104 protein-coding genes (2 of these 104 running past the window's edge) are annotated in these 113,127 nt (G+C 69.1%); 46 read left to right on the forward strand and 58 right to left on the reverse strand.

Annotated features, from left to right (window positions below; translation table 11 throughout):
• From ABN034_RS05190 to ABN034_RS05200, 3 genes are all read right to left on the reverse strand, one after another.
• On the reverse strand, window positions 1–1,852 hold the 5' portion of the coding sequence (locus ABN034_RS05190) for an ATP-binding cassette domain-containing protein (protein WP_349689826.1). 536 nt of this gene lie to the left of the window's left edge; only the first 1,852 of its 2,388 coding nucleotides appear in the window; the start codon lies at window positions 1,850–1,852; its stop codon lies beyond the left edge, outside the window.
• 179 nt (window positions 1,853–2,031) lie between these two features.
• The gene (locus tag ABN034_RS05195) at window positions 2,032–2,445 is read right to left on the reverse strand and encodes a VOC family protein (protein ID WP_349689827.1); all 414 of its coding nucleotides are present in this window, start codon (window positions 2,443–2,445) and stop codon (window positions 2,032–2,034) included.
• Between the two features lie 5 nt (window positions 2,446–2,450).
• Complete coding sequence (locus ABN034_RS05200; protein ID WP_349689828.1) at window positions 2,451–2,900, reverse strand: helix-turn-helix transcriptional regulator; 450 nt, start codon at window positions 2,898–2,900, stop codon at window positions 2,451–2,453.
• Between the two features lie 250 nt (window positions 2,901–3,150).
• Here ABN034_RS05200 and ABN034_RS05205 point away from each other — a divergent pair, with 250 nt between their 5' ends.
• Both ABN034_RS05205 and ABN034_RS05210 read left to right on the forward strand, forming a co-directional pair.
• Window positions 3,151–3,648, forward strand: a complete 498-nt coding sequence (locus ABN034_RS05205) for an SRPBCC family protein (RefSeq protein ID WP_349689829.1) — start codon at window positions 3,151–3,153, stop codon at window positions 3,646–3,648.
• Between the two features lie 16 nt (window positions 3,649–3,664).
• Window positions 3,665–4,243, forward strand: a complete 579-nt coding sequence (locus tag ABN034_RS05210) for a dihydrofolate reductase family protein (RefSeq protein WP_349689830.1) — start codon at window positions 3,665–3,667, stop codon at window positions 4,241–4,243.
• Window positions 4,244–4,352: 109 nt separating this feature from the next.
• Here ABN034_RS05210 and ABN034_RS05215 read toward each other — a convergent pair whose 3' ends face one another.
• From ABN034_RS05215 to ABN034_RS05250, 8 genes are all read right to left on the reverse strand, one after another.
• Window positions 4,353–5,072 (reverse strand): alpha/beta hydrolase, encoded by a 720-nt coding sequence (locus tag ABN034_RS05215; RefSeq protein ID WP_349689831.1) that lies wholly within the window; start codon window positions 5,070–5,072, stop codon window positions 4,353–4,355.
• A gap of 35 nt (window positions 5,073–5,107) precedes the next feature.
• Window positions 5,108–6,199 (reverse strand): phosphotransferase enzyme family protein, encoded by a 1,092-nt coding sequence (locus ABN034_RS05220; RefSeq protein WP_349689832.1) that lies wholly within the window; start codon window positions 6,197–6,199, stop codon window positions 5,108–5,110.
• Between the two features lie 268 nt (window positions 6,200–6,467).
• Window positions 6,468–6,725 (reverse strand): hypothetical protein, encoded by a 258-nt coding sequence (locus tag ABN034_RS05225; RefSeq protein ID WP_349689833.1) that lies wholly within the window; start codon window positions 6,723–6,725, stop codon window positions 6,468–6,470.
• Window positions 6,722–7,021, reverse strand: coding sequence for a DUF6247 family protein (locus ABN034_RS05230; RefSeq protein WP_349325390.1), 300 nt, complete (start codon window positions 7,019–7,021; stop codon window positions 6,722–6,724). Before ABN034_RS05230 ends, ABN034_RS05225 begins: the two co-directional genes overlap by 4 nt.
• A gap of 89 nt (window positions 7,022–7,110) precedes the next feature.
• Window positions 7,111–7,770: a peptide-methionine (S)-S-oxide reductase MsrA gene (gene msrA, locus ABN034_RS05235; protein ID WP_349689834.1), complete on the reverse strand. Its 660-nt coding sequence runs from the start codon at window positions 7,768–7,770 to the stop codon at window positions 7,111–7,113.
• A 104-nt stretch (window positions 7,771–7,874) separates the two neighbouring features.
• On the reverse strand, window positions 7,875–9,284 hold the full coding sequence (locus ABN034_RS05240) for a sulfatase family protein (RefSeq protein WP_349689835.1): 1,410 nt from the start codon (window positions 9,282–9,284) through the stop codon (window positions 7,875–7,877).
• A 32-nt stretch (window positions 9,285–9,316) separates the two neighbouring features.
• The gene (locus ABN034_RS05245; RefSeq protein WP_349689836.1) at window positions 9,317–10,705 is read right to left on the reverse strand and encodes a sulfatase family protein; all 1,389 of its coding nucleotides are present in this window, start codon (window positions 10,703–10,705) and stop codon (window positions 9,317–9,319) included.
• Complete coding sequence (locus ABN034_RS05250; protein ID WP_349689837.1) at window positions 10,702–11,688, reverse strand: Gfo/Idh/MocA family protein; 987 nt, start codon at window positions 11,686–11,688, stop codon at window positions 10,702–10,704. Before ABN034_RS05250 ends, ABN034_RS05245 begins: the two co-directional genes overlap by 4 nt.
• Here ABN034_RS05250 and ABN034_RS05255 point away from each other — a divergent pair.
• Window positions 11,687–11,851 (forward strand): hypothetical protein, encoded by a 165-nt coding sequence (locus ABN034_RS05255; RefSeq protein ID WP_349689838.1) that lies wholly within the window; start codon window positions 11,687–11,689, stop codon window positions 11,849–11,851. The genes ABN034_RS05250 and ABN034_RS05255 overlap by 2 nt on opposite strands.
• Here ABN034_RS05255 and ABN034_RS05260 read toward each other — a convergent pair.
• From ABN034_RS05260 to yczR, 3 genes are all read right to left on the reverse strand, one after another.
• Window positions 11,848–12,645, reverse strand: a complete 798-nt coding sequence (locus ABN034_RS05260; RefSeq protein ID WP_349689839.1) for a sugar phosphate isomerase/epimerase family protein — start codon at window positions 12,643–12,645, stop codon at window positions 11,848–11,850. The genes ABN034_RS05255 and ABN034_RS05260 overlap by 4 nt on opposite strands.
• 16 nt (window positions 12,646–12,661) lie before the next feature.
• Complete coding sequence (locus ABN034_RS05265; RefSeq protein WP_349689840.1) at window positions 12,662–13,609, reverse strand: phytanoyl-CoA dioxygenase family protein; 948 nt, start codon at window positions 13,607–13,609, stop codon at window positions 12,662–12,664.
• A gap of 194 nt (window positions 13,610–13,803) precedes the next feature.
• Window positions 13,804–15,330, reverse strand: a complete 1,527-nt coding sequence (gene yczR / locus ABN034_RS05270) for a MocR-like transcription factor YczR (protein WP_349689841.1) — start codon at window positions 15,328–15,330, stop codon at window positions 13,804–13,806.
• A 63-nt stretch (window positions 15,331–15,393) separates the two neighbouring features.
• Here yczR and yczE point away from each other — a divergent pair, with 63 nt between their 5' ends.
• The 5 genes from yczE to ABN034_RS05295 all read left to right on the forward strand — a co-directional run bounded on the left by yczE (window position 15,394) and on the right by ABN034_RS05295 (window position 19,461).
• Complete coding sequence (yczE, locus tag ABN034_RS05275; RefSeq protein ID WP_349689842.1) at window positions 15,394–16,131, forward strand: membrane protein YczE; 738 nt, start codon at window positions 15,394–15,396, stop codon at window positions 16,129–16,131.
• A gap of 120 nt (window positions 16,132–16,251) precedes the next feature.
• Window positions 16,252–17,403 carry a cystathionine gamma-synthase gene (locus tag ABN034_RS05280; RefSeq protein WP_349689843.1) on the forward strand — a complete coding sequence of 384 codons (1,152 nt, stop codon included), beginning with the start codon at window positions 16,252–16,254 and terminating at the stop codon, window positions 17,401–17,403.
• Window positions 17,404–17,521: 118 nt separating this feature from the next.
• Window positions 17,522–17,920 carry a VOC family protein gene (locus ABN034_RS05285; protein ID WP_349689844.1) on the forward strand — a complete coding sequence of 133 codons (399 nt, stop codon included), beginning with the start codon at window positions 17,522–17,524 and terminating at the stop codon, window positions 17,918–17,920.
• A 90-nt stretch (window positions 17,921–18,010) separates the two neighbouring features.
• The gene (locus ABN034_RS05290; RefSeq protein ID WP_349689845.1) at window positions 18,011–18,340 is read left to right on the forward strand and encodes a MazG nucleotide pyrophosphohydrolase domain-containing protein; all 330 of its coding nucleotides are present in this window, start codon (window positions 18,011–18,013) and stop codon (window positions 18,338–18,340) included.
• A 239-nt stretch (window positions 18,341–18,579) separates the two neighbouring features.
• Window positions 18,580–19,461: an LLM class F420-dependent oxidoreductase gene (locus tag ABN034_RS05295; RefSeq protein ID WP_349689846.1), complete on the forward strand. Its 882-nt coding sequence runs from the start codon at window positions 18,580–18,582 to the stop codon at window positions 19,459–19,461.
• A 98-nt stretch (window positions 19,462–19,559) separates the two neighbouring features.
• Here the strand turns inward: ABN034_RS05295 and ABN034_RS05300 are convergent, their stop codons facing one another.
• From ABN034_RS05300 to ABN034_RS05310, 3 genes are all read right to left on the reverse strand, one after another.
• Entirely contained in the window at window positions 19,560–19,949 is a 390-nt protein-coding gene (locus tag ABN034_RS05300) for a DUF2784 domain-containing protein (RefSeq protein WP_349689847.1), read from the reverse strand.
• Window positions 19,950–20,060: 111 nt separating this feature from the next.
• A complete protein-coding gene (menC, locus tag ABN034_RS05305) occupies window positions 20,061–21,353 on the reverse strand; it encodes an o-succinylbenzoate synthase (protein ID WP_349689848.1) in 1,293 nt (430 codons plus the stop codon).
• 22 nt (window positions 21,354–21,375) lie between these two features.
• Window positions 21,376–22,224 carry a GNAT family N-acetyltransferase gene (locus ABN034_RS05310; RefSeq protein ID WP_349689849.1) on the reverse strand — a complete coding sequence of 283 codons (849 nt, stop codon included), beginning with the start codon at window positions 22,222–22,224 and terminating at the stop codon, window positions 21,376–21,378.
• Between the two features lie 363 nt (window positions 22,225–22,587).
• Here ABN034_RS05310 and ABN034_RS05315 point away from each other — a divergent pair, with 363 nt between their 5' ends.
• The gene (locus ABN034_RS05315; protein WP_349689850.1) at window positions 22,588–26,196 is read left to right on the forward strand and encodes a hypothetical protein; all 3,609 of its coding nucleotides are present in this window, start codon (window positions 22,588–22,590) and stop codon (window positions 26,194–26,196) included.
• Window positions 26,197–26,356: 160 nt separating this feature from the next.
• Here the strand turns inward: ABN034_RS05315 and ABN034_RS05320 are convergent, their stop codons facing one another.
• Window positions 26,357–27,256, reverse strand: coding sequence for a hypothetical protein (locus ABN034_RS05320; protein ID WP_349689851.1), 900 nt, complete (start codon window positions 27,254–27,256; stop codon window positions 26,357–26,359).
• Between the two features lie 408 nt (window positions 27,257–27,664).
• Between ABN034_RS05320 and ABN034_RS05325 the strand changes: the two genes are divergently transcribed.
• Together ABN034_RS05325 and ABN034_RS05330 are read left to right on the forward strand one after the other, a co-directional pair.
• Window positions 27,665–28,624, forward strand: coding sequence for an ROK family protein (locus ABN034_RS05325; protein ID WP_349689852.1), 960 nt, complete (start codon window positions 27,665–27,667; stop codon window positions 28,622–28,624).
• A gap of 226 nt (window positions 28,625–28,850) precedes the next feature.
• Window positions 28,851–30,182 (forward strand): AI-2E family transporter, encoded by a 1,332-nt coding sequence (locus ABN034_RS05330; protein ID WP_349689853.1) that lies wholly within the window; start codon window positions 28,851–28,853, stop codon window positions 30,180–30,182.
• Between the two features lie 97 nt (window positions 30,183–30,279).
• Here ABN034_RS05330 and ABN034_RS05335 read toward each other — a convergent pair whose 3' ends face one another.
• The 3 genes from ABN034_RS05335 to ABN034_RS05345 all read right to left on the reverse strand — a co-directional run bounded on the left by ABN034_RS05335 (window position 30,280) and on the right by ABN034_RS05345 (window position 34,467).
• Window positions 30,280–31,968, reverse strand: coding sequence for an MDR family MFS transporter (locus tag ABN034_RS05335; RefSeq protein ID WP_349689854.1), 1,689 nt, complete (start codon window positions 31,966–31,968; stop codon window positions 30,280–30,282).
• 109 nt (window positions 31,969–32,077) lie between these two features.
• Complete coding sequence (locus ABN034_RS05340; RefSeq protein ID WP_349689855.1) at window positions 32,078–32,668, reverse strand: MarR family winged helix-turn-helix transcriptional regulator; 591 nt, start codon at window positions 32,666–32,668, stop codon at window positions 32,078–32,080.
• Between the two features lie 308 nt (window positions 32,669–32,976).
• Window positions 32,977–34,467, reverse strand: a complete 1,491-nt coding sequence (locus ABN034_RS05345; RefSeq protein WP_349689856.1) for a cytochrome P450 — start codon at window positions 34,465–34,467, stop codon at window positions 32,977–32,979.
• Between the two features lie 149 nt (window positions 34,468–34,616).
• Here ABN034_RS05345 and ilvA point away from each other — a divergent pair, with 149 nt between their 5' ends.
• The 3 genes from ilvA to ABN034_RS05360 all read left to right on the forward strand — a co-directional run bounded on the left by ilvA (window position 34,617) and on the right by ABN034_RS05360 (window position 37,501).
• Window positions 34,617–35,840 carry a threonine ammonia-lyase gene (gene ilvA / locus ABN034_RS05350; protein WP_349689857.1) on the forward strand — a complete coding sequence of 408 codons (1,224 nt, stop codon included), beginning with the start codon at window positions 34,617–34,619 and terminating at the stop codon, window positions 35,838–35,840.
• A gap of 66 nt (window positions 35,841–35,906) precedes the next feature.
• Window positions 35,907–37,064, forward strand: a complete 1,158-nt coding sequence (locus tag ABN034_RS05355) for a hypothetical protein (RefSeq protein WP_349689858.1) — start codon at window positions 35,907–35,909, stop codon at window positions 37,062–37,064.
• Window positions 37,061–37,501 carry a DUF2089 domain-containing protein gene (locus tag ABN034_RS05360; protein WP_349689859.1) on the forward strand — a complete coding sequence of 147 codons (441 nt, stop codon included), beginning with the start codon at window positions 37,061–37,063 and terminating at the stop codon, window positions 37,499–37,501. Before ABN034_RS05355 ends, ABN034_RS05360 begins: the two co-directional genes overlap by 4 nt.
• A 360-nt stretch (window positions 37,502–37,861) precedes the next feature.
• Here ABN034_RS05360 and greA read toward each other — a convergent pair whose 3' ends face one another.
• Window positions 37,862–38,371, reverse strand: coding sequence for a transcription elongation factor GreA (gene greA / locus ABN034_RS05365; protein ID WP_349325361.1), 510 nt, complete (start codon window positions 38,369–38,371; stop codon window positions 37,862–37,864).
• Window positions 38,372–38,758: 387 nt separating this feature from the next.
• Here greA and mca point away from each other — a divergent pair, with 387 nt between their 5' ends.
• From mca to ABN034_RS05405, 8 genes are all read left to right on the forward strand, one after another.
• On the forward strand, window positions 38,759–39,667 hold the full coding sequence (mca, locus tag ABN034_RS05370; protein ID WP_349690054.1) for a mycothiol conjugate amidase Mca: 909 nt from the start codon (window positions 38,759–38,761) through the stop codon (window positions 39,665–39,667).
• A gap of 138 nt (window positions 39,668–39,805) precedes the next feature.
• A complete protein-coding gene (locus tag ABN034_RS05375) occupies window positions 39,806–40,147 on the forward strand; it encodes a hypothetical protein (protein WP_349689860.1) in 342 nt (113 codons plus the stop codon).
• A 69-nt stretch (window positions 40,148–40,216) separates the two neighbouring features.
• On the forward strand, window positions 40,217–41,713 hold the full coding sequence (locus ABN034_RS05380) for an MFS transporter (RefSeq protein ID WP_349689861.1): 1,497 nt from the start codon (window positions 40,217–40,219) through the stop codon (window positions 41,711–41,713).
• 107 nt (window positions 41,714–41,820) lie between these two features.
• Window positions 41,821–42,495, forward strand: coding sequence for a uracil-DNA glycosylase (locus ABN034_RS05385; protein WP_349689862.1), 675 nt, complete (start codon window positions 41,821–41,823; stop codon window positions 42,493–42,495).
• Window positions 42,496–42,605: 110 nt separating this feature from the next.
• Complete coding sequence (locus tag ABN034_RS05390; RefSeq protein ID WP_349689863.1) at window positions 42,606–44,546, forward strand: penicillin-binding transpeptidase domain-containing protein; 1,941 nt, start codon at window positions 42,606–42,608, stop codon at window positions 44,544–44,546.
• 295 nt (window positions 44,547–44,841) lie between these two features.
• Window positions 44,842–45,825, forward strand: a complete 984-nt coding sequence (locus ABN034_RS05395; protein WP_349689864.1) for a CapA family protein — start codon at window positions 44,842–44,844, stop codon at window positions 45,823–45,825.
• Window positions 45,826–46,070: 245 nt separating this feature from the next.
• Window positions 46,071–46,469, forward strand: coding sequence for a maleylpyruvate isomerase N-terminal domain-containing protein (locus ABN034_RS05400; protein ID WP_349689865.1), 399 nt, complete (start codon window positions 46,071–46,073; stop codon window positions 46,467–46,469).
• A gap of 5 nt (window positions 46,470–46,474) precedes the next feature.
• A complete protein-coding gene (locus ABN034_RS05405) occupies window positions 46,475–48,820 on the forward strand; it encodes a penicillin acylase family protein (RefSeq protein ID WP_349689866.1) in 2,346 nt (781 codons plus the stop codon).
• Between the two features lie 126 nt (window positions 48,821–48,946).
• Here ABN034_RS05405 and ABN034_RS05410 read toward each other — a convergent pair whose 3' ends face one another.
• From ABN034_RS05410 to ABN034_RS05425, 4 genes are read right to left on the reverse strand one after another with little or no spacing between them, the layout of a single operon-like run.
• Window positions 48,947–49,747 (reverse strand): SDR family NAD(P)-dependent oxidoreductase, encoded by an 801-nt coding sequence (locus tag ABN034_RS05410; RefSeq protein ID WP_349689867.1) that lies wholly within the window; start codon window positions 49,745–49,747, stop codon window positions 48,947–48,949.
• The gene (locus ABN034_RS05415) at window positions 49,744–50,517 is read right to left on the reverse strand and encodes an MBL fold metallo-hydrolase (protein WP_349689868.1); all 774 of its coding nucleotides are present in this window, start codon (window positions 50,515–50,517) and stop codon (window positions 49,744–49,746) included. Before ABN034_RS05415 ends, ABN034_RS05410 begins: the two co-directional genes overlap by 4 nt.
• Complete coding sequence (locus ABN034_RS05420; RefSeq protein ID WP_349689869.1) at window positions 50,514–50,708, reverse strand: hypothetical protein; 195 nt, start codon at window positions 50,706–50,708, stop codon at window positions 50,514–50,516. Before ABN034_RS05420 ends, ABN034_RS05415 begins: the two co-directional genes overlap by 4 nt.
• A 20-nt stretch (window positions 50,709–50,728) precedes the next feature.
• Entirely contained in the window at window positions 50,729–51,523 is a 795-nt protein-coding gene (locus ABN034_RS05425; RefSeq protein WP_349690055.1) for an IclR family transcriptional regulator, read from the reverse strand.
• 188 nt (window positions 51,524–51,711) lie between these two features.
• On the opposite strand from ABN034_RS05425, the gene ABN034_RS05430 reads away from it, so the two are divergent.
• Together ABN034_RS05430 and rhmD are read left to right on the forward strand one after the other, a co-directional pair.
• Window positions 51,712–55,905 carry a hypothetical protein gene (locus ABN034_RS05430; protein WP_349689870.1) on the forward strand — a complete coding sequence of 1,398 codons (4,194 nt, stop codon included), beginning with the start codon at window positions 51,712–51,714 and terminating at the stop codon, window positions 55,903–55,905.
• 7 nt (window positions 55,906–55,912) lie between these two features.
• A complete protein-coding gene (gene rhmD / locus ABN034_RS05435) occupies window positions 55,913–57,106 on the forward strand; it encodes an L-rhamnonate dehydratase (RefSeq protein ID WP_349689871.1) in 1,194 nt (397 codons plus the stop codon).
• A gap of 471 nt (window positions 57,107–57,577) precedes the next feature.
• Here the strand turns inward: rhmD and ABN034_RS05440 are convergent, their stop codons facing one another.
• The 3 genes from ABN034_RS05440 to ABN034_RS05450 all read right to left on the reverse strand — a co-directional run bounded on the left by ABN034_RS05440 (window position 57,578) and on the right by ABN034_RS05450 (window position 59,052).
• A complete protein-coding gene (locus tag ABN034_RS05440; RefSeq protein WP_349689872.1) occupies window positions 57,578–58,267 on the reverse strand; it encodes a class I SAM-dependent methyltransferase in 690 nt (229 codons plus the stop codon).
• 114 nt (window positions 58,268–58,381) lie between these two features.
• Window positions 58,382–58,777, reverse strand: a complete 396-nt coding sequence (locus ABN034_RS05445; RefSeq protein WP_349689873.1) for a type II toxin-antitoxin system VapC family toxin — start codon at window positions 58,775–58,777, stop codon at window positions 58,382–58,384.
• On the reverse strand, window positions 58,774–59,052 hold the full coding sequence (locus ABN034_RS05450) for a type II toxin-antitoxin system Phd/YefM family antitoxin (RefSeq protein WP_349689874.1): 279 nt from the start codon (window positions 59,050–59,052) through the stop codon (window positions 58,774–58,776). The genes ABN034_RS05445 and ABN034_RS05450 overlap by 4 nt, the downstream gene beginning before the upstream one ends.
• A gap of 74 nt (window positions 59,053–59,126) precedes the next feature.
• On the opposite strand from ABN034_RS05450, the gene ABN034_RS05455 reads away from it, so the two are divergent.
• Together ABN034_RS05455 and ABN034_RS05460 are read left to right on the forward strand one after the other, a co-directional pair.
• On the forward strand, window positions 59,127–60,233 hold the full coding sequence (locus tag ABN034_RS05455) for an aminoglycoside phosphotransferase family protein (RefSeq protein WP_349689875.1): 1,107 nt from the start codon (window positions 59,127–59,129) through the stop codon (window positions 60,231–60,233).
• Between the two features lie 169 nt (window positions 60,234–60,402).
• Complete coding sequence (locus ABN034_RS05460; RefSeq protein WP_349689876.1) at window positions 60,403–61,458, forward strand: DUF2157 domain-containing protein; 1,056 nt, start codon at window positions 60,403–60,405, stop codon at window positions 61,456–61,458.
• A gap of 8 nt (window positions 61,459–61,466) precedes the next feature.
• Here the strand turns inward: ABN034_RS05460 and ABN034_RS05465 are convergent, their stop codons facing one another.
• Both ABN034_RS05465 and ABN034_RS05470 read right to left on the reverse strand, forming a co-directional pair.
• Window positions 61,467–62,432: a hypothetical protein gene (locus ABN034_RS05465; RefSeq protein ID WP_349689877.1), complete on the reverse strand. Its 966-nt coding sequence runs from the start codon at window positions 62,430–62,432 to the stop codon at window positions 61,467–61,469.
• Window positions 62,429–63,763, reverse strand: a complete 1,335-nt coding sequence (locus tag ABN034_RS05470; RefSeq protein WP_349689878.1) for a DNA methyltransferase — start codon at window positions 63,761–63,763, stop codon at window positions 62,429–62,431. The genes ABN034_RS05465 and ABN034_RS05470 overlap by 4 nt, the downstream gene beginning before the upstream one ends.
• A gap of 194 nt (window positions 63,764–63,957) precedes the next feature.
• Here ABN034_RS05470 and ABN034_RS05475 point away from each other — a divergent pair, with 194 nt between their 5' ends.
• Together ABN034_RS05475 and ABN034_RS05480 are read left to right on the forward strand one after the other, a co-directional pair.
• On the forward strand, window positions 63,958–65,994 hold the full coding sequence (locus ABN034_RS05475; protein WP_349689879.1) for a thioredoxin domain-containing protein: 2,037 nt from the start codon (window positions 63,958–63,960) through the stop codon (window positions 65,992–65,994).
• Between the two features lie 30 nt (window positions 65,995–66,024).
• Window positions 66,025–66,363, forward strand: a complete 339-nt coding sequence (locus tag ABN034_RS05480; RefSeq protein ID WP_349689880.1) for a DUF5808 domain-containing protein — start codon at window positions 66,025–66,027, stop codon at window positions 66,361–66,363.
• A gap of 90 nt (window positions 66,364–66,453) precedes the next feature.
• Here the strand turns inward: ABN034_RS05480 and ABN034_RS05485 are convergent, their stop codons facing one another.
• From ABN034_RS05485 to ABN034_RS05495, 3 genes are read right to left on the reverse strand one after another with little or no spacing between them, the layout of a single operon-like run.
• The gene (locus ABN034_RS05485; RefSeq protein WP_349689881.1) at window positions 66,454–66,594 is read right to left on the reverse strand and encodes a hypothetical protein; all 141 of its coding nucleotides are present in this window, start codon (window positions 66,592–66,594) and stop codon (window positions 66,454–66,456) included.
• A complete protein-coding gene (locus tag ABN034_RS05490) occupies window positions 66,561–67,673 on the reverse strand; it encodes an erythromycin esterase family protein (protein WP_349689882.1) in 1,113 nt (370 codons plus the stop codon). The genes ABN034_RS05485 and ABN034_RS05490 overlap by 34 nt, the downstream gene beginning before the upstream one ends.
• The gene (locus ABN034_RS05495) at window positions 67,583–68,557 is read right to left on the reverse strand and encodes a MerR family transcriptional regulator (RefSeq protein ID WP_349689883.1); all 975 of its coding nucleotides are present in this window, start codon (window positions 68,555–68,557) and stop codon (window positions 67,583–67,585) included. Before ABN034_RS05495 ends, ABN034_RS05490 begins: the two co-directional genes overlap by 91 nt.
• A gap of 111 nt (window positions 68,558–68,668) precedes the next feature.
• On the opposite strand from ABN034_RS05495, the gene abmR reads away from it, so the two are divergent.
• Window positions 68,669–69,271 carry an ATP-binding transcription factor AbmR gene (abmR, locus tag ABN034_RS05500; protein WP_349689884.1) on the forward strand — a complete coding sequence of 201 codons (603 nt, stop codon included), beginning with the start codon at window positions 68,669–68,671 and terminating at the stop codon, window positions 69,269–69,271.
• Between the two features lie 325 nt (window positions 69,272–69,596).
• Here abmR and ABN034_RS05505 read toward each other — a convergent pair whose 3' ends face one another.
• Together ABN034_RS05505 and ABN034_RS05510 are read right to left on the reverse strand one after the other, a co-directional pair.
• Window positions 69,597–70,772 carry a TRM11 family SAM-dependent methyltransferase gene (locus ABN034_RS05505; protein ID WP_349689885.1) on the reverse strand — a complete coding sequence of 392 codons (1,176 nt, stop codon included), beginning with the start codon at window positions 70,770–70,772 and terminating at the stop codon, window positions 69,597–69,599.
• 147 nt (window positions 70,773–70,919) lie between these two features.
• On the reverse strand, window positions 70,920–71,549 hold the full coding sequence (locus ABN034_RS05510) for an MBL fold metallo-hydrolase (RefSeq protein WP_349331932.1): 630 nt from the start codon (window positions 71,547–71,549) through the stop codon (window positions 70,920–70,922).
• Between the two features lie 372 nt (window positions 71,550–71,921).
• Between ABN034_RS05510 and ABN034_RS05515 the strand changes: the two genes are divergently transcribed.
• Complete coding sequence (locus ABN034_RS05515) at window positions 71,922–72,683, forward strand: isoprenyl transferase (RefSeq protein WP_349331958.1); 762 nt, start codon at window positions 71,922–71,924, stop codon at window positions 72,681–72,683.
• Between the two features lie 308 nt (window positions 72,684–72,991).
• Window positions 72,992–74,437, forward strand: a complete 1,446-nt coding sequence (gene phoH2, locus ABN034_RS05520; RefSeq protein WP_349689886.1) for an RNA 5'-3' helicase PhoH2 — start codon at window positions 72,992–72,994, stop codon at window positions 74,435–74,437.
• Between the two features lie 155 nt (window positions 74,438–74,592).
• On the opposite strand, the gene ABN034_RS05525 is transcribed toward phoH2, so the two are convergent.
• Window positions 74,593–74,964 (reverse strand): hypothetical protein, encoded by a 372-nt coding sequence (locus tag ABN034_RS05525; RefSeq protein WP_349689887.1) that lies wholly within the window; start codon window positions 74,962–74,964, stop codon window positions 74,593–74,595.
• A 280-nt stretch (window positions 74,965–75,244) separates the two neighbouring features.
• Between ABN034_RS05525 and ABN034_RS05530 the strand changes: the two genes are divergently transcribed.
• From ABN034_RS05530 to ABN034_RS05550, 5 genes are all read left to right on the forward strand, one after another.
• On the forward strand, window positions 75,245–76,075 hold the full coding sequence (locus ABN034_RS05530; RefSeq protein WP_349689888.1) for an aggregation-promoting factor C-terminal-like domain-containing protein: 831 nt from the start codon (window positions 75,245–75,247) through the stop codon (window positions 76,073–76,075).
• A gap of 290 nt (window positions 76,076–76,365) precedes the next feature.
• Window positions 76,366–77,727, forward strand: a complete 1,362-nt coding sequence (locus tag ABN034_RS05535; RefSeq protein ID WP_349689889.1) for an extracellular solute-binding protein — start codon at window positions 76,366–76,368, stop codon at window positions 77,725–77,727.
• Between the two features lie 15 nt (window positions 77,728–77,742).
• Window positions 77,743–78,672: a carbohydrate ABC transporter permease gene (locus ABN034_RS05540; RefSeq protein ID WP_349689890.1), complete on the forward strand. Its 930-nt coding sequence runs from the start codon at window positions 77,743–77,745 to the stop codon at window positions 78,670–78,672.
• Window positions 78,672–79,496 carry a carbohydrate ABC transporter permease gene (locus tag ABN034_RS05545; RefSeq protein ID WP_349331938.1) on the forward strand — a complete coding sequence of 275 codons (825 nt, stop codon included), beginning with the start codon at window positions 78,672–78,674 and terminating at the stop codon, window positions 79,494–79,496. The genes ABN034_RS05540 and ABN034_RS05545 overlap by 1 nt, the downstream gene beginning before the upstream one ends.
• A 31-nt stretch (window positions 79,497–79,527) precedes the next feature.
• Entirely contained in the window at window positions 79,528–80,712 is a 1,185-nt protein-coding gene (locus ABN034_RS05550; protein WP_349689891.1) for an ABC transporter ATP-binding protein, read from the forward strand.
• Window positions 80,713–80,761: 49 nt separating this feature from the next.
• Here ABN034_RS05550 and ABN034_RS05555 read toward each other — a convergent pair whose 3' ends face one another.
• From ABN034_RS05555 to ABN034_RS05580, 6 genes are all read right to left on the reverse strand, one after another.
• Window positions 80,762–82,378 (reverse strand): multicopper oxidase family protein, encoded by a 1,617-nt coding sequence (locus tag ABN034_RS05555; protein ID WP_349689892.1) that lies wholly within the window; start codon window positions 82,376–82,378, stop codon window positions 80,762–80,764.
• Entirely contained in the window at window positions 82,375–82,953 is a 579-nt protein-coding gene (locus ABN034_RS05560) for a COX15/CtaA family protein (RefSeq protein ID WP_349689893.1), read from the reverse strand. The genes ABN034_RS05555 and ABN034_RS05560 overlap by 4 nt, the downstream gene beginning before the upstream one ends.
• A 78-nt stretch (window positions 82,954–83,031) precedes the next feature.
• Window positions 83,032–84,114 carry a phosphotransferase enzyme family protein gene (locus ABN034_RS05565; RefSeq protein WP_349689894.1) on the reverse strand — a complete coding sequence of 361 codons (1,083 nt, stop codon included), beginning with the start codon at window positions 84,112–84,114 and terminating at the stop codon, window positions 83,032–83,034.
• Window positions 84,115–84,207: 93 nt separating this feature from the next.
• Window positions 84,208–84,891 (reverse strand): DUF402 domain-containing protein, encoded by a 684-nt coding sequence (locus ABN034_RS05570; RefSeq protein WP_349689895.1) that lies wholly within the window; start codon window positions 84,889–84,891, stop codon window positions 84,208–84,210.
• A gap of 38 nt (window positions 84,892–84,929) precedes the next feature.
• The gene (locus ABN034_RS05575; protein WP_349689896.1) at window positions 84,930–85,463 is read right to left on the reverse strand and encodes a Uma2 family endonuclease; all 534 of its coding nucleotides are present in this window, start codon (window positions 85,461–85,463) and stop codon (window positions 84,930–84,932) included.
• A 119-nt stretch (window positions 85,464–85,582) separates the two neighbouring features.
• Window positions 85,583–86,977, reverse strand: coding sequence for a class II fumarate hydratase (locus tag ABN034_RS05580; RefSeq protein WP_349689897.1), 1,395 nt, complete (start codon window positions 86,975–86,977; stop codon window positions 85,583–85,585).
• 52 nt (window positions 86,978–87,029) lie between these two features.
• Here ABN034_RS05580 and ABN034_RS05585 point away from each other — a divergent pair, with 52 nt between their 5' ends.
• Window positions 87,030–88,259 (forward strand): citrate synthase, encoded by a 1,230-nt coding sequence (locus ABN034_RS05585; RefSeq protein WP_349689898.1) that lies wholly within the window; start codon window positions 87,030–87,032, stop codon window positions 88,257–88,259.
• Window positions 88,260–88,611: 352 nt separating this feature from the next.
• Entirely contained in the window at window positions 88,612–89,172 is a 561-nt protein-coding gene (locus ABN034_RS05590; RefSeq protein ID WP_349689899.1) for a hypothetical protein, read from the forward strand.
• 152 nt (window positions 89,173–89,324) lie between these two features.
• Here ABN034_RS05590 and ABN034_RS05595 read toward each other — a convergent pair whose 3' ends face one another.
• Window positions 89,325–90,497, reverse strand: a complete 1,173-nt coding sequence (locus ABN034_RS05595; RefSeq protein ID WP_349689900.1) for a citrate synthase — start codon at window positions 90,495–90,497, stop codon at window positions 89,325–89,327.
• A 119-nt stretch (window positions 90,498–90,616) separates the two neighbouring features.
• The gene (locus ABN034_RS05600; RefSeq protein ID WP_349689901.1) at window positions 90,617–91,393 is read right to left on the reverse strand and encodes a spermidine synthase; all 777 of its coding nucleotides are present in this window, start codon (window positions 91,391–91,393) and stop codon (window positions 90,617–90,619) included.
• A gap of 99 nt (window positions 91,394–91,492) precedes the next feature.
• Between ABN034_RS05600 and ABN034_RS05605 the strand changes: the two genes are divergently transcribed.
• Together ABN034_RS05605 and ABN034_RS05610 are read left to right on the forward strand one after the other, a co-directional pair.
• On the forward strand, window positions 91,493–92,779 hold the full coding sequence (locus tag ABN034_RS05605) for a sulfotransferase family protein (RefSeq protein ID WP_349689902.1): 1,287 nt from the start codon (window positions 91,493–91,495) through the stop codon (window positions 92,777–92,779).
• A 157-nt stretch (window positions 92,780–92,936) separates the two neighbouring features.
• The gene (locus ABN034_RS05610; protein ID WP_349689903.1) at window positions 92,937–93,596 is read left to right on the forward strand and encodes a DUF1707 SHOCT-like domain-containing protein; all 660 of its coding nucleotides are present in this window, start codon (window positions 92,937–92,939) and stop codon (window positions 93,594–93,596) included.
• Between the two features lie 58 nt (window positions 93,597–93,654).
• Here the strand turns inward: ABN034_RS05610 and glpX are convergent, their stop codons facing one another.
• The 3 genes from glpX to xseA form a co-directional block, all read right to left on the reverse strand.
• A complete protein-coding gene (glpX, locus tag ABN034_RS05615) occupies window positions 93,655–94,698 on the reverse strand; it encodes a class II fructose-bisphosphatase (protein WP_349331950.1) in 1,044 nt (347 codons plus the stop codon).
• 121 nt (window positions 94,699–94,819) lie between these two features.
• Entirely contained in the window at window positions 94,820–95,065 is a 246-nt protein-coding gene (locus tag ABN034_RS05620) for an exodeoxyribonuclease VII small subunit (protein ID WP_349689904.1), read from the reverse strand.
• Window positions 95,066–95,075: 10 nt separating this feature from the next.
• Entirely contained in the window at window positions 95,076–96,317 is a 1,242-nt protein-coding gene (xseA, locus tag ABN034_RS05625) for an exodeoxyribonuclease VII large subunit (RefSeq protein ID WP_349689905.1), read from the reverse strand.
• Window positions 96,318–96,456: 139 nt separating this feature from the next.
• On the opposite strand from xseA, the gene ABN034_RS05630 reads away from it, so the two are divergent.
• On the forward strand, window positions 96,457–97,431 hold the full coding sequence (locus tag ABN034_RS05630) for a 4-hydroxy-3-methylbut-2-enyl diphosphate reductase (RefSeq protein ID WP_349690056.1): 975 nt from the start codon (window positions 96,457–96,459) through the stop codon (window positions 97,429–97,431).
• Here ABN034_RS05630 and ABN034_RS05635 read toward each other — a convergent pair.
• Window positions 97,352–99,730, reverse strand: a complete 2,379-nt coding sequence (locus tag ABN034_RS05635; RefSeq protein WP_349689906.1) for a DUF6542 domain-containing protein — start codon at window positions 99,728–99,730, stop codon at window positions 97,352–97,354. The two genes, ABN034_RS05630 and ABN034_RS05635, sit on opposite strands and share 80 nt — an antisense overlap.
• A gap of 195 nt (window positions 99,731–99,925) precedes the next feature.
• The gene (locus tag ABN034_RS05640; protein WP_349689907.1) at window positions 99,926–101,200 is read right to left on the reverse strand and encodes a DNA recombination protein RmuC; all 1,275 of its coding nucleotides are present in this window, start codon (window positions 101,198–101,200) and stop codon (window positions 99,926–99,928) included.
• Between the two features lie 242 nt (window positions 101,201–101,442).
• On the opposite strand from ABN034_RS05640, the gene ychF reads away from it, so the two are divergent.
• Window positions 101,443–102,516, forward strand: a complete 1,074-nt coding sequence (ychF, locus tag ABN034_RS05645) for a redox-regulated ATPase YchF (protein WP_349689908.1) — start codon at window positions 101,443–101,445, stop codon at window positions 102,514–102,516.
• Between the two features lie 17 nt (window positions 102,517–102,533).
• Here the strand turns inward: ychF and ABN034_RS05650 are convergent, their stop codons facing one another.
• Both ABN034_RS05650 and ABN034_RS05655 read right to left on the reverse strand, forming a co-directional pair.
• Complete coding sequence (locus ABN034_RS05650) at window positions 102,534–102,827, reverse strand: HigA family addiction module antitoxin (protein WP_349689909.1); 294 nt, start codon at window positions 102,825–102,827, stop codon at window positions 102,534–102,536.
• A 12-nt stretch (window positions 102,828–102,839) separates the two neighbouring features.
• Window positions 102,840–103,130, reverse strand: a complete 291-nt coding sequence (locus ABN034_RS05655) for a type II toxin-antitoxin system RelE/ParE family toxin (protein ID WP_349689910.1) — start codon at window positions 103,128–103,130, stop codon at window positions 102,840–102,842.
• 918 nt (window positions 103,131–104,048) lie between these two features.
• On the opposite strand from ABN034_RS05655, the gene ABN034_RS05660 reads away from it, so the two are divergent.
• Window positions 104,049–104,669, forward strand: coding sequence for a DUF305 domain-containing protein (locus ABN034_RS05660; RefSeq protein WP_349689911.1), 621 nt, complete (start codon window positions 104,049–104,051; stop codon window positions 104,667–104,669).
• A gap of 81 nt (window positions 104,670–104,750) precedes the next feature.
• Here the strand turns inward: ABN034_RS05660 and ABN034_RS05665 are convergent, their stop codons facing one another.
• Window positions 104,751–106,169, reverse strand: a complete 1,419-nt coding sequence (locus tag ABN034_RS05665; RefSeq protein ID WP_349689912.1) for an MFS transporter — start codon at window positions 106,167–106,169, stop codon at window positions 104,751–104,753.
• A 92-nt stretch (window positions 106,170–106,261) separates the two neighbouring features.
• On the opposite strand from ABN034_RS05665, the gene ABN034_RS05670 reads away from it, so the two are divergent.
• Window positions 106,262–106,855: a TetR/AcrR family transcriptional regulator gene (locus ABN034_RS05670; RefSeq protein ID WP_349689913.1), complete on the forward strand. Its 594-nt coding sequence runs from the start codon at window positions 106,262–106,264 to the stop codon at window positions 106,853–106,855.
• A 35-nt stretch (window positions 106,856–106,890) separates the two neighbouring features.
• Here ABN034_RS05670 and ABN034_RS05675 read toward each other — a convergent pair whose 3' ends face one another.
• Complete coding sequence (locus tag ABN034_RS05675) at window positions 106,891–107,661, reverse strand: phytanoyl-CoA dioxygenase family protein (protein ID WP_349689914.1); 771 nt, start codon at window positions 107,659–107,661, stop codon at window positions 106,891–106,893.
• A gap of 29 nt (window positions 107,662–107,690) precedes the next feature.
• Window positions 107,691–108,467, reverse strand: coding sequence for a GntR family transcriptional regulator (locus ABN034_RS05680; protein WP_349689915.1), 777 nt, complete (start codon window positions 108,465–108,467; stop codon window positions 107,691–107,693).
• A 657-nt stretch (window positions 108,468–109,124) separates the two neighbouring features.
• Here ABN034_RS05680 and ABN034_RS05685 point away from each other — a divergent pair.
• Window positions 109,125–109,964, forward strand: coding sequence for a M23 family metallopeptidase (locus ABN034_RS05685; RefSeq protein ID WP_349689916.1), 840 nt, complete (start codon window positions 109,125–109,127; stop codon window positions 109,962–109,964).
• Window positions 109,965–110,008: 44 nt separating this feature from the next.
• Complete coding sequence (locus tag ABN034_RS05690) at window positions 110,009–110,968, forward strand: coiled-coil domain-containing protein (RefSeq protein WP_349689917.1); 960 nt, start codon at window positions 110,009–110,011, stop codon at window positions 110,966–110,968.
• A 125-nt stretch (window positions 110,969–111,093) separates the two neighbouring features.
• Here the strand turns inward: ABN034_RS05690 and ABN034_RS05695 are convergent, their stop codons facing one another.
• The 3 genes from ABN034_RS05695 to ABN034_RS05705 form a co-directional block, all read right to left on the reverse strand.
• Complete coding sequence (locus tag ABN034_RS05695; protein ID WP_349689918.1) at window positions 111,094–111,630, reverse strand: hypothetical protein; 537 nt, start codon at window positions 111,628–111,630, stop codon at window positions 111,094–111,096.
• Between the two features lie 227 nt (window positions 111,631–111,857).
• On the reverse strand, window positions 111,858–112,157 hold the full coding sequence (locus ABN034_RS05700; protein ID WP_349689919.1) for a 4a-hydroxytetrahydrobiopterin dehydratase: 300 nt from the start codon (window positions 112,155–112,157) through the stop codon (window positions 111,858–111,860).
• Between the two features lie 204 nt (window positions 112,158–112,361).
• A protein-coding gene (locus tag ABN034_RS05705) for an exo-beta-N-acetylmuramidase NamZ family protein (protein WP_349689920.1) crosses the window boundary here: on the reverse strand, window positions 112,362–113,127 show its 3' portion. 470 nt of this gene lie beyond the right edge of the window; only the last 766 of its 1,236 coding nucleotides appear in the window; its start codon lies off the right edge, out of view; its stop codon occupies window positions 112,362–112,364.

The following is a 113,127-nucleotide window of genomic DNA, read 5'->3' on the forward strand; positions in this document are numbered from 1 at the left end:
ACTCCTCGCAGGTGGATTCGACGGTGGCCATGACACCCAGGTCGGTGTAGATGACGCCGGCGCCGTTGCAGGTGGGGCAGGCGCCCTCGGAGTTGGCGCTGAAGAGCGCCGGCTTCACGCCGTTGGCCTTCGCGAACGCCTTGCGGATCGGCTCGAGCAGACCGGTGTACGTCGCCGGGTTGCTCCGTCGCGAACCGCGGATCCCGGTCTGGTCGACCAGCACCACGCCGTCGCGGCCGATCACCGAGTCCTGGATCAGTGAGCTCTTGCCGGAGCCGGCGACGCCGGTGACCACACAGAGCACCCCGAGCGGGATGTCGACGTCCACGCCCTGGAGGTTGTGCGTCGACGCGCCGCGGATCTCCAGCGAGCCGGAAGGTGAACGCACCGATTCCTTGAGGGACGCCCGGTCGTCGAGATGGTGGCCGGTCGTGGTGTCACTGCGCCGTAGCCCTTCGACGGTGCCCTCGAAGCAGACGGTGCCGCCCTCGGTGCCAGCGCCGGGGCCGAGGTCGACTACGTGGTCGGCGATGGCGATGGTCTCTGGCTTGTGCTCCACGACGAGTACGGTGTTGCCCTTGTTCCGCAGTTGCAGCAGCAGATCGTTCATCCGCTCGATGTCATGGGGGTGCAGGCCGATCGTGGGCTCGTCGAAGACGTAGGTGACGTCGGTGAGCGACGAGCCGAGATGGCGGATCATCTTGGTGCGCTGTGCCTCACCACCGGAGAGGGTGCCAGCCGGCCGGTCGAGGGAGAGGTATCCCAGCCCGATCTCGGCGAATGAGTCGAGAAGGTGTTGCAGCCCGGTCAGCAGTGGCGCCACCGACGGCTCGTTGAGCTCCCGGATCCACTCGGCCAGGTCGCTGATCTGCATCGCGCAGACGTCGGCGATGTTCTTCCCCTTGATCTTCGACGACCGCGCCTCCTTGGCGAGCCGGGTGCCGTCGCACTCCGGGCAGGTCTGGAAGGTCACCGCCCGCTCGACGAACGCGCGGACGTGGGGCTGCATCGCCTCGACGTCCTTGGAGAGCATCGACTTCTGGATCTTGGGGATCACGCCCTCGTAGGTGAGGTTGATGCCCTCGACCTTGATCTTGGTCGGCTCCTCGTAGAGCAGCTTGTGGAGTTCCTTCTTGGTGAACTTGCGGATCGGCTTGTCCATGGGCAGGCCGGCTCCGCTGAAGATGCGGCCGTACCAGCCGTCCATGCTGTAGCCGGGGATCGTGAGCGCACCTTCGCTGAGCGACTTGGTGTCGTCGTACAGCGCGGAGAGATCGAAGTCGGTGACCGAGCCCATTCCCTCGCAGTGCGGGCACATGCCGCCGAGACGGTTGAAGGTCGCCTTCTCGGCCTTCGTTTTCCCGCCGCGCTCGACGGTGATCGCACCGCTGGCCTTCACCGAGGGGACGTTGAACGAGTAGGCGTTGGGCGAGCCGATGTGCGGTTTCCCGAGTCGGCTGAAGAGGATGCGCAGCATCGCGTTGGCGTCGGTGGCCGTGCCGACCGTGGAGCGGGGGTTGGCACCCATCCGCTCCTGGTCGACGATGATCACCGTCGTCAGGCCTTCCAGTACGTCGACCTCCGGCCGCGACAGCGCGGGCATGAACCCCTGCACGAAGGCGCTGTAGGTTTCGTTGATCATCCGTTGCGACTCCGCGGCGATGGTGCCGAACACCAGCGAGCTCTTGCCCGAGCCGGAGACGCCGGTGAACACCGTGAGCCGGCGCTTCGGGAGCTCGACGCTGACGTCCTTGAGGTTGTTCTCGCGCGCACCCTGCACGCGGATCAGATCGTGAATGTCGGCAACGTGCAGCCCAGGCGCCTGCCTGTCCGTCTTCTTGGCCTTGCTCATCGTGTCTCCATCTGTGGGGCGGGGGCGCCTTCGGGATCGCCTGGCTCGATCCAACCAGCTTCGGGCAGTACGTCTGGTACGTCATGTCTCGGGTGCGGTGCGTTGCCCGCCGTGCCGCTTGGCGGCATACGGCAGCACGAACAAGTTCGGACCGGTCAACAGGAGCAAGTCCTGACGGGTCAGCGGAGTTCCTGGATGCGGATCAGGTTGCCTGCGGGATCGCGGACGGCGCAGTCGCGAACGCCGTACGGCTGGTCCATCGGCTCCTGCATGATCTCGGCGTCGCTGGCCTCCAACTTCGCGAACGTGCTGTCCAGGTCGGGGGTTGCCAGCACGATGCCTGCATAGGTTCCCTTGGCCATCATCTCGGTGATGGTGCGGACCTCGTCGTCGGTCTTTCCGCACCCGGGAGGGCCCGGCGGCTCCAGGACGATCGCGGTGCCGGGCTGGCCGGGGGGGCCGACCGTGATCCAGCGCATGCCGGCGTATCCGACGTCATTGCGGACCTCGAAGCCGAGAACGTCGCGGTAGAACGCCAGGGAGGCGTCGGGGTCATCGTGCGGGAGGAAGCTCGCGTGAATCGTGATATCCATGGTGGTCACGCTAGATGCGGTTCGGGGGTCGGTGCTTCTCGATTCCTGATCGGTCTGGTCACCTGTTTCGCCACACACGGCGGCATCCCAGTCGTCGGGCGTGCCGCCTGGCGCCGGTAGACGCTGGGGGGCACGCCGACCAGTTCGGTGAACCGGGTGCTGAAGGTGCCCAGTGAGGCGCAGCCGACTGCGAAGCAGACCTCGGTGACGCTGAGGTCGCCACGACGCAGCAGCGTCATCGCGCGCTCGATGCGCCGGGTCATCAGGTAGCTGTACGGTGACTCACCGTAGGCGAGCCGGAACTCGCGGCTGAGGTGCCCGGCCGACATGTGCGCGCCGCGGGCGAGCGCCTCGACGTCCAGCGGCTGTGCGTACTCCCGGTCGATCCGGTCGCGGACGCGGCGCAGCCGCGCGAGGTCGGGCAAGTGGTGCGCCGCGGCGGGTCTGCTCGTCACCTACGAAATCGTGCCACGTCGCACCGGAGTCGCCTAGCGCCCCTGGAGTCCCACGCCGCTCTGCGTCCGCTCTGGTCGGTCTGCCCCGTTTTCGCCCCTCCAACCGTTCAGGCTGTCTCGATCACCACCGGCTGTCCCAGAAAGTCCTCCGAAGATGTCCGGGAGGCGGTGTCGGATCGGGGCTGGGGTGTTCGTGGAAGGGGTGAGCGGCGCCCGGAGAGGCGCGGCCAAACCACAGGAGATGATCGGGATGTCAGCGGAGAACGTGAGCGCCACCCTGACCGTCGCCGTGCCCGCCGCGAGGGTGTTCGCGGTGCTGGCGGACCCGACGACCCATTCTGCGATCGATGGCACCGGCTGGGTTCAGGAACCTGTCGACCGGGCGCCGCTGACCGAGGTGGGGCAGATTTTCCGGATGGGCATGTACCACGCCAACCATTCGGACGGCGGCTACCAGACAGCCAACAAGGTCCACGTGTTGGACCCGCCGCGCGCCGTTGGCTGGCTGACGGGGTACGACCCCAAGGGCGACGGTCACCTGGAGTTCGGCGGCTGGATCTGGCGTTACGACCTGGCGTCGCTCGGTCCGTCCCAGACCGAGGTCACGCTCACCTACGACTGGTCGGCGGTGCCGCAGTACATCCGGGAGTACCTCCAGTTCCCGCCGTTCGGCCCCGATCATCTCACCAACTCGCTGCACCACCTGGCCGAGCTTGCGGCACTTGTCGCACCAACGTCCCGGACCTGAGGAATGGAGACGCATCATGACCGCTACCTACACATTCGACGTCTTTTCCACCCTCGACGGTTTCGGCGCCCACAGCGGCGACTGGGGCGGCTACTGGGGCAAGCAAGGTCCCGAGTTTCTCGATCGTCGCCTCGCGTTGTACGACCAGGAACAGCGGATGGTCTTCGGGGCCCACACGTATCGCGCGCACGTGCAGATGCTGGCCTCGGGCATCGAGGAATCCGAGCTGAGCGACCCATGGGTCACCCGGATGAGGAGCCTGCCGGCAACGGTGGTGTCGACGACGTTGGAAGGACCGCTCGACTGGCCGGATGCGACCGTCGTGAGCGGCGACGCCGTCGACGTCATCGCCCGGCTCAAGGAGGAGTCCGAGGTGCCGTTGCGCTCGCACGGCAGCCTGTCGATGAACCGGGCGCTGATGGCCGCCGGCCTGGTCGACCGCGTCCAGGTGACGGTCTTCCCGGTGATCTGCGGTCGGACCGGGGAGGACCCGGTCTTCGGGGGTGCGGCCGACTTCGACCTCGAGCTGATCGAACACCGCACGCTCGACGGCCACACCCAGGAGCTCATCTACCGGCCCACCCTGCATGGCTGAGCCCGTCCATGCACCCTCACCCCGTCAAGCAGCCGACCTGACGTGGAAGGTCCCGGTGACCGACATGCCGACCGGTCTCATGCATCCTGCGCCTTCGAGCGCGATTGCGTCAGCGTCCAAACGCCCAGGCCACCATCAGCGGGAACTCGGCCTGCCAGAACGGGTCGCCGTGGTTACCGACCCGCTCTGTCATCACGACGTCCGCACCGGCATCGCGTAGCGCGTCCGCCCACCGGGTCGCGTTCTCACAGAACCACGGCTCCAGCGTGCCGGCGACGAGGTAGGTGCGCGGAAGCGGGCTCGGCATCTCGGCCGGCGGGCGGTAGCCGCCGCCCGGCGAGGCGGAGAAGACCGCGCCATAGATGTCCGGATGCCGAAGCCCCATGGCGAGGGAGAGCTCTCCACTGGCCGACACGCCGCACACCGCCGTGCGTTCGGCCGGCAACGAGACGCCGAAGTGTGACCGCACCCAGTTGCGGACGTCGGAGACGAAGAAGCTCTCGTGGGCCGCGAACCGGTCGGCGTCGAACGGCGGTGAGTACTCATGGATGCGTACCATCTCATCCTCATCGTCGGTCCGGTAGGCACCGACGATCATCGTGGGCGGTACGTCGGCCGCCTCGAGGTCACCGCCCCACTGCGAGATCAGCTGACCGTCACCGGCGAACACGACTGCCTCCGGCGGATCCGGCGGCACGTACACCGTGACCTGCCGCCCGCCGTCGTAGTCGAACGTCTCGGTGACGAGCTCTCCCGCTATCCGATCAGCTGACACTGGTTCCGGCGCCACTTCGGCACCAGCGGGCCCTACGGCTGCTTCGTCATCCATTGATCCCACCTCGATCCTTGAGCGTTCGTACAGGTCTATCGGCGGCACGCGTCTCTGACAGCGGCCGCGGTTGCGCTGATGTGCTCCCACCAGTCCTCGCCACGGCCCGGTTGTTGACCGCTGCCGTAGCCGAAGCACGCGAGGTACATCGGTCGCACGGACATCACGCCCTCGAGCCGCTCGAGCTCGTCGTCGGTCAACTCGACGTGCTGGCAGTACGCGCGCACCGCAGCGTCGATCCACGCGGCATTGTTCCGGGTGCCCCACATCAGATAGGCGAAGTCGGCAAGGCGCGGGCCACGCCCTGAGGCCTTCCACTGGATCGCGACCGGCCCACGCTCGCTCACGATCACGTGGTCGTGGGCGTGGAGGAGATTGCCGTGGACCAACGCCTGCGGAAGGCCATGTCCGTCGTCCGCTGAGCGCACCTGGGCGCGGAGCTGCTCGAATGCCTTGCGGCCGGTGGCCGCGACCTTCGCCTCGGCGACATCGAGGAACGAGAGGGCGGCCAGCACGTCCTGACGCGGGCTGCCCTCACGGGTTGGGTCCTCACCGCTCGCCCCACCGGGGCGGCTGACGGACTCGTCGAGTGGCAGCGTATGCAGCCGGCCGAGCAGGTCACCCATGATGACGAACCTCTCGGTATCCGCGGGTCCCCTCGCCGTCCGGAGCTGTCCGCCGGTGACGAACCGCGTGACGAGGACGGACAAGCCGTCGAATACGGACGCCGCCTCGTCGACCGCGAGCCGCTCCGCCGGGTAGTGCTGCCGCTCCAGGAACCGCAGGATCGCCGCGTCGCCCTCGGTGCCAGCCCGAGGGCGAGCCGGCGGAAACACACGCGCAACCCACGGGTCGCCGTCGCCGCGCTCGACGCGGAAGACGTGATCGTTGTGGTGGCTGACCTTCGTCGCGGCGACGGCGTCAACGCCGTAGTGATCCCTCAGATGGGCGAGCAGGCGCCTAGCGATGGGCTCGTGAAGCGCGTCGGAGCGCCCGTCGTCGGTCCAACGTCGCCAGGCGAGCCGCCCTTCGACGCCCTCGAGGTCGGTGAGCGCTTCGGTGTAGAGCTGGCCGTTCTCCTGCGCGTGGCGCCGGACAACCTTCTTGAAACTGCCGTCCTTCGTCATGGACAAGCCTCCTCATGACACCCCCGTCCCCCAGCGACGCGGTGTTCAGAGATGGCCTGTGACATCGACGACAACGACGACCGAGAGGCAATTCCCCTTCGCCGAATGGAACCCCAGCTGGGGCGGACGTTCCACGGCTCGGCGACCGGTCGGCGCCGTGGCGGCATTGTTTCCGGCAGCGCAGCCCGAGTCAAGTACTCGGTCGCAGATCGAGGCACGTCCCGCGCAGGGCGCGGAGCATCGCGAAGATGCGCCCGCTGCAAGAAATCTAGCCCGCCCAGAGGATGTCGATGATCCGCAGAGTCTCGGTCTGCTCGTGAACGACGAAGGTCAGCATTCCCTGATCGTCTGAACCAAAGAATGCGACTCGCACCGCCGACTGCCCTGGGCGCTCCGGCACCGCGTCCCAGGGATCCTCGAGAAGCTGAAGAAGACGCTTGAGCAAGGGGCCGTTCCGCACGTCTTCGGGCAGGCCGTTCAGCTCGTAAAGTGCACGCCCATGGAAGCCATCGAACTTGTGGGTCACACCCGGCCTTTCCAATCGGCGGGGGTGTAACGAACAAAGGCGTCTTCGCGCCCGTGGATTGCGTCTTGTACCGCCTCCTCATATCCCGGCCGGGCGTATGCGATCGCGCGCAGGCGCCACTGCCGCAAGAGACGACGCACTTGCTTGAACCGTTCAAGATCGTGAGCGGCGTCGAGGGCCTGATCGTACTCTGCCCGGAACTGGGCACGATGTGGCGGCGGAAGTAGTTCGAAGATCGCGGCCGGGTCGTCGCCGGGATCTTGCCGCCCGACAGCATCGAGGAACTCGACGGTCATGGGCACAATCTACAGGGACACCCACGACGGCGCCCTCCATGGGAAGCAATGATCCAGATGGACGGAACAGCCGTCGCGTCGAGGCCTCCTCAGCCGTCGGTGTGCGCGACACCGACCGGGCAGGCGACACCGGTGGAGTGCACCGGGCAGTAGCCGTTCGGCACCTTGTGGAGGTACTGCTGGTGGTAGTCCTCGGCGTAGTAGTAGTCGCCGAGCGGGGCGACCTCGGTCGTGATCGCGCCGTAGCCGGACTGGGCGAGCGACTTTTCGTACGCCTGTTTCGACGCCTCGGCGGCGGCGCGTTGCTCGTCGCTGGTGACGTAGATCGCGGAGCGGTACTGCGTGCCGACATCATTTCCCTGGCGGTAGCCCTGGGTCGGGTCGTGGTTCTCCCAGAAGATCTTGAGCAGGCCGGCGTAGGAGATCCGCTTCGGGTCGAAGACCACCCGCACGACCTCGGTGTGGCCGGTGCGGCCGGAGCAAACCTCCTCATACGTCGGGTTCGGCGTCGTTCCACCCGCATATCCGGCGGAGGTCGACCAGACTCCGGGCGTCTGCCAGAAGAGCCGCTCGGCACCCCAGAAGCAGCCGAGACCGAAGACCGCGACCTCATAGCCCTCTGGAACGGGACCTTCCAGCGGCGTACCCAGCGTCGCGTGGGTCGCGGGCACGGGAAACGGCCGCTCGGCCCGGCCCGGCAAGGTCTCCTGCGGCTTGGGCATCTCACGCATACGGCCGAACAGTGCCATGGTCAGGCCTCACTTTCCGGTGACGGCGATCCTTCCTTCAGCGTAACGACCCGCTGCGACACCGGGACGTCGTGAGCGCCGCTCGGACTCCACATCCTTGGTGGTCAGCGACGGGTCGCCGTCCGTCCGCGGCGATGCATGAAGAAGTCGTACGGCAGGCCGAGACCCTGCTCGGGTACGGGATCGGTCCGGCCGGCCAGCAGGCTCGATCGCCTGCGGTCGAGTTCAGCGGACATCCGGGCGAGATCGGCTGGGCGCTGAAGTGCCTGGTCGCACCGTTCCGCCGGATCGTCACGCAGGTCGAAGAGTCGTGGCGCGGGATCGCGTGGCCGGCCGTAGAGATCGGGCAGAGGGAGACCGGCCGCGTCCGCGGCGTACGGCACGATCACCTTCTCCGTGGTCGTACGCAGTGCCGCCGACGCCTGCCGCGTCGACTCCACGGACACGACGCTGGAACGGATCTCGCTCGCCGATCCGTCGATCAGGGGCACCATGCTGCGTCCGGTCAGGTCGTACGCCGGCCTGGGGATGCCGCTCAGCTCACACAGGGTGGGCAACACGTCCTCGTGCGAGACCATGCCGTCAACCCGACCTTGCCCCGGGCCGGATCGGTCACCCGCCGGCAGTTTGAGGATCATGGCGAGCCGGGTCACGGCGTCATAGAGACCGTGATGGTCGAAGTAGAGGCCGCCCTCGCCGAAGCACTCGCCGTGGTCGGAGACCAACAGCAGGAGGGTGTTGTCCCAGCTCTGATGTGCCTTGAGGCCGTTGATCAACCGGCCGATCTGGTGGTCGACCTGGGAGATCTCACCGTCGTACTGCGCGAGGACGTACGCATAGTCGTCCGGATGGCGCAGGTTCATGTCGGCGAGAAACGCTTCGTAGTAGTCGGGATGGATGGCGCGCACCTGCGCCATGTCGACGGCCGGCATGCCCTGTGGCCCTGGGGGCACCTCGTCCGGCCGGTAGTGCATCTCGTCATACGGCGGCAACGGGCCGTAGGGCGTGTGCGGATCCCAGTAGTGGATGAACAGCAGCAAGGGCTTGTCGCGGGGCTTGGTGGCGAACTCCAACGCCCGGTCGGTCAGCTGCGTGCTCTGGTCGCCGAACGGCTTGTAGAGGAATCCCGAGTAGTGGTCATAGCCTCGGGCGAACCACGTGCCCTTGCCCAACCCCTGCACGACGAGGTTGTCGAGCGCCACCGTCACGTAGCCGGACTCCTTGGCCAGTTGGGGGAGGAGCTGGATGTCCTCGTCGAGATGCACTTGCGCCGGATGCGTGACCACCCTGTGCTGGTAGGGATGTAGGCCCGACAACAACGTGGTGAACGACGGCGTGGTGGGGATGCCGGCCGCGTACGCCTGGTCGAAGACGACCGACTCGGCTGCCAGGGCGTCGATCGCGGGGGACGTCGCGATCGGATAGCCATAGCAGCCGAGATGGTCCGGGCGGAGCGTGTCGACCGCGACGATGACGATGTTCGGCCGGCGGTCCACATTCTCGTCGTCGTTCACCGGAGGTACCGCTTGTGCACTGTCATGTGGGGCTACCGGGGCGCGTTGAGTTCGTTCGGGTCGGGAATTCCGGCCGCCTGGCCCACCCGCTGGGCGAGTGGCGTCGCGCCCGGGCCGACCTTCTCGTCGGGTTTCGGTGTCCCGATGTTGGTGGCGCACATGCCCTGGTCCGCGACCGGATCGGAGTCGCGTCCGGTCTCGGCGAGGCGTTTCGCCAACCAGGCATCGAGAACTCCCTCGAGCTCCGCCACGACGTCCGGTCGGTCTTCTGCGATGTTGTTCTGTTCGCCCGGATCGGCTTCCAGGTCGAACAGCTCCTTCATCGGCCGGCCGTGCCGATCGGGTTCGATCGACCGGATGAACTTCCAGCGGTCCGTACGCACGCCCCGCTTGACCTGCCAGGTGGCCTCGGAGAGGAACACCTCGGTGTAGTTGGCGTCGCGGACGCCGTAGATGGCGGGAAGCAGGCTGATCCCTTCCATGCCTTCGGTCTGCGGGATGCCGACCAGGTCGAGCAGGGTCTGCGTGACGTCGAGGTTCTGCACGAGGCCAGGAACGCGACGGCCCGCCGGCAGCTTGCCGGGCCACGACATGATCAACGGGATGTGGACGTTGCCCTCGTAGAGGCCGTGGTGGTCGAAGTAGCCCAGTTGCTCGTTGAGGACCTCGCCGTGGTCGGCGGTGATCACCACGATGGTGTCGTCCCTGACCGGCTCCAGGGCCGCGAACACCTTGGCGAGATAGCCGTCCATGTAGCGGATCTCACCGTCGTACAGGTTGACCACGTGTTCGGCGTCGGTGACCCCGGGCATCCAGTCGTGGAAGTACCACTTGAACGGTTCCCAGCTCCACGCCTCGTCCATGCTGTGGTTGTCGGGATCGTACGGATCGCGGTCGCCGTCGGTGTAGAGGTCCTCGTAGCCCGGTGGCGGGAGATAGGGCGTGTGCGGGTCCCAGTAGTGCAGGAAGCAGAAGAACGGCCGCGGATCGGCCACCACCTCCTCGATCGTCGGGAGCGCGAGGTCGGTGACCGTCTCCGCCTTGCGCAGCACGGTGGGATCCGACCGGTCCCACTGGTAGGTGCGGTAGTGCTCGAAACCTCTGCTGAAGTGCCGGTTCATGTTGTCGACGGCCGCGGTCACGTAACCGTTGTCGGCAAGGATCTCCGGCAGGAGCTTGATGCCGTCCTTGATCGGCACGCCGCCGCCGATGTTGACGATGTCGTGGGTGATGGCCTCCTTGCCGGAGAAGAGCGTGGTGAAGCTCGGGTGGGTGGGGATGTTCGGCGCGTAGCAGCGTTCGAAGACCACACCGGTGTTGGCGAACGCGTCGAGGTTCGGACTCGTGTCCCGGTGGTATCCGTAGCAGCCGAGGTGATCCGCGCGCTGGGTGTCCAGCGCGATCAGCACGATGTTGGTCATCCGGCAACCTCCTCGACCGTACCGCCTTCGAACGAACGGATCGCCGCCTCGATGACCTCCTGCGCGGCGAGACCGTCAGCGCCCGAGCCATCGAGCGGACCGCCGGCCTGGACCTGGGAGACGAAGGCGTTGATGCGGTTGGAGAACGTCTCGCCGAAGCCTTCCATGCCGCCCATGATCGGGTTGTCGACCACCAGCTTCTCCGGCGACTCGCGGGGGAAGAACTCCAGGCGTTCGAAGACGTTCTCGATCACGAAACGTCCCTTGCTGCCGGCGACTTCGCACCGCTCGATCGGGTGGTAGCGGCTCGCGTCGTAGCTTCCGGTCAGGTGCCCGACGGCGCCGCTGGCGAACTGCAGGTTGATCGAGGCGTTGGACCAGATGGCGCGGCCCGGTCCCTTGTGCAGGAACGCCTGCACCTTGCTGATCGGTCCACCGAAGTAGCGCATCACGTCGATGGAGTGTGGATGCAGCGCCCGCAGGTGGAACCATGGCGAACTCTCGTTGGGGTTGTTGATCCAGAGCGCCATGTTGACGAAGAGGATGTCGCCGAGTTCGCCGTCCTCCTGCAGTTTCTTCGCCCGCGCGGCGGCCGGCGTGAAACGGTGGTTGAGGTTGACACCGAGAAGGACGCCGGCATCCTTCGCCGCCTGAACCATCTCTCGCGCTTCGGTGAGGTTGTTGGAGATCGGCTTCTCGACGAGGACGTGCTTGCCGGCCGCGATCAGCGCCATGGTCGGGGCGTGGTGGTGGCCGCCGTTCTCCGGCCCGGCGGTGGCCACGCTGACGGCGTCGAGTTCCTCGGCGTCGATCATTTCCTCGAGACTGTGATAGGCCGGTATTCCGTACTGCTTGCCTACCGGGTCGACGCGTTCGGGCAGCAGGTCGCAGACCGCCACGAGTTCAGCATCAGGGTTGTTGGTGTAACAGCGGGCGTGGTTCTTGCCGATCCCACCCAGCCCGACGATACCTACCCGGAGCATGGGCCCTCCCAATCTGTTGGCACTGGACGTCTGGATACTGGACGTGTCGACGCTGGACGTCTCGATCCTGAACGCGTCGATCCTGAGTATGCCGGTGCAGCTCTTGTCGGCGCGGGTGGTGCGTGCGTTGGTCCTGCCACGCATCCCGTGCGGTATCCACTAACCGGCATTGATCTCCTGCAGGCAACGGTGGAGATATCCGCGGCTCTCCGCGGCGACACTGCTCGCCTGGGCAGGGGAGTACGAACCGGCGCCGATCACCTCGAGGTTGAGCGGCCCGTCGTAGCCCACCTCGGCGAGGGCGCGCAGGGTGGCCGGGATGTCGACCGTTCCGCGCCCGGGAATCTGCGTCGGCGGCGGACCGACCTTCTGCTCCCGGCTCGCGCAGTCCCGGAAGTGTGAGGTGACGATCCGTTCGCCCCAGCTCTTCGCGATGTCGTCCGGGTTTTCGTCGGCCCGGAACAGGTGACTCGGGTCGAAGTTGAGCCCCAGCGCGGGATGGGTCACCTCGGACGTCAGCCGCAAAGCGCTCGCGCCGTTGTAGATCGCCTGCCCCACATGGGGTTTGACGGCAAGCGTCAGGGAGTACTCCCCGGCCAGCTCGGCGAGCGTGGCGAGGTGGGCGATCGCCTGCTTCGTGGACTCCTCGTCACCGGTCTTGCCACCCGAACCGACGTTGACGATCGGGATCTCGAGCCTGGTCGCGAGGTCGAAGATCCTTTCCAGCCGGTCGCGGTCGGTGGTGGCGGCCTCGATCGCCGTGGCGGTGAGGCCGTTGTCGCCGAGCAGGGTGGTGAGGCGTTTGATGGTGCCGGTGTCATTGTCGGGCGAGATGTGCTCGCACATGCCTTTGATCGCCGCGAACTCGACGTAGGAATATCCTGCGAACGCGATCGCCTCGACCGCCGATTCGACGTCGACGGACGCGAACAGGACGGTATTGCATCCCAGCTTCATGGGACAGCATCCTTTCTCAACAAATTCGATCCTTCTGCCATCGGATGGATTCGTCCCATTCGACATAGCGCAACGGAAGGTCGCGCCAGTACCACGTCGACTCGTCATCGGGCCAGGTGGCATAGATCTCATCCCACGTCGCGACACCGCAGTGCACGTCGAGGGCACGGCGTTCGATCACCTCGTGCAGGGGCTGGTAGCGGAAGTCGCAGGAGAGGCGGACCCGGTCGGGCTGGCCGTTGGGCAGCGCCTTGTGCACAGTCCGGCTGGAGAACGTGAGCACGTCGCCCGCGTCGAAGTCCCCTTCAGCCCATGTCAGGTCGAGGTTGCAGAGGTAGGCCTCCAGCCCGCCGGCACCGTCAGCTGCCTTGTAGGACAGGAGCCCGTCCTGGTGTGAACGGTCCAGCACGGTGAGACCGCCGAGGCTTCGCGGGCAGTCTCCCAACGGAAGCCACGCTGTCCATACGTTCGGGCTGCCCTGGACGTGGATGAAGTCCTGGTGTGGCGGCGTGGGGTTGCTGTCGCGGCGCGGCACCATCATCCGGGCGATGTTGCGAGGGTGCCGTAGGACCGGCGCGTCGAAGAGTGCGGCGTACAACGCCTGCAGTCGTGGGTGGTCGGAGAGTTGGTGGAACTCCCGCACGTGTTGCGCGTCGCGGTAGGCCGCCGGTGTCACGCCGACACCGCAGAACTCCGTCTCGGCCGGATCCTCGCGTTCGTACGCAGGCACGTCCGCGATCCCCTCGCCGACCGGTGTGCCCGGAGCGAGCCAACCGTGTCGGTCGATGATCTCGAGGAACCGCTGGCGTACGTCGAGAACCGCCGCACGAGGCAACAGCCCGCGCAGGAACAGATAACCGTGCTCGTCGGCGCGGGCACGCAGGGCGGGCGGGTCGCCGAGCAGGTCGGAGGAGTCGAGGAACGGCGTCGTACGCGTCGGGCCGGTGGTCGTCGGGGCCGTCATCGAACGCTCCGGGGTCGGGATCGGTCGCTCATGGTCGCGCCAGGAACGGGTCGGGAGAAAATCGTTTCATCCAGCGTCGAGGGAGGTACGCCGCGAGTACATGCCCTGACCGGTCTTGGCAGCCGGAGTTCGCGTGGACGAACTTCGCCCTTGTGAGACGTCCACGGTGCGCCGGGGACGGCCGACGCTGGGTCTCAGGTGACGACGGGCGTGAGGTCGGCCGCGGGCCGGTGCGGACGTCCGCCTCGGGGGCGACCTCGCTGCTGGTCGGGCCGCGCGGCGAGGGTGGCGGACACGTCGGCGAGGCGTACGACCGCCTCGGCGAGATCGGCTTCGGGCAGTGCGTAGGGCAGGCGCAGGAACCGCTCGAACGCACCATCCGTCCCGAATCTCGGGCCCTCCGCCAGCCGCACGCCGTGCTGGCCGGCGAGGACCGCGAGGGTGCTGGACACCGGGGCGTCGAGCTCGCACCACAGGCTCAGCCCACCGGGCGGCAGCTCGAACCGCCAACGCGGCAGGTGAGCGGCCAGAGCCTCGACGAGTGCCGCCCTTCGCCTGCGTACCATCGATCGCCGCTCGGTCAGGATCGGCTCGTGCCGCACCATCAGCTCGGCGGCGGTCAGCTGGCTGAGGATCGACGTACCCAGGTCCGTCACCGCGCGGACGCCGAGCAGCGTCGGCACCAGCGAGGCCGGCGCGCGGAGCCAGCCGACCCCGAGGCCACCCCAATAGCACTTGCTGGTGCTGCCGACGAGGAGGACCCGGTCGTGCCGGTCGTAGGCGGCGAGCGGGTGGGGCATGGCGTCGGGCTCGACGTCGAGAGCGAGGTCGACCAGCGTCTCGTCGGCCACGGTGAGAGTCCGGGTCCGCGCGGCGGTCGCCGCGACCCGCTCGCGCGTGCTCGCCGACATCAACAGGCCGGTCGGATTGTGGAAGTCGGGAACGAGGTAGGCGAGCCGCGGCGCGGACTGACGCAGCGTCGCCTCGAACATCGCGACGTCCCAGCCGTCGGGGCGCAGCGGGACCGGCACGGCGCGGGCCGGCACCTGGCGGATCGCCTCGAGGACGTTGGGGTAGGTGGGGTGCTCGACGAGGACCCGATCGCCCGGACTCACGAACGCCCGCAGGATCAGCGCGAACGACTGCAACGACCCGCCGGTGACGAGGATCTGGTCGGGCGTCGTCGGCAGGCCGCGTTCGGTGTAGCGGTGGGCGAGCAGCTCACGCAGGTTCGGCACGCCGAGCGGGGTGTAGCCGTGGCCGCGGAGGTAGGTCGGCAGGGCGTAGGTGGCGGCCTCGACGGCCGCGGCCATCCCGGGCGGCGCGGGCAGCGCGGCCGCACAGAGGTCCAGGGCCTCGTCGTCGGGATCGGCCGCGGGCATGATCGCTCCGCCGCCGGGTCCGGGGCCGCCGTTGGTGCGGTGGGAGGTGCCTGGCGCGCCGGCCCCCGACGGCACCTGGATGCGGCTCGCCGCACCGCGCCGGCTGGCGAGGAAGCCGGACTCTCGCAGGACGCCGTACGCGGCGGCGACGGTCGTGCGGCTCGCCCCGAGCGCGCGGGCGAACTCGCGCTCACTGGGCAGCCGGGTGCTCGGTGGCAGCCGGCCGTCGAGCACCAGGAGGCGGATCCGGTCGGCGAGCGCGCGGTAGGACGGCCCGCCGTGGTGCCAGGAGCCGAGCATGTCGACGAGCTGGTTCGCCGTCGCGGAGCGATCCAACATGCATGCCACTCTCACACGACTGGCTCTGGAATACCAGGCCAGTTGTGGGTGAGGATCGCAGACGTGCCCGCTGAGTCCCGCAATGTCAATGACAAGTCCGCACACAATGCCGCACCCATCTCCGCCCATGCGGTCGAGTTCGCGTCGAGCCCGCTCGCCGCTCTCCGGGAGGGCCGGCTGACCCGCCGGTTCGTGCAACTCTTCCTCGGCCTGACGCTCTACGGCGCCTCGATGGCGTTGATGATCCGTTCGACACTCGGTCTCAACCCCTGGGACGTGTTCCACCAGGGGCTCATGGAGCACACGCCACTGTCGTTCGGGATGATCGTGATCATCATCAGCGGTGTCGTGCTGCTCGCCTGGATTCCGCTTCGGCAGGTGCCTGGAATCGGCACTGTCTGCAACGCCGTCGTGATCGGGATCGTCGTCGACGCCACCTTGCTCGTGCTGCCGGCACCGGAGTCGATGACGCTGCGGATCGTCTTCATGGTGTCCGGCATCGTGCTCAACGCGGTCGCGGGCGGTGCCTACATCGGCGCGCGCCTCGGTCCCGGACCTCGCGACGGGCTGATGACCGGGCTCGTCCGTCGTACGGGCCGATCCGTCCGGCTCGTACGTACGGTCATCGAGGTCACCGTGCTCGCGATCGGCTGGCTGCTCGGCGGCACGGTCGGTGTGGGGACGGTGCTCTACGCCGTGAGCATCGGCCCACTCGTGCACATCTTCCTGCCGCGGTTCACGGTGCCGGCACCCGTGGCCAGCGCCTCCGCGCTCGACGAGCGGCAGCGTGCCGTTGGATGAGGGCGCCCCTGTGGGAGCGTGCCGTTGGGTGAGCGTGCCCCTGTGGCGAAACCGTCTCTCATGAGTCGGTATTGCCGGGCGATGGCCGCTCCCGGACGTCGCGCTGGGTAGCCTCAGGCCATGAACGAGCAGCACCACGGCTTCGAGACTCTGGCGATCCACGCGGGCCAGGAGGCCGACCCCGCGACCGGCGCGGTGATCACCCCGATCTTCGCCACCAGCACCTACCGCCAGGACGGCGTCGGCAAGCCGCGCCAGGGCTATGAGTACTCGCGTACGCAGAACCCCACCCGGGCCGCGTTGGAGGAGTGCCTCGCCGCGCTCGAACACGGCGCCCGTGGCCTCGCCTTCGCCAGCGGCATGGCAGCCGAGGACACCCTCCTGCGTACCCTCTGCAAACCCGGCGACCACGTGGTCATCCCCGATGATGCCTACGGCGGCACCTACCGGCTCTTCGCCAAGGTTGGCGAGCCGTGGGGCCTCGCGCACACGCCGGTCCACGTCGCCGACGTCGACGCCGTACGCGCGGCGCTTAGGTCCCGGCCGACCGCGCTGCTGTGGGTCGAGACGCCGACCAACCCGCTGCTCGCCATCGCCGACATCGCCCGACTCGCCGAGATCGCCCACGAGGCCGGCGCGCTGCTCGTCGTCGACAACACGTTCGCCTCGCCCTATCTCCAGCAGCCGTTGACGCTCGGCGCCGATGTCGTCGTCCACTCCACGACGAAGTACGCGGGCGGCCACTCCGACGTGGTGGGCGGCGCGCTGGTGACGGCCGACGCGACACTGGGTGAGCGGCTTGCGTACGGCCAGAATGCGATGGGTGCGGTGGCGGGCCCGTTCGACGCGTGGCTGGTGCTGCGGGGCCTGAAGACCCTGGCCGTACGCATGGAACGCCACAGCGACAACGCCGAGCGCATCGCCGCGTACCTCGCCGGCCATCCGAAGGTCGGCCAGGTCCTCTATCCGGGCCTGCCCGAACATCCGGGCCACGAGGTGGCGGCGAAGCAGATGCGGCGGTTCGGCGGAATCGTGTCGTTCCGGCTGGCGGGTGGTGCCGCGGCCGCGATCGAGGTCTGCGAGCGGACGACCCTCTTCACCCTCGCCGAGTCCCTCGGTGGCATCGAGTCGCTGATCGAGCATCCGGGACAGATGACGCACGCCAGCGCGGCCGGGTCGCCGCTGGAGGTGCCCGACGACCTGGTGCGGTTGTCGGTGGGCATCGAGACAATTGACGACCTCCTCGACGATCTGGCGCAGGCGCTCGGCTGACCGGCCGTGCCCGTTCGGCTGACCCGGCCTGCCCGTTCGGCTGACGCGCGTGGGGCGAACCGCTGGAGTGCCGAGGTGCGAACCGCCGAGATGGCCTTGCGTGGCAGGAGGAACGACGATGAGTGAGAGTACGCCCGCGAGCCCGAACCCACTGGCCTGGTGGGAGATCCAGGTCCCTGATCTCGACGTGGCTCAGGCGTTCTACGGTGCAGTCTTCGGCTGGACGTTCGAGCCGTTCGAGGACGGCTTCGTGGTGGCGAAGACGGCCGACGGCACGATGGTCGGTGGGCTCGACACCTCCGCCGGTGACGCCCCTCCGGCGGGCCGCCGCGTCCACGTGTACTTCCGGTCCGACGACCTCGAAGCCACCCTTCGTGCGGTCCAGGCGGCGGGTGGCGCGGTGGTGCAGCCGCGGACGCTGATCTCGGAGGGGTACGGCTGGTTCGCGACGGCCGCCGATCCGTCGGGGCTCCAGTTCGGCCTGGTCACCGACAAGCCCGCGACCCCCGCCGGGTGAGCGCGGGCTGAGGCCCACTCCTACCGTCCACGAGCGTCCTCGGCGGCGGACTCCTCTGCTGGCGTTCGGCCACCCTCTACGCTTGCGCCGGTGACGATCAACGACCTGACGGCGCGGGCGATGCGGGTCCACGCGCTGTACGACGAACTCAACCACCGGCAACGCGGCCGCACCTGGAACCGGGAGGAGTTCGTCCTCGGGTTCGTGGGCGATGTCGGGGATCTCGCCAAGCTCACCATGGCGGCCGAGGGCGCGCGCGACATGCCGGGAGGCCGGGCAGCACTCGGGCACGAGCTGGCCGACTGTCTCTGGTCGGTGCTCGTTCTCGCCCGGCTCTACGACGTGGATCTCGATGCGGAGTTCGAGCAGATGACGGAGAAGCTTGCCGCTTCGCTCACCGACCGACTGCGCGAAGGCTGAGCCGGCCTGGTCATGATCATGTACGGGAAACCGGGGTCGAGGGCGGCACGAACCGCCCGGTTTCCCGTACATGATCATGGCGCGAGGGCGTCCGGACCATGGCGAGGGTGGCGCTTGGCCTGGGGCGGCGGCCCGCTTTCCGCGTCCCACCAGCGAGTCGGCGCAGGTCGTTCCGATGGTGTCCACGACCGCCGCTCGGGCGTCGCACGAGGTGACTGCCGCGCGGTATGACTAGCTCCATGACGAGCCCCACCACCCCCCAGAACCCGCTGCGGATCGGCGTCAAGCTCGCCCCGCAGCACACCACCATCGACGAGCTCCGCGGCGTATGGCAGCTGGCCGACGAGGCCGGATTCGACAGCGTCTGGAACTTCGACCACTTCGCGTCCATCGGCAGCGACGACCCTTCCGGTGACGTCTTCGAGGGCTGGACCCTGCTGGCAGCGATGGCCGAGGGCACCAGCCGGGTACGCATCGGCTGCATGGTCAGCGGCAACACCTACCGGCACCCAGCCGTACTCGCCAAGATGGCGGTCACGGTCGACCACCTGTCCGGCGGACGGCTGGACTTCGGCCTCGGCGCGGCGTGGGCGGAGGTCGAGCACTCCATGCTCGGCCTGCAGTTCGGGACCGTGGGCGAACGCATGAACCGGTTCGAGGAAGCCTGCGAGATCATCACGTCGCTGTGGACCCAGCCGACGACGACGTTCGCCGGCAAGCACTACCAACTGTCCGACGCCCTCTCCAACCCGAAGCCGGTCCAGCGTCCGTACCCTCCGTTCTGGATCGGCGGCAGCGGGCGCAAGCGCACCTTGCGGATCACGGCGAGGTACGCCGACGCGTGGAACGCCGCGGGTGGGTCGATCGAGGAGATCGCCGAGCTGTCCGGGGTACTCGACCAGCACTGTGCGGACGTGGGACGCGACCCGGCCGCGATCCGGCGCACGGTGCAGGTCCGGTTCGGCGAGAACCTGACCGACCCGGCGGACCTCCTGCCGATCGTCGAGTCCTACGCCGGAATCGGGATCGGCGAGGTGATCGTCGTCCTGCGCGGCGGTGACGCGGTGGCGCGGGCGGAGAAGGTCGCGACCGTCCTCCCGCAGCTGCGGTCGATCGGCTGACAGCGCAGGTGTCACGGTGCGGCCGGGTCGTCGCTACCGCCCCGGGCAGCTGTACGTGTCCGAAGGGACCTGTCCGAAGAATCGGTATCCATCACCGTTCAGCGAGTTACGGACAAGTCTCTTCGCCGCGGGATCCGCCGGCGCCGCCACCGCAGGGTGGCCACGGTGCACGACAACAGGGCCATCGACAGGGCGAGGAACCTGAGACCGCCTGCCAGCTGCTCGGGGTAGACGACGCCGGTGAGGTAGTGGTCGATGAACCCTCCCCGCAGAAGGGGTTCGCCTGCCCTGCCACGTGCCCAGTTCTCTGTCGCGGTGAGGGGGCAGGCGAGCGGAACCAGCGTGCCGACCAGCCCCCAGCACACCGCAGCCAGATGAGGGCCGATGGCGCCAGGCCAGCGCCAGCCAAGAAATCCACCGAAGATGACGTAGGCCATGAAGGCGAAATGCGCGGTGGCGGCGGCCACGACGAGGGCCCGGAATCCCATGGCAGCCACCTCCAGCAGGCTGCGAGACCGAGAGCACTCTTCTCCACTATCGCACCGCGGGCGTGAGGTGCGGTGGCCGCGCCGCCGCCACCTTCACGATCGCGTTCATGATCACGGGGGAGGGCGCAGAGCGAACGTGTCGCCGGCGAGGGAGCGGATCAGGTCCTCGTCGACGTCGTGGCCCAGCCCCGGGCGGTCGAGCGGCACCGGCACCTCTCCGTCGTACGCCCGGATCGGCGGATCCACCACGTCTTGGGTGTAGTACTTGTCCGAGCCCGAAACGTCGCTGGGTAAGGCGAAACCGGGCAGACTGGCGAGCGCGACGTTGGCCGCGCGACCGATCCCGAACTCGTGCATCCCCCCACACCAGACCTGCCACCCCCCGGCGACCGCGCGGTCATGCGCACGTCGTGCCGGCGTGATCCCACCCATCCGGGACACCTTGATGTTGAGGATCTTCGCCGCATCGAGCGCCATTGCCGTGTCGAGCTGATCAAGGTCGTCGATGGACTCGTCCAGGCACAGTGCGGTGTCAAGACGCGCCTGCAGGCGTGCGTGCGCGGCCAGGGCTCCCGGCGCGAAGGGCTGTTCGATCAGCAGCAGGTCGTACGCGTCGAGGGCCTGGAGCGCGTTCAGATGAACGGGATCCTCGTCGTACGCGCCGTTGGCATCGACCTGCAGCGCGAGATCGGGATAGGTGCCGCGGACCGCGCGGACCGGTTCGGTGTCCCACCCGGGTGCGATCTTGAGCTTGATCCGCCGGTATCCGTCGTCGAGGTGGTGGCTCACCTGGGCGAGCAGATCGTCGATGGTGGGTTCGATGCCCAGGCTGACGCCCGCTGGCGCGGTGGTTCGGGTGCCGCCCAACGCGCTCGCGAGCGACATGTCCTCCCGCCGGCACGCGAGATCCCAGCAGGCCATGTCGAAGCCGGCCTTGGCGAAGTTGTGTCCCCGGATCCGCGCCCACGCGAGGTCGGCCTCCCACGGCGTCGTCCACCGGTGCGCGAGTACGGCAGGTGCAAGGTGGGTGGCCAGCATCCACCAGCACGTGTCGACCGTCTCCGCCGAGTAGAACGGATCGCTCGGCGACGCGATCTCGCCCCAGCCCACGAAGCCGGCCGTGTCCTCGAGTCGGACCAGGATGTGTTCGAGGTAGGACTTGCGGTGCGAGCTCGTCTCGAACTCGTGCACCAGCGGCAGGCGGACCCGGAACGCCTCCACGCCGACGAGGGAAACCGCCGAGCTGTCGTTCGTCGGTGCCTGGGTCCTCGGGTCGGGTGCCTTCGTCCCTCGCGTAGTCGGCTCGGGTGTCGTCGGGTCCGGGCTGCCTGGTTTCTGGCTGCCTGGTTTCTGGCTGGCTGGTTCCGGGCTGGCTGGTTCCGGGCTGGCTGGTTCCGGGCTCATCGGGTCGTCCTCCGTAGCTGGCTCACGGTCGTTGCGTCCTGTCGCCGGTGGCGGAAGGTGAGCCCGGCGCGGCCGGCGTGAGACCGATGCTCGCGGACGCAGGCCGGAGCCGGTACCACGCCGAGTCCGTGTCGTCGGCCCGGCACGACACCGCGACGTATCCCTGGCCCAACGTTCGTTCGAACGCCGTACTCACCGCTGTCCGCACCTGCTTCGCACGGTCCGGTTCACGCGCGACGTCGGACCACGAGCGCGGAATGCCGATCAGCATGTCCGTGCCCTCCCGGACGAGTTCGCCCCATCCGGGCAGACGGGTCGGAACCTGGTCCACGGCCGGTGGCGACGGCGGCCCCGCAAGGTCCCACTCCACGATCAGCCGGTCGCTCGGATGGCCGGGGTCGCGCCCCATGTCCTCGACACCGTAGAGATTGGGGACGAACCACCTCGCCCGTGCCCCCAGGACGTCGAGGTTGAAGTGCCCGTTGCCGGCGCGAACCGGATCGTAGGACCAGCGCATGGTCGTGATTCCGGTGCCGAGGACGTACGCGCGTTGGCCGAACTTCAGCGCCCGACCTACCCCGCGCCCCTGCCACTGCGGATGCACCACAGCGGCCTGCGAGTAGTGGTAGACCTCGCCCGAGGTGGCGTCCTTCCCCACGAATCCGTACGCGAAGCCAACCAGCCGCTCGCCGTCGAACGCCCCGATCACCGAACCACCGTTGCGGCGCAGTGCCCAGAGCAGCCGCGGGCTGACGGCGGGCGCGGTCGGTCCGAGTTCGAGGACAGCGCGGTAGAGCTCGACGCTCGCCTTCATCTCCGCCGGCTGTTCGAGCGGACGGACCGTGAGGGAGGGCCCGGCAGCGGTGTCCATGAGGCTGATGCTTTCACTGGCCGCGAACGCGGCGCCGACGCCCCGGCCTGCCGACGTCCGGGGCCTGCCGACGTCGTGGGCTGCCGACGTCCCGGGCTGCCTCGTCGATCGGTTCACGTCCCCGACTCGCCGCGCAGACGGCGCGAAAAGAATCGGGGACACGCCGGGCGTGGTGCCACCACTTCGTGGCTTGGCCATGAGATCCTCGGCCGCCGCTCGGTGTGATCCATCCGCCCCCGCCAGCCGATGTCTTTCTCGCACCACTCCGCTAGGCTTCGCGGCGATCTGTCCTGTTCGCGATCCGACCGCCGGTCGGGGTCGCCCTGAGGGCCAACGCGACACCCGTCGGCACGGAGGACGACTGTGGTCACGAGTGAGTCCCGGCTACGCGGAGCTCTCGACCTGCTGTTCACCGACGGGCCCGTGCTGGATGTCTACTCTCACGGGCCGTGGGCGGTGCCCGATGGCCTCCTCGACGAGGCGGCGGCCCGCATCGACACCCTGGTCGCCGACCGGCGATCGGCACAGCTCACCCTCGGCAAGCAGCCCGGACTGCGCACCCCGACCCCCGCCGTCGTCGCCGACGTCCTGGGCATGGTGGCGTTCCTCTGCGGTGACGCCGCCGTGCGCGCCGGCGTCTGTCGCCGGGTTGAACACGACCTGGTCGAGCGCTTCCGGATCCATCCCGTCATCGAGGCCGAACCCGACCGCCGCTGGGTGGCACAGGGATCCTCCTGGCGGCCGCCCGGCCGGAACCTCTTCCAGGCCGCCGGAGACGACCGCGCCCGCCGCACGGTGGCGCTCGACCTCACCACGGAAGCGCTGCAAGCCCTCGACGGTGTCGTCCCACTGAACGAACGTCGGCAGGCACTGTTGCATCTGTACGACGAGGCACGACGCGACGCCGACCTGCTCGAGGCAACCCTCACCACGCCGTACGTCCGCTCCGAGTGGGGCCGGCTCGAGGAACGCTGGGCCGAGCTCGCCGGCGACGACCTGGTGGCCATCCTGCCCGAGCTCACCGGACCGGTCGGCTACCTCAGCTGGATCGTCGACGGCTGGATCGCGGCGCACGAGCGACTCGGCACCCTTGTCCCGGGCGGCGGCGACTCGACCCAGGCGTTCGTCTCGTTGCTGATCCAGGCCGGTATGACCGAGGCTCCTGCCGAGCTCGCGGTCGGGGTCCGGGGCGAGCTGTACTCCCAGGTGCAGCAACAGTTGCGCGTCGTCCTGCGGACCTGGAACGCCGGGGCCTGGCGGCGCCGGGTCCGCGACTGGCTCGCGAGGGCGCTCGTCGCCGGCGAACTCGAGCTCAGCCGCGCCTGGCTCGACCTTTCCGTACGCCTCACAGGCGCGGTCCAGGGTCTCCCGGGGGCTCCGGCGACCCCCCGCCCGTGCCTCGTGCCCGTCGACTGTTTCCAGGAGGACGTACGCCGGCTTTTCCGGGTACGCCGGGTGCGGCACCCTCTCACCGGGTCCAGCTCGGTGGCGGGGTGGGTGGCGGCTGATGCCGCGTTCCCTTTCGGCGTTCAGGCTGGCGGTCGGCTTCCCGAGGAGGAGTTCGCTGGCGAGAGTCTCGGCTCAGGCCCGTCCCCGGAGGAGCGGCCGGGCGATGAGGTCGCCGTCGAGCCGGCGGCTGGAGAAAGGGCGCGTACGCAGGAGTCGGCCGCGGCGTCGGCTCCCCAGGAGGCAGGTGCGCGGGACCCTGCAACGCGAGAGGCCGCTGTCCGGGAGTCGGCCAGCGACCAGCCGATGAGTGAGGGCGCTGGCGCCCGCCGGGACCGTGCCGCGGCGGAGCGGGCCTCACTCGACCCGGCTCCGGTGGAACCAGGCCGGGTGGAACCAGACCTGGTGGAACAGGCACAGGGAGACGCTCCTGGGGAACCCGTCGAAGCGGACCGGACTGGCGCGAGCCGAGCCGACGGTTCGGCGGCCGAGGGACACCCGACTGGTGCGGATCCGGACCAGATCACCGCTGGGCACGACTTGCCAGAACACCCCGACCACACCGCAGCGTCAGAGCGGCCTGCACGACCGGACCAGGCGGCCAGCGCGACACCGGCCACGCAGCCAGACCAGCCCGCGCGGGCCGGGCAGGAAGGCGAAGCCGGAGTTCCTGCACGTGCTGGACAGGTGACGCCTCCCGAACAGCCAACGCGACCCGAGCAGCAGGGCGAGGCTGGTCAGACCGCGTCTTCGGACCCGGCAGCTGCCGACGCTGCAGCGGGTTCGCCCCCTTCCGACATAGCTCAACCGGAACGAAGCACCCGCGAACCGGCCCAGTCCGAACGTGGCCGACGCGCCGTCGCTGATCGTCTGTCCATCGCGGAGTCGGAGGCGGGGGCATCGTCCGTCCCGCCCGAGCAGATCACGGGAGCCCACGCCAAGCCCATGCCACCTGAGGGTGGCGACGCGACCACGGCCTTCTCCCAGCAGATGCTCGGACTGATCGGGCCGTCGACCCCTCCGCAAGGACGCCGAGCGAACGAGTCGGGGCGAGACCACGCCGACACTGGTCCGCACGGGGCATCACACGGCGCGGGATCAGAACACGAGCAGCACACATCCTCCGAGGCTGTGGCCGGTACATGGGGGTTCGAGGCGTTCGCCAGTCACGGACAGCACCCCGACAGCCCTGGCCCGGACCACCAGCGCAACGGAGGCCGGATACCGGCCGACCGGTCCGCTGATCCGATTCACCCGCACGCCGGTGGACAGGGATCCGGTGGACAGGGATCCGGTGGACAGGGATCCGGTGGACAGGGATCCGGTGGACAGGGATCCGGTGGACAGGGATCCGGTGGACAGGGAACCGCCGGACACGGCGGCGCCTGGGTCTCAGGGGGGCACGGTGGCTATGGCGGCACGGCCGGCCGGGGCGCACCGGCCAGTCAGGGCGGCCCCGACGTACACAGTGGGCCCGGCGTACAGAGTGGCCCCGGTGACCAGCTCGGCTATGGCGCCCAACGCGGCTCTGGTAGCCAAGCAGGCTCTGGCGGGCCGGCTTTCCCAGCTCCCGTGGCTCCGCCCGCGAGCCTGGTCGGCAGCCCGAGCAACGACTTCGCGTGGTACAACGCCACACCGCCCGGCGACTACCGTGAACCGGTCGAGGCCGAGTCTGAGCCCGGCGACTATGCCATGTGGACGCGCCGCGAGCCGACAGGCCCGCGCGCCCAGGTGTTGGCCCTGATCGACAGCATCGTCGGCCAGCCTGCCCTGGTCACCGCACTTCGTGAGGCGGTCGCCGCGCCCGAACAGGACCTGCGTCTCCTCGTCGCCGGACCACCCGGCACGGGCGAGGGCATGACCGTCGACGTGCTGTCGAAGTTGGTGACGGCGCGCGGGTTCGACGGCACCGCCATCACGATCAGATACGAGCATCTCGCCCGGCTCGATCCCACGACGGCCGTCGGGCAGTTGCGTGAATGGGTGGACGGTTGTCTCGGCGAACGCCTGCTGGCCATCGAGGACCTCGACCAGATCATCAGCGACGGCGCCCGTGGTGCGGCACTGGCCGAGGAACTGCACCGGCTGATCAGTATCTGCGGAACTGACCTGCAGGTAGTGGTGTTCACCGGGCCCGACGGATACCGCCGTCTGGTCGATATCAACCCGGCGCTCGCGGCATGGTGGCGGGTGGTCCGTACCCGTGACTTCGACGCGGGTGACTACGCCACCATCTTCGGGCGGGTCGTCGAGCAGCGCGGCGCGGTCGCCACGGACGATGCCGCCCGGCGGGCCGGTGACATGTTGGCCGCCACGCCCGCCGAGGGCCAGCTTCGCAACGCCAGGTTGGCCGCCTACCTCGCCGAGATGGCTATCGACGCGGCGCGCAGGCGTACGGACGGGTCGTCCCCACCGATGGTCGACCTCGCCGACCTGCCACGGTTCGAGTCCGAGCCACCGCCACCCCAGCACGTCGCCGACGGTCCCCAGCCTGGGGCATACTCCCGACTCGGCCGGTTGCGCTGACGCACGCCGCCCGCGGAGGTCCGCTCGGCGCTTGCCCACGGCACGGCGACGGGGTGGCGGAGTCGCAGGAAGGTACGCCTCGCTCGGCGCCCCCGCGATTCGCCCGGTGGTGGTCGGAACGCGCGACAGCCGGGTGGGGGGATGACCCCGGCGAGCTGTCTCAGTACTCCGGCGAACACACACCGAGCAGGTTCGCCCAGCTCTCCGCCAGGCGTACGGAGAGAAGCTGCGAGCGGGTGCCGTCTCCACTGTCGAAACGCAGCTTGAGCATCGCCGGACCTTCGATGGGTGCCGAGCAGTCGTGCGGCGCGAAGCGCAGCCGGACCGTTCGTTCGTGACCGACCGGGATCTGCCGGTCGGTGGCGGGCGACGCGGTGACGTTGTTCAGGTGGATCCATCCGGCCGGGAGGTCAGCGGCGCGGAAGGTCAACGGTCGACCGCCACCGTTGAAGACGTCGAGCGCGACCGACACCCCCTCTGGGCCGGGCGTCACTTCCTGCCCGACGAGCCGAGGAACTCCGCGCCCAGGGTGCTGGTCGCACACCGCAGGCGTGAGGTCGTAGAGGGTTCCCGCCGACACGTCCATCGTGTCCGCCGCGCCGACGAACGGCCTGACCAGCATCGGAAGGGCGATCTCCGTGGCCTTGGCCGCCCGGGCCGGCACGCAGTCGGTGACCTGCCAGGTCAGGGAGAGTGTCGTACGACCCTGTGCGGGCAGTTGGATCGGATGCTGTGCATGAACGGGCTGGCGGGCGGTGTCGCGGGCGCCACGGAACTCCATCCCGGCCAGTGGCCGCAGGTCCGGCGTGATCTCGAGGTGGTCATCGCCGCTGTTGGTGAGCTGGATGGCCAGCTCGACCGTGTAGCTGTCGAGGAAGGCCGCCGGTGCCGCTTCGGCGCGAACGGCGGAGCTGGTGAGACGGGCGAAGAGCAGCAGACCCGCCACGAGGAGTACCAGGGCGACGGCGACCGGGCGGGCCCAGCCGGGACCGCGGCGCGGGGGATCGACCACCTCGGCCACGTCGGGTGAGGCGTCGCGCCAACCGCTGTCCCATGCCATGGCACCCGTCCCGTTCCATGAGCCTGACTGGATCAACGAGCCCCTACCGACAAATGAGCCCGGCCCATCGATCTACCTGTCGTGATCGGTGGACCCGTCTCGATCGATGGGAGCCGTCTCGATCAATGAGCACAGTGTCGTCCTCCTGAGAAGGATCGTGGCAGCACCCGGCAAGATGCTGGCATGACCGACGACACCTCCGGAGATACCAGCGAAAGCACTTCGGGCCAGGGCGCGACTCATCGGCCCGGCCAGAACGACCTCGGCAGCCCCACTGAACCGCCCGCCGACTCCAGGTGGCCGGACTCTGGGTCGCCGGATCCTGGGTCGCCGGATCCTGGGTCGGCGGGTACTGGGTCGGCGGATACTGGGTCGGCGGACTCTGGGTCGAGCACCGGTGCCGGCCGGATGAGGGACGAGTCGGCCGCCCCGGTGCTCGCCGTGGACATCGGGGGTACGAAGATCGCGGCCGGTGTCGTGTCCGCGCAAGGCGACGTCCTGGTCAGCGACCGCGCGCCCACCACTCTGGGTCCTGACGACGGTGACCTCGCCATCTGGGAACGATTGCATACCTTGTGCGAAAACGTTCTGGACGCTGCCGGGCGACCGGCCATCCAGGGCGTGGGCGTAGGGTGCGGCGGTCCGATGCGCTGGCCCGCCGGCGTGGTGTCGCCGGTGAACCTGCTGCCCTGGCGGGACTTCCCGTTGCGGGATCGGTTGAGTGCTGCCTACCCGGACGTTCCGGTCCGGGTGCACAACGACGCGGTCGCCGTCGTCGTGGCCGAACACTGGCGGGGCGCCGGTCGCGGAGTGGCCAACATGCTCGGCATGGTGGTGTCCACCGGCGTCGGTGGCGGGCTCGTACTCGGCGGCCGGCTCATCGACGGCCGCAGCGGCAACGCTGGCCACGTCGGTCACATCGTCGCCGACCCGACCGGGCCGGAGTGCGGCTGCGGGGGGCGCGGTTGCGTCGAGGCCATCGCTCGAGGGCCGGCGCTCGTCACGTGGGCCCGCCAGCAGGGCTGGCGCCAGGACGACGAGGCGGCAACGGCCAAGCATCTCGCCGACGACGCGCTGGCCGGCGACAAGATCGCGCGGAAGGCGTTCGAACGCGCGGGGCATGCGGTCGGTATCGGCATCGCTTCGGCCGTCGCACTCTGTGACCTTGAGCTCGTGGTGGTCGGTGGCGGCGTCTCCCAGGTGGGCGGCCTGCTGTTCGAGCCGCTCGAACAGAGCCTTCGAACGTACGCCAGGATCGAGTTCGCCCGGGACGTGGTTGTCAGGCGCGCGAGTCTGGACCAGAACGCCGGAATCGTCGGAGCGGCCGCGTTCGTCCTGGCGGGCGATCAGTACTGGGCCCCCGGATGACCGACCGAAGGTGACCGACCGAGGGTGACCGGGATGAGCGGCTGGGATGGCTGACCGGGATGAGCGGCTGGGATGGCTGACTGGGATGAGCGGCTGGGGACCGGCTGGGATGACCGACCCGGATGACCGGCAGGAGTGACGGCCGGGAGTACCCACCGGGTGACCATCCTGTGGCGAGCTCGGGCGCGCCGCGTTCCGGGTGTTCGTTCCCGGGTAGGAGCCCGGCATGATCACCGGGAGGGCTGGTTGGCGGGGTCGGCTGCGTCGGGTGGCGGCGCGCCTGTCCGGCCGAGCGGGCCGCCGGCCGGAGACCCCCGGCCGGCGCGGTGGCGAGGGCCCCACCCGTGACGTGGACGCTGCCCGTGACACTGGCCCCGCCCGTGACACTGGCGCAGCTCCGGTTCCTCCGACTGACGCTGGTCCTGTTCCTGGTGATGCGGAGCGCCGGGCAGAGACCACGAGCACGGCCGCACCGCGCGTCCCCGAGGTGGACATCCCACACGGCGTTCTCGTTGCCAGCGAATGGTCGTGGCGCCTGCTGTTGATCCTGGCCGCCGCCGGGGTGACGGGCTACCTGCTGCTCCAGCTCAGCATCATTGTCGTACCCGTGCTGATCGCGGCCCTGGTCACCGCGCTGATCGTTCCGCTCACCGACTGGCTGCACCGCTCCGGGCTGCCGCGCGGGGTCGCCGCCGGTCTGACCCTGCTCGGCCTCATCATCGTCGTCCTCGGTCTGCTGGCGCTCGTCGGCCAACAGGTCGCGACCGGTTACCAGGGGCTCTACCGCCAGGTTGTCGACGGGATCGACCAGGTACGTATCTGGCTCATCCGCGGTCCGCTGAAGTTGTCAGAGGCCGAGATCGACAACGCTTTCCAGTCGTTGGGCGAGCTCGTCACGACGAACCAGCTCACCGAGGGTGCCCTCCGAGTGAGTACCACGGTGGGCCACGTGGTGGGCGGGCTCTTCCTTGCGCTGTTCACGACGTACTTCATGCTGTACGACGGCGAACGCATCTGGCGCTTCCTCGTCGGCTTCTTCCCGCGGTCGGCACGCGTCCTCGCCGACTCGTCGGGGCGGCGCGGATGGGTGTCGCTGACGGCGTTCGTCCGGGCGACGGTGATCGTCGCGTTCGTCGACGGGGTGGGCATCATGATCGTCGCGCTGGTCCTCGGCCTGCCGTTCGCCGTACCCATCGGGGTCCTGGTGTTCCTCGCGTCGTTCGTTCCGATCATCGGTGCGCTCGTGTCGGGTGCGGTCGCCGTGCTGGTCGCGCTCGTCGCGAAGGGACCGTTCGTGGCGCTCATCATGCTCGGCGGCGTCCTGCTGGTACAGCAGCTGGAGGCGCACGTGTTGCAGCCGTTCCTGCTGGGAAGGTTCGTCCGGCTGCATCCGGTGGCGATCCTGTTGGGAATCGGTGCCGGTGCCTACCTCGCCGGCATCGCGGGTGCGCTCTTCGCCGTACCCCTCGTGGCGGTTCTGAACGGCATCGTCCGGCACCTCGCGCAGGAGCGTACGACCGCGGACACGCGACAGATGCCGGCGCCACCGCCAGGTTGACCCGCGATCGCCTCCCGTCGCCCCATGACAGCGATCGGCGGGCCCCGCGGTCACTGGCCGCGCGGACCCGCCGACTGTTGCTGGGGCGCGCTGCTGGCTAGCGGGAGCGGGCCATTTCGGGTTCCGTGCCGCCCTCGGGTGCCGAGCCGCCCGCCGTCGGTTGGCCGGTCGCGAGGGGGAGCTCCTTCAGGAACAGCACGATGACGAACGCAGCGAGCGCGAACGGCACGCCGGCGAGAAAGACGTCGTGCAGGGAACGTACGAACGCCTCGATCACCGGCTCCTTGAGCACCGGCGGGAGGTTCTGGATGGCGGTGACGTTCTGGGTGGCGCCCTCAGGGATCTGCGCCGCAGCCCGCGCGGGCAGTTCCTCCGCCAGGTGGGTCGCCAGCCGACTGGTGAGGATGGCCCCGAACATCGCTGTGCCGATCGCTCCGCCCATGGTCCGGAAGAACGTCACCGAGCTGGAGGCGGTGCCCATGTCGCGCATCTGCACGGAGTTCTGGACCGCGGTCATGATCGTCGCCATCGTGAGGCCGAGCCCGAATCCGACGACGTAGGCATAGAGCCCGATCGTCCACAACGACGAGTCCGCGTGGAGGCGGGACAGGAGCCACACACCGAACGCGATGATCAGGCCACCCATGACGGGGTAGATCTTGTACTTCCCGGAGCGGGTGATGAGCTGGCCGGACCCGATCGAGGACGTGAAGATTCCCGCGACGGTGGGAAGCATCGCCAGCCCGGAGGCCGTCGGCGACATGCCCTGGACGACCTGCAGGTAGAACGGCAGGTAGATGATCGTGCCGAACATCACGAACCCGGCGAGCAGGCCGAACGCGTTGCTCACGGTGAAGACCGAGTTGCGGAAGAGCCGGAGTGGGATGATCGGCTCGGAGGCACGCGACTCGACCAGGACGAAGAGCAGGACGAGCACGACACTCGCCCCGAGCAGGGCCAGCGCCCATCCCTCGGTCCAGCCGGCCGACTCGCCACGCCACGACAGGTACAGCAGCAGGCAGGACACCGCCGCCACGATGGTGGCCGCGCCGAGGTAGTCGATCTTGTGGTTGCGCCGGATCTTCGGCATCCGCAGGGCGTACGACGTGACGACCAGCGCGGCGGCGCCGATCGGCAGGTTGATCCAGAAGATCCACCGCCAGCCTGGGCCATCGGTGAACCAACCGCCGAGCAGAGGTCCGGCGACGCTGGAGACGCCGAACACGACGCCGAAGTAACCCTGGTACCGGCCGCGTTGGCGGGGCGGGATGATGTCGCCGATCACCGCGAACGCCAGCGCCATGAGGCCTCCGCCGCCGAGGCCCTGGATGGCCCGGAAGGCGACGAGTTCGAGCATGTTCTGCGAGAGCGCCGAGAGCACCGAGCCGACGAGGAACGTCCCGATGGCCGCCTGGAACATCGGTCGGCGGCCGTAGAGGTCGGAGATCTTGCCCCACAGCGGAGTGGATGCCGTGGACGTGAGGAGGTAGGCGGTGACGACCCAGGACAACTTGTCGAGGCCGCCGAGTTCGCTGACGATGCGCGGGAGTGCCGTACCGACGATGCTCTGGTCGAGTGCCGCGAGCAGCATGCCGGCCATCAGGCCGCCGAGCACGATGAGGATCTGCCGGTGGGAGAGGTACGTGTTGCCCTCGACCTCCGCCGGCGCCGCGCCCGCGGGCACGGCCGCCGGTGTGCCGGGTGCGGCCGATCCAGCGGCCGATGTGGCGGATGCGGCGGATGCGGCGGCGGGTGTGGTCGAGGGCGGAGGTTGCTGCTCGGTCATCGAATGGTCTCCTGCGGGTTGTTACGTGGGAACGGTGTGACGGACGTGGTGTCACTCGCGCTTGGGTGGCGCGAGGCCGGCGACGCCGGGTGTCCCGGGTCACCCGTGGTCAGGCGTCGTGCACTTCCGGAGTGCTGGGCCGAGGTGGGTCAGGAGCGGGCGGTACGGATGAACGGGAAGGATCCGGACCTGCGCCTGCGCCTGTCCCCGCACCTGTCCCCGCGCCTCGTGAGGACTGGTGTTCGAGGTCGTCGGCAAGCCGGTTGAGCAGGCGTTCGAGCGTGTGAAGATCGCCTTCCGGCCAGTCGGCGAGGGCGGCGTCGAGGTTCGCCCGACGGCGCGCGAACGCATCGTCGAGCACCTGGCGTCCGGCGTTCGTGACGGACAGATGGGCCGCACGGCGATCGTCGGGATCGACGGTGCGCTGGAGATAACCCGAGGTCTCGAGCGCGCGGGCGTGCCGGCTCACCGTGGAGACGTCGAGCTGGACCTGTTCGGCGAGGTCGGAGAGCCGCAGCGGTCCGGCACAGTTGACGGTGTAGAGGACGTACTGCAGTGCGGGCTCGATCGCGGTGGGTTGCGTCCGCTTGATCAGGCGGATCATCCGCATCAGGGCGACGAGGAGCGCCTCCGGCGTGTCACGCGGACGTTCGCGGGAGAGCCCGGGCCGGTCGGCGGCCGACGAGTGAACTGCTTGCACCGTGCAAGTGTAGGTCGGTAGTTGCGTCATGCAAGTATTACTTTACGAAGTGACGCTCGTGCGCCTCGTATCCAGCTGCGCCCAGCGGCCGGCGGGCTGCCCCCGGCGTTTCCCGTGATCATGATGGTGATCGTGAAAGAGAAAGGGGCGTATGTGACGAAAAACTTTCATGATCATGAAATGGCGGTCCGGGCGAGCTCCACCGGCAGGCGGTGCTGGGCGGGGCAGTCGGCCGTGATCATGAAGGGAAAGCGGTGCTATGTGCCCAAAAACTCCCATGATCACGATCATGATCACGGGGCGGAGGGTCAACGCTGGTGGAGGCTCATCCGGATGCCGTTCCTTGGTCGCAGGGTGACCGCCGGGCGTACGGCGACGACCTGATCAGGCAGGGTCTGCGCGGCCCACCGGCGGGCCAGCGTGGCGAGGACGAGGACGCCCTCCATCCACGCGAACGCCAAGCCGACGCAGATTCGCGACCCGATCCCGAACGGAAGGTACGCAGCGCGCGGCTGCCCCGGCGCGGCTTCGTCCCACCGGCCTTCGCGGGTGATCCATCGCTGGGGCCGGAACTCGAGAGGCGCGTTCCAGAACCGCGGATCCCGGTGGAGGACCCACTGGCTGGCCACGCACAGCGACCCCGCCGGTAGCGTCCAGCCGTCGAGCTCCAGATCGACGAGCGTACGCCGGCCGAGAATCCACGATGGTGGATAGAGCCGCAGGGCTTCGGCGAACACCGCCCTGGTCCGGGGCAACCGGTCCAGGTCGGCGGACGACAGGTCGTCCCGGTCGTACCCGTCCACCTCCTCATGAAGCCACGTGGCGACCTCGGGGTGTTCCGAGAGCAGCCACCACGTCCAGGTCAGCGCGGTCGCCGTGGTCTCGTGTCCGGCGAGCAGCAGCGTCATCACCTCGTCGCGGACGAGAGAGTCGTCGTCGATGCTCGTGAGGAGCGCCGACAGAAGGTCTGGTCCCGGAGGGGCCGCCCGGCGCTGGTCGATCAGCTGCCGGACCAGGTGGTCGAGCCGGTCGACGGCGGCGAAGAGGCCAGCCCGTCGGCGGGTGGGGAGCCGGAGCAGCAGGTCACTTCCCGGCAGGACGTGCCGTTGGAACCCGCGCAGAAGTACGCCGAGCGACTCGGCGACCGGCTTCGCGAGTTCGCGCAGGTCGGAGCCGAACAGGGCCCGCCCGACAATGGTGAGCGTAAGCCCCGACATCTCCTCTGCCATGTCAACGGTCGCGGGAGCGGGTGCGTTGGCGGCCGCTCCGACTGGCCCGCCGACCGGCGTGTCCACCGCTCCGTCGACCAGCCCGTCGAACTGCCCGTCGAACTGCCCGCCGACCGGACCGTGCGTCGGCCCGCCGACCGGAGTGTCGGCGGTCTCCTCGGCTGCCGGCCCGGCCCCGGAGAGGATCCGCCAACGGGCATCGTGCTCCAACGCGGCTGCGACCATCGTCTCCGCATACGCCGCCACCCGTCCGCCGTGCATGGCCGGCTGGATGCGCCTTCGCTGCGCACGATGCAGTTCGCCCTCACTGGTCAGGAGGCCGTCGCCGAGGAGCATCCGGATCCGTTCGAGTGCGCGACCCTTCCGCGTGGAGCGGCCGTGGACGACGAACAGTTCGTGGACCAGATCGGGGTGGCCGAGGACGTAGACGTGCTCGCGCCCCAGCCGGAGGTGGGCGACCCGCGGATGCCGCGCGGTGACGCGGGTGAGGTAGTCGGTCGGGGAGCCGCTGGCGAGCAGGCCTGCATAGAGCAAAACGCCGTGTGGTCCTGGTGGCCGGGCGATCCGCATGACTTGTTTGTACGCCCGTACCGCGCGCCTCTTCCACACCGCCACTCCGGTCCGACGCGGTTCGGGTCATACGCCCCTAGGTACGGCGAGCGAGGGCGGCTCGCCCGACTGCCGCAGAACCAACGCCGCGGAGTGCGAGACTGCCGGACATGACTCCGGGACCGCTCGAGCTGGCGGCAATCTATGACGAGATCACCCGTGCGGCGCACACGCTGGACGGAGTCGCCCGGACAACGCCGATGGAAGGATCGCGTTGGCTGTCGGACCGGGTGGGTGGGCCGGTCCAGCTGAAGTGCGAGAACCTCCAGCGGGCGGGTTCGTTCAAGATCCGTGGTGCATACGTCCGCATCGCCCGGCTGGCGGCTGCCGAACGCGCGCGGGGTGTGGTCGCTGCGAGTGCCGGCAATCACGGCCAGGGTGTCGCGCTGGCGGCGAGCCTGCTCGACACGGCGGCAACGGTGTTCATGCCGTTGGGCGCGCCGATCCCGAAGGAGGAGGCGACCCGCTCCTACGGTGCTGAGGTCCGTTTCGTCGGGCACACGGTGGACGAGGCGTTGCGGGCGGCGCGGGCGTTCGCCGATGAGACAGGTGCTGTGCTCATTCATCCGTTCGACCACCCGGATGTCGTGGCCGGTCAGGGAACACTCGGCCTGGAGATCGTCGAGCAGTGCCCGGATGTTGCGACGGTCCTCGTCCCGGTCGGTGGCGGTGGGCTCGTGGCCGGGGTCGCGGCAGCCCTGGCGGGAAGCGGGTCGGCGGCGCGGGTGGTGGGGGTGCAGGCGGCGGGCGCGGCGGCGTACCCGATCTCGCTCGCGGCCGGCCATCCGGTCGCAGTCCCGCACATGGCGACGATGGCGGACGGAATCGCGGTGGGGTGTCCGGGTGTGATGCCGTTCGACCTGGTACGCCGCTACGTCTCCGACATCGTGACCGTCTCGGAGGAGTCGCTGTCGCGCTCCCTGCTCCTGCTGCTCGAACGCGCCAAGCTGCTGGTCGAGCCGGCGGGAGCCGCCGGAGTCGCGGCCCTACTGGACTCGCCGGCTGCGTACGAGCCGCCCGTCGTGGCGGTCCTGTCCGGCGGAAACGTCGATCCGCTGCTGCTCATGCGGGTCGTACGCCATGGCATGGCGGCGGCGGGGCGCTATCTGTCGATCCGGGTCCGCGTGCCCGACCAACCGGGTGGCCTCGCGGCCCTGCTGAACGAACTCGCGGCCGCGGAGGCGAACGTGCTCGACGTCATCCACGAGCGGACGTCGGCGAGCCTGCATCTCGGCGAGGTGGAGGTGGCGCTTCAGGTGGAGACGCGAGGGAATCACCATCGTGAGGAGATCCTCGACCGTCTGCGCAAAGCAGGGTACCCAGTCACGTTTTAGTAAGTGATCTTGATGATCTATAAAATCGCCCTTGACAGTTGCCGTAGTGGCGGGTGAGATCAAGGTATGTCTGAGCACACACCCCACGATTCAGAGGGCACATCCGCCGACCCGTGGGCGGAGGCGACCGATGAGGTACGCCCCGGCCAGGGCGCGGCCACTCCGGCCGAGGCGGACGCGGACCAGCGCAGCGAGAAGGCGGCGCGGTCCGGTGAGAAGGCCGCGCGGTCCGGTGAGAAGGCCGCGCGGTCTGGCGAGAAGGCCGCCAGGGTAGCCGACGAGGCAGCGCGTACGGCTGACCAGATGGGCCGCAAGGCCGGCGAGGCGGCACGCTCGGTAGGTGAAGCGCGTTCGGGTGGCGACGCGGCCCGAGCAGCCGCAGGCGGCGGGACGAGTGTGACACCCGAAGGTTCGGTGCGCGCCATCCTCGCCGAGGTGGCCGCCGGGAAGCTGACCCCCGAGCAGGCCGCCCCGTTGATCGATGCCGCCCGGGAGCCCGGCGACGCCGCTACAGCCACGGGCGACGCGGGCGCGACAGAGGCAACCGACGCCGGTCGTGAGGACGCAGGTGAGACGGCCGTACCGGTCGCCGCAACGATCACCCGGCTCCGGGTGCGCGCAGTCGGGCGGCGGGTGCGCATCATCGGCGAACCGTTCGTCTCGACCGTGGCCGTCGACGGCCCCCATGTCGTACGTCAGGAAGGCGACACGCTGGTCGTCACAAGCGAGGGGGAGTTCGGCGCGTCCATCGACGGATTCACCCTGATGCGGAGCCGTAACCTGCGCGACGTGCAGGAGCGGGTCTTCGACATCGGTCGCGAGCTGTCCGTCCGTGTCAACCCGAGCATGACGGTGGAGGTCGAGGTCACCGCCGGAAGCGTCAACGCCGAACGCCTCCCCGGTCTCGAACAGGTGCGCGTCACCGCAGGGTCGGCACGCGTCCGCGACGTCGACGGCCCGATCGACCTGTTGGTCCAGGCAGGATCGGCGCAGGTCGAGGGCAAGATCACCAAGGGTCGGTCGCGGCTGCGGGCCGAGTCGGGTTCGTTGCAGCTGCGGTTGCTGCCTGGGTCGAGTGTGCGGGTGCGTCCCGACGTCCAACTCGGGCGGGTGCAGTGGGAGCCTCCGGGCAAGGACCGCGAGGAGCACATCGTCGGTCTCGGTGACGCGGTACTCAACCTCGAGGTCGTGATGGGCACGGCGACCGTGAAAGAGGCGCCGTGACGGGATCCCATGCGTACGGGCATGGCGGGTCTGGGATCCCGGAGTACCGGCCACCACGTGACTGTCCGGTCTGTGGCGCGGGCCTGCAGGTCACCCGGCTGGGCTGCGGGTCGTGCGGAAGCGAGCTCTCCGGCGTCTTCGAATCGTGCGGCTTCTGCGGTCTCACCGACGCCGAGCGTTCGGTGTTGCAGGTGTTCCTGGTCTCCCGCGGCAACATGCGAGAGGTCGAACGGCACCTCGGGGTGAGCTATCCGACGGCCCGCCAGCGGTATGCCGACCTGCTCACCAAGCTGGGTCTGGAGCCGGCCCCGGCCGCTGCCGGTGGTGCCGCCGAGGCTGCTCAGGCCGGGCACAGCCGCGAAGAGGTCCTCGCCAGTCTGGCGAGAGGCGACATCGACGTCGACACCGCAGCGCTGCAGCTCCGCGACGCTGGCTGATCAACCGCGGCCGGCCGGTCGGCGCCGGCGTCGTCCCGGTCAGTGCGGCGGCACCCTGTGAATGACCACGTTGGGCATGCCACTTGTCATTGAATGACCACGTTGAGCGTGCCATTTGTCGTTGGACAGGTGTCGACGCCTGTTCCGGGGTCGACAGGCATGCTCAACGTGGTCATTTGCCGAAGGTCGGGCGCAGCGGTCCGGAGCGCGGCGAGAGTCGGGCGCAGCGGTCCGGAGCGCGGCGAGAGTCGGGCGCAGCGGACCCGAGGGCGGCGAGGCTCCGGCGTGGCCAGCTCAGGCGCAGCGGACCAGGGCGGCGTAGCGAGGCGCAGGCGCGTCTTACGACGTCAAAGGACGCGATCAGGCGCCGAACGGTACGGCGTCGACGATCTCGACCGCGAGCTTGCGGCCGCTGGGGGCTTTGTACGTCGCCTTGTCGCCCTTGCGCTTGCCGCTGATCGCGGAGCCGAGCGGTGACTGTGGCGAGTAGACCTCGAGGTCGACGGAGTCGTCGAGGGCGAGGAGCTCACGCGAGCCGAGGATGAACGTCTCGGTGTCGTCGTCCCCTTCGAACCGGATCGTCACCTTCATCCCGGGCTCGACGATCCCGTCGTCGGGCGGGGTGTTGCCGACCCGCGCCCGGCGCAGCATGTCCTGGAGCTTGCGGATCTGGGCCTCGGTCTTGCCCTGTTCCTCCTTGGCGGCGTGGTATCCACCGTTTTCGCGCAGGTCGCCCTCGTCACGGGCCTCGCCGATCTTGCGGGAGAGTTCCGCTCGCACAGTGCCCGTGAGATGGTCGAGCTCCGCCCTGAGACGGTCGTAGGCCTCTTGGGTGAGCCAGATGACGTTCTCGTCGGTCGACTGCGTCACGGTCTGTCGCTCCTCGATCGTGGGGACATATCGGCATCCCGGAATGCCGGGATATCCCGCGGATGTTGTCAGTGCGTGTCCGGAAGAGTGCGGACTGACCTATGAGGCTAACAACGCCGAACCCATCCGGCCATTCTGGGCGCGCCGTTGACCAAGGGCGGTGTCCGTGTCGTCGGTGGCGTCGGCGACCATGGTGCCGGCGCGTCCGCTGCCAGACCCAGTGTGACTCGCGGGTCCACCATGTGATCCGCGGCCCCACCCGTGGGCCCCGACCCGAGGCCCACCCGTGGGCCTCGCCCACCGGTTCGCCACCGCTGGCCCGCATGTGGCCACCAGACGGAGGAGAAGACCACGGTGCCATCGACAGCACCCGACGAGTTGCGGCTCATGCATGTCCACGCCCATCCCGACGACGAGTCGAGCAAGGGTGCCGCCAGCACCGCACGGTACGTCGCGGAAGGCGTCGACGTTCTCGTGGTGACCTGCACTGGCGGCGAACGCGGCTCGATCCTCAATCCTGCGATGGACCGCCCGGAGGTCCTCGCCAACCTCGCCGACATCCGCCGCCAGGAGATGGACCGGGCGCGCGAGATCCTCGGGATCGACCAGGCGTGGCTGGGCTTCGTCGACTCGGGTTTTCCCGACCGCGACAATCCGGAGCCGTTGCCGGACGATTGCTTCGCGGCGACGCCTCTCGAGGACGCGGCCGCCCCGCTGGTGAAGGTGATGCGCGAGTTCAAGCCGCACGTCGTGACGACGTACGACGAGAACGGCGGATACCCGCACCCGGACCACATCATGTGTCACAAGGTCACCATCGCGGCCTGGGAGGCGGCCGGGGACCCGGACGCCTATCCCGAGGCAGGCGACCCCTGGCAGCCGCTCAAGCTGTACTACCACCACTCGTTCCACCGCGAGCGTACGAAGGCGCTGCACGACGAGATGGTGCGGCGCGGTCTGGAATCCCCTTATGCCGACCGGCTCAAGGACTGGAAGCCCGACCCGGCACACGCCGCCCGGGTCACGACCCGGGTGCCGTGCGGTGACTACTTCGCCGTACGCGACAAGGCGTTGCTCGCCCATGCCACGCAGATCGACCCGAACGGGGCCTGGTTCGCCTGCCCGCACGAGGCGCATGTGGCCGCCTGGCCCACCGAGGACTTCGAGCTGGCCCGCAGCCTCGTCGAGTCGCCGGTGCCGGAGGACGACCTCTTCGCGGGAATACGGACGCCGGTGGCCTCGACCGGCGGCGCCGACGGTCGGGGTGCGGCCGAGTCGTGCGGTGCATCTGACTAGGGCCTAGGGCGGAGACACGCCTTGTGCGCAGGAGACCGGGACCTGCGTCGGCGGCTGCTGGTGAGGGCTCCGGCCGCGAGGTACACGATGGTGTCAGGGATGTTCCTGTTCCACGACCGGGAAGGATCAACACAACCCATGCCGTCCGTTCAGCCGCTCGGAGTCCTGGCCGCTGCGCCACGTGATCCGAGCCAGTGGGTCGGGCCGGGCCTGCTCGGTTTCGTCGTGATCGTGTCGATTGGTGTGGCGACCTTCCTGCTCTGGCGCAACATGAACAAGCAGCTTCGCAGGGTCAAGTTCGAGGAACGCCCAGGTCGGAGCGGTCGAGGTGCGCCGTCGTCTTCGGCACTCCCGGACGGGTCTCCCGCGTCCGCAGCCGACACGTCCGACCAGGGAAGCGGCGGGCACGCCGCAGAGTCCACGGCCGCAGAGGGCACGGCCGGGGATTCGCAGGAGTCCACGGGTACCGCCGATCGCTGACGTCGTCCGCGGGACCTCGCGACGCCGCATGACCTTGACGTGACCCCGTCATGACGTCACTATGACGTCATGACGACGCGACGGCGACAGCAATGGTGGGCAGCATCGTTTCGGCCCCTGCGGAGGAAGAGCTTCCTGCTGGTCTGGTGCGCCGGACTCATCTCGATGTCTGGTGACTGGGCACTCAAGATCGCGTTGCCGATGCTGGTGCTCGAGGGCACCGGATCGGTGGCCGCGACCAGTGGCGTCGCCATCGCGGGCGTCCTTCCGACACTCTTCTTCGGCGGGGTGGCAGGGGTCTTCGTCGACCGATGGGACCGCCGCAGGGTGATGCTCGTGGCATCGCTCGGGCAGGCCCTCGCGGTGCTTCCGCTGGCGGTGATCGACGGGCCAGGCACGGTCTGGGTCTGCTACGCCGTCACGTTCGCCGTCGGGACTCTGGCCCAGTTCGTTCAGCCCGCGGAGTCGGCGCTCCTCCCGTTGCTCGTCGACGCCAAGGACCTGATCGCGGCCAACTCGCTCAACGCCGTCAACAACAACCTCGCCCGGCTGGTGGGGCCCGCCCTCGGTGGGCTGGTCGCCGCATGGGCTGGACTCACCGCCGTGGCGTACGTCGACGCCGCCACATTCGTGGTGGCGGCACTCCTGCTGGCCTGCGTCCGCGGCACGTACGCGGCAGCCGGGATGGACCGGCTCGCGGGGGGCGTCGCGACGGAGACGCCGAGCGATCGGCGGTTCCTTCGGTCGTACGCCAGGATCGGAACGGAGCTGGTCGATGGCCTGGCGTTCATCGCGCGTTCGCGGGTGCTGGTCGTGCTCATCGCGACGTTCACGGTGACGTCGGTCGGCGAAGGCCTCATGGGTGCCCTCTTCGCCGTGTACGTCAAGGAAGGGTTGCACGGTGGCGTCACCGAGGTGGGCTGGCTGATGTCGGCACAGGCGGTCGGCGGCATCGTCGGGGGAGTGGTGGCCGGCTGGTTCACGCGCTTCTCGCCGATCCGGTTGCTCACCGTCGGCGCGGCCGTGTTCGGTGTCATCGACGTGGTGCTCTTCGCCTATCCACTCGCCTGGTCGGCGTTCTGGCCGGCGATGGTGCTGCTGATCCTGGTCGGCGTTCCAGCGGTCCTGGTCAGCTCGACCGTTACGGCGCAGATCCAGGGAGCGGCACCCGACGAGTTCCGCGGACGCGTGTTCGCGGTCATGGGTACCTCGATGGGTCTCGCGATGATGCTCGGTGCCGCGCTCGGTGGCGCGTTCGGTGACGACCTCGGAGCCATGGCGATGCTGATCTGGCAGGGCGCGGGATACCTCGTCGCCGGTCCGGTGGTCGGCCTGTTGCTCGGCGGTCGCGCGTTGGCGAAGGCACGCCGTACAGCTGCGGCGGTGCCTGCCGCGGTAGGCGCTAGCATGGCGAGCCCGATCACCGAGCGTTCGATCACTGAGACCTCGATCGGCGAGCCATCGAACGCCGGGCCATCGATCAACGGGGACTCGATCAACGGGGACTCGATCAACGGGGACTCGATCAACGGGGACTCGATCAACGGGGACTCGATCCGGAGGTAGGCGTGACCAACCCGGCACCATCAGCGACGGCGACAACTTCCACGGACACCGCCTCAGCAACGCCGGCAGCTTCCGCGACGTCGGCGGGCACCGGGTCGCCGGCGGGCGTGGCGCGTCCCTCGTTGGACGAGGTGGTCGAAGCCGGCTGGGCCGCTGCCCTCCAGCCGGTCGCGAAGCGGATCAGCGCGATGGGTGACTTCCTACGTGACGAGATCGCTGCCGGTCGGGCGTACCTCCCCGCGGGCGCCAATGTGCTGCGCGCCTTCCAGCAGCCGTTCGCCGACGTTCGCGTCCTCATCGTCGGCCAGGACCCCTATCCGACGCCCGGCCATCCTGTCGGGCTGAGCTTCTCGGTGGCGCCCGACGTCCGGCCGATCCCGCGCAGCCTGCAGAACATCTACCGGGAGTACGCCGCGGACCTCGGCCACGCGTTGCCCGCCAACGGCGACCTCACGCCCTGGTCCGAACGCGGCATCCTGCTGCTCAACCGCTCCCTGACCGTCGAGCCCGGCCGTCCCGCGTCCCACCGTGGCAAGGGCTGGGAAGAGGTCACCGACCAGGCCATCCGCGCCTTGGTCGCGCGCGGCACCCCGCTCGTGGCGATCCTGTGGGGGCGTGACGCCCAGGGCCTTCGGCCGCTGCTCGGGTCGGTGCCACGCATCGAGACCGCCCATCCCAGCCCGATGTCGGCGGACCGGGGGTTCTTCGGGTCGCGTCCGTTCAGCCGGGCCAACACCCTGCTGGCCGACCAGGGCGGGGAGCCGGTCGACTGGTCCCTGTAGGCCCTGGGTTCCGAACGGTTGACCGGCTCCGGCCGGCATTTTGCCCTTTCGTGTGCTGTACTCCTTTGCGGGATCTCGAGTGAGCTCGATCCAGGCAAGTGGGGGGAACCATGCACGTCAAGCGCGTCCCGTACCGGAGCCGTGGCCGCTGGCCGGCAGTCGCTGCCGCCGGCGTCGTGCTCCTTCCCGTCGTTCTGCTCGGTTGTGGCGGCCCCGACATACCGCCGCGCGAGGCACGCGACGCGGTCAGCGGGTTCGCCACCGAGTGGTCGCGCGGGAAGGCGGCGCAGGCGGTCGACCCGCACACCGCACGCACCGCCGCCACCACGGTCCGCGACCTGAACGAGTCGCTCACCATCACGACGACGACCGTGACACCCAAGGGGAAGTTGGCCTGCCTCGACGACGACCAGGCGGAGTCGATCAACGCCGGCCGTGGCGTCTGCCGGCAGAACCTCGCCGTGACCCACGAACTCGCCGGCCTGGGCCGGTGGCGCTACACGACCACGGCGGAGGTACGCGAGGACGCCGAGGGCGGCTGGGCCGTGTGGTGGACACGAGAGACCTTCCACCCGAAGCTCACCGGTACGACGAGGCTGGAGCGGCATCGGGCTCTGCCACCCCGCGCGTCGATCCTCGACCGCAACGGTGAACCGCTGACCGAGGAACGACCGGTCGTCCGGGTCGGCGTGCTTCCCGGCAAGGCGAAGCCGGACATGACCTACTACGAACTCGGCCGGAACCTCGGCATCGACGCGGCCGACCTGCGCAAGCGCGCCGATGCCGCCTCACCGAAGCAGTTCGTCGACGTTCTCGCCCTCCGTGAGCAGGCCTACGACGAACTCTCCTATGTTCTCGACGAGATCCCCGGCGTCACGACGAGGAAGGCCACGATGTCGCTGGCGCCCACGTCGTCCTACGCGCGCGGCGTCCTGGGCGTGATGTCACCTGCGACCGACAAGATGCTGAAGGACGCGGGACCACTGGCGGTGATCGGTGACCCGGTGGGGGTCAGCGGGCTGCAGCGCGCGTTCGAGGAACAGCTCGCCGGACGGCCCGGTGGTTCGATCGACGTGGTGGACGTACGCAACGGCAAGAAGTTGCACGAGGTCTACACGCTGGAGCCGCGGCCCGGCAAGGCACTGCGTACCACTCTCGACCCGTTCGCGCAGGAGGCCGCCGAGCACGTCGTCGAGGCGCAGGAGAAGCCGACCTCCATCGTGGCCGTCCGGGCGAGTACCGGTGAGATCCTCGCCGCCGCCAACGGTCCGGGGGTGACGTCGTACAACCGCGCGTTCGTCGGTGAGTATCCGCCGGGCTCGACGTTCAAGGTCGTCTCGGTCGCGGCTCTCCTGGAGAACGGCCTCAGCATGGTCGAGTCGGTGGAGTGCCCGGCGGAGACCAACGTGGGTGGGAAGCGGTTCAAGAACGCGCACAACATGAGCCTGCCGAACGGGCCGACGTGGAATGCGTTCGCGTTCTCGTGCAACACCACCGTCGTCAACCGGGCGGAGAACCTCGCCGACGGCGACCTCGTCGCGATGGCACAGCGGTTCGGGATCGGTGCGGACTGGGATCTCGGCCTGCCGGCGTACTCCGGTTCGGTGCCGGAGCCGAAGGACCTGGTAGACCGGGCCGCCACCATGATCGGGCAGGGGCGGGTCCTGATGAGCCCGTTGGGCATGGCGCTCGTGGCGGCGGCGGTCGACTCCGGCCAGCCGCGTGCGCCCGTGCTGGTGCCGAAAGTGAAGCCCGGTGGGCCGGTGGGTGAGAACCTGCCGGCTGGGCTGCGGACGAACCTCCGCGAACTGATGCGGAGAGTGGTCGAGTCCGGGTCGGCTCGGAGTCTTGACCTGATCGGCGAGCCCGTGCATGCGAAGACCGGGACGGCCGAGTACGGCAACGAGAGCCCGCCGCGTACGCACGCGTGGATGATCGGCTTCCGCGGCGACATCGCGTTCGCGGTCGTCGTCGAGGACGGCGGCGGGGGCGGTCGCGATGCGGGGCCGGTGGCGCGGTCGTTCCTTCAGGAGTCCCGCTTCGTCCAGTGAGGCGGAACTCATGTCCCTGATCATGAAGACTTCTGGGGGAGGACTCCGGGAGGCTTCATGATCAACGCCTCGCCTGTGGTCGTTCATGCGGGAGGCACGGCGTGGCAGGCCGCTCAGCTGATCGGTCCGGCGTCGCCAGACAGGCCATAGACTCGAAGGTATTGGCCGGTCGGTGCGTGTGCGCGGACGTTACGCGGTACCTGTGCCGTCACGCCGGACGACGTGATCAACGCGTGGCCGCTGCAACTATTGTCTGCGTTCCTCCGCCGGAAGGGCAGGAGAGGGACCTACGAACATGGCGATCACGGTGGCTCTCGCCGGTGACACGATGCTCGGTCGAGGTGTGGCCGAACGCCTGCGGGAGTTCGGTCCGCGGTCGGTGTTCGCTCCAGAGATCCGTGACGTTGTCCGGACCGCCGACGTGTGTGTCGTGAACCTCGAGTGCTGCGTTTCGGACCGTGGTGAGCCTTGGCCCGCCCCAGGCAAGCCGTTCTTCTTCCGGGCGCCACCGGTGGCGGCGGAAACGCTTGCCTGGTTGGGTGTCGACTGCGTGACCCTGGCCAACAACCATGCGCTGGACTTCGGCAAGCAAGCCCTTCTTGACACCCGGTCGTTGTTGGCTGCGGCTGGCATCGCAAGCGTCGGTGCGGGCGCGACGGAGGACGAGGTGCGTGAACCCGTCGTCCTCGATGCTGCTGGAGCACGCCTCGCGGTGGTCGGCGTCACCGATCATCCCGCTGACTACACCGCGGGTCCTGGCCGCGCCGGTGTGGCGTACGCCGACCTGCGCGAGGGTGTTCCCGCGTGGCTGGCGAGGAACGTCGGCGCCCAGCATCGTGCTGCCGGTGTCGACGCGGTACTGGTCTCTCCGCACTGGGGACCGAACATGGCGTCGGAGCCGTTGACCTATGTGCGCGAGGCGGCCGGGGCGTTGCTGGCGGCCGGTGCCACGTTCGTGGCCGGCCATTCGGCGCATGTCTTCCACGGTGTCGCAGGGCCGGTCGCCTACGACCTGGGCGACTTCGTCGACGACTACCGGGTCGATCCGTACCTCCGAAACGACCTTGGGATCCTGGTACTGCTGACGCTCGACGGGGACGGCCCGCGGCGGATGCGGATCGTGCCGCTCGGGCTGGACTTCTGCTTCACGCGGCTGGCGTCTGAGGAGGAGTACGCCTGGATCGCGCGGCGTCTCGTGGCGGCCTGTGCGGCCCTCGGGAGCGAATGGGAGATCCGCGACGAGAAGGACCAGCTCGTGCTCGACCGCCCTCGGCTTTGAGGCAGGGCGGCTCGGGACCCTGGTCGTGTTCCAGCCAGGTTGGCCGGCCAACAACGGCACCTTGCAGGTCTTGCGCACTCGTGGGCGCGCGGCAGGTCTGGGAGGATGCCTCGATGCTCCTCGTCCACGACGTCGACCTCCACCCCGGTGTCGCGCCGCCGGTGCGGATGAGGAGGTCCCGCTCGCGCCGGGACACCGCAGCTGCAGCCTGGAAAGCGATTGACGTGGGCGAGAGGATCGGACGCGTGACCGACGAAGTCCTGGAAGCGTTCCGTGACGAGGCGGAGGCGCTCGACAGCGTGGTCGAGAAGCTGAGCACCGACGACTTCCGCCGTCCGACCAACTGCCCACCGTGGGACGTCAAGGAGCTGATCATCCACATCGCAGTGGTCCTCCCGCCGTATCCGCTCCGGGTGGCGGACTCGTCCACGCCGGGCATAACCGAACCCGACGACTACTACCGGCGTCCCGACCGCACGCGCCCGGACTACCACGGCGGGATCGCCGACCGGGCCGTCGAGACCGCCGCCGAGATCGCCGCCGAGATCGCCGCCGAGATCGCCGCCGAGATCGCCGACGGTGCCGCCGCCGGCAGGCTGCTGGCCGCCGGCGCGTGCGCTGATCGGTGGCCGCTGCTCTCATGACGCTCATGACCCAGACGATCCAGGTCGCAGGCCTCGTCCAACCGGCGGAGATCCTCATCGACGAATGGGGAATCCCGCACCTCTACGCCGAATCCGCCGACGACGCGTTCTTCGTCCAGGGGTTCAACGCCGCCCGCGACCGGCTGTTCCAGATCGACCTGTGGCGGCGGCGCGGCCTCGGCCTGCTGTCGGAGGCGTTCGGGCCGGACTATGTCGAACGCGACCGGGCGGCGCGGCTCTTCCTCTACCGCGGCGACATGGCCCGCGAGTGGGCGGCGTACGGTCCCGACGCCGAACGCGTTGCGACCCGGTTCGCCGCGGGCATCAACGCCTACATCGCCTACGTGGAAGAAAATCCTGACGCGATGCCGCCGGAGTTCGCGATGCTGGGACATCGACCCGATCGCTGGCGGCCCGAGGACGTCGTCCGTATCCGCAGCCATGGGATCGCGCACAATCTGCTGCAGGAGGTGGCACGCTCCGACACGGGCAGCAGCCTGGGAATCGCCGCCGATGTCGTGCGACAGCACCTGAAACCACGGTGTCAACCGCACCTTGCTGAGGGCCTCGACCTGCACCTTCCCGATGACCTGCTGCGGGTCTTCGAGCTCGCGACCCAGCCCCTGGTGTTCGCCGACGACCCGCGCGACCCGCTGGGCGAGGGCACGCTCGGGGAGTACGCGCCGGACAGTCGTTCCGCTGCGCGCGGGCACCACCCTTCCGGCGAGGGGAGCAACAACTGGGTCGTGGCGGGCACACGCACGACGACGGGCCGGCCGATCCTGGCGAGCGATCCGCACCGGTCCTACGCGACCCCGTCGCTGCGCTACATCGCCCACGTGTCGGCACCAGGACTGGACGTCATCGGTGCCGGTGAGCCAGCGCTCCCGGGCGTGACGCTCGGCCACAACGGCAAGGTGGCGTTCGGGTTCACGATCTTTCCCATCGACACGCAGGACCTCTACGTCTATGAGCTGGACCCGGCCGACCCGACGCGCTACCGGTACGCCGGCGACTGGGAACGGCTGCGGATCATGCGGGAAACCCTCGCTGTCAAGGGAGAGTCGCCTCGTCAAGCCGACCTTGCGTTCACCCGGCACGGCCCGGTGATCTACGTCGACGCCGAACAGCACAAGGCCTATGCCGTTCGTTCGACCTGGTTCGAACCAGGAACGGCGGCCTACGTCGGCAGTCTCGCCTGTCTCCGCGCCGCTGACGCCGAGGAGTTCCGCGCGGCGCTGGCGGGGTGGGGAAGTCCGGGCGAGAACCACGTGTACGCCGACGTCGCGGGCAGCATCGGGTGGACGGCCGCAGGGCTGGTGCCGCGAAGGCGGGGATGGGACGGGCTGTTGCCGGTGCCAGGCGACGGACGGTACGAATGGGACGGTTTCCTTCCCGCCGAGGATCTTCCGCAGATCGTCGATCCGCCAGAAGGGTTCGTGGCGACGGCGAACCAGTTCAACCTGGCTGACGACCAGCCGGCCGATCGCGTACCCAGCTACGAGTGGCCCGACCCGGCCCGGCACCAGCGGATCGTCGAGGTTCTCGCGTCCCAGCCCGCGCACGCGCTCAGCGACTCCATGCAGCTGCAGGTCGACCAGCTTTCGGTTGCCGCGCGTGAGGTGACGGATCTGCTCGACAAGATTCGGGTCGACGACGACCCACAGGTCACAGCCGCGGTCCGACTCCTCCGCGACTGGGACGCCGTCGAGTCGGCAGACTCGGCAGCCGCCGCGCTGTACGAGGTGTGGGTCTCCCGGCATCTCATGCCGGGCTTCGTCCGCGCCGTCCTCCCTCCCGGTGGGCCGGACGTGGTGGACGACGTCGATCCGCACGGGCTGCGCGAGGCCCTCCGCGATCCGGCGCGATGGTGGGGAGCTTGGGGAGCCGAGGCGACGGAACGACGCGACCTCCTGTTGACGTCGACGTTGCGCGACGCCTACGCCGAACTCGTGCAGCTGCTGGGACCTGACCCGTCGCGCTGGGCCTGGGGTGATCTGCACGTCAACCGGCAGCGCCACCCGCTCGGTCACCTCGATTCCAGCCTGGACGTCGGGCCGATGCCTGTCGGCGGGTCGGGGACCACCGTCAACGCAGGCCCGTACTACTCGCCCGACCTCGTACAAACGATCGGTGCGTCGTTCCGGATGGTGCTCGACGTCGGCGCCTGGGACAACTCGATGGCCATCAACACACCCGGACAGTCCGGCGATCCACGCAGTCCGCACTACCGCGACCTCGCGGAGACCTGGCGACGCGGCGACTACGTACCCCTCCTCTACAGCCGTGCCGCCATCGAAGCCCGCACGTCCGTACGCCTCCACCTGCAGCCTGCGGCCGACCCCACGTGATCATGATCGTGATCATGAAGGTTTGCCGGCGTATCTGCCGCTTTCCCTTCATGATCATGAGAGGGCGGCGCGCCCTTACTGCATCGGCGGCGCGCACTTACTGCATGACGAGAGAGCGGCGCGCCTCTACTGCAGGTTCACCAGCATCCCGCCGTCGACGAGGATCTCCGCGCCGTTCATGTACGCCGACTCCGGCTGGGACAGCAGCCAGATCATCCCCGCGATATCGGCGGGTTCGCCGACCCGGCCGACCGGAATGCGGCCCCCCAGGTAGTCGAGCTTCGCGGTGTTCGTCCAGTCGGCACGGTTGATGTCGGTCGCGATCGCGCCCGGCAGTACCGCGTTGCAGGTGATCCCATGCGGCCCGAGCACGATCGCGAGACTCTTCATCAACGAACTGATCCCCGCCTTCGTCGCGCAGTAGTGCACCTGTCGTGAACCGCCCACCCAGGCAGAGATCGACGACACCGAGATCACCCGACCGCCGCGTCCGGCGTCGACCATCGCCTTGGTGAAGGCCTGGGTCACCAGGAAAACGCCGCGCAGGTTGACGTGCTGGACCCGGTCCCACAACTCCAGGTCGATGTCGAAGAAGTCCGCGAACGGGCAGATTCCCGCGTTGTTGACCAGGACGTCCAGCGGTCCCCATTCCGCGTGCACCGTCTCGGCCATCGCCCGCACCGCATCCGGGTCGGCGACGTCAGCTTCCACGAGCAGCGCCGCGCCACCGGCGTCCTCGACGAGTTGGCCCGTTTCCTGCGCGTAGGAAAGCTCTCCGGGGGGATAGTTGACCGCCACCCTGGCACCCTCGGCGCCGAACCGGGCGGCCGTCGCGCGCCCGATCCCGCGCGCGGATCCGGTGACGAGAACCTGGCGCGGACGGGTCGCTTCAACTGCCGCCACCGACGCCGCGTCCGGAGTGCTCATGCCACCCTCCCGCCCGGGAAGCGTTCGAGGTTTCCGAGATCATAAAGCGGTACGACGAGATCGGCCTTCTCGCGGACCCTGGAATAGGTCGAGATCGCCTCGTACATGTTCTCGTTGATTCCGATCGGGATGTTCTTCTCGACATTCTCGCGGACGAAGTAGCTGTCGGAGATCGCGGCGACCCCCGCTGGTGTGTCGACCTCGACGACCACAGACGCGCGGTGGTGGACGCCTGACCACCAGGTACGCAGGCCGGGAGCGAGTTCGTCCTCGTCGGCGAGCAGGCGTACCCGTGGCCACGCCTCGGTCACCAGGTGCACGAGGATGTCGTCCGGCAGGGACGTGGCCCGATTGTCGTGTGGATGCGCGTGTGTGGTGTGGAAATGCACCCAGCCACGCTCGGCGATGCAGATCTGCGCCCTGCTGAACAGCGCCACGTTGCTGACCGTGTAGAGCTGCAGCGGCGTCAGTACGACGTGCGTGACGTCCGCGGGAGTGACGCCATGCTTGGCGAGCTGGTCGACGATGAACTCGTCGGGCTCCCGGCGCATCATCGCCCGCTCGCCCAGCACGGTGGCCCAGTGCGCGTTCATCGGACCGAGGTCCCGGGCGGGGCCCGTGTTGACGAGAGCGGTCACACCGTCACCGCGGATGAGGACCGCCTGGAACAGCAGGGTGTGCCACTGGTCCCAGTCGCTCATCCAGAACAGCTCTGGGCCCGGGATGTCGCCTCGACCCACGGGGAGCACCTGGACGCTGTACGTACTCATCGGACGCTCACCACTCCTCGTTGCGTTCGCCTGCGACCACTGGCTGCTTCTGCGTTCATGATCACGTTCGTGATCACCGTCAGGATCACGATTCCCGTCACGACCATGGTCCCGGCCACCGTCATGATCACGAACCCGGTCGCCGTCATGATCACGATCAGGGCGGTCCTCATGATCAGCGACATGATCACGTTCATGATCATGAACGCGGTCACTGCGCGCCGCGAACGTCCACGGCGCGAGCCGGCCGGTAGCCGAGCGCCTCGGACATCCGTTGGGCGGCACCACTCAGCAGCATGTGGGCGCGTTCGCGATGCGCGGGGGTGAACCGGATCGCCGGCACCGACACGCTCATCGCGGCCACGACACGCCTGCTGTAGTCGAAGATCGGCACGGCGACGCACCGGATGCCCATCGTGTACTCCTCGTTGTCGATGCAGAACCCCCGCCGCCGCACGTGCTGCAGGTGCTCACGCAGCTGCGCCTTGTCGGTGATGGTGTGGGAGGTGATGGGTTGGAGCGGCCCGCCGGCCAGCCTCGCGTCGAGCTCCTCCTGGCCGAGTCCGGCCAGCAACACCTTGCCGACGCCCGTGGCGTAGGCGGGCAGCCGCCGGCCGACCTCCGATGCGAGCGTCAGGGTTTGCCGCCCGTCGACCTTGGCGACGTAGACGTTGTGAAGCCCGTCGAGCACCGCCAACTGCACCGTCTCGTCGATGCCGTCGCGGATCTTCTCCATCAGCGGCACGGCCCGCTCGACCAGGCCGAGCGCGCGGGTGTAGGCGTTGCCGGCTTCGAGCGTACGGATGCCGAGCGCGTACGCCCGCTGGTCGGGATCGAAGTCCGCCCACCCGCGTTCGACGAGGGTCCGGAGCAGGCCGTGGAGGCTCGACCGCGGATACCGGAGGGCCTGGGCGATCTCGGTGAAGGTCAGCGGCTGTTCGTGCCGGGTCATCAGTTCGAGGATCGCAAGCGTCCGTTCGGCCGACTTCACCGCGCCCTTGGTCATGTCGTTCACGGCGGTGCTCCCTGGTCGAGCTCCGGGGCCCCGTCGTGGCCGCCCTGGCAGCTCCTGCGATGGCGATTCGGGTATGTGAACACCTGTTCAGCAAGCTGAAACTGCGCATAACCTACGCCGACAAAGGGCGTGAGGGCCAGTGTGTTTCGTCGAGGAGACAGATTCATCGAGGTGAAGTCGTGCCGCATCGATCAGGTCACCGCGAACTCTTCGAAGGCTTCGCTGCTCCCCAGGCCGCGTTCTCGCCGGCACCGATCTGGTGGTGGAGTGGCGAACGCGTCGAGCTCGACCGGCTCCGCTGGCAGCTCGACCAGTTGGTCGAGGCGGGCGTCCACAACATGGTGGTCCTCAACCTCGCACCCACCGGCCCGACGTACGGCTCGCTCGCCGACGACCCACCCCTGCTGAGCGAGGAGTGGTGGGCGCTGTGGGAGGGCCTATGCGAGTACGCGGGGAAGCGCGGCGCCCTGCTGTGGTTCTACGACCAGATCGGCTTCTCCGGCGCCAACCTGCAGGGTCGGCTCGTCACCGCGCACCCGGAGTACGCCGGTGCGTCGCTCGAACGGGTGGTGCAGGACGTCGACGGCCCGGTCGAGCTGGTCTGCCCGGCTGCCGGTTCGCCGATCTCGGCCTGCGCACTTCCGCTCTCCGCCGACGGCCCCGAGGCCGCGGGCACCGTTTCGGGACCGCCGATCCCGCTGCAGGTGGTCGACGGCCGCGTCCGCTGGGACGGCGCCGAACCCGGTCGGCACCGCGTCATGCTGGCGTACGCCCTGCGCCAGGGGTTCGACTACACCTCCGCCGACGCCTGCGCGGCGCTGCTCGACATCGTGCACGGGGCATTCGAACGCCGGCTCGGCCCTTACCTCGGGACCGTCATCGTGGGGTCCTTCCAGGACGAGCTCCCGACCCTGCCGAGTTGGGGTCCGGCGTACGCCGACGAGTTCGGCAGGCGTCGCGGCTACCGCATCGAGGACACGATCGCCGCCCTCTGGGAGGCCGTTCCTTCCTTTCCAGGGGGCCTCGACCCGGCCCGGGTGAGGGCCGACTACCAGCGGGTTCGGGCGACCCTCGCCGAGGAGGCGTTCTTCCAACCCCTGCACGCCTGGCACGAACGCCACGGCCTGACCGTCGGAGTCGACCAGCAGAGCCCGGCGCGGGCGGGGGAGCCGCTCGGCTCCACCCGGCAGTACGCCGACTACATGCGTACGCACCGGTGGTTCAGCGCGCCCGGCAGTGACCACCACGGCGAGGCGAAGATCCACAGCTCGCTGGCCCAGCACTACGGCCGGCCGCGCACGTGGATCGAGTCGTTCCACTCCAGCGGCTGGGGCGGGACGCTGGAGGAGACGTTCGACTGGCTGATGCCGTGGCTGCTCGCCGGCGCGAACCTCTACAACCCGCACGCCGTCTACTACTCCACGCGCGGCGGTTGGTGGGAGTGGGCGCCGCCGAGCACCTGCTGGCGTCAGCCGTACTGGCGGCACTACAAGCACTTCGCCGACACGGTGAGCCGACTGTGCTGGCTGCTGACCCGGGGCGAGCACGTCTGTGACGTCGGGGTGCTGTACCCGTCCGCGACCGTGCAGTCCGCGACGCTGGTGGCTGGCGCGCTGCCGGAGGGTACGCGGGCGCACGAGACCTACAACGCGATCGTCGGACGGATGGTGTGGCACGACCCGGCGCGTGGCGTGCTGCACCGGGACGACCGGGACTTCGTCGTGCTCGACGACGACACCGTTGCGGCGGCGCGGGTCGCGGACCGTGCACTCCACACGCGGGCGGCGTCGTACCGCGCCGTCGTCCTGCCGTCGTGCCGGTTCCTGGAGAGCGCGACCGCGAAGGTGCTCGCCGACTTCTGCGCGGACGGTGGACTGCTGGTGGTCGTCGGCGATCCGCCTGAGCACGCCGACACCGACGACGGTGAAGAGGCGGTACGCCGGCTGCGGCACATGCTGGCCACGGGTCTGGCCACGGGGACCGTCGTCCAGGTGGCATCGCCGGAGGCTCTGCCGGCGGCCCTCAACCGGCTCGAGCGACCCGTCGCGGTCGACGGCCCGACGCTGCGTCGCCGGGTGGGCGAGCTCGAGGTCCTGCTCGTCCCGGCGGAGCCGACCGGGTGGGCGACCCGGTTCTCGGGCGGCCGCGACTGGATCCGCGGACTGTGGAAGAAGGGCTACGACTTCGACTCTGCCCGGCGACGGGACGCGGTGGTCCTACGCCTGGACCCGGCGGCGGACGACATCGAGCAGTGGGATCCGGTGTCGGGCACGAGCCGGCCCGCCGACGCGCGGCGACTCGGCGACGGCACGGTCGAGGTCACGGTGCGGTTCGACGAGGCGCCAGCCGCGGTCCTGGTGTGGCGGCGCGCACCAGACGACACAGCGGTGGCCGGCGACGCGTGCGCGGGAAAAGCGGCAGGCGGCGCCGCTGCAGAGATGGTGGAGGTCCCGCTGGGTGGTGCGTGGTCGGCGTCGCTCGTCCGCACGCTCGACAACCGCTACGGCGACCTGGCGCTGCCGGCGGGCAGCGATCCGTTCCCCGTTCAGCAGTGGCGTCTGCGCCACCAGCCGGAACCCCCGGCCGCGGGCACCTCCACGCCCGCGGCGGCGGCCGCGTCCACGCTCGCGGTCACGGCCGACTGGGCGCGGCCCGACCTCGACGACAGCGGATGGTCCGACGTGCTCGTCGGGCAGGGTACGTTCGCGTGGCGGACCGCGCCGCTGGCCGCCGACGCCGTGCCGCCGCCTCTGCCGGCGGGTCATGACGGGCCGCTCGACGGTTCGGGTTGGACACCTGTCCGCTACTCCCTCTCCTGCGGCATCGAGAAGGATCCCTTCCAGGCCATGATGCTGGGCCCGAAGGCACGAGTGCCTGACGACTTCTGGCATGTCGCCGGGGTGAAGGCGGGACAGGTGGTGGCCTTCCGGACCAGCCTTCCGGCGAAGCGGTCCGGCACGGTGACGCTCGCGGTGGAAGCCAATGGCGCCAAGGACGTCTGGTGGAACGGCGAACCGCTCGGGCCCGACCCCGGTGGCTTCCTCCGCCTCGACCAGGTACGGGCACGGGCCGGCGACAACCTGCTGGAGGTCCGTGTCACGGCCGACGTCAAGTGCGACCTGCGCGGCTACTGGGCGCTCACGACGGATCCGGACGCCTTCGCCCGCCCGGCCTGGCTGGTGCCGGAGGACGGGACCGTCCGCGGGACCGAGCTCGTGGCGCGCGGCGTCCTCACCCTCCCGGCGACTCGCCTTCAGCGGGCTGTGTTGCAGCTGGGCACCGAGGGTCCGGCACGACTTGTCGTTGCGGGTAAGGAGATCGCGACTCAGGGGGCGTTCGAGCCGTACGGCGGGCAGGACCGCGTGCTGCCGTACGACGTTACGGAGCACCTGGTGCCCGGCGACAACCCGATCGAGGTCCGCTTCACCGACATCGGCCGGCCGCTGGCGGTCTTCGCCGACGCGGCGATCGAGTTCGCCGACGCGACGACGTCGACGTTCGTCACCGACGCCTCGTCGTGGACCTTCACGCGGGACGACCTGCCGGTCGGAACGGCGTTGCGACGCTTGCAGCCCTACGATCCGCGGTTCGCGTGGCTGCGCCCCAGGCCACATCCGCTGCCGCGCGCGAGCTGGCTCGAACCCGAGGTCGCGGACGGCAGCGTGCTCGACCTCGTGCCCGAGGCGCGGCCGGGGGCACCCAAGCCGGCCGAGTGGTTCCGGCTCGTCGTACCGCCCGGCGCGACCTCGGCGACCATGCCGGTCGCGTCGGAGCGGGTGCAAGCCTGGCTTGACGGGGTGGAGATCCCTGTGACACAAGGCGGGGTGGCGTTGCCGGGACCTGACGTGGAGGGCCGGGTTCTCGCCGTACGCATCGAGCCGATCGACGGACGCTCCGGCGGGGCGCTGTGGGACGGTCCGGTGGAGTTCGAGTGCGGGGAAGGGCAATTGTCAGCTGGCCCGTGGGCCGACGCCGGGCTGGGTTCGTACTCCGGCGGCGTCCGCTACCGACGTCAAGCCCACCTTGACGGTGTTCCGGGATCGGCGGTGCTCGACCTCGGAGCCGTGCGTGGCACCGCCGAGGTGGTCGTCAACGGCCAACCCGCCGGTGTGCGCATCTGGTCGCCGTACCGGTTCGACCTCTCCGGACTCCTGCGCAACGGCGCTAACGAGGTCGAGGTGACGGTCTACAACACCCTCGCGCCGTACCTCGACGACTGCTCGCCGACGATGGGAGTCTTTCCCGGGCAACGGTTGTCGGGCCTGCTCGGTCCGGTCACCCTGCGGACCGCCGCACAGCCCACCGCGATGCAGCCGGCCGCCAGACCGAGGACGGCCACACCAGGGACAGCCGCACAGCCAGAGGGGAGCTGAGACGTCGATGGCACTGCCGAGGATCCGGGAGGTCCGGGCGTACGTCGTCCGTGGCGGCGGCGCCGACTACCACGACCAGACCACCAAGCACTGGATCGACGACCACGTGGCGACGCCGATGGCCCGATATCCGGAGTACCGCGAGAGCCGGCAGGCGTTCGGTCTCAACGTCCTCGGCACGCTGGTCGTCGAGGTCGAGGCGGACGACGGCACCGTGGGGTTCGCGACCACGACGGCGGGGGAGCCGGGTGCGTACATCGTCGAGAAACACCTCGCGCGCTTCGTCGAGGGCGCGCCCGCGACGTCGATCGAGAAGATCTGGGACCAGATGTATGCCTCGACGCTCTTCTATGGCCGCAAGGGAATCGTGGTCAACTGCATCAGCGCGGTCGACCTCGCGCTCTACGACCTGCTCGGCAAGCTCCGTGGCGAACCGGTGTATGCACTGCTGGGCGGGCCGGTGCGCGACGAGCTGGTGTTCTACGCGACCGGCGCGCGTCCCGACCTTGCGGAGAAGCTGGGCTTCATCGGCGGCAAGCTGCCCCTGCAGCACGGACCGGCCGAGGGTCCGGGCGGCATGCAAGCCAACCTTGACAGGCTGCGGTCGATGCGTGAACGGGTGAGCGATGACTTCTTTCTCGCCTGGGACTGCTGGATGTCGCTCGACCTCGACTACGCCACCCGGCTGGCGCTCCGTTGCGCCGACCTCGGGCTGAAGTGGATCGAGGAGGCGCTGCCGCCCGACGACTACTGGGGCTACGCCGAGCTGCGCCGCCGCGTGCCGACCGGCATGTGGGTGACGACCGGTGAGCACGAGTGGACAAGGTACGGATTCCGGCTGCTGCTGGAGATGGGGTGTGCCGACGTCATCCAGCCGGACGTCAACTGGTGCGGGGGAATCACCGAGCTGGTCAGGATCGCGGCACTTGCCGACGCCCGCGCCGTACCTGTGATCCCGCATGGCTCGAGCGTGTATTCGTACCACTTCGTGATCACGCGGCAGAACAGTCCGTTCTCGGAGTTCCTGATGATGCATCCCGAGGCGAGCGAGGTCGTGCCGATGTTCCACCCGCTGCTGCTCGACGAGCCGGTGCCGGTGGGTGGCCGGTTGCGGCTGCCTGAGACCCCTGGCTTCGGCGTACGCCTGAACCCCGATGCCCACCTCCACCGCCCCTACACGCACGAGCCGAGCGCCCTTTGACAGCAGGGAAATTCGAAGGTCACCCCACCGGGACCTGAAGCCGCCCATGCCGGGCGGATGGACGTACAGGGAAGCCGATCAGCGCTTGCGTGCACTGGAACCTGGGTGATCTTGACGTGCTGTCGTCCCCTCCTCACGGTGAAGGCGTCAGTGGATCTTCTGAGCTGTGTCCCGACGACTCCGGACCAGAAGTCGAAGGGACGTGAGGAGGAGCACCGAGAATGCGACTGCGTAAGGCATGTGCCGCACTGTTGTGTGTGATTGCGTCTCTGTTCGTCGCCCAGGTTGCGAGCGCGCCGGCAAGTCTCGCCGACAGCGGTCGCCACTGCTGCTGATCCAGCCAACCGCACCGATGAAGGTGGATTCCCACGCCTGGACGGGTGGGAATCCACCTGTGTGACAGGCCACGGACGAAGGCCGTCGCCGACAGCTCGGTTGATCGGAACTCCTCGCCACGCAACCTCGCCATCGTCAGCGGGGGCGGAGAAGGCGGAGCATCACGAAGGCCGGGCGCTCCGCGAGCTTCGCGTGAACCTCGGGAAAGCGGCGGCAAAGCTCCTCCGATGGCTGGGGTTCCACGAGGCGTTCGATGAGGAAACCGGCGTCCGTCGCTTCAGCACAGGTGGCAGTGAGCGGTTGCCGCCAGTACCGCATGTCCCAGTCGTCCTTCCAGACCTCCTCCACCAGTTCGACGTCGAAGTAGCTGCCGCCGTGATTCAGCCAGTCCTCCATCGGGTGGGCGGTGGAGAGCACCAGTCGCCCGCCCGGGCGCAGGACCCGGAACAGCTCCCGCAGCACCGCCCGCCGGTCGTCCAGGTGGTGGATAACGAGTGCGAGGACCACGGCGTCGAACGTCTGGTCCGCCAGCCAGTCGAGCGGCTGGGAGAGGTCATGGACACGAAGCAGTTCCGCCCGGTCACCGAGCCGACTCTGGGCGAGTTCGACCATGCCCGCACTCTGGTCGAAGCCGACGACGGATGCGCCGCGGGCGAGAAGCTCGTCTGCGTAGAGGCCGGGACCACAGCCGGCGTCGAGAACCCGCTGGCCGTCGACGTCGCCCAGCAGCTCCAACACCGCCGGCCGGTCGAGCAGGGCGTTGTAGGCGCCGTTCGCGGCATGACGTTCGAAGTCGTCAGGACGCCGTTCGTAGATTGTGCTCACGGCAGGTTCCTCTCTCACGCGTGTCGGGTCCGGCCAGCGGTCCAGGGCACCCTCTGGCGGGTGGTCCGCGCAACTGCATTGTCCGAACGTAGGAATGAATCCGCGCCGCCAGGGTCAGGCGCCGGGGCGCACCGGGTCGAGTCCCTCCGCCTTCGCTGCATCGAACAGTGCCCGGTCATAGGTGACGAACCCGGTCAGCTCCTCGCGGATTGCCAGCGCACTGGCCAGGTGGATGGCGCCGAGGCTTCGCAGCCAAGGGTCTCCGATCTCGGCGGCGTCCTCGATGATGTCGGCGGTGAGTGCCACCACATCCAGGCTTCCAAGGTGCGCGCGCGTATGGGGGAGGGCATCTGCGAAGTGGCGTCGGCATGCTCGGATCACTTCGAGGCGGGCCAGCTCCGAGGTGACGTGGCGAGGTCCGTGGTGCGCGACGATCCACTCCTCAAGGGCTGGACTCTCCGCCTCACCATGCACGAGTTTGATGAGTGCCGAGGAGTCGAGGTAGATCACGGCAGCCGTTCCTCGCGCATGTCGTCGAGCATCTCCTCGGCTGTGGGCTCTCCAGCACGTGCCGGGCGTCGGCTGGGCAGGTGGAATGGCCGGGAGGCAGGGATCAACCGCCCCTCGGCGATCAGGCGTTCGCGCGCGGTGATCTCGGCGGGCGGGGGCACGAGAAGCGCGACCAGTCGGCCGCGCTCGGTGACCTCCACGGTCTCTCCGGCCTTCACCTTGTCGAGGTAGCGGCTGGCGTGCTGGCGCAGCTCCCGGACTCCGATGCGTTCCATGCCGAACCACTGTAGCACCTCTGGTGCTACAGTAATCGTCCACTCGGGGGATCGGGGAAGGTAGGGGTGTCGTCGTGCAGGACGACGGTGAGGACTGCGGCGTGACGGCGGCCGAGGTGGCGGTGATGGCCCCGGCGCACGGGCATACGACCAACGAGTGCGGCGAAGTCCAGGTCGAGCTCCTTGCTCGACCGACGATCGCCGATCTCGCGACGGTCGGCATCTGGCGGGTCCACGGTCCAGAGCGTGACTGGTCCCTCGTGTGCAAGGTCATCCGGCATGCCGGCGGCGCCGGCACGACGTGGCGCTCGCACCCCGACCCGGACCACCCGTTCTACTGGCGGCGGGAGGCGGAGGCGTTCGGGAGCGACCTGCTCGCGGGCCTTCGTGACGGGCTCCGGGCGCCCGCCTGTCACGGCGTCGTGGACCGGGCCGATGGCACCACGGCGATCTGGATGGAGGACGTCGCTGGCCTACCCGCCTCCCACTGGTCACTCGACCGCTATCGCCGCGCGGCAAGGGATCTCGGCCGGATGCAGGGCCGCCTTGCCGACGCCCCGGCACTCGTCGAGCGGTGGCTCAGCCGCGACTGGCTACGGGTCTACGTCGACCGCCGGTCTGTCCACTGCGAGATCCTGGACGACCCGCGCGCCTGGTCCCACCCAGGCGTCGAGGCGGTCGTGCCGGCCGGTCGGGCCTGGGCCTTCCGGCAGCTCTGGGCCGATCGGCACCGCTTCCGGTCGGTCCTCGACAACTACCCCAGAACCCTGTGCCAGTTGGACTTTCACCCAGGCAATCTCTTCGACGTCGACGGCGACACCGTCGTCATCGACTGGGCGTTCGCCGGCGTCGGCGCCCTCGGTGAGGATGCCGGAACCCTGCTCGTCGACGCGGTCGCCGACTTCCGGCTGGAGCCAACCCTGCTACCGGAGCTGTTCGAGAACCTGGTCGACGGCTACGCGGCCGGGCTCGCCGACGGTGGTTGCGTCCGTCCGGTGGATGACGTCCGCAGGGCGATAGCGGCCGGGGCGACGGCGAAGTACGGCTGGCTCGTTCCGGCCGTCCTGTCGGCGTTCCAGCAGGGGCGTACGACACTGAACGGGCGGCCGATCGAGGAGGGCGCGCGGGCCTGGGTGGCCGTGGCGGAGTTCCTGGTCACGGAGGCGCCTGACGGGCTTTGACCGCAATGTCCAGCCGCCCCTCCAGGCGTACGGCCCGCTACCCCTGCAGCCGTTGCCGGTAGGTGTGTGGAGCTGCCAAGCTGCCCGACAGGCTGTCGACGCGACCTGCGCGAATGCGAGGAGCGCCGGCAGCATCCGCTGCGGCACACCCCCAGTAGGGAGCACACGGATGTCAACCGATCACCGGGACACGGACCCGATGCGCAACGCCCTGGCCGGGCTGGTGCGCGAGGGCACGTTGTCGGAGGATCAGGCGCGGCGGGTCGGTGACGTTCTGCGCCGTTCGGGCGTCGCCCCCGCGCAGCCTCGCGACGTCCCGCCAGAACGCCGGGAGCGCGTGGTCGAGGTGCTGTCCTACCTCGGCGGCGCGCTGGTCATCGGTGCCCTGATTCTCATCGTCGGGTTGGCCTGGAGCGACCTGAACCGCGCCGGCAAGCTGGCGATCTGCGGCGGGGCCACCGTCCTCCTCCTCGTGGCGGCCATGGCGGTCGGCGGGCTGGTGCGTACGGCGATGCGGCCTACCGGGCGAGGCGAACCCGGATCGGCCGACTCCGGCAACCGACAGCGCGACACGCTCGCCGCCACCCTCGGTGCGCTGGGCTCCGGCGGTGCGGCGTTCACGGTCGGTGTCGCCATCGACGTGGACGGGTTCAGAGCGTTGGTCCTTCCCGGTGTCGCCATGGTCGTCGTGGCGGCCGCCAGCTACGTCATGTGGGGCAGGGCGCCGCTCGTCTGCGCGGCCTTCGGTGGTGGACTGCTGATCGCCATCGCGCTGATCGACATGCGTCCGCAGGCATGGTCGGCGCTCGTGCTGACCGGCATCGTGTTGATGGCGTACGGCGCCCTGTGGATCGGCCTCGGCCGGATCCTCGCCGAACGCGACGTCGCCGGAGTCCTCGGCGGCGCCATCGGCCTGATCGGTGCCGAGCTCGCCAGTATCGAGAACGACTACGCCTGGGTGGGTCTGCTGCTGGGTCTGGTGGGCATCGCGGCGATGTTCGCGATGTTCTGGACCAGCCGCCGCTGGTGGTACGCGGTGTTCGGGGCGGCCGGCGCACTCGTCATCCCGCCGACCGCGCTGGGCGTGATGTTCGACAACGCCCTGCTCGTGGGTGTCGTCCTGCTGCTCATCGGCGTGGGGTTGATCGTGGGCGCCGTCGCGACCCTACGCAGGCGGGGGCGGCTGTCGTCGCGGCCGCCGGCCGATCCCGGCGAGTCCTCGTGACCGCCGTCTCAGCTCGGGCCCAGGAGGTCGCCGAGTTGACGGGCGGCGGCGAGGGCGCGGGCGGCGTCCTCGGCGGACCGGCTGCTGACGGTTCGCCGTAGCTCCCGCTCCAGTTGCACCGACACGGCGTCCGGATCTGCCTGGTCGCTGTGCAGGCGCAGGAAGCGGTACCAGTCGAGGATCCGGATGCCCAGCACCTCCAACTCGTGCGAGGCCTGGATGAACTCGTCCATCAGGCCACGCACCCGCGCGACCCGGCCGAAGTTCTTCCCGCCGTCGTACGCCGGCTGGTCCGCGATCTGCTCATCCTTGCCGGGGTAGGGGTGGGCGTCGGCCGGTGCGCGGACGCCGCGGTCAGCGCCCTTTGCGGCATCTCGGGCGTACTGCCAGTAGTGGTTGCGGTACTCGGCCGCCCACCGGGCCGACACGACATAGGGCTCGGCGGCCACCGGCGACCCGGACAGGACGTTGTCGAGGTACCACGGCACGACCACCAGCAGGTCGTGATCGGCACAGGCGGCGGGCGTCGTGGTGAACCGGAAACTCGGCTCGCCCTCCTTGGCCAACAGGAACCAGCCCTTGAGCTCGATGCCGAGCGCGATGTCGGGACCGCCCGGCGATCCTTTGCGCAGCAGGCGTACGTCGGGAAACCGTTGTGACTGACGTTCGAACGTGTAACCCAGCCACGCGTCGTCGGGATCCCACAGGGCACGCTGCTGGTTGAGTGCGGCGACCACCTGACCCTCGATCGACGTACCCAGCAAGGTGTTGAGACTGTGCAGGTCGGTCGCGTTGACGCCGGCGATGTGGTTGTGGAACTCGAAGTACGCCGCAAGGCCGGCCAGCACGACGCGGAGCCGCTGCTGGAGTGTGGTGCGCGGGTCGTCGGGGTCGAGGGCGGGCTCCGCCGGTGCGGGTGGTCCGAGCGGCGCATCCGGCGACGCGTCGAAGAGCCCGTCAGTGCTGGCGGTCACGTCGTCGCCGCCTCGCCACCCGTGCCGCGGGGGCTCGCGTCCGTGCTACAGGCCGGGTTCCCGCCCTGCCGCCCGGCATTCCCGCCCTGCCGCCCGGCATTCCCGCCCGCCGCCCCGCTGCCGCCTGTCGCGACGCTGCCACCTGTCGCGATGCTGCCGCCTGTGGCCGCGCTTCGGGCTGCCGCGTTCACGACGTCCGAGGTCGCCGGCGCGCCCGTCGCGCTTTCTCCCGCCACGGCAAGGTCGGGACGGTCGGAGGGGACGGCAGCCTCCTCCGCCGCCGGATTGGCCGCCGCTCGCGCCGACCGCAGGCGTTCGCGGGCGAGCTTCGTGAACTCCTTGTCGAGTTCGGCGACGTAGGCACGGCGGCCCAACGCGACCGCCGCGACCGAGCCCGACGCCAACCCGCCGAACGGTTCCCACACCACGTCACCGGGCACCGTCACCGCTTTGACCAGGCGTTCCATGAACTCCAGCGGCTTCTGGTTCAGGTGCGCCGAACTGCCGGCGGTCGGCCGGTAGACCCGCGGTGCAGCGCGCCGCAGGGTGCCCTTGAGCCGTTCGTCGTCGTGCAACGGTCCCCGGTGCCAGACATTGGTGATCCCGTGCTGGTGGTTCCACCGGTGGCGCAGCGAGTCCCACTCCTTGGCCGTGACGACGCCCCGACCGTCGAGGCTGAAGTAGGGCCAACCAGTCTGTTGGCCCCGCTCGTTCGCGTACGTCGCGAGTTTCTCCAGCATCTCCCCGGGCGGCCAGTACCACAGCCAGTCCTGCGTGAGGTACTTCCTGGTCGCCGCATTGCGGACGCCGCACGCCTCGTTGGCGCGATAGAGCGGCAGGCCGCTACGTACCCACTCGTGACGCAGCCACTGCTGCACCGGGAGCGGGCCGTCGGGCGTGTCGATCGTGAATCGGCGTTGGTAGAGGACGCAGACCTCCGACACCACCGGAAACCGGCGGATCGTCTTGCCGTTGACGTTGCCCGCGACATGCGCGATGCCCTTGTCCCAGGTGATGGTCTGCACATAGTCCCACCCGTGCTCGACCAGCAGTGGATGGACAGTCGCCCAGCCCACCTCGGTGTTCCAGAACCAGAGTGTCGTGGCCGGGTGTGCGGCTGCGGACCAGGCTTCGACGTGCGGGCGGTACCACTCCACCAAGTCGGCGGTGCCGGTCGTGTCGCCGTGAAATCCGCGGACGCCATAGGCGCCGTCGCTGATGATCGTCACCGGCGTCGGCCAGCGGCGGTAAGCCTTGCTGACGTCGCCGTGACACAGCTCGTACGCCGGAACGCCCGGCCGTCGGCCGCGCGCCTTCCCCTCACCACCCACGCACCGCAGGCTAGCCCCGCCCGCCGACAGCGCCGCACCGGCTCGCCGCGCTCCCGTGCCCGCTGATCAACTTGTCAGAGGTTTGTCGCCTTCTATGCCGAGATACCTCTGACAAGTCCCGGGCGGAGCCTGGTGCGGGATGGGCGCTGCGCTGTCGCCTGGCGGCACCCGCGTACTGGACTACGGTGGAAGTGATGAACCGACTTACTGCAGCGACGAGCCCCTACCTCCGGCAGCACGCCGACAATCCGGTCGACTGGTGGCCGTGGTCCGACGAGGCGTTCGCCGAGGCCCGCCGCCGTGAGGTCCCCGTCCTGCTGTCCGTCGGCTATGCCGCCTGCCACTGGTGCCACGTCATGGCCCACGAGTCGTTCGAGGACGAAGGCACCGCCGCCTACATGAACGACCACTTCGTCAACATCAAGGTCGACCGTGAGGAACGCCCTGACGTCGACTCGGTCTACATGGAGGCGACGCAGGCGATGACCGGCCAGGGCGGCTGGCCGATGACCTGCTTCCTCACGCCGGCGGCCGAGCCCTTCTACTGCGGTACGTACTTTCCCCCGCAGCCACGGCACGGCATGCCGGCGTTCGCCCAGGTGCTGGAGGCCGTGACGAGGACCTGGAACCAACGTCGCGACGAGGTGACCCAGGCCGCGGGCGAGATCGTCGCCCACCTCGACAGCCCGCAGATCCCCTCAGGAGAAGCGCCGGACCAGGCGGCCCTGGACGGCGCGGTCGAGTCGCTCGCGAAGGATTTCGACCCGGTGCACGCCGGTTTCGGTGGTGCGCCGAAGTTCCCGCCGTCGATGGTGCTGGAGTTCCTGCTCCGCCACGCGGCCCGCACGGGATCGGAGCAGGCGCTCGCCATGGTCGAGCAGACGGGCGAACGGATGGCCCGCGGCGGTATGTACGACCAGCTGGGCGGCGGCTTCGCCCGCTACAGCGTCGACCAGGCGTGGGTGGTCCCGCACTTCGAGAAGATGTTGTACGACAACGCCCTGTTGCTCCGCGTCTACCTGCACTGGTGGCGGCAGACGGGCGCCCCGCTGGCCGAGCGGGTGGTACGGGAGACCGCCGACTTCCTGCTCCGGGACCTGCGTACTCCCGAAGGCGGGTTCGCCTCCGCCCTCGACGCCGACAGCGAGGGCGTGGAAGGCAAGTTCTACGCATGGACGCCGGCAGAGCTGCGAGCCGTCCTCGGCGACGCCGACGGTGCCGCCACGGCGGAGCTGTTCGGCGTGACCGAGGAGGGGACGTTCGAACACGGCACCTCCACCCTGCAGCTGCCGGTGGACCCGGCCGATCCGGCGGCCTTCGCCGACAGCAGGGCGCGCCTCTTCGCGGCACGCGCGCAGCGGGTCCCGCCCGGCCGTGACGACAAGGTGGTCGGCGCCTGGAACGGTCTCGCCATCGCCGCGCTAGCCGAGGCGGGTGCGCTGCTCGAGGAGTCGTCCTATGTCGAGGCGGCGGTGGCCGCAGCGGACCTTCTCGTACGCCTGCACACCGACGATGCTTCCCGCCTGGTGCGTACCTCCCGCGACGGCGTGGCGGGCACGAGTCCCGGCGTGCTCGAGGACTATGCCGATGTCGCAGAGGGCTATCTGGCTCTCTTCACGGTGACGGGTCATCAGGTCTGGCTGGAACGCGCGGGGGAGTTGCTCCACGTCGTACTCACCCGGTTCTCCGACGGCGAGGGTGGCTTCTTCGACACCGCCGACGATGCCGAACGCCTGGTCCGCCGTCCCCGCGATCCCACCGACGGCGCGACGCCGTCCGGTCGTTCGGCCGCGGCGGGTGCGTTGCTCACGTACGCCGCCCTGACCGGTTCGTCACGCCACCGCGAAGCCGTGGAGCCGGCACTCGGCGTCGCCGGTGCGTTGGCGGATCGCGCCCCACGCGCCGCGGGTTGGGGCCTTGCGGTCGCCGAGGCGCTGGCCGCCGGGCCGGTGGAGGTCGCGGTCGTCGGACCCGACGACCCCGACCGGTCGGCCCTCCGCCGGACGGCGCTGTTCTCGCCCAGTCCGGGCGCCGTCGTCGCGGTGGGAACGCCGTCGACGGCAGGCGCATCGTCCTCCGGCGGCGGCGATGGGCGGATTCCCCTGCTTGCCGGCCGTGGCCTGGTCGACGGTCGCTCCGCTGCGTACGTCTGCCGGAACTTCGTCTGCGAGCGCCCGGTGACAGACCCCCGCGAGCTTGGTGCGAGGATCGGCGTACGTAACATTCAGTGAGTCCTTGTACGCGGAACGGAGTGATGCAGCATGGCGAGGCAGAAGAAGGGTCGCTTCAGCCGGCTCGACGCACTGCTCATGGGCGCGGTCGGCGCTCTCGTCGCGACGTCGGTGGTCAGGGAGCTGCGCCGCCCGGCACCCGAACGCACGTGGCGCGGAAAGGTCGCCGGAGTTCCTTACGACTACCGGCCGCCGACCATCGACCGGTTGCGTTCGACCTGGTGGGCGCCGGAGGACGACCGGCTCGTGCAGCCGACGGCGTACGGCCTCGGCTGGGACCTCAACATCGGCCGCGTCGTGAAGCTCGCCTCGTCCGCGGTGGCGCAGGATGAGTCCGCGTCCAACGGCAGGACGCCCGCACACCACTGACGTACGCCCGCACACCACTGACGTCCGCACCGCGCTGACGGGCACGCCGGGTCGACGGACTCTTGCGGCGTGTCGGCGCGGGTCGGGCCGTCACCCGGGCGCGTTGAGGAAGGTGTGCCACGGCGTCACCCGGTCGACGTGGACCACCGCGTCGAATGCCGTCAATGGATCGACCGGCGTCGGCTGGGCGCCGGTCATCACCGACGTCCGCGTCGCGAACTCCTCGGCCACGGCGCCCCACCGGGAACCTTCCTGAGGTCGACCAGGTAGTACGGCAGCGCGGCCGAGGCAAGCAGCGCGTCCAGGCTGTGCGGATCGGGTGCCGGCATGTCCTGGACGAAGGTCTCGGTGTGACCGGCGGGCGCGCCAGGGATCGGCCGGTGGAGGAAGAGCTCGCCGCCGCCGAGGGTGCTGCCGATGAAGACCATCTCGTTGCCGAGCGACGCCGCGAGGTGCTCGCCGGCGGTGGTAAGCCGGTCGTTGACGATCGGCGGCGCCGAGAACGGCCAGCGCTGGACATGACCGTTGGCCGCCGCGATGACGACCCGCTCCTCCCGCCGCAGGATCCACTCGACGGTCTCGGCCATCGCCGCATCGCGGAGGTTGGCGCCTTCGTAGGTGCGTTCGGGTCCGACCGCCATCGCCTGCGGGAAGGCGTCCATGTGCCGAGCGGTGGACGCGCAGCGGTAGGCCCGTTCGAATCGTTCCCGGTCCGCACGTCCGGAGTAGACGACCCGCTGCGCCTGCATTCGCTCCACCAGGTCGCCGATCCGCGCGGTCAGTTCGTACCGCGCTCCCGGGTCGAGCGCGAGGTACGCGTGCAGCGTCGGGGCGGCCCAGGCCAGACCTGTGCGGTCGGTCGGGAGATAGTCGAACAGCGGGAGCAGCGTCCGCCGTGCCACCTCGGCATAGGCCGGATCGACCTCGTCCAGGAACTCCATGCTCGCACTGACCGCCGGCAGTGCCGAGGCGCTGGAGTCCGGCAGGTCCATGCCGTAGAACCCCACCGCGCGTTCATGAGAGGCGTTGAACGACCGCATCCACGCCAACTGGTCGCCCATCTCCGCGCACGTGCCCATGTGGTACGTGACGCCGTGGCGCAGCAGGTCGCCGAGGTTCCCCGGCCTGCCGCGTACCCATGCATCGACGGCGAGGCCCTCTGGAAAGCCCGACTCCATCACGAACGCCGTGAAGCCCAGCTCGGCGACCAGGAATCGGGTCAGCCGGTGCCGCAGCTGGTAGAACTCGTGGATCCGGTGGGTGCTCTCGCCGATCGCCACCACGCGCGCGTCGCCGACGATCTCCCGCAACGGTTCGAGGTCGCTGACGTCCTCGTCGCCGGGATCGAGCGTGCGAAGGACGGCGGCCCCTCGGTGATGTCGCTACCGGCAACGTGCCGGGCGTGTTCGACGTTCCTCACCACGCGGGCCACGTCATCGGCGTCCAGTCCGCCGAGTCGTCCGCTGACGCGTTCCGTGACCTGCCGGGCGAGGGCAGTGCCTCCGTGCCGCCACCGGGCGGTCGCGGCGGCGGTCATCTGCTCGTCCAGGCGTGAGTCGCCGGTATGGAACGTGGCCCCGATCTCCTGCCAGCGCGTGACGAGCGCTTGTACGCCGGGATCGTCGGCCGGCGTCCCGTCCTTGGCGTACTCGTGCAGCTTCGCCACCAGCGTGAGCCACTCCGACTTCAGGTCGTCGATCGCCTCCTCGCCGAGTTCCGTGGCGCGCTGGGTGAGCGCGGCCCGCTGTCGGTCCGAGAAGTACGCTTCGGCCCTGGTCAGTGGGACCGTCGTCTCCAGTGCGGCGAGGAACTCCTCCGGGTCGGGCATGTCCGACCTGCTCAGCTGCCCCAGCAGCCTCCGCACCTGCCGGGTCTGCGTGGCGATCTGGCTGGCTCTGGTCTCCAGATCGGCGAGCTGGGAGTCGAGCAGCTTACGCAAGGTGGTCAGATCGTCGGTCGTACGCCCGAGGGCGGTGCCCACCTCGTCCAGCGACAGGCCCAGCTGCCGGAGGGCGCGCACGCGGTAGAGCCGGCGTACGTCCGCGTCGGTGTACCGGCGATGACCGGCCCGGGTTCGCTCGCTGGCGGATACCAGCCCGATCTCGTCGTAGTAGTGCAAGGCCCGGACCGTGACACCGCTGGCCTCGGCCAGCCTCCCGATGCTCCACCTGCGCTGGATGTCGTCGTCGTTCACGCACCAGACGGTAGAACCTCCCGCTACGGGGGGGGGTCAAGCCCGCGCCGAGGGGAGTGTGGAGAGCTGAGACGTTGACACCGTGAACTGTAACCGTGTAATCATGGTTACATGACACGTCAGGAACGCGAGGAACGCATCCGCGGTTGGCTCGTCGGCCGGCTGCCCGAAGAGTGGTTCACCGCGCCAGTCGATCTGACCACGGACCGGGACGAGATCACCGTCATCGGGACTCTTGCGGCGCCGAAGGTGGCGCAGGAGGCGTCCGCGGTCGAGCGCTCGGCGGCCGAGTCCGGGCGGATCAAGGAGTTCCGGGAACGTACGCGCGAACATCGGATCCGGATCGCCCGTGAACTCGAACACGCCACCGGCCAGAAAGTGGCGTGGGGAGCGGCCTGTGGGGAGAGTCGGGAGACGTTCACCACCCAGTCGGTGCCGGTCATGACGAGGCTCCGCCAGTCCGAACGCCAGGTGCTCGACACGTTGGTCGAGTCGGGTGTCGCGCGGACTCGCTCGGAGGCGCTGGCCTGGTGCGTGAAGCTCGTCGGCCGGAACGTCGAACCGTGGCTGGCCGACCTTCGCGCCGCCATGGCACATGTCGAGCAGGTCCGTTCCCAGGGCCCGGACGCGGCCGACCGCACCGACGGCCTCGACGACCCCGCCCCCGAGGGCGACCCCGCGAAAACCCAGAGCGACCCGCCGCCCGAGAAATAGCCCAAGCGTTCCGGGCGCCGCGCGCAGGTCGAGGACGACGCGACCGCTTCGGGCCCGCGCGCGGGCCGAGGACGAGGTGAACTCTTCGGAGTGGCCCGCAAGTCGAGGACGAGGCGAAGCCTGGGGAGGCGACTCCCGACCGTCCGTGATCATGAAAGTTTGTCGGCACATAGGCCGGTTTTCCTTCATGATCATGGAAGCACCGCGCCACTGAGCACCGCGCCACTGAGCACAGCGCCACTGAGCTCGCGCCACCGAGCACAGCGCCACCGAGCACAGCGCCACCGAGCACTGGTCATTGGGGACCCCGACAACGAGGTGGGGGTCAGGGCTTCTGCGCGACCAGGATGTCCCGGATGATCGCCTGGTCGACCCGGTGCTGAAATCCTTCGTACGCAGCGCCCTCGCAGACGTCGAGCCCCGCGTCCCCAAGCACCTGGGCGGCGTCGTCGCGGCTGGCGCCGTGAATGTTCCACGAGATCCCGACCGCGCCTCCGGGCCTCAACAACTCCACCCACGCCGGTACGGCAGCCTTCAGCAGGTCGAGCGGCCGTCGCGACAGGCCCCCTCCACCGCCGTCACCACCACGGCCGCCGCGTCTCCCGTCACTGCCGCGCGCACCGTCAGACCCGCGCGCGTTCCCGCCGCCGCGCCCGCCGTCTCCGCCGCCGCGCGTGCGGCTCCCGTGCTGCACGCCATACGGCGCGTCCGCCACGACCACGTCGAACGACCGTGGCCGGAAGAAGTCGCGCGCCCGCGTCGTGTCCCCGTTGACCACCGTGAGCGACAACGCGTCCCCTGCCTTGTACGCCTCCTTGTCCGCCGCCAGCGTGACGTGCAGCCGCCGCCCGATCACCTTGCGGTCCCTGCGTACCGGCGTGAACTCCGCCTGGTGCTTCAGCCGCTTGCGCTTGAGCCAGGTACGAATGAAGGCGGAGTACGCCTCGACGTCCTTGCTGTCGTGCTCGAGTCCGGTCGCGTCGTATCCGTACATCAGCGCCTGGTTCAGCGTCGTGCCACGCCCGCAGAGCGGATCGAAGACGTGCAACCGCCGGTCGAGCATCGCGCCGGCGAAGTCCGACGACAACACGGTGACGTTGAGCAGCAGCTTGGTGAAGTACTCGTTCGTCTTTCCGGCGTACTTCTGGATCGTCAGCAGGTCGTCGTCGAACACCGCGAGCGGCGTCAGCTCGACGGGCCGCAGCAGCAGGTCGGCTCCATCGCCCGCGCCGCCACTCGGGTCACCATCCGCGCCCGAGACCTCGAAGAGTGCGTAGAGCGACGACAGCTGGGAGAGGTACGCGATGTCGCGGCCGCTCAACTCCTCGGCCGTGAAGAGGACGTACGGCACACCGCCCAGCCTTGCCTCCTCCACCTCACCCAGCCGCCCGGCGAGCGCCCGCTCGGCGAACACCGCCAGTTCGGCACGCAGGAGATCGACCGACGCCTCCGCGTAGACACGGTTCGTCGCTGGAAGGATCAGCAGGGCGTAGCGCGGCATGAGGACAACGATTCCAGGCCTGTCGAGAGCCCACGCGAGCGGGCGCCGAACGGGCGCGCCGAACGGTCGGCTGAACCGCGACCGGGCGGGTACGCCGACAGGGCGCCGGATCAGAACGGTGGGCGCCTCGCCGACAAGAGCGCCGGATCAGACGTCGAGCGCCTCGCCGACGGCGAGCCGGCGGAACCGCGATCCGGACTTCTCGGCCATCGATCCGACCAGTCCGTCGACGACCTGCAGGCCGATGTCGTTGAGCATTCCGTCGTGCGCCGACAACGCCAGAGTCGGCTTGACCGCACGGATGTAGTCGATCGAGTCCGCACCACGCAGCCAGGGCGCGCTGGTCGGCACCATCAACGTACGCACGGGAGCCTCAGGCACGGTGAAAGCGTCACCGGGGTGGAAGAACGACGCATCCACGAAGAACCCGACGTTCGGCACCTGCGGCAGGTCGGGATGGATGACCTCGTGCAGTTCGCCGTGCACGCCGATCTCGAATCCCGCCGCCGTGAAGGAGTCCCCGCCGGCCACCACGTGGACCCGCGCCGGATCAACATCGTCCAGCAGCGCGGCCGTGGCGGCGTTGGTCCAGATCTGGACGTCGGGATGGCGGCGGAGCTTGCCGGCATCGAGGTGGTCGACATGCTCGTGGGTGATGAGCACCGCCTCCGCGCCGTCCAGCGGCTCCTCCTCGCTGAACGACCCCGGATCGATGACGAGTGCGTGGTCACCCTTCTCCAGGCGTACGCACGAATGGGTGTACTTGATGATGCGCATAGACGCTCCTCCCTTGTCCCTTCGACCCTCGCGACCTCTCGACCGGGCACCTGGACCGGGCTCTCTCCCTGGCTTCTCGACCCGGCTTCCCGACCCGGCTTTGGTTGCCCCCATCCAACGACCCGCCGCATGAGGGGCGCCCCCATCCAATAGGTTCGCAACAGGGTGCCCCTCATCCAAGGGCACGTCGGGCCGGCGGGCGGTTCCCATCGGTTCGTCCGTACGACGTCACCAGGACGGCACCTCACGAGTCTATGAAGGTGAAAGGGGCGCCCGAGACACGTCGTACCGGCTTGCCGACTCGGCGCGCGTGTGCCGTGCCCGCGGCGGTAGCCTCGGGCAGCAGGACACCCTGAGGAGGTGACGGGTTCCATGGGCCGTCCGGGCCTGCTGTACCGCATCTACCAGCGACGCCTGATGGCGTCGATTGCCGCCGACCGGGTGCCGAGGCACATCGCGGTGATGATCGACGGCAACCGCCGGTGGGCTCGCGCGTCCGGCAGCCATGTCTCGAGCGGTCACCAGGCCGGTGCCGACAAGATCCCGGAGTTCCTCGGCTGGTGTGAGGAACTCGGCGTCGACGTCGTGACGATCTACATGCTCTCGACCGACAACCTGTCCCGGCCGCCGGAGGAGCTCGAACCCCTCCTCACGATCATCGAGCGCATCGTCGAGGAACTGGCCGCAACCGGCCGGTGGCGGCTGCACCCGGTGGGAGCGTCCGACCTGTTGCCGACTTCGGTCGCGAGCCGGCTCAAACGCGCCGTTGAACGCACGGCGAATGTTTCGGGAATGCTCGTCAACGTTGCCGTCGGTTACGGCGGCCGGCAGGAACTCGCCGATGCCGTGCGTTCGTTGTTGCACGAGCAGGCGAGCCGGGGCACGACACTGGAGGAGTTGGCGGAGCTGCTCGATGTCGAGCACATCTCCGAACACCTTTACACCAAAGGGCAGCCGGATCCCGACCTGATTATTCGTACGTCCGGCGAACAACGCCTGTCCGGCTTTTTGTTGTGGCAGAGTGCGCACAGCGAGTTCTATTTCTGTGAAGCACTCTGGCCGGATTTCCGCAAGGTCGACTTTCTCCGGGCGATTCGTGCCTACGCAGCGCGTAACCGTCGTTACGGGCTCTGAACTCCCAGTTAACCTGCCTGTTTGCGTGTCCCTCTGTTCGCGGGGGCCAACCCCACGTATTTTCGATCCTGACGGTCGGAGAGACCCCGGCTGTTCGGGAGGCCCATCGATGCGTGCGCAGTCGTCCTCCTCCCGCCGCGAGGCGGGGAAGGGTACGCATGGTGAACGTGGCCACGGGTTGGGTTCTGCCAACTCTCGGCCGCGTCGCGAGAGGGCCGGCACCCGGCCCTGCGGCTTGGTCCCGGTCCACCATCTCGACAGGCGAGGGCCGGGCGCTGGTGCGCGCCGCTGGCCCGAAGGGGACGCACGTGGCTGCATCGAAGCCGAACGCGACCGTGGGTGCGAGCAAGTCGAGCGCCCGCTCAGCTGCCGGACACAAGCCCGCGACCGCAGGGGCGACCCGGGACGGCGGTGCCGGAAAGGGTCCGACCGGCACGCGTACCTACGTCGTCGACACCAGCGTTCTCCTCGCCGATCCCCATGCGCTCAAGCGGTTCGACGAACACGATGTGGTCATACCGGTCGTGGTCGTCAGCGAACTGGAGGGCAAACGGCATCACCCTGAGCTCGGCTACTTCGCTCGCACCGCGCTGCGCCTGCTGGACGAGCTGCGCGTCCTGCACGGCCGGCTCGACGAGCCGGTACCGGTCGGCGCGGCCGGGGGCACGCTGCGGGTCGAGCTGAACCACACTGATCCGGAGTTGCTGCCGCCCGACCTGCGGGCTGGTGGCGTGCCCGGTGGTAGGTACGGCCGCGTCCCTGACAACGACACCCGGATCCTGGCCGTGGCGCGCAACCTTGCCGCTGAGGGATGCGATGTCGTCCTCGTCTCCAAGGACCTTCCGCTGCGGGTCAAGGCGTCCGCGCTGGGCCTGACGGCGGAGGAGTACCGCGCCGAGATTCCGGCCGTCACCGGCTGGACCGGGATGATGGAGGCGGATCTCACCGCCGCCGACGTCGACCGGCTGTACGCAGAGGGCACGATCGACCTCGAGGTCGCGCGTGACCTGCCGTGTCACACCGGCCTTGTCCTGCTCTCCGAACGTGGCAGCGCCCTGGGCAGGGTGACGCCCGACAAGCAGGTACGCCTGGTCCGCGGTGACCGCGAGGCGTTCGGCCTGCATGGTCGTTCGGCCGAGCAACGCGTCGCGCTGGAGCTGTTGCTCGACACCGACATCGGCATCGTGAGCCTCGGCGGCCGGGCCGGAACCGGCAAGTCCGCGCTCGCTCTGTGCGCAGGGCTCGAGGCCGTGATGGAACGCCGGCAACACCGCAAGGTCGTCGTCTTCCGGCCGTTGTACGCCGTCGGAGGACAGGACCTCGGGTACCTCCCCGGCAGCGAGGCGGAGAAGATGCAGCCGTGGGCGCAGGCGGTGTTCGACACCCTCGGCGCTGTGACCAGCGCGGACGTGGTCGAGGAGGTCATCGACCGGGGAATGCTCGAGGTGCTCCCGTTGACCCACATCCGGGGACGGTCGCTGCACGACTCCTTCGTCGTGGTTGATGAGGCGCAGTCACTGGAACGCAACGTGCTCCTCACGGTATTGTCGCGCATTGGTTCCGGCTCGCGGGTCGTCCTCACCCACGACGTGGGTCAGCGCGACAACCTGCGGGTCGGTCGCCATGACGGTGTCGTTGCAGTTGTCGAGAAGCTCAAGGGGCACCCGTTGTTCGCGCACGTGACGTTGAACCGTTCGGAGCGGTCGCCGATCGCCGCACTTGTCACCGAGATGCTCGAGGACATCTCGCTGTGACCGCGGCCAGGTGTGTCACGATGACGCGCCGGGCATCCCCAACCAGTAACACAAAGTTGCAGCACTGCTACGTTGTGCGTGCAGCAGGGGCAAATCGGGCTCACGTCGCGCGATCGAACGGTCCGCGAATGGCGTCTGGAGGCAGCTGTGGCTAGCTATTCGGCTAGGCATAAGGCACCGCCCAAACACAAGGCACGAGGTCGGCTGTTCGCTTCGGCGTCCCGTGGCCCGTCAGCCACGCCGATGCCACCACCCAGCCGGGGCGGCAAGCGCATCGCCGCCCCGTCGCCGGGTACCTCCTCCTCCCCGTCGTCCCTGGCGTCCCAGTCGTCCTCGCCGGTGCCGCGGTCGTCTTCGCCGGTGTCCCGGTCGTCTTCGCCGGTGTCCCGGTCGTCTTCGCCGGTGTCCCGGTCGCCTTCCCAGGTCTCGCGGTCGCCTTCCCCGGTCTCGCGGTCGTCTTCGCCGGTGTCGCGGTCGCCTTCCCCGGTCTCGCCGCCGTCCTCCCGGGTCTCCGGCTTCGCGGTCACCCGACCCGGCACCACCGCGCAGGCTCGTCCAGGTGGTCCCCGCACGGTGCCGTCGGTCGCCTGGCCAGGAGGGCTTCCCGGTTCGCGTACACCACGTGCGGGCGCTCCGACGCCAGCTCCTGCCGCGCCCTCTGCTGTCGCGCCGCCAACAGCCGCACCCTCACGTGTCGCGCCAGCAACCGGCGCACCCTCTCCTGTCGCGCCGCCCGCGGCCGCGCCATCTCCCGCTGCGGCCGTGCCGCGGTGGCAGGTGGCCGCCCGACCGCCGGTGGCTCGCCCCATGGCCGCCCCCGTGCCCGCCCGGGCCGGGGCGCAGGTGGCGACCAAACCGGCGACCAGGTCGGGCGGGATCAAGGCAGGCCTGGCCAAGGCGGCCTCCGGACCGGCGGCCCGGGCCGTGTCCCGTTCGGCGGCGAAGCCCAAGGCCAGGTCGGCGAGCAAGCTCGCCACCAGAGCTGCGAGCAGGCGCCCGTCGCGCCTGAGCCCGACCTTCGCGGCGATGACGGCGGCCAGCATCGGAGTGACCGGCGCGGTTGGTGGCGGCGTACTCATCAGCAGCGACCAGTTCGGGCCCCGCAACACGCTGGTCCTGTCCGACGTCGGCAACTCGGGCATCCTCGGGGCCAAGAAGGCTCCGAAGCGGACCGCCTCACCCACGGCGACCCCTCGCGCCTCCAGGACGGTCACTCCGACACCCACGCCCACCGAGGCGGCGACACCGGCCACCGGACAGGCGGTCCTCGACCGCACCGCGATCGAGCGCATCCGGGCCGAGGAACGTGCCTCCCGCGCCCGTGAACGCCTGGCACTCAGCGACCCGAAGGCGATCGCCTCGGGGATGATGGACGACTTCGGCTGGGACTCGTCGCAGTTCTCCTGCCTCGAGACGCTGTGGGAGCACGAGAGCGGGTGGAACCCCAGCGCCACCAATCCGAGCTCTGGCGCCTACGGCATCCCGCAGGCGTTGCCAGGCGAGAAGATGGCCGCCTATGGCGACGACTGGCGGACGAATCCGGCCACCCAGATCGAATGGGGCATGAACTACATCGCCGACCGCTACTCGACTCCGTGTGGTGCGTGGTCGTTCTGGCAGGCAAACAACTGGTACTGACCAGGCTTCGACAGCACGAGTTCTGACGGAGTACACCGACAGGGTGCCCATGGTGTTCGCCGCCTGAGCATTCTCGTTTTCCGCCTCGACGCCGCCGCAAGATCTCTCGCGAGACGCCACCAGACGTGGTTTACTTGCGGCTCCGAAAGATCGACCACCCAGCCGAGGTGGCGCAGCGTGTGGTTCCGCGGTCCCTCTGGGCCGTCCGCACGGGCCGGAAGAGACGAGGCAAACGGGGAGGCGTAGTGCACGACGCAGCCGACCGTGGACGACGGCAAGCGGGTCCGGGTGTGAGGCGTTCCACCAGGCGTCGTGCCGGCGCGGTTCTCGCCTCGGCGGCGCTGATCGCCAGTGCGGCGTTGGCCGGGTGTGGCAGCGAGTCCGATGTGCCGGTGCTGACGTGGTACATCAACCCGGACAACGGTACGCAGCAGAAGCTCGCCGCCGAGTGCACACAGGCCGCCGATGGACGTTACGGGATCAGGACGGCCCTGCTGCCGCGGGAGTCCACCGGACAGCGTGAGCAACTCGTCCGCCGGCTCGCCGCGAGCGACTCGGGTATCGACCTGATGAGTCTTGACGTCCCCTACCTCGCGGAGTTCGCCAACGCGGGATTCGTCCGCAAGTTCACGGGCGAGGAGCGCGAGCGGCTGACCCGAGGAATGTTGCAGGGGCCGTTGGAGTCCGCGCAGTGGCAGGGCGATCTCTTCGCCGTTCCGTTCAACACCAACACCCAGCTGCTCTGGTACCACAAATCCGTTGCCCGCAAGGCCGGACTCGACGTTGGCCCGAATTCCGCCGTCACCTGGGATCAGGTGATCAGTGCTGCCGAGGACACCGGCACGACCGTCCAGGTGCAGGCGTCGCGGTACGAGGGCTACACCGTGCTGATCAACTCGCTGGTGGCCTCGGCCGGTGGCGAGATCCTGAAGAATCCCGAAGCGGGCAAGGACGTCACGCCGGCGTTGAACTCCGCCGCGGGTCGTGAGGCGGCCCAGGTCGTCCGGACTCTCGCGAGGTCGAAGGCCGCGCCGGCCGACATCAGCAACTCCAACGAGGGGACCGCACAGGCGGGTTTCCTTGCCGCGAACGGTGGCTTCATGACCAACTGGCCGTTCGTCTACACCGCTGAGACCAGCATGCTCACCGACCTCGAAGGTCAGCTTGAGTCGGCGAAGTCCGAAGCGGACAAGGAAAAACTCCGTCAGGCGGTCGAGGACCAGGAAGTCCGGATCGACGACATCGGGTGGGCCCGGTGGCCGGCGGTCGTCGAGGGTGAGCCCAGCGCACCGCCGTTGGGTGGCATCGATCTCGCCGTGGGTGCGTTCTCCGAGCACCCGGAGCTCGCGGTCGACGCGGTGGAGTGCCTGACCTCGCCCGAGAGCCAGCAGACCTACATGCTGGGCGAGGGACTGCTCGCCACAGTCGAGTCGGTGTACACCGATCCCGCGATCAGGAAGGCGTTCCCGATGGCCGAACTCCTGCGTGAGTCGGTGGACGAGGCGGCGCCCCGGCCCGTCACTCCGTACTACCCGGACATCACCGCCACCATCCAGCGCACGTGGCATCCGCCGGCGGGGTTGAACGCACAGACGCCCGGCCAGTCGGCCGACCTGATCGTCGCCGTCCTCCAAGACAACGAGTTGAGCTAGGGGGCCCGAGGTCTGATGACAACGGTCGAGTCCACGGCCGCTCCGACCGTCCAGCGGCCCAAGGTGACCGAGCGAGCTCGCCACGAGCAGCGGTTGGGTTGGTACCTCTGCCTGCCGGCATTCGTCGTGATGCTCGCGGTGACCGCCTATCCGATGCTGCAGGCGGTTTGGTTGTCCTTGCAGAGTTACCGGATCACCGATCCGCAGTCGCGGCGGTTCGTGTGGTTCGACAACTACGCGGTGATACTGACCGACGGTCTGTGGTGGCGCGATGTCGGTGTCACAGTGTTGATCACCGTGATCACGGTTGCGGTCGAGTTGGTGATCGGGTTCGCGTTTGCGATGGTGATGCACCGGATCATCTTCGGACGCGGCATCGTGCGTACCTCGATTCTCGTTCCGTACGGCATCATCACCGTGGTGTCGGCCTTCGCGTGGAAGTTCGCGTTCGCGCCGGACTCGGGATTCATCAACGGCTGGTTCGGCCTGGAGAACTACGACTTCTTCGCGCAGTTCTGGTCCTCGATCGCGGCCATCTCGCTGTCGGAGATCTGGAAGACCACACCGTTCATGTCGCTTCTGCTGCTGGCCGGTCTGGCGCAGGTGCCGGAGGAGTTGCAGGAGGCCGCGAAGGTCGACGGCGCCACCTGGTGGCAGCGGCTGTGGAAGGTGACGATCCCGAACATGAAGGCGGCCATCATGGTCGCACTGCTGTTCCGGACCCTTGATGCGTACCGGATCTTCGACAACGTGTTCGTGATGACCAATGGCGCACAGGGCACCGAAACGGTGTCCTTCCTGGCCTATCGGGAGATGATCACCCGTACCGCAGTGGGTTTGGGCTCGGCGGTGTCAGTGTTGTTGTTCCTGACCGTTGTCCTGATCGCCGTCATCTTCATCAAGGTGTTCCGGACCGACCTGTCCCAGGTGAGAGGTGATCGGTGATGAAGGGACGACTCACCGCCGGATGGGTGGTCGCTGGGCTGGGTGTCATCGTCTACACCCTCTTTCCGGTGGGCTGGATCCTCTCCCTGTCGATGAAGAAGGGGGAGGACGTCCAGAACCAGCAGTTCTTCCCGAGCGCCTGGTCGCTGGACAACTACCGGACCGTCTTCGAGTCAGGACTGTTCACTTCTGCCCTGCGTAACTCGATCGGGATCTCGTTGATCTCCACGGTGTTGTCGGTGACATTCGCGACGCTGGCGGCCTACGCGATCGCGCGGCTGGACTTTTCTGGCAAGAAGCTCATCCTGTCGATGGCGCTGGCGATCGCGATGTTCCCCACGATCTCGCTGGTGCCGCCGCTGTTCGACATGTGGCGCAGCATCGGTCTCTACGACACGTGGATCGGGTTGATCATCCCGTACATGTCGTTCACGTTGCCGTTGTCGATCTGGGTGCTGACGGCGTTCTTCCGGGAGATTCCCTGGGAGCTGGAGCAGGCCGCCCAGGTCGACGGCGCGACCCAGTGGCAGGCGTTCCGCAAGGTGATCGTGCCGCTTGCCGCACCGGGTGTGTTCACCGCGGCGATCCTGACGTTCTTCTTCGCGTGGAACGACTTCGTCTTCGGTATCTCGCTCACGGCGTCCGACGCGGCGAGACCGGTGCCGGCGGCGCTGGCGTTCTTCACCGGTGAGTCGTTCTTCGAACAACCCACGGCCGCCATCGCCGCGGCTGCCGTTGTCGTCACGATCCCGGTGATCGTGCTCGTCCTTCTCTTCCAGCGCAAGATCGTTGCCGGGTTGACCTCCGGCGCGGTGAAGGGCTGATACGTTCCATCCCCCCGGAGGGTCTCACACCATGGCAGCCATCGAGTTGAAGAACCTCGTCAAGCGCTACGGCGACGGCTTCCCCGCCGTCAATGACGTCAGCCTCGACATCGCCGACGGCGAGTTCATGATCCTCGTCGGCCCGTCCGGCTGCGGGAAGTCCACCCTCCTCCGGATGATCGTCGGGCTCGAGGACATCACCTCCGGTGACCTCACCATCGGCGGTCAGCGAGTAAACGAGAAGGCACCCCGCGACCGCAATCTCGCGATGGTGTTTCAGAACTACGCGCTCTACCCGCACCTCACCGTCTTCGAGAACATCGCGTTCCCCCTGCGGCTGGCGAAGCTGCCCGAGGACGAGATCACGGCGAAGGTCGAACACGCCGCTGAGCTGCTCGAGCTGAAGGAACACCTGCAGCGCAAGCCGAGCCAGCTCTCCGGTGGGCAGCGGCAGCGGGTGGCGATGGGCAGGGCGATCGTGCGTGAGGCCGAGGCGTTCCTGTTCGACGAGCCGCTGTCCAACCTCGACGCGAAGCTGCGTGGGCAGATGCGGACGGAGATCTCCCGGCTGCAACGCCGGCTCGGCATCACGACGGTCTACGTCACCCATGACCAGACCGAGGCGATGACCCTCGGCGACCGGGTTTCGGTGCTGCGCAAGGGGATCCTGCAGCAGTGTGCGACTCCGCGCGAGCTCTATGAGCACCCGGTCAACCTGTTCGTCGCAGGCTTCATCGGCGCCCCGCCGATGAACCTCCTGCCGGCCACCGTCGAGAACGGCCAGGTGTCGCTGCCGTTCTGCACGGTCCCCGTGCCGGCAGGGATCAGTGCCGCCGACATCGACGGCAAGCTTCTGGTCGCCGGCGTCCGGCCCGAGTTCTTCGAGGACGCGGCCTACGTCGATGCGTCCAAGCGCGACCGTGGCCAGACCTTCTCCGCGACCGTCGACGTCACCGAGTGGCTCGGCAACGAGCAGTACGCCTACGTGCCGTACGAATCGCCGGCCGAGATCCGTTCCCAGATCGACGCGCTCGCCGAAGAGCTCGACATGGAAGCGATGCGGCCCCAACTCATCGTCTCGCTCGACCCGGCCAGCCAGGTCGCGGAAGGTGGGGAGGCCGAGTTCTGGGTCGATGTGTCGCGCATGCACCTCTTCGACCCCCACACCGGCGCCAACCTTGCCACCACATCGACGACTGCCCCCAGCACGTCCTAGGCGGGTTCGATGTGGCCGGGGTGGGACCTTTCCCGGCCGCATCTCGGGCTCAGATGACCTCGAAGTTGGCCATCATCGCCATGTCCTCGTGTTCGAGGTTGTGGCAGTGGAAGGCGTACCGGCCGCGGTAACCTCCGAAGCGCACCGCGATCTCCGCCGTCTGGACGGCGCCCAGATCGACGGTGTCCTTCCACGCCACCGGGTCCTCGGCTCGCTCACCGTCGATCGAGAGCACCTGGAAGTGCGCGAGGTGCAGGTGGATCGGGTGGGCGGCGTCTGTGGTGAGACGCCAGATCTCGGTGGCACCGAGCCGGGGTCGCGCGTCCATCCGTGCCGGGTCGAACGGCTTGCCGTTGATGCGCCACCCGGTGTGCCCGTGGACCTCGCCCGATTCGAACCTGAAGTCGCGGGTGACGCGCGCCCGCGCCGGATCCAGGCGTTCGACCTGGGACAGCCGCGAAGGGACAGCGGTGTCGTCCGCCTCCTCGCCGGTGACCCGGAACCGCATCACCTGGCCGGCAGGTCCGTCGCCGGCGACGTTGGCGAGGACGACCGTCGCGCCGATCGGGTACGCCGAGAAGTCGATGATGACGTCGGCGCGTTCACCTGAGGCGAGGGCGATCTCGGTGCGCGGCCATGGGCGCTCCAGAAGCCCGCCGTCGGTGCCGATCTGGACGATCCGTGCTTCGCCGCGTAACTCGTCGCTGCCCAGCTCCGCACCGTCGCGCGAGCGGGGAGCGAGCCGCAGCACGTAGCGCCGGGCGTTCGACGCGTTGAGGACCCGGAACCGGTACCGGCTGCGGGAGACCTCGAGTTCGGGCCACGGTGCACCATTGACGAGGACGACGTCGCCGAGGACACCTCCGCCGTAGGCCTTCATGACGCCGGGCTGTTCGCGGACCTCCGCGTCCAGTGCCGGATACAGCAGCGTCCCGTCCTCCGCGAACGATCGGTCACTGATCAACAGCGGCACATCCTTGTCGCCGCGCGGCAGGGGCAGTGCGTCCTCCTCGTCATCGCGGACCACGCAGAAGCCCGCGAGACCTCGCCACACAGCAGGGCCGGTGAAGTCCATCCGGTGGTCGTGGTACCACAAGGTGGCGGCTCGCTGGTCGAGCGGATACTCATACCTACGTACGCCACGAACGACGTCGGCACGCTCGTCGGTCATGTGCGAGGCGTGTGACGCGAAGCCACCCCGTGCCGGCAGGAGAAGGTCGGTGGGATAACCGTCACTTGCCGGCGGCGTCCGCCCGCCGTGCAGGTGGGTGACAGCGGGGACGGGCAGGTCGTTGCGCTGTCGTACGACGATCCTCCGGCCACTGCGGGCCTCGATCGTCGGCCCGGGAAACTGCCCGGCGTAGCCCCAGATCGGCGTCCGCAGCCCGGGAATGATCTCCTGCTCCGCGACCCTCAGCGGCAGGTCGTAGTAGTCGGTCGTCGCGTCCGTCCGAACCGGCTCGAGCGTCGCCACCCTCGGAAGCGGCGTGGCGAAGGGCCGCGGCAGTGGCGCGTCGCTGGGCAGTAGCCGGGGGTCAGGCGTGTTCGTCGGCAGTGCCGCGCAGCCAGCGGCCGCGGTGAGCCCGGCCGTGGCGCTGGCAGCCGCGAGCGCGCCACCGCCGAGCAGTCGGAGCGCCTGCCGCCTACTCAGTCCGGGCGCGGTCACGGCTGCCCACCGCTCGCCGGAGTTGAGGTCTTCGCGGGGCCGGACTGCTGGTTGGACGCTGCATCCGGTGCTTGGCCAGGCGCCGCATCCGGTGCCCGGTCTGGCGCTCGACCCTGTGCTTGGTCGGGCGCTCGATCCGCCGGCGCGGACCACAGCTGGCGGGTGAGCATGAGGAGACCGCCGAACATCAGGACGCCGAACGGCACATGCAGGGCCTTGTTGTGCGTCTCACCCAGCATGGCCTGGACGAGTACGCCGACGAGAATGCCGATGCTCGGTCCGAGGAGTCGGGCGGTGCCGCGGCCGGGACGCCAGTGGAGGATCGCGACGACCACCTGCACCAGGCCGATCAGTACGAGAAGAATCGCGCCCAGGCCGTGCACTCCGCGAACGTTCGGCGTACCCGACAGAAGCAGCCCTGCGGTGATGGCCTGCGCCAGGATGATCGCGGCCTGGACGGTGACGAGGATCCGGAGGATCCGGAAGGTCGTGAGCCGCCAGGCGGCTGCCCGACCTGTGAACGCCGAGGTCGTGCTGGGAGGACCGGCAGTTCGTACCGGTTGCGCTGGTTCCATGCCGCTCAGCCTTCCGGCTCCTGGGCAGGGGTCGCGTCAGTCGGCCGGCGGCTTTCTGCGTACGTCCTGGGACGTAGGTCAGAGCGCGGCGAGGTCGTCCGGGAGCGTAGCCGCGTGGGCGTCGAGCCACCGGCCGATGTGGACGCCGGTAGCGAGCCGGAGTCGCACCTCGTCGAGGTGGGACTGCCCCAGCCGCCAGCGCCCGGCACGCCAGACGATGGTTCCGAGCACCCGCAGGCGCACCAGGTCGGGAAAGGCCGCGCGTTCTCCCGAGGTGAGGGGAATGTGGCGGACGAATCCACGGTAGAAGGCGCTCGCCCGCTGCCCTTCGTCGGCGCTCCACCATCCGCCAGCAGCCTGGGCGACACCCGTGACGACCTCGTTGACGGCGACGTCGAGTCCGGCGATCTCGAAGTCGAGGATGGCGGCCGGTCGACCGTCGTCATCGACCACCAGGTTGGACATCGCGAAGTCGCCGTGGACGATCCGGACGGGAAGCGTACGACACAACTCCGCATACCTGCCGGCGGTCGGTCCGGCATGCCTGCGAAGCCACTCGACGCCGTCGGTCTCCGGCACCGCACGGGCGAGTTCGGCGGCCAGGTCGTCCAGGTCGGTGACCGCGGGATGCATCCGGTCGAGTGGATGCATCCGCCAGTCGATGGGCGCGAGTGCCGCCGGCAACTCGGCGAGGGCAAGGCCAAGGAGCGCGAGTGCCTCGCCGGCGTACTCGAGTTCGGCCAGACTGTCGCCGTCTGCAGTGCGTCCGGGGAGGTAGCGAAACAGGGCCGCGAAGCCGTCCGGCGTCTCGACGTAGGTCCGTCCCTCTGGCGTCGGGATCGGTTGCGGCACGGCGAACGGCAGTCCGGCGCCGGCGAGCGCGTCGAGCAGTCGGTGCTCGGCGGCGATCCGCTTCTGGCTGAGGTTCTGGTAGATCCGCAGGACGTACGACGAATCTCCGGCATCGACGATCAGGACGACGTTGTTCGTGCCGCCGTCAGCTCGTCGTACATCCGTGGGGGATGGGAGGCGCCAGGCGTCGAGGAGACGAGCGCCAGTGAGGCGGCGACCGTCCGTGAGGAGACGCCTGGCGATTGCCGCCGTGCCCCGGTCGGCGGGATCAGGACCCGTCGTGGCGGATGGCCGGTCACGTGGTTCCATGATCATGAAGGCTTCCGGGCGGATCTGACGACAGAACCTTCATGATCACGAACATGATCACGGGAGGTCCGGTGAAGACGGGAGGTCGGGTGATCACGGGAGGTGGGCGGTGAGGGTGGGCGGGAGGCCGGGGAGCGGCCAGTCCGGATCTGGGCGCCAGCGTTCCCAGCCGTCGCAGAAGGGCGGCTCCCATGCGGCGACACTGCGTTCGACCTCGTCCGCGGCCTCCTCGATCTGAGCGGCGACCTCGGCGTCGAACCGCCCGCCTTCGACAGCGGCGGCGAACTCGTCCTCGTCCTTGCGTACGATCCGCCGATCCGGGTGAACGACGAGATCGAGGACGTGATCGCGGGTGTAGACGTTCTCCTTGTCGCGGACGTGGACCTGTTCGAGGTTGACGTACCACTCGCGGTGCCCGCCCTTGTCGTCCCAGAACACCCAGACCGACCACGGGACGCCGGTAGGCGCGATCTTGAGGATGCCGGTGCCGTGCCAGACGTCACGTTTGCTCGCGCGTGGGCTGGTGAACCGGGCGGGACCGATCGGCACGGAGCGGATGTCGTCCCCGTTGGCCAGGACGGACTTGAGGACGGGCGTCTGCGGGGCCAGCCAGGCGACCAGCCCGGCGGCGTCATCGCGCACCACCCGCATCGGTCGAACCGCCCGTCCGTATCGCCAGCAGATGAGCGTGCCCGGCTCCCAGTACGGCGGTTCACCCGACGGCCGGACGTCGGCGGGAGGGATGGGTACGTCGGACGGATGCCTGTGCGTGCTCATCGTCGGACAACTTACCGGTCCGCCCGGCCCGCCCGACTTCAGCGGCTCACCAGGTCGTGTGGGCTCAGGGTGATGGCGTACGGCACGGCAGTGGTGAAGGTCTCCCGCCCCGCCACGACGGCGAGGTCGTGATAGGTCCCGCCGCGCAGTTCCATGGCAGTGAGGGAGGGCTTGGCCGGGTCGATCACCCAGTACGCCGGGCAGCCGGCACGTTGGAGGCGTTCCCGCTTGAGGAGTAGGTCGATGCCCCGCGTGCTGTCGGAGAGCACCTCTACGGCGAGGGCAGGAGCTGCCGGCAGGTTTCTGTCCGTGAGATCGGCGCTTCGCGCAACGACAACGTCCGGCCGCGGCTCGGTTCCGTTGGCAAGGACGACGCTCAATGGTCCTGGAAACACCTCCATGTCATCGGGGCATGCATCCTGGAGGATACGTACGAGGCGCGTGACAGCGCGTTGGTGAAGTGGCCTTGGGGACGGCGTCACGATGAGTGTCCCGTCGATGAGTTCGTAGCGGTGCCCGTCATCGGGCACCGCCTCGAGATCGGCGCAGGTCAGTGGCCGGCCCACCGACATAGTGATCATCTTGTTCACAGGGCCGGGCCGTGGACTTAGGCGCGCCGTTGTTGGAGGTTCGTCGGCATAGAAGGCGACGAACATCCAACAAGCCGGGGCCGGTGCGGCCGCCGGCACCCTCAGGGGTGGGTCATGGACAAGACGTCGAGCGCGGCGTCAAGCTGGTCCTCGGTGAGGTCGCCCCGCTCCACATAACCCTGCTCCAGCACGACCTGCTTGATGGTCTTGCGTTCCGTCAAGGCGGTCTTGACAACGCGCGCGGCGTTCTCGTAGCCGATGTAGCGGTTGAGCGGCGTCACGATGGATGGCGAGGACTCGGCGTACTCCCGGCAGCGGTCGATGTTCGCCGTGATGCCGGCAACGAGGCGATCGGCGAAGAGCACGCTGATGTTGGAGAGCAGCCGGATCGACTCCAGCAGGTTGCGGGCGATCACCGGCAGCATGACGTTGAGCTCGAAGTCACCCTGCGAGCCACCGAACGCCACCGTCGCGTCGTTGCCGATCACCTGCGCGACGACCTGGCGCGCGGCCTCGCAGATCACCGGGTTCACCTTGCCCGGCATGATGCTCGACCCCGGCTGAAGGTCCGGCAGCGCGATCTCGCCGAGGCCGGCGCGAGGCCCGGACCCCATCCACCGGATGTCGTTGGCGGCTTTGTAGAGCCCGAGCGCGACGGTACGCAGCTGGCCGGACAGCTCCACGAGCGAGTCCTGGGCACCCTGCGCCTCGAAGTGGTTGCGGGCTTCGGTGAGCGGCAGACCGGTGGCGGCGACGAGTTCCTCGATCACCTTCGCCGCAAAGCCTGGCGGGGTGTTGATGCCGGTGCCCACCGCGGTGCCGCCGAGCGCCAGCTCAGCCACCCTGGGCAGACACGCCTGCACGCGCTCGATGCCGTAACGGATCTGCGCGGCGTAGCCGCCGAACTCCTGGCCGAGGGTGACCGGCGTCGCGTCCATCAGATGCGTACGCCCGGACTTCACCACGGAAGCGAACTCCGCCGCCTTCGCCTCGAACGCCTCCGCCAGATGGGTGAGGGCGGGCAGCAGGTCCTCGACGACGGCGTACGTCGCGGCGATGTGGATCGACGACGGGAACACGTCGTTGCTCGACTGCGAGGCATTGACATGGTCGTTCGGGTGCACCGGCTGGCCGAGCGCCTCGGTGGCGAGCGAGGCGAGAACCTCGTTGGTGTTCATGTTGCTCGACGTGCCCGAGCCGGTCTGGAACACGTCGATCGGGAAGTGGTCGTCGTGGACGCCGGAGGCCACCAGCGCGGCGGCTCCCTGGATCGCCTTCGCGATGTCGGGGTCGAGCACCCCCAGCTCGGCGTTGACCTTGGCCGCGGAACCCTTGATGAGCGCGAGCGCGCGGATGTGGTGGCTTTCCAGCGTGGCGCCGGAGATGGGAAAGTTCTCGACCGCACGCTGGGTCTGCGCGCGCCACTTGGCGTGGACGGGCACGCGGACCTCGCCCATCGTGTCGTGTTCGATGCGGTAATCCTGCTGCTCGACCATGGACCCGACTCTATTCCGCGTCCGACCGTCGGGATGTGGTGAGGTTACCGGTGTGACGAAAGCCTCGCGGTGGCTCACGACCCGGCAGGCGGCCGACCTGCTCGGCGTGAAGCCGGAGACGGTGTACGCCTACGTGAGCCGGGGCGCGCTGACCCGGCAGCGCGGCGAGGACCGGCGTTCGTCCCGGTTCGACCGGATCGAGGTCGAACGCCTGGCGGCCCGCCACCGCCGCGGTGGCCGGGCGGGAGCGCTCGAGGTGGTGATCGACACCGAGCTGACGATGCTCGACCCCGTGGGTGCGCTGTACTACCGGGGCCACGACGCGATCGAGTTGGCGCGTACGACGCACTTCGAGGACGTCGCCGAGCTGCTCTGGGATGTCGCACCGGCAAAGGTTGGACGGCGGCGGCGCGAGGGCGACTGGCAGGCGCGGGCGGCGGCGGTCCGGGTGGCCCGGCAGGCACAGAACGCCCTTCCGGCGTCGGCCCGTCCCATCGACCGGATGCGGGTCATCGTCGCGGCGCTCGCGGCGTGTGATCCACTGCGGGACGACCGCAGACCCGAGGCCGTGGTGGCGGCGACGCGGGGGCTGATCGCCGCGACGGTCGACGCGCTGCCGGAGCGAACGCCGCCGCAGGGGTCGTCGATCGCCTCCCGGCTGTGGTCACGGCTGTCCGACCGCCCGGCGAGACGCGGCGAGATCCGGGCGCTCGACGCCGCGCTGGTCCTGCTGGCCGACCACGAACTCCCCGCCTCGACGCTCGCCGCCCGGGTCGCGGCCTCCGTGTGGGCCGATCCGTACCTCGTCGTGCTGACCGGACTTGCGACGGGGGGAGGGGTTCTGCACGCGGCGAGCGTGACCACGGTGGAGACGCTGGTGCGCGAGGCCGCCGAGGATGGTCCGTCGGGCGTCGCCCAGCTCGTCGGTGACCGACTCCGGGGTGGCGAGCGACTGCCGGGGTTCGGCCACGCCGTCTACACCGGACGCGATCCGCGCGCCGACGCGCTGCTCGACCTGGTGCGACGTGCGGGCCCGAAGAGCGCGGTCGACGCGTCCGTTGCGGAGCTCCTGGCCCTCGCCGGCCGGTACGACGGACCCGCGCCGAACGTCGACTTCGGTCTGGGCACCTACGTTGTCAAGGCTGGGTTGACACCGGGTTCCGGTGAGGCGATCTTCCTGTTGGCGCGCGTCGTGGGGATGATCGCCCACGCGCTGGAGGAGTACCCGCACCGCCTGCGATTCCGGCCGCGTGCGCTGTATACCGGGCCAGCACCGAAGTGATCAGGCCTGCGTGATCATGCCGCAGGCCCGCGAACGCGCGGGCCAGTCCGGCTCCGCCGTCCGCCCCGGCTCCCGCGAACCATGGCAGGGACAACGCCGTACTGGGGGTGCGGCCAACCAGCCGCCATGTCATTCGCACAGCCACGACGAAAGGACCTCCGATGCTTCGGCGTACGACGTTGGTCATGGCGTTCGCTGTTGGCGCGCTCGCGACAGGGCTCGCCGTCACCGTTCCTGACAAGGGCACCCCCTCAACCTGGTCGCCGCACAGGACGGTCAGCTGACGCCCGCCAAGCCCACCACGTTCACTGTTGTCACACCCGGTAAGGCGAAAGCCCCCACGACGAGCCCGGTGACTCCGGTCAAGGTCGGCAGGTTGGTCACCTCCACGCCACGCCCGCGACGCCTGCCAAGGTCGGTCAGTTCAAGACGATCCAGCTGGGAGATCACTCCGACGCAGGCGAGAAGGGCCCGCATCAACCCGAACCTGCTCGGTCAGCTCAAGCAGATCCCCATCACCCGTCAGGTTCCCACGGGCACCTGTGAGATCAGCGGTGGTGGCGGACTCTTCAACAATCCTCATGACTTCGACGTCTCTGGCACCGCGTGGTACCGGACCGTGCCCGGGTCACCCGGCTTCTACGAGTGGTTCCAGTTCGCGTACAAACTCGACGGATTCGGGGTCGGCACCGGCGACCACAGCAACGCGAGCATCCGTATGCACCAAGCGGGAACGCCGAAGTTCGAGAACGTCTCGCCCAATGACCGGCGACTGGGAATGTGGTACTACGTCACACCCACCTCTCCGGTCTACACCAGGACGACCAGTTCGGTGAACCTCGAGTCCACCGGCACCTTCGACCGGTCCAGGCGGGACGACCCCAACTGCACCGCACGCACCGGCCGGCTGTGAGCGACACCAGAAGAAAACCAGTAGACCGAACCGGAGGCGGACAGCGGTCGCCTCCGGTTCGCGTGCGTGGGAAGGGACAATCGTCGGCGGCCGCCTCGACGGGAGTGGCCCAGCTGTCAGCCGGCCAGGGAACCAAGGCCGGGTCCCTCCGCTCAGGCGGAGGCGGGAACGGGCTGTGGGGGCGGCGGGCCCACGTAACGCGCGCCAGGGCGGATGATCTTGCGTTCCCGGGCCTGTTCGAGGATGTGGGCGCACCAGCCGATCACCCGGCTGGACGCGAACGTCGGAGTGAACATCTCCCGCGGAAGCCCACAGTCTTCCATCACGACGCCTGCGTAGAACTCGACATTGGTGTACAGCCCGCGTTCGGGCTTGAGCTCTGCCAGGAGATCGAGCACGCGCGCTTCGACCTCGACCGCGAAATCCACGCGCTGCCCGCCCAACTGGTGTGCGGTGTCACGCAGCAGCCGTGACCGCGGATCCTCCGTGCGATAGACCGCGTGTCCGAATCCCATGATGCGTTCGCCACTTGTGATCTGCTCGCGGAGGTAGGAGTCGATGCGTTCCGGCGTACCGATCGCGTCGAGCAGGTCCAGCGCGCGGCTCGGCGCACCTCCATGCAGCGGACCGGACAGCGCGCCGACCGCACCGACCACACACGCCGCGACGTCGGCGCCGGTGGAGGCGATCACCCGGGCAGTGAACGTCGATGCGTTGAACCCGTGGTCGATGGTCGAGATGAGGTAGCGCTCGATCGCTTGGGCGTGCTGTTCGGAGGGCTCCACGCCGGTGAGCATGAACAGATAGTTCGCGGCGTACGACAGATCATCGCGTGGTGGGACCGGTTCCAGGTCCTTGCCGAGGCGGTGCTGGGCGGCGAGGAGGGTCGGCACCTGGGCGCAGATGCGCAACGCGTCGGCACGGCGGGCGGGTTCGTCCAGGTCCCACAGCGGGCGGAGCCCGTCCGCGGCACCGGACAGCGACAGTGCGGTGCGCAACCCGTCGAGTGGTGCCGGGCGGGTGCGTGCGATGGCCGGCAATGCCGTACGCACGCCGGGAGAAAGGTGCCGCATCGGACGGACCTGGCGGACGAACTCACCGCGTTGCTGGGCGTCCGGCAACTCTCCCTCGAACAACAGGTGCCACACGTCCTCGACGGTGCGCTGCTCGGCCAGGTCGACGGCGGAGTACTGCCGGTAGTGGTAGAAGCCCTCCTGTCCGCGGACGTCGCCGATCGTCGTGTCGGTGACCGCAACCCCGGAAAGGCCAGGTGGTACGACGATCGGTTCGCCGGGCTGGCGCGGCGGACTTCCCGTGGACGGCATCGCGGACCTCCCTCGTGGATACGACAGAGCGTCCGCCCGCGCTCAATACCTTGTCAATGTTGATCGCATCAACGTAATGATGGTCGTGCGCCTGGAGAGCCGGGTCCACGTGACGAGGCTCACGACCGGGCGTCCGTCGCGTGAGCGGCGCTGGCGACGTAGAGGAAGTAGTCGAACCCGCGGCCTTCCCGAATGACCGGCCGGCGGATCTCCTCGCAGTAGTCGAAGGTCTGCTCCAGCCGGTTGCGGAGCGCGGGCGAGCGCGTCGCCGACCAGGTGGCGAGCACTCCGCCCGGTCGCAAGGTGCGCTTGACGGTGGCGAGGAACCCGGACTCGTACACCTCTTCGTTGTCCAGGTGGACGAGGATGTCCGGCCCGTTGTCGATGTCGAGGGCGACGATGTCGATGCTCGCGTCAGCGCGTTGCGGCAGCCAGCGCCGGATGTCCTCGACGTGCGTACGAACCCGAGGGTCGGCGAGGATGCCGTCCGTTGGTGGTATGAGGCCCATGCGGATCCAGGAGACGACGGCCGGCTCGATCTCCACGACGTCGACGCGACCGACCTGTTCATGGGAGAGCAGTTCACGAACCGTGAAGCCGAGGCCGAGCCCTGCGGCGACGACGCGCAGGGAGTCTCTCGCGGGGTGCCGACCGGGCTCTGTGGGGGTTGCCACAGCGCGGAGAGCCGCGCTGGCGAGGAGACGTTCGGTCGTGGTCTCCAGGCTGTCCATGATGAAGATGCCGTTGGTGATCAGCTCCCACACCTCGCCGGCGTGGTCATCATGGCGCCGGCGCAAGACCACGGAACCGCGCGCACTCTCCGCTCGCGCGATCGTCACCGGGCGGTCGTCGGCACTGTCTGGCAGGGGTCCACTGCCGTGCGTTGTTGCTGCCACGAACGTCACCTTAGGAGGCAGGCGTCGGAGCGCCGCGGGCCAGCCTCAGAGGACCCCGGGGGGCGTTCGGCCACATGCGGCCGGTCTTTGTCCGGTCCGATGGTGACGATCTCGGCCGGGCAGGGTTTTGCGTTACCCTCGCTGGTCTCGGAGCGACATGCCCAACTCCTCGGGGGCCGGGAGGCGATCACCATTTCCGAGGGCCGTGGCAGGCCGATCTTCATTCTGGGGTGCCCGCGGTCGGGGACCACGCTGCTCAGCCTGATGCTGCACCGGCATCCGCGGATCGCCATCCCCCCGGAGAACCGGTTCCTGATGCCCGTCTACCTCAAACGGGAGCGCTTCGGCGATCTGGCCGTCGAGGCGAACCGGCGGGCGCTCGCCGAGATGACTGTCACCTCGGAGTGGTTCGGCGATCTGGGTCTCGACCCGAGCACGATCACGGACCGGATCGTCGACGAGGCGTGGACCGTCGGATCCGCTGTCGGGCTGGTGCTCCGCGCCTACTCCGATCGCTTCGGCAAGCTCCGTTGGGGAGACAAGCGACCCTATTACCGGACGGCGATCTGGCTCATCCGGCGGATGTTCCCCAACGCCCAGTTCGTGCACATCATCCGGGACGGGCGCGACTGCGTTGCCTCGATGAAGTCTGTGCCCCCGTGGGATGAGCTCGGATTCAGCGCCCGGGTCCGCGCGTGGACGGAGGCGATCGACCGCGGCAATCGGGCGCGCGACGACCTACCCGCCGACACCTACCACGAGATCCAGTACGAAATGCTGGTCGCCGATCCGGAGAAACACCTGAGCACGCTGTGCGAGTTTCTCGACGAACCGTACGACGAGGCGATGCTCAGCCCGGAGCGGCTCGCGGACACCTTCGTACCAGAGCACCAGACCTGGCACGTCCGGACCCGGCAGGAGGTCTCGACGCGTTCGGTCGGGAGTTTCCGGGACCGGCTGGAGCCATGGCAGCTTCGCGTCTGCGAGGCCGTGATGGGCGAACGCCTGAGGGAGTACGGCTACGAGTTGACCGGGGCAGGGCCACCGGCGCCGGAAGAACTCGAGGACTTCTTCACGTACGCGCGGAAGCAGGCTCGCCGGGTGCGTCGGCGGAGACGGCGGGACCGGACGGTCAGCTACCCCTGGCCGGTGGCGGACATGTCGGTGAGCGAGGCCCAGCTGCACCGCCAGGCATCGGCGTTGAGGAGCGAGGTCGCGAGCCTTGCCAGCCAGCGTGACGATCTGCAGAAGCGGCTCACGAAGGTCACTGAGTCGCGATCATGGCAGTTGACCGCCCCACTCCGCGCGGCGCACCCCAAGCGGCTCACGTCGGCTGCTCGGAACCGACGCCCCCGAGGCAGTGGAGGCAGCACCGGACCGCGGTAGCCCATCCAGCCAGTGGTGATCGGCGACTTCGTGGCACGGGACTCGGCGGAGGTTGCTCCAGGTCGGTCACCGTCGCGCGCATGGCCTAACCTCGACCTTGGCGGTGGCCCTTCGGCGAGGCCGTTGGGGTCCACCAGGGCGACAGGAGCGGCTTGCGATGGCACCTACGGGCGATGCGCGCCAGTGGTTGGCGGGTGGGGTGGGAGACCTCCGCGCGTCCGACGCCGACCGCGAACGTACGGCGGACATGCTGCGCCACGCCGTCGCCGAAGGGCGCCTCGACATCATCGAGCTCGAAGAGCGGCTCGAACGGACATTCGCGGCGAAGACGTACGGCGAACTGGCGCTCGTGACGACCGACCTCCCGGTCGGTGAGCCCGGCGCCGCCGCGACCAGCAGGCGCGCCGGGCGTGGCCGGCAGCGTCCCGCGGTGGCAGGCGTCCCAGGCCCGCTGACCGTGCCCGGTCCGCCCGAGATCACCGCCATCCTGAAGGACGAGAAACTCGGCGGACGTTGGCTGGTCCCGCCGCGGGTCACCATCCGCGCCCTGCTCGGCAAGGTCACCCTGGACTTCACCGACGCGGTGATCCCGCACGAGGTGGTGCTGGACGTGGCGATGGGTCTCGCCCAGCTCACGCTCGTCGTGCCGGACGACATCGCGGTGGAGTTCGAACGAGGTACGCAGGTCATGGTGAGCCGCAAGGACCGAAGTCGTGGACAACCCGCGCCCGGGACCCCGCGCATCCGCGTGCGCGGGCTCGTCGTCGCCGCTGAGCTGCTCGCACGCCCGCCGAAGCGCCGCTGGTTCCGGCGTTGACGCGGCGCCCGCGCAAACCGCCCGAGCGCGGGGTGGTTGACGCCCTGCCGCCGTTGGCTCAGGTGGCGCGTTCGAAGTCGATTGAAGCGTACGCCCGGAGCTTGCCCAGCGCGTGTTCGGAGATGATCGAGCGGATCGTGCCGCTGCGGGATCGCATCACCAGCGAGTGCGTGGCCGCGCCGTCGCCTCGGTACCGGACACCCCGGAGCAGTTCGCCGTCGGTGATCCCCGTCGCCACGAAGAACACATCGTCGCCCTGGACCAGATCATCGGTCGTGAGTACCCGTCCGATGTCGTGACCTGCGTCGATGGCCCTCTGGCGTTCGGCGTCGTCGCGTGGCCACAGCCGACCCTGGATCATGCCGCCGACGCACTTCATCGCGCACGCGGCGATGATCCCTTCTGGCGTACCACCGATCCCGACCAGGAGGTCGACGCCGGTGTCGGGCCGGGCCGCGGTGATCGCCCCCGCCACGTCGCCGTCGGTGATGAACTTGATCCGCGCCCCGGTCTCCCGGATCTCGCGTACGAGCTGCTCGTGCCGGGGGCGGTCGAGGATCACGACCGTCACGTCGTCCGGTTCGGCACGTTTGGCCCGCGCGACCCGCCGGATGTTCTCGGCCACCGGCGCGGTGATGTCGATGGCGTCGGCGGCCTCGGGCCCGGTGACGAGCTTCTCCATGTAGAAGACGGCGGACGGGTCGTACATCGCGCCGCGGGGAGCGACGGCGAGCACCGACACGGCGTTGCTCATGCCCTTGGCGGTGAGTGTCGTGCCGTCGATCGGGTCCACCGCGACGTCGCAGTCGGGGCCGTCGCCGGAACCGACCTGCTCGCCGTTGTAGAGCATCGGCGCGTTGTCCTTTTCACCTTCGCCGATGACGACCGTGCCGTTCATGCTCACCGAGGCGATGAGGGTACGCATGGCGTTGACGGCTGCCTGGTCGGCGCCGTTCTTCTCGCCCCGCCCCACCCAGCGTCCGGCGGCCATCGCAGCGGCCTCGGTCACCCGGACCAGTTCGAGGGCGAGGTTGCGGTCCGGTGCGTCGGCTTCGGTCCGCAGCGGGGGTGGAACGACGTCTTCCAGAGTCGGGTCCGACATCTCACATGCCCCCTGCGTGTTTGTCCTGCTCAGTCGTTGCTGCCCGGTCGTCGAGCCCGGTCGTCGAGCCCGGTCGTCGTGCTCAGTCGTCGTGCTCGGTCGTCGAGCTCAGTCGTCGTGCTCAGTTGTCGCTGTCGAGGTCCTCGGCATCGTCTGCCGGTGTGCCCGTCTGGGCAGCCGCCAACCGGGCGCGCGCACCGTCAAGCCAGCCTTGACAACTGGTCGCGAGCTCCTCGCCCCGCTCCCACAGCCGGAGGGACTCCTCCAGGGTGGTCCCGCCTGTCTCGAGTTGGCGTACGACCTCGATGAGTTCGTCGCGCGCCTGTTCGTAGGACAGGGCCGTGGGGGGTTGGGTCGACTCGCTCACGACTCGAACCCTATCCTCTGCGTCCTTCACCTGAGGGTTTCCCACGATCGCGTACTTCCACGCCGAACCGGCCGGCCGCGACCCTGGCGTCGAGCGGCTCGCCGACGGAGACCTGGTCCGGGTCTCGCACCACCGCGCCGTCAGACTTCTGCAGGACGGCGTAGCCGCGTTCCAGGGTCGCCTTGGGGGAGAGTGCGCGAACCCGGGCAAGCTGGTGGCTGAGGTTGTCCTGTGCCCGGTCGAGCAACTGGACCGTGCACCGCCGGGAGCGGTCGCGAAGCGCCTGGATCTCGTCCTCCCGGCGGCCGATGTCGTGGCCTGGATCACGCAACGCCGAGCGGGTACGCAGGCTGTGCAGGAACGCCTGCTCCCGGTCGAGGCGGTGCTCGACAATCTGCCGTGCCCGCGCCTGCAGGTCCCGGATCCGGGCGGCCTCCTCGCTCACCGCGGGCACGATCCGGCGGGCGGCATCGGTCGGCGTCGACGCACGAACGTCGGCCACGAGGTCGGACAGCGGCGTGTCCTGCTCGTGCCCGATCGCGCTCACGACCGGCGTACGACACAGGGCGACCGCCCGGATCAGGCCCTCGTCGGAGAACGGCAGCAGGTCCTCGACGGACCCGCCGCCGCGGGCCAGGACGATCACATCGACCTGGGAGTCGGTGTCGAGCCGGCGCAACGCCTCGATCACCTGGCCGGCCGCCTGGTTGCCCTGGACGGCGACGTTCTCGATCCGGAACTCCGCGGCCGGCCACCGGCGCCGGGTGTTCTCCAGGACGTCGTGTTCGGCAGCGGAGCCCCGCCCGCAGATCAGGCCGATCCGGCCCGGCAGGAAGGGCAGCCGGCGCTTGCGTTCCGGTGCGAACAGGCCTTCGGCGGCGAGCAGGCGCTTCAGGCGTTCGAGCCGGGCGAGCAGTTCGCCCAACCCCACCGGCCGGATGTCGGAAGCGGCGAGAGAGAGGGTGCCGCGCGGAATGTAGTAGGCCGGCCTGGCGTGGACGACTACCCGCGCCCCCTCGGTCACCGGCGGGTCGACCACGTCGAACACCACCCGGGGACAGGTCACCTGGACGGAGATGTCGGCCGCCGGGTCGCGGAGAGTGAGGAAGACCGTCGATGTGCCCGGCCGGCGGGACAGTTGCGCGACCTGGCCCTCGACCCACACCGCACCGAGCCGCCCGATCCACTGGCCGATGAGGTTGGCGATCTGGCGGACCGGAGCGGGTTGCTCAGCTGAGGTCTGGAGGGCCATGTCCGCTCAGCGTAGTGTCGCGGCCCATGACCGCTCTGTCCCTCCTGCCACAGCCGCGACCCGTGACTTCGTGACGATCGCCACACGTCGGCGGCCACTCGTCGTACGGCCGGTGGCCGAGCCAGGTCCGGCACCTACGATGAAGGGCATGACGTCGACCGAGCGCCGTGTCCTGCTCGCCGCCCCCCGTGGCTACTGCGCCGGGGTCGACCGGGCGGTGATCACGGTCGAGAAGGCCCTCGAGCACTATGGCCCGCCGATCTACGTACGCAAGCAGATCGTCCACAACAAGCATGTCGTCGACACCCTGGAGGCGCGCGGCGCGATCTTCGTCGAGGAGTTGGACGAGGTCCCCGAAGGCGCGACCGTGGTCTTCTCCGCACACGGCGTCGCGCCGTCCGTCCACACCGAGGCGCGGGACCGGTCCCTCAAGAGCATCGACGCCACCTGCCCGCTCGTCACGAAGGTGCACCAGGAGGCCAAGCGCTTCGCCGGCGACGGCCGCGACATCCTGCTGATCGGGCATGCCGGGCACGAGGAGGTCGAGGGAACCGCCGGTGAGGCGCCCGACCACATCCAACTGGTCGAAGGACCGGACGATGTCGACCGGATCGAGGTTCGCGACCCGTCGCGGGTCTCCTGGCTGTCGCAGACCACGCTGTCGGTCGACGAGACGATGCAGACGGTCGAACGGCTCCGCGAGAAGTTCCCTCAGCTGATGGACCCGCCGAGCGACGACATCTGCTACGCCACGCAGAACCGCCAACAGGCGGTGAAGGAGATCGCGCACGCGGCCGACCTGATGATCGTCGTGGGCTCGGCCAATTCCTCGAACTCCGTACGCCTGGTCGAGGTGGCTCTCGAAGCCGGAGCCCGCGCGGCCTACCGCGTCGACAATGCGTCCGAGGTCGACGAAGCCTGGCTCGACGGGGTCGCCGTCGTCGGCGTGACCAGCGGTGCGTCCGTGCCGGACTCGCTCGTGAAGGGCGTCCTCGACCTGCTGCGGGAGCGCGGCTTCCCGGCGGCCGAAGAGGTCAGAACGGCGGACGAGAGCCTGATCTTCGCGCTGCCACCTGAGCTGCGGAGGGACCTGCGAAACTCCCCTCCGCGCTGAGGTCGGAGGACCCGGAACGCGCGACGGCCACCCGCAGGGCGATGGTGCCGAGGGTGAGCGACGACGCCGCGACCAGCGTCCACGACTCGGTAGCCAGGCCGGAGAGCACCGCGACGACCGGCGATGACGTGCCGCCCAGCCGCTCCGGTGACGTGACACCGATCCCTGCGAATGTGGCAAGTGCGGCCAACGGGGGCAGGACGCCGGCGGTGAAGATGTCGGACCGCCGGATCCCAGCGGCCACCCCGAACGACGTGAGGACGAAGCCCAGGCTGAACAGCACGCCGAGGTGGCCGGTGAGGTACAGGTCCAGGAACGCTGCTCCGAGCCCGCCGAGGATGGCGACCGGCACCGCGAGGAAGGCCGGGAGACCCACCGGCCGGGTACGGCGTACCCGGTGACCGGACCGCTTGGCGCGTCCCGAGCGGGCCGAGCGGGCCGTGCCTGGGGTGCTCGAGCCGGCCGAACGCGCCGCCTGTCCGCCGGTGAAGCGGACGTCGAGACCACGGGCGGCGGACTCCCGCTCGTCACCGAGGTCGGTGAGCGCGATGGGTTCGCTCGGACCGGTGGACAGGTCCGCCCCGAGTTCGACCATCGGGCTGGACATCGGGCGGCCGAGTGCGGTGGCGGTCAGGTCCCTGCCCGCCGCCCGTCGACGCGGCCGGAGGTCATCGGGATAGCCGTCGAGGTCCGGCGTGGATGCGGCGTGCCTGTCGGCCTCGGCATGTGCGTGGGCCTGCCAGGTGGCTGCGGCGGGTGTGGGGGTTCGGGCCGAGCGGGTGCGCGTGCCGGACGGATTGTCCGCCGGCAGCAGGAGATCGTGTTCGTCCGCGCCGGGTTCCGCGGTCAGGTGGACCGGAGGCAGCATCACCATGGGTTCGGTGACAGGGCCCACGAGGTCGTCACTTCCCAGGTCGGTGTCCGGATCCTCGCGGCGGTGGCTGCGTCGCCGCCCGCCGCTGTCGGAGCGGGGATCACCGAGGAGTTCGGGATCGTGGTGGTGGCCGGTAGAGGGGTTTCCGCCATCGCCACCCCACTGCGGCCGACCGTCGTCAGCGGGACGCCGGCCGGTGTCGCGAAGTGCGTGGAAGCCGGTGGTGACCTCGCTGGCGGCGGTGGACTCCGGCAGGACGTCCGAGACGTGGCCGCCGCCGGAACCGGTACGGCTCCAGCCGTGGTCGGGAAGCGGGCCAGTGAGCGGCTGACTCTCCGGGGACGTCGACAGATCGTCGAACAACTCGGGGGAGTAGCCGGACGAGGCGTACCGGTCGAGGGGTGCCGCAGCGCCCCACGGAGTATCGAACTGGCCAGCCCGGTAGTCCGGCTCGCCCCCGGGGTAGTGCGGCTCGCCCCCGGGGTAGTGCGGCTGGCGACTCGGGTAGTCAAAGAGGCTCGGGCTGACGTCCAGCGCTTCTTGGCTGCCCGCCTCGTTTCCGGACGGATCCCATCGCCCCCCGCTGTCGCCGGCTGGTGGGTTCGGCTGCGGTACGGAAGGCAGGTGGGGGAACGGCTGGTCGAAGGTGGGCTCCACACGTCGCCGCCGGCCACCGCTCGGATGCTCACGCGGCATTTCGTACGGCGCGGGCTCCTCGTACGGCGGACCGGAGTCGTACCGGTCAGCGAACCCGAAGGACGCCGCGCCCTCATAGGAGGCTGGCCCTCCGTACGGCGGGTCCTCCGATGGCGTCGGGGACCCGTCACGCGCGGCCGGCGGCTCGTACGAGCCGGCGATCGCCTCGCCTCTGGCCGTCGGTGCTGAGTACCAGTCCTGGTGGCGCTCGAACCACCGGGCGGGTGACTCGTACGACGAGCCAGGATCGTCGTACTGGTTCGCCGGAGCAGCGTAGTGCTCGCCCGGTGAGGCGAAGTGATCCCCGCCGGCCGGGCCGAACCGCTCGCTGTCAGGCGCCTCGTCCCTTCGGGCGGATGGTGCGTGCGGTGGGGCCTCCGACCCGTAGGTCAGCGGGGGCGGGAACGCGTCGTCGGCTCCGTCGAGGGCATCGGGTGACGCTGTCCACGGCGTGCCTGCGGGCTGGTCGGAAGGTGACGGTTCCGGCGCAGAGAACACGCGTGCCCGCCGGCCACCTCGCCGTGGTGGCCACTGGTGGTCGCGGTGGTCTGAACCGAACGCGACCCGCCGGCCACTGCCCGTCGACCACCCGTGCGCACCGTCCCGCCCGGAGGTGTCGTAAGCCGACGTATCGTCACTCGACGTGTCGAGGGCAGAGGTGTCATAGGCAGACGTGTCGTACGCAGAGGTGTCGGGGCCGGGACCCTCGGTAAGCGCCGCCGGGTCCACCCGATGACCATCTGTAGCCCGTCGGCGACCAATTGTGTGCGGACTTGGAGGAGTGTAGGCAGAAGGGGGCGAACCATCCCATCTGGAATCCGACACCCCAGCACGATATTGCTCTGAGCTATGCCACGTCACCCGCCTGGGGCTACTAGCTGGTACCAAATGCGGGCTCTATGGGGACATACGGCCCCCACCTGACTACGTAACGTGTCCGACTCGCCTCATGGTGCGAGACTCGGCCGCGGACTCCACCAGTTCGGCGGCCGCCAGTGGCCGCACGGCCTGCTCGACCGGAGCGGGACTCGCGAGCTCCTCGCTGGTCACCTTGAGCTCGTGAAGGCGCCGCGCCGAGACGAGCACCCGGGTCTCGAGGGATCCGACTGCTTCGTTGTAGGAGCCGACCGCTCCCGCCAGCGAACGGCCGAGCCGGTCGAGGTGTCGGCCCATCCGTCCGAGACGTTGATAGAGCTCTCGCCCGAGTTCGAACACCTCGCGGGCGTTGTGGGTGAGGGCCTGCTCGGTCCATGCGTAGGCCACCGTGCGCAGCAGGGCGATCAGCGTGCTCGGCGTGGCGAGGATGACCCGTCGCTCGGCGGCGTACTCCAACAGCCTCGGGTCTGCTTCGAGGGCATGAGAGAGGAACGCCTCGCCCGGCATGAACAGCACCACGAACTCCGGTGTCGCCGGGAGCCGCCGCCAATACGCCTTGCCGGCGAGCGCGTCGACGTGGGTACGCACCTGCCGCGCGTGGGCGTCGAGCCGGCTGGCGCGGGTGGCGTCGTCACTCGCCTCCGCCGCGTCGAGAAACGCCTCCAGCGGCACCTTGGCGTCGACGACGACGTGCTTGCCACCGGCGAGGTGGACGACCAGGTCAGGTCGCTGCACACCGTCGACCTCGCCGTCGGTCGTGGTGGCGGTGTGCTGGAAGCTGACGTCGCAGTGGTCGACCAGCCCGGCCAGCTCCGCCGCGCGGGCCAGGTGCAGCTCGCCCCACCGGCCCCTCACCTGGGGCTTGCGGAGAGCGGTCGCGAGCGCGCCGGTCTCCTTGCGGAGGGCCTCGCCGGTCAGGCGTACGGCGTCGATCTGCTCGCGCAGGGTCGACTGCAACGCGACGCGGGACTCCTCCAACTCGCGCAGCCTCGCGTCGAACCGGTCGAGGCTCTCCTTGACCGGACCCACCGCCGTGGCGGTCGCCGACTCCGCGGCCCGCATCCGCGCGTCGGTGAGGTCGAGGAGCTGCCGGCTGGACTGCGCCATCGCGTCGGCCGAGACGGACCTGAAGTGTTCGGCAAGCGTGCGCCGGTCGGCCGTCAGCTCGCCGAGCCGGCCCTCGGCGGCGTCGCGCTCGGCGGCGGTGCGGGCGAGAGTCTCGCCGACCCGCACCCGGACCAGCAGAGCGCCCAGCGCCGCGCCGACGAGCAGGCCGACGGCGAACGCGAGGCTGATGACGATGAGAGAAGGCGCGCCGTTCATGAGATCCACTCTGTCGGGTCGCACCGACAACTCCGGATCGCCACGCCCAACGCAGGTTCTTCCACTCGTGATCGCTCCTGTACGTCGGACAATGACCACGCTGGGCGGGCCGGTGGGAGCGGGCACAGGGGTGCATGCCTGGCTGGGCTGTCTCAGACCTGCCCAACGTGGTCATTCCAGCGGCATCGCACTCCCGGGCCTGACCAAGCCGTTCTGTCGCCCACTGCGTAGGCTTGTGCGCTGTGGCTTTGTCGATCGGGATCGTCGGGCTCCCCAATGCGGGGAAGTCGACACTCTTCAATGCGCTGACCGCCAATGACGTCCTCGCGGCGAACTATCCGTTCGCGACGCTGGAGCCCAACGTCGGCGTCGTCGGCGTACCCGATCCGCGGCTCGAGGTTCTGGGGCGGATCTTCGACTCGGCCAAGGTTGTCCCGGCGACGGTGCAGTTCGTCGACATCGCCGGGCTCGTCCGCGGCGCGTCGGAAGGTGAAGGCCTGGGCAACCAGTTCCTGGCCCACATCCGTGAGACCGACGCGATCTGCCAGGTGACGCGGACGTTCCGCGATCCCAACGTCGTGCACGTCGACGGGGAGGTCTCGCCGTCCGGCGACATCGGCACCATCACGACTGAGCTGATCCTCGCCGACCTGCAGACGATCGAGAAAGCCCTGCCCCGGTTGGAGAAGGAAGCCCGCCTGAAGAAGGAGCTCGCCGAACGCGTCGATGTCGTACGCCAGGCAAAGGAGGCGCTCGAGAAGGGCGTCACCGCCTATGCGGCGGGCCTCGACCTGGTGGCCCTGCGCGAGCTGAACCTGCTGACGGCCAAGCCGTTCCTCTACGTCTTCAACTGCGACGAGGACGAGCTCGCGGATTCAGCCGTACGCACGGAGTTGTCCGCCCTCGTCGCTCCCGCTCAGGCGATCTTTCTCGACGCCAAGATCGAGGCGGAGCTGCTGGAGCTGCCACCCGACGAGGCGCTGGAGCTGCTGCAGTCGACCGGGCAGGACGAGTCCGGCCTGAAGATGCTGGCGAAGGTGGGCTTTGAAACCCTTGGCCTGCAGACGTTCCTGACGGCCGGGCCGAAGGAGGCGCGGGCGTGGACGATCCGCCGCGGAGCCACGGCGCCGGAAGCCGCGGGAGCGATCCACACCGACTTCCAGAAGGGCTTCATCAAGGCCGAGATCGTGTCGTACGAGGATCTGGTGGCGGCCGGGTCGATGGCCGAGGCGAAGGCACGCGGGCAGGTACGCCTGGAAGGTAAGGACTACGTGATGGCCGACGGCGACGTGGTGGAGTTCAAGTTCAACGTGTGACCGGAGGCGCTCATGCTTCACGCAGTGAGCGGCGTGATGGCGTCGATCTCGGCCCGATGCCGATCTTTCTCGATCTCGATGTCGTAGTCGGCCTGGACGTTCAGCCAGTACCGCTCGCTGAGCCCAAGTGCCTTGGACATGCGTACTGCGGTCTCGGGTGAGATCCGGCGCTTGCCGTGCACGATCTCGTTGATCCGGCGCGGTGAGACTCCGATCGCCTGGGCTAGGCGGTACTGCGAGATGCCCAGCGGGACCAGGAACTCTTCGAGCAGGATCTCGCCGGGGGTGATCGGTTCATGTGCCTTGGTCATTCGCGCCTCCCATCAGTGGTAGTCGACCAGCTCCACAGCAACCGGCCCGGCCGCCGTCCAAGTGAAACAGATTCGGAACTGGTCGTTGACCCGGATCGAGTACTGCCCAGCCCGATCGCCGCGAAGTTTCTCGAGCCGATTGCCAGGCGGAACACGTAGGTCGTCGAGGCGATCTGCGGCGTTCAGCTGTCGCAACTTCCGGTGGGCCGACCGTTGTACATCCAGTCCGATGCGAGCCACTCGTTCGCGGATCCACACCTTTCTTGTCGTGTTGTCCGCGAACGACTGGATCACGACACCCATGATAACGCCATACGATATTAACGCCAAACGTTATGGGACGTGTGCTCAGCCATGCGTTGATCACCCGCGGATTCCGGTGGAGTTATGTTTCCAGACTTGGACGAAGCGTTCCGGAAGAAAGAAGCGATCAACGAGACAGGGACATGGGCATGAACCGCAGGGCCGTTGACCTTTTCAGGTGTCCGCTTGATGTGGAGCGGGCTTGATCTTTTCTGGTTCGCGTACATGCCGGGGGAGTACCGACTGCGTAAGGTGGTGGCGTGTCGATGACCCGGACGGCTCCCGCGCCGGCGATGCGCACGCCACGACAGGGCGCGGTACAGCGTGCGCGCGAGCCGCGACGGTTGATGCTCGCCCTCATGCTCCTGGCTGGGATTTTCGCCATGCACGGGGTTCAGATCGTGTGCGGTCACATGGGAGGACATATCCCCGGCGAAGCCGTGCCGTCGGCCCGCAACCCACAGGTCGTGCCATCTGGTCCGCACGGCAAGACCGATGGTGCGGCGCCGCGCCAGGTAGCCCCTGATACAGCGGCCAACACCGTCCATGGCCGATCCGCGGTAACGGCCACCGTCGGTCCCGCCGAGCGTGTCCACCCACGCGGGTCGGAGCCGGGACCCCTGCCCACAGACGTCGGACCGGCGCTGGGGTTGTGCATCGCCGTGCTCGGCGGGGGTCTGTTTCTGTTCGGCCTGCTGTTCCGGGTAGGTCGGGGCTGGGCTGTGGGGTCCGCCTCCGCCATGTCCGTGTCCGCAGTTGTCTTGTCGTACCTACGATCCAGGCGACGACGACCCCGCTCCCTCGCCCGAACCCTCTCCGTGCTCTGCGTGTCGCGGACCTGATCCGTGTCGTGCCGACGGTCGTTTGGCCGGCCGGCGTACGGGACAGATCAACCGACAAGCAGAACACGGAGGATTCGTGCGTAAACCTGTTGCCTTCCTGCTCGCGTCGTTCGCTGCGTCCGTGCTGATTGCCAGCTGCGGCAGTAGCGGCACGACACAGAACGACGACGCCGAGAACAAGCCCGGCGACACCACGTCCGCCAAGGCGGCGTTCGGCGACGCTGACGTGGAATTCGCCCAGGGCATGATCCCGCACCACCGCCAGGCGGTGGAGATGGCCGAGCTTGCACCGACCAGGGCGCAGAGCCCGCAGGTCAAGGAGCTGGCCGCGCAGATCAAGCGGGCACAAGATCCGGAGATCAAGACCATGTCCGGCTGGCTGAGGTCCTGGGGCGAAGAGGTGCCTGAGGACACCGGTGACACCGGCATGGACCACGGCGGCATGGACATGGGCGAGGACATGCCCGGCATGATGTCCGGTGAGCAGATGGCCGACCTCGAGGCGGCGAATGGTGCCGACTTCGACCGGATGTTCATGGAGCTGATGATCGACCATCACGAAGGTGCGATCGAGATGGCCGAGACCGAGCAACGCGACGGCGAGAACACCGCCGCCAAGAAGCTCGCCGCGACCATCGAGAAGGCCCAGACAGCCGAGATCGCCCAGATGCGGAAGCTACTCGCCAACTCCGGCTGACGGCTCTCGCGTTCCCTGCCGAGAAGGGGGCAGCTCCAGGTCGGCCCTGGGGCTGTCCCCTTCCGTTCTGCGGTGGGGACGTCAGGTCGAGGCGCTGCTGGGTGCTGTCTGTGGGGCGGGCTTCGGCGGTGTCAGCGCCGCCGCGACAAGGGCGGCGACGCCGGCGGCCGCGGCTGCGACGACGAAACCATCCGTGAAGCCGGCGAGAGTGTCGCCGACGAGGCTGGCTGCCGCCACGCTCGAGACAACGGCCGCCCCGCTGGCAGCACCGAACTCATGGAAGGTGCTGACGATGCCCGAGGCGATGCCGGCCTCGTGGGGGGCCACCTGACCGAGTGCGGTGGCCGACGCGACGACGAAGAGGGCGCCGGACCCGGCGGCCGCGATCGCGACGCCGATGACAACGGTGGCCGGCCGCATCGACAGGGCGGGGATGGTCATCCCCGCTGCGGCGACGATCAGGCCGGCGACGGCGAAGGGCCGCGCTCCCAGCCGGCCGATGGAGCGGCCGGTGAGGTTGGCGCCGGCCATCGTTGCCAGTGCCACCGGGAGGAACAGCAGGCCCGTCTGCATCGCGCCGTATCCCTGCCCGTGCTGGAAGTAGAACGTGCCCAGGAAGAACACGGCGATCATCAACGCCGTCGCCAGCAGGATCAGGAAGGTGCCGGCGGCCACTGGGCGGCGAGCGAGCAGCCGGACGTCCATCAACGGCGAGCGGGCCCGCTTCTGCCAGGTCACGAACGCCAGGTAGCCGACCGCGGCGACCAGGACGAGCACGGCGGTGGTGACGGTCAGCCAGCCGCGATCACCGGCGCTGATGAACGCGTAGATCAGCGCCCCGGATGACGCGGTGACCAGGAAGGCCCCGAAGACGTCGAGCCGGGCTCCGGTCGCGGTCGGGGTCTGCCGCGGCAGCATCCGGCCCAGCGCGACGATGATCACCAGGCCGATCGGAACGTTGACGAAGAACACCCACGGCCAGCCTGGCCCGGCGGTGAGGACCCCTCCTAGCAGCACCCCGAGCGCCGCGCCGCCGCCGCCGAGCGCGGACCACACGCCGAGCGCCTTGTTCCGCTCGTCGCCATCGAACAGCGTGACGACCAGCGACAGCGCCGACGGCGACAGCAGCGCCGCCCCGACGCCCTGGGCGACGCGCCCGCCGATCAGCATGCCCGAGGCCTCAGCAAGCCCGGTCACCAGCGACGCCACCGTGAAGATCAGCAGACCGGCGAGCACGATCCGCTTCGCCCCGAGCAGGTCCGCGAGCCGGCCGCCCAGCAGCATCAGCCCGCCGAACGTCAACGCGTACGCGCTGATGGTCCAGGCGAGGGCCTCGCGGCTCGCCCCCAGGTCGGTCTCGATGTGCGGCAGCGCGATGGCCACCACCGTGATGTCGAGGATGAGCATCAGCTGGGCCACTCCGAGGAAGCCCAGGATTCGCCAGCGCAGTGGGTGCGGCGTACGTGGCGTACGTTCCACGCCTGTCTCGTCGAGTGTCATGACCGGCCTCCCGCCGTAAGTCGTACGTTCGTGTACGAATTCTGAACGGAGAGCTTAACTCGTATATTCCTGTACGAGATAGGGTGGGCGGCATGGCTCCTGCTGCCGCACGGCCGCGCCGGCGCGCCGACGCCGAACGCAGCATCGCCGCCATCGTCGCGGCGGCCCGAACCTGCCTCGGCCGGGACCCGTCCGCGACCGTCGACGACATCGCGAAGACCGCGGGCGTGGGGCGGATGACGCTCTACGGCCACTTCCGCACCCGGGCGCAGCTGGTCGAAGCGGCACTCGCCGACGCACTCCGGGCCGGTGAGGAGAGGCTGGCCGCCATCGACCTCGGTGGCGACCCGCGGGACGCGCTGACCCGCCTGCTCGAATCCAGCTGGTCGCTCGTCGCCGAATCAGCCGCACTGCTCCAGGCGGCTCAAGACGTCCTGCCCGCCGGGCGGCTCCGCCAGTTGCACGACGCGCCTGCCGAGCGGGTCCAGCAACTCATCCGCCGCGGCCAGGAAGACGGCGTATTCCGCACCGACCTCCCCATCGCCTGGCTGGTCGGCGTCGTGCACTACCTGCTGCACGGCGCGGCGGTCGAACAGCGGGCCGGACGCCTCGAGAACCCCGACGTCACCCACATCGTCACCACGTCCGTGCAGTCGATTCTCACCCCGCCCGCACCAGCACGGTGAGCTGGTCGTCGTAGGACAGGAACGTCTGCTGGGCGTCAGGACCCGTGGGGTCCAGGGCGCTGCCAGGAGAAGTCGCGCGGTTCGGCGCGGCGCCTTGCCGGGCGGCCGAAACCCATGATGTACGCACGACGCGGCGAGTCCGACCGGTTCGGCCCCGTGTAGTGCAGCGTCCGCGACCCGTGGACCGTCGCCCCACCGGGTGCCAACGGGCAGGCGGTCACCGGCAGGTCAGCGATGTCCCCGTCGTACTCCAGCGCCTCGACGCTCGGGTCGTCGCTGATGTGCCGGTGTGGCAGGACGTCGTCTCGGTGGCTCCCGGGCACGAACTGCATGCAGCCGTTCTCGACCGTCGCCTCCTGCAGGGGCATCCAGAAGCTGAGGGCGTCGTATTCGAGTGCCGGGTCCCAGTACGCCTCGTCCTGGTGCCACGGCGTCGCGGCACCGTGCCTGCCAGGCTTGAGGATCGCGTGGTCTCCCATGCGTTCGGTGTCGGGTCCGAGCAGCTGCCGGGCGATGGTGAGCGCACGCTCACGCGCCTGGATGTGCTGGAGTTCCGGTGCGTACTTCTCCGGGCTGAGGACCTGCGGCAGGGTCTCGTGCCCGTCGTCGTCGATGCCGGCGAGCTCGAGCCGGTCTCCGGCCGCGAAGTCCTTCTTGGCGGCGAAGAGCTGATCGTAGATCGCCTGCAGGCGGATGATCTCCTCGGCTGAGGTCAGGGCAGTTATGACGAGGAACCCGTCGCGGTGGAATGCCGCCACCTCATCCGGAGTGAGGGGTGCCAGCGGCGTCGAGGTGGTCTCGGTCATGGGAACTCCTTGTCGGCGGTTGCGTCGACTCAGCCGGTGCCGGCGGCCAGGGTCGCGTGGAACCGGTAGCGGTCGGCGCGGTAGGTGATCCGCCCGCATTCGACCGGCCGGCCGAGTTGGTCGTAGGTCGTCTGGGAGGTGATGAGAACCGGTGCCCCGACCGCGATGTCGAGAAGGTTCGCCAGCCGTTGGTCGGCTGCGTCGGCTTCGATCGCGTACGCCGCATGGGTGGGCGTCGCGCCGCGTTCCTCGAGTGCGGCATAGAGCGAAGCGGTGTCGAAGTCGACCTTGGCGATGTCGGCCGCGACCCGGCTGAGGGGTACGACGCTGCGCTGGATCGCCACCGGGGCATCGTCGAACAGGCGCAGGCGTTCGAGTGCGAGCACGCGCTCGCCGCGGTCGACGGCGAGTTGCTCGGCCTCGCCAGCGGTCGACCGCCGGACGCGGCGGCTGAGGACGCGTGCACGTGGCTTGACGCCCTGCTCGGTTGCCAGGGCGGTGAAACTTCGCAACGCACCAGGCGATTCGCTGAGCTGGCCCGGCGTCGCGTACCACCCACGGCCGGCCGACGGCGTGAGAAGCCCTTGCTGGACGAGGTTCTGGAGTGCTCGCCGCAACGTCACCCGGCTGACGCCGAGCTGCTCGCAGAGGATGCGTTCGGGGACCAGCCTGCTGCCGGCGCGGATCCGCCCGGTCGTGATCTCGGTGGCGAGGAGTCGGCGAACCTTCTCGTACGCAGGTTCCGGGCCGTCACGGCTGATCGGCTCGGCGAGGTGGGAGGCCTTCGAGGCAGGTGCCCGCGTCACCGCCGTACGGTATCACGTGGTATGCACAGTTCTGCAGTGGTCATACGCGGTATTACGTGGTACGCAACAAACGGAGCAGGCCTGGTACGCAAGGGACCGAGATGCAGCCGTACCGGCCTGGGACTCCGCACACGCTGATCGGCCAGTGATCGCGAAGGCGCGGATATCAAAGGTTCTCCGCCGAACGGACTTAACAGCCGTCGTTGTCGGCGACGCCTCGAAGAAACCTCGACTCTATGGCCGATTGCGGCCTCCGTCAGCCCAGGGGCGAGTCCGAACTTTCCGCATTGTGGACTCTAGGCGGATCTGATCACCCTATGTAGCGCAGAATCCCTCAAGTCGGCCACGGGGGCCGTACCGGCACCACCTGCACAGCACGGCTCCCGGAGAGCAATTCGCGTATGCAACCTGTTTGCCGCACGTCGAACCATCGCACCGATCGTCACCCCACGCCACGTGGGTCTTCTTGGTCGAGGCAGTCATCGGCGGGCCGTGCCTTCTCGCGCACCCCCGACCGAAGGAGACCTCGTGAGGCCGCACTCACAGTCCCACTACGTAGGGTCAGCAGGACCTAGACATCGAGGAACCCGCCGCTCTCTCTTCCACCGATCTCGGAGATCGGCCCGAGCCCTCTCGGTGGTCGCCGCCGTCCTCGGGGTGACCGTGGCGACTGTCGGTGTGGCGGCGCTGTGGTTCACTCTCGAGTACCCAGGTCGACTCGCGGCGATGATCACCTCCAACAGCGCGTCGGCCAGTCCGGACGCTCAGCCGAGGTCGCTCAACTCGCGGTACCTGGACCTCGGCGGCCTGCACTCATCCGTCGACCCGACGTCGAGTGTGGAGACCGCGCGGGCGGACAGGTCCAAACTCGCCGACAGGTCGGCAACGAGGGCCAAACCCACGGCCAAGGCGACGAGTACGAAGCCCAAGCCGAGCCCGACCAAGGCCAGCCCCAAGCCGGCGGCCGCGCCCGCACCGAAGAAGGCCGTGGCCGAGAAACCCGCCGGGCAGCCGTCACCGGTCAAGCTCGCCGACGGACGTCCCAACTTCCAGTCGCCGTTCACCTGTGGCGAGCGGTGGAGAGGGACGACGTACGCCAACCACAATCCGGAGGACAAGAAGATCGACTTCTTCTACCAGGACGGAGAGACGCGCGGTCGTGACGTGCGGGCGTCCGCACCAGGGGTGGTGAACCGGATCCTCCCCGAGATCGGCGCGATCAAGATCTATCACGGCGACCGCTGGTACACGATGTACAACCACATGGACCCGATCCTCGTGGAGGTCGGCCAGAAGCTCGCCCAGGGCGAACTGGTCGGCAAGGCCGGTTCGGTGGACACCGGGGTTCCCCACCTCCACTACGAGCAGATCTACGACGCCGACAACGACGACTGGGGCAGCAGCCCGGCAGAGATCGTGAATCCGATCATCCAGGAGGTTCGGTACTCCCTCAGCGCTGGCGACGAGCCGATCATCACGAGCACGAACAACTGCTGACAACGCACCCTGACAGACCGCGGGGTCCGGCACGATATGCCGTGATGGAGCAATCGGCAGAGTTTCTCGAGATCGCACGTGAGCTGTATGCGGTGCCGCCGGGCGAGTTCGTCGCGGCCCGTGACGACCTGGTCCGGCGCGCCCGAGCCGACCACCGGCTCGACCTGGCCCGGGCACTTGCCGGGCTGCGCCGGCCGACCCAGAGCGCATGGGTCGTCAACCTGTTGGTACGCGAGCGTGGTGAGCTGGTCGCGGAGCTGCTGGAGCTGGCCGAGGAGTTCCGGCCGGCGTACGAAGCGGGCGCGGGCGACCAGCTTCGCGAGCTGTCGACCCGTCGGCAGCGGCTCGTGTCACAACTGATCACCGCCGCTCGGCGGCTCGCCGGAGAGGCGGGCGTCCGGGTGTCGCCTGAGCTCGGCCGTGACGTCGAGGGGACGCTGGGCGCGGCGCTCGTCGATCCCGACGTCGCCGAACAGGTCCGGGGCGCGACGTTGGCGGCGGCGGTGGAGTACGCCGGGTTCGGGCCGGTGTGGGCGGCTCCTGGCCCGGCGGTGGTCCGCGACCGGGGCGCGAACCGGTCCGGCGCCGAGAAGAAGGCGCCACGCGGCCGGAAAGCGGGGGTCGAGCGGCTGTCGGATCCTGATCGGCGTACGGACGAGCGATCGGGCGGGCGAGGACGTACCGACGATGGCGGGCTGGCCGGCACTGACCGCCGTACGGAGGCTGAACGGCGGGTCGCGGAAGCCCGTGCGGCGGTGGCAGAAGCAGAACGCGACCTTGCCGACCGCGACAATGCCGTCGACGAGGCGGTCGGTCAGGCCAACGCGGCGCGGGACGAGGTCGACCGGCTGCGTACGCAACTGCGTGACGCCGAGGAACGGGCGAAGGCTCTGGACCGCGGCGTCCGCGCGGCCACCAAGCGGCAGCAACGGTCGGCCGACCACCTCGCCACCGCGCGAGGGCGGCTCGCGGACGCGACCCGCCGGGCACAACGCGCACACTGAGAACGCAAGGAGCGCCGCCGGGAACTGCTACGTCCCGGTCGGCGCTCGACCCGTTGCGTTCTTCGTGCGCGCTGTGGCGGCAACGGTCACCCAGGTGGTCTGGCCATTGACGTCCTGGGCGTCGCCTAGGCGGCCCTCTCGGTCATCCGCGTCCGATGCCGGCGACGCCTGCGTACGGCTGGGAGACAGTCGTCCTCCGGATATTGTCCGTCGGAGTCGGCCTCCCGGCGCTCCGCGATCCCGTCGAAGGTGGGTCGTGGTAGCGGGAACCGCAGCCGGGAACGTACCCGGCTGAGCCGGCTGCCGGCGGACCCGTTGGCGTCCGGACCACGGTGCAACGATCGCGACCTCGGATAGTCACTGGCCGCGTGTGCGAGATAGGCCACCGCGACCGGTTGTGCCTCGCGATTGCGCTGGTCGCCGCGATAGACCCGGACGCGGACGGTGGCGACGATGTTGTGGGGTTCCTCTCCGTCTGAGCCGCCGTAGACGTAGACCCTGCCGCCCGGGAGCCTGCCCTGGTGGTCGATGATCCACTGCTCCAGCAGGCTGCGGGCGATGGAACGAGGATCCCGGCTGAAGCTGTCATCGCTGATGACACTGGACAGCCAACGGCCGTCGGGTGTGGTTGTCGCGATGTCGTACGTGTATCGCTCCCTCATGAGAACCCCCTCGAGTCGGGGTTGCGAACGCAGGCAGCGCGCCGTTGGGAGCCGGTACGTTCGTACGCTCGGCCTTAAAGGATGACCAGCGAATGCCCGGTGAGTCAACGGTCTGACGCAATGGACGTCCGTGCGGCTCCCACCCGGAGACAAGATTCTCCGGCTTCGGCCCTTGCCAGCCGGAAATATGGCTGATGATCACCGCCTGGAAACCCAGAGCGAGCGTGCTACTGGCCGGCACGGCTCTCGGCGAGCCGGTTGATATCCCGGGCGAGGCTGACGTCCTTGGTCGTGATGCCACCCTCGGAGTGGGTGCTCAGCGTGAACGTCACCGTGGTCCAGCGGATGTCGATGTCGGGGTGGTGGTCCTGCTGTTCGGCGGCCTGCGCGACGTCACTGACCAGCGCGACACCGGTGAGGAAGTCGGGTGCCGTGACGGCGCGGTGAAGAGCCCCGGCGCGCGCCTCCCATCCGGGGAGGTCGCGGAGGGCGTCGGTGATCTGGTCATCGCTCAGAAGTTCGGCCATCGGTGCTGCCCTTTCCGCTCGAAGGGGCCCTAGGTACGACGTACCCCATGGGAGGAGGGTGCCCCATGGGAGAAGGTGCCCCATGGGAGGAGGTGCCCCATGGGAGGTGGGTGCCCCTGACACGAAGGTTTGTGCGATGAGGTTGCCCCTGACACGAACCTACGGGATGAGGGGCGCCCTCATCCAAACGGGCGAGCCCGGTCCTCAGCCAGCCGTCGCGGTGTCGGGATAGAGCAGGACCTCCTCGCCCGCCCATGCGGCCGGGTGCTGAGGCGAGTCCGATCCGGCGAGCGCGAGAAGTGGCGTGGGGTCCTTGCCCGCATCCACGCTCTGGCGGAGCGAGCCGCTTCCCCACAGCAGGTCGATGAAGTGCCGGTGTCCCGTCCCCCCAGCGCCGGCCGCGGTCGTCCTCCACCCGAACTCGCACGGGTAGAGCGTGCGCAGGGTGTGCAGCATCGCGAGGGCCGTGCGTACCGGGGCGAAGGTCGTCCGGTCGGTCACGTGCAGCTGGACCCCGCGGACCGGTTGGCCGGCGTACTTGTGGAACGTCGGGGTGAACCACGCCTCACGGAACCGCACCCCGAAAAGCGCGGAGTCGTTGAGGGTTGCTGCCCACCGCCCGTCGACGTACGGCGCCCCGATCAGCTCGAACGGCCGCGTCGTCCCGCGCCCCTCGGACAGGTTGGTGCCCTCGAAGAGTCCGGTGCCGGGATAGGCGAGCGCGCTGTCCAGGGTGGGGATGTTGACCGACGGCATGACCCACGGCAGGCCGGTCTCGTCGGCGTGGAGCGACCGGTGCCAGCCCTCCATCGTGACGACGGAAAGGTCGGCCGGATGTCCGACCTCGGCCGGGATCGCGGTGACATTGAGGTGCCGGGCGAGTTCGCCGGCGGTGAGGCCGTGCCGGACGGGGATCGGCGCCCGACCCACGAAGCTCCCGTACGCCCGATCGAGCAGCGGGCCCTCGGCG

The sequence above is a fragment of the Actinopolymorpha sp. B11F2 genome, from assembly GCF_040195635.1.
Classification (GTDB): domain Bacteria; phylum Actinomycetota; class Actinomycetes; order Propionibacteriales; family Actinopolymorphaceae; genus Thermasporomyces.

What these genes read in the sequence shown, in the direction of transcription:
- ABN034_RS05195 (WP_349689827.1), bottom strand. Translation starts at nt 2,445, where the DNA reads ATGGATATCACGATTCACGCGAGCTTCCTCCCGCACGATGACCCCGAC.
- ABN034_RS05205 (WP_349689829.1), top strand. Translation starts at nt 3,151, where the DNA reads ATGTCAGCGGAGAACGTGAGCGCCACCCTGACCGTCGCCGTGCCCGCC.
- ABN034_RS05210 (WP_349689830.1), top strand. Translation starts at nt 3,665, where the DNA reads ATGACCGCTACCTACACATTCGACGTCTTTTCCACCCTCGACGGTTTC.
- ABN034_RS05215 (WP_349689831.1), bottom strand. Translation starts at nt 5,072, where the DNA reads ATGGATGACGAAGCAGCCGTAGGGCCCGCTGGTGCCGAAGTGGCGCCG.
- ABN034_RS05220 (WP_349689832.1), bottom strand. Translation starts at nt 6,199, where the DNA reads ATGACGAAGGACGGCAGTTTCAAGAAGGTTGTCCGGCGCCACGCGCAG.
- ABN034_RS05230 (WP_349325390.1), bottom strand. Translation starts at nt 7,021, where the DNA reads ATGACCGTCGAGTTCCTCGATGCTGTCGGGCGGCAAGATCCCGGCGAC.
- msrA (WP_349689834.1), bottom strand. Translation starts at nt 7,770, where the DNA reads ATGGCACTGTTCGGCCGTATGCGTGAGATGCCCAAGCCGCAGGAGACC.
- ABN034_RS05245 (WP_349689836.1), bottom strand. Translation starts at nt 10,705, where the DNA reads ATGACCAACATCGTGCTGATCGCGCTGGACACCCAGCGCGCGGATCAC.
- ABN034_RS05255 (WP_349689838.1), top strand. Translation starts at nt 11,687, where the DNA reads ATGGGCCCTCCCAATCTGTTGGCACTGGACGTCTGGATACTGGACGTG.
- ABN034_RS05250 (WP_349689837.1), bottom strand. Translation starts at nt 11,688, where the DNA reads ATGCTCCGGGTAGGTATCGTCGGGCTGGGTGGGATCGGCAAGAACCAC.
- ABN034_RS05260 (WP_349689839.1), bottom strand. Translation starts at nt 12,645, where the DNA reads ATGAAGCTGGGATGCAATACCGTCCTGTTCGCGTCCGTCGACGTCGAA.
- ABN034_RS05265 (WP_349689840.1), bottom strand. Translation starts at nt 13,609, where the DNA reads ATGACGGCCCCGACGACCACCGGCCCGACGCGTACGACGCCGTTCCTC.
- yczR (WP_349689841.1), bottom strand. Translation starts at nt 15,330, where the DNA reads ATGTTGGATCGCTCCGCGACGGCGAACCAGCTCGTCGACATGCTCGGC.
- ABN034_RS05280 (WP_349689843.1), top strand. Translation starts at nt 16,252, where the DNA reads ATGAACGAGCAGCACCACGGCTTCGAGACTCTGGCGATCCACGCGGGC.
- ABN034_RS05285 (WP_349689844.1), top strand. Translation starts at nt 17,522, where the DNA reads ATGAGTGAGAGTACGCCCGCGAGCCCGAACCCACTGGCCTGGTGGGAG.
- ABN034_RS05295 (WP_349689846.1), top strand. Translation starts at nt 18,580, where the DNA reads ATGACGAGCCCCACCACCCCCCAGAACCCGCTGCGGATCGGCGTCAAG.
- ABN034_RS05300 (WP_349689847.1), bottom strand. Translation starts at nt 19,949, where the DNA reads ATGGGATTCCGGGCCCTCGTCGTGGCCGCCGCCACCGCGCATTTCGCC.
- menC (WP_349689848.1), bottom strand. Translation starts at nt 21,353, where the DNA reads ATGAGCCCGGAACCAGCCAGCCCGGAACCAGCCAGCCCGGAACCAGCC.
- ABN034_RS05310 (WP_349689849.1), bottom strand. Translation starts at nt 22,224, where the DNA reads ATGGACACCGCTGCCGGGCCCTCCCTCACGGTCCGTCCGCTCGAACAG.
- ABN034_RS05320 (WP_349689851.1), bottom strand. Translation starts at nt 27,256, where the DNA reads ATGGCATGGGACAGCGGTTGGCGCGACGCCTCACCCGACGTGGCCGAG.
- ABN034_RS05325 (WP_349689852.1), top strand. Translation starts at nt 27,665, where the DNA reads ATGAGGGACGAGTCGGCCGCCCCGGTGCTCGCCGTGGACATCGGGGGT.
- ABN034_RS05330 (WP_349689853.1), top strand. Translation starts at nt 28,851, where the DNA reads ATGATCACCGGGAGGGCTGGTTGGCGGGGTCGGCTGCGTCGGGTGGCG.
- ABN034_RS05335 (WP_349689854.1), bottom strand. Translation starts at nt 31,968, where the DNA reads ATGACCGAGCAGCAACCTCCGCCCTCGACCACACCCGCCGCCGCATCC.
- ABN034_RS05345 (WP_349689856.1), bottom strand. Translation starts at nt 34,467, where the DNA reads ATGCGGATCGCCCGGCCACCAGGACCACACGGCGTTTTGCTCTATGCA.
- ilvA (WP_349689857.1), top strand. Translation starts at nt 34,617, where the DNA reads ATGACTCCGGGACCGCTCGAGCTGGCGGCAATCTATGACGAGATCACC.
- ABN034_RS05355 (WP_349689858.1), top strand. Translation starts at nt 35,907, where the DNA reads ATGTCTGAGCACACACCCCACGATTCAGAGGGCACATCCGCCGACCCG.
- mca (WP_349690054.1), top strand. Translation starts at nt 38,759, where the DNA reads ATGCATGTCCACGCCCATCCCGACGACGAGTCGAGCAAGGGTGCCGCC.
- ABN034_RS05375 (WP_349689860.1), top strand. Translation starts at nt 39,806, where the DNA reads ATGCCGTCCGTTCAGCCGCTCGGAGTCCTGGCCGCTGCGCCACGTGAT.
- ABN034_RS05380 (WP_349689861.1), top strand. Translation starts at nt 40,217, where the DNA reads ATGACGACGCGACGGCGACAGCAATGGTGGGCAGCATCGTTTCGGCCC.
- ABN034_RS05390 (WP_349689863.1), top strand. Translation starts at nt 42,606, where the DNA reads ATGCACGTCAAGCGCGTCCCGTACCGGAGCCGTGGCCGCTGGCCGGCA.
- ABN034_RS05395 (WP_349689864.1), top strand. Translation starts at nt 44,842, where the DNA reads ATGGCGATCACGGTGGCTCTCGCCGGTGACACGATGCTCGGTCGAGGT.
- ABN034_RS05405 (WP_349689866.1), top strand. Translation starts at nt 46,475, where the DNA reads ATGACCCAGACGATCCAGGTCGCAGGCCTCGTCCAACCGGCGGAGATC.
- ABN034_RS05410 (WP_349689867.1), bottom strand. Translation starts at nt 49,747, where the DNA reads ATGAGCACTCCGGACGCGGCGTCGGTGGCGGCAGTTGAAGCGACCCGT.
- ABN034_RS05415 (WP_349689868.1), bottom strand. Translation starts at nt 50,517, where the DNA reads ATGAGTACGTACAGCGTCCAGGTGCTCCCCGTGGGTCGAGGCGACATC.
- ABN034_RS05425 (WP_349690055.1), bottom strand. Translation starts at nt 51,523, where the DNA reads ATGACCAAGGGCGCGGTGAAGTCGGCCGAACGGACGCTTGCGATCCTC.
- rhmD (WP_349689871.1), top strand. Translation starts at nt 55,913, where the DNA reads ATGGCACTGCCGAGGATCCGGGAGGTCCGGGCGTACGTCGTCCGTGGC.
- ABN034_RS05450 (WP_349689874.1), bottom strand. Translation starts at nt 59,052, where the DNA reads ATGGAACGCATCGGAGTCCGGGAGCTGCGCCAGCACGCCAGCCGCTAC.
- ABN034_RS05460 (WP_349689876.1), top strand. Translation starts at nt 60,403, where the DNA reads ATGTCAACCGATCACCGGGACACGGACCCGATGCGCAACGCCCTGGCC.
- ABN034_RS05475 (WP_349689879.1), top strand. Translation starts at nt 63,958, where the DNA reads ATGAACCGACTTACTGCAGCGACGAGCCCCTACCTCCGGCAGCACGCC.
- ABN034_RS05480 (WP_349689880.1), top strand. Translation starts at nt 66,025, where the DNA reads ATGGCGAGGCAGAAGAAGGGTCGCTTCAGCCGGCTCGACGCACTGCTC.
- abmR (WP_349689884.1), top strand. Translation starts at nt 68,669, where the DNA reads ATGACACGTCAGGAACGCGAGGAACGCATCCGCGGTTGGCTCGTCGGC.
- ABN034_RS05505 (WP_349689885.1), bottom strand. Translation starts at nt 70,772, where the DNA reads ATGCCGCGCTACGCCCTGCTGATCCTTCCAGCGACGAACCGTGTCTAC.
- ABN034_RS05510 (WP_349331932.1), bottom strand. Translation starts at nt 71,549, where the DNA reads ATGCGCATCATCAAGTACACCCATTCGTGCGTACGCCTGGAGAAGGGT.
- ABN034_RS05515 (WP_349331958.1), top strand. Translation starts at nt 71,922, where the DNA reads ATGGGCCGTCCGGGCCTGCTGTACCGCATCTACCAGCGACGCCTGATG.
- ABN034_RS05530 (WP_349689888.1), top strand. Translation starts at nt 75,245, where the DNA reads ATGGCCGCCCCCGTGCCCGCCCGGGCCGGGGCGCAGGTGGCGACCAAA.
- ABN034_RS05540 (WP_349689890.1), top strand. Translation starts at nt 77,743, where the DNA reads ATGACAACGGTCGAGTCCACGGCCGCTCCGACCGTCCAGCGGCCCAAG.
- ABN034_RS05545 (WP_349331938.1), top strand. Translation starts at nt 78,672, where the DNA reads ATGAAGGGACGACTCACCGCCGGATGGGTGGTCGCTGGGCTGGGTGTC.
- ABN034_RS05550 (WP_349689891.1), top strand. Translation starts at nt 79,528, where the DNA reads ATGGCAGCCATCGAGTTGAAGAACCTCGTCAAGCGCTACGGCGACGGC.
- ABN034_RS05560 (WP_349689893.1), bottom strand. Translation starts at nt 82,953, where the DNA reads ATGGAACCAGCGCAACCGGTACGAACTGCCGGTCCTCCCAGCACGACC.
- ABN034_RS05565 (WP_349689894.1), bottom strand. Translation starts at nt 84,114, where the DNA reads ATGGAACCACGTGACCGGCCATCCGCCACGACGGGTCCTGATCCCGCC.
- ABN034_RS05570 (WP_349689895.1), bottom strand. Translation starts at nt 84,891, where the DNA reads ATGAGCACGCACAGGCATCCGTCCGACGTACCCATCCCTCCCGCCGAC.
- ABN034_RS05575 (WP_349689896.1), bottom strand. Translation starts at nt 85,463, where the DNA reads ATGTCGGTGGGCCGGCCACTGACCTGCGCCGATCTCGAGGCGGTGCCC.
- ABN034_RS05580 (WP_349689897.1), bottom strand. Translation starts at nt 86,977, where the DNA reads ATGGTCGAGCAGCAGGATTACCGCATCGAACACGACACGATGGGCGAG.
- ABN034_RS05595 (WP_349689900.1), bottom strand. Translation starts at nt 90,497, where the DNA reads ATGCCGTCCACGGGAAGTCCGCCGCGCCAGCCCGGCGAACCGATCGTC.
- ABN034_RS05605 (WP_349689902.1), top strand. Translation starts at nt 91,493, where the DNA reads ATGGTGACGATCTCGGCCGGGCAGGGTTTTGCGTTACCCTCGCTGGTC.
- ABN034_RS05610 (WP_349689903.1), top strand. Translation starts at nt 92,937, where the DNA reads ATGGCACCTACGGGCGATGCGCGCCAGTGGTTGGCGGGTGGGGTGGGA.
- glpX (WP_349331950.1), bottom strand. Translation starts at nt 94,698, where the DNA reads ATGTCGGACCCGACTCTGGAAGACGTCGTTCCACCCCCGCTGCGGACC.
- xseA (WP_349689905.1), bottom strand. Translation starts at nt 96,317, where the DNA reads ATGGCCCTCCAGACCTCAGCTGAGCAACCCGCTCCGGTCCGCCAGATC.
- ABN034_RS05630 (WP_349690056.1), top strand. Translation starts at nt 96,457, where the DNA reads ATGAAGGGCATGACGTCGACCGAGCGCCGTGTCCTGCTCGCCGCCCCC.
- ABN034_RS05640 (WP_349689907.1), bottom strand. Translation starts at nt 101,200, where the DNA reads ATGAACGGCGCGCCTTCTCTCATCGTCATCAGCCTCGCGTTCGCCGTC.
- ABN034_RS05650 (WP_349689909.1), bottom strand. Translation starts at nt 102,827, where the DNA reads ATGACCAAGGCACATGAACCGATCACCCCCGGCGAGATCCTGCTCGAA.
- ABN034_RS05655 (WP_349689910.1), bottom strand. Translation starts at nt 103,130, where the DNA reads ATGGGTGTCGTGATCCAGTCGTTCGCGGACAACACGACAAGAAAGGTG.
- ABN034_RS05665 (WP_349689912.1), bottom strand. Translation starts at nt 106,169, where the DNA reads ATGACACTCGACGAGACAGGCGTGGAACGTACGCCACGTACGCCGCAC.
- ABN034_RS05670 (WP_349689913.1), top strand. Translation starts at nt 106,262, where the DNA reads ATGGCTCCTGCTGCCGCACGGCCGCGCCGGCGCGCCGACGCCGAACGC.
- ABN034_RS05675 (WP_349689914.1), bottom strand. Translation starts at nt 107,661, where the DNA reads ATGACCGAGACCACCTCGACGCCGCTGGCACCCCTCACTCCGGATGAG.
- ABN034_RS05690 (WP_349689917.1), top strand. Translation starts at nt 110,009, where the DNA reads ATGGAGCAATCGGCAGAGTTTCTCGAGATCGCACGTGAGCTGTATGCG.
- ABN034_RS05695 (WP_349689918.1), bottom strand. Translation starts at nt 111,630, where the DNA reads ATGAGGGAGCGATACACGTACGACATCGCGACAACCACACCCGACGGC.
- ABN034_RS05700 (WP_349689919.1), bottom strand. Translation starts at nt 112,157, where the DNA reads ATGGCCGAACTTCTGAGCGATGACCAGATCACCGACGCCCTCCGCGAC.